The organism is Pseudomonas fluorescens (assembly GCF_001648775.1).
GTDB lineage: Bacteria > Pseudomonadota > Gammaproteobacteria > Pseudomonadales > Pseudomonadaceae > Aquipseudomonas > Aquipseudomonas fluorescens_M.
In genome coordinates, this window is the sequence record NZ_LVEJ01000018.1 from 1 (window position 1) to 115,343 (window position 115,343).

The 115,343-nt window shown below is 58.5% G+C and carries 97 protein-coding genes, 1 tRNA gene and 2 pseudogenes (1 of these 100 running past the window's edge); 57 read left to right on the forward strand and 43 right to left on the reverse strand.

The features are described from left to right. Positions 1-670: 670 nt before the first annotated feature. Positions 671-1,354: an AbiV family abortive infection protein gene (locus A8O26_RS16255; protein WP_064118905.1), complete on the reverse strand. Its 684-nt coding sequence runs from the start codon at positions 1,352-1,354 to the stop codon at positions 671-673. 118 nt (positions 1,355-1,472) lie between these two features. Here A8O26_RS16255 and A8O26_RS16260 point away from each other — a divergent pair, with 118 nt between their 5' ends. The 3 genes from A8O26_RS16260 to A8O26_RS16270 all read left to right on the forward strand — a co-directional run bounded on the left by A8O26_RS16260 (position 1,473) and on the right by A8O26_RS16270 (position 4,473). After that, a complete protein-coding gene (locus A8O26_RS16260; RefSeq protein WP_064118906.1) occupies positions 1,473-2,084 on the forward strand; it encodes a hypothetical protein in 612 nt (203 codons plus the stop codon). A 977-nt stretch (positions 2,085-3,061) separates the two neighbouring features. Beyond that, entirely contained in the window at positions 3,062-3,943 is an 882-nt protein-coding gene (locus A8O26_RS16265) for a hypothetical protein (protein WP_155740666.1), read from the forward strand. Further along, positions 3,919-4,473 carry an AAA family ATPase gene (locus A8O26_RS16270; protein WP_064118908.1) on the forward strand — a complete coding sequence of 185 codons (555 nt, stop codon included), beginning with the start codon at positions 3,919-3,921 and terminating at the stop codon, positions 4,471-4,473. The genes A8O26_RS16265 and A8O26_RS16270 overlap by 25 nt, the downstream gene beginning before the upstream one ends. Before the next feature lie 8 nt (positions 4,474-4,481). Here A8O26_RS16270 and A8O26_RS16275 read toward each other — a convergent pair whose 3' ends face one another. From A8O26_RS16275 to A8O26_RS16335, 13 genes are all read right to left on the reverse strand, one after another. Further along, complete coding sequence (locus A8O26_RS16275) at positions 4,482-5,219, reverse strand: methyltransferase domain-containing protein (RefSeq protein ID WP_064118909.1); 738 nt, start codon at positions 5,217-5,219, stop codon at positions 4,482-4,484. A gap of 19 nt (positions 5,220-5,238) precedes the next feature. Then, the gene (locus tag A8O26_RS16280; protein ID WP_155740667.1) at positions 5,239-6,423 is read right to left on the reverse strand and encodes a DNA methyltransferase; all 1,185 of its coding nucleotides are present in this window, start codon (positions 6,421-6,423) and stop codon (positions 5,239-5,241) included. Beyond that, positions 6,410-7,711 carry an HD domain-containing protein gene (locus A8O26_RS16285; RefSeq protein ID WP_064118911.1) on the reverse strand — a complete coding sequence of 434 codons (1,302 nt, stop codon included), beginning with the start codon at positions 7,709-7,711 and terminating at the stop codon, positions 6,410-6,412. The genes A8O26_RS16280 and A8O26_RS16285 overlap by 14 nt, the downstream gene beginning before the upstream one ends. A 772-nt stretch (positions 7,712-8,483) precedes the next feature. Continuing rightward, positions 8,484-8,672, reverse strand: a complete 189-nt coding sequence (locus tag A8O26_RS16290; protein ID WP_064118912.1) for a hypothetical protein — start codon at positions 8,670-8,672, stop codon at positions 8,484-8,486. 65 nt (positions 8,673-8,737) lie between these two features. Beyond that, positions 8,738-9,718, reverse strand: a complete 981-nt coding sequence (locus A8O26_RS16295) for a chromosome segregation protein SMC (RefSeq protein ID WP_253756896.1) — start codon at positions 9,716-9,718, stop codon at positions 8,738-8,740. 91 nt (positions 9,719-9,809) lie between these two features. Continuing rightward, positions 9,810-12,716, reverse strand: coding sequence for a DUF927 domain-containing protein (locus A8O26_RS16300; RefSeq protein WP_064118913.1), 2,907 nt, complete (start codon positions 12,714-12,716; stop codon positions 9,810-9,812). After that, entirely contained in the window at positions 12,713-12,985 is a 273-nt protein-coding gene (locus A8O26_RS16305) for a DUF3077 domain-containing protein (RefSeq protein WP_064118914.1), read from the reverse strand. Before A8O26_RS16305 ends, A8O26_RS16300 begins: the two co-directional genes overlap by 4 nt. Then, the gene (locus tag A8O26_RS16310; protein WP_064118915.1) at positions 12,982-13,266 is read right to left on the reverse strand and encodes a hypothetical protein; all 285 of its coding nucleotides are present in this window, start codon (positions 13,264-13,266) and stop codon (positions 12,982-12,984) included. The genes A8O26_RS16305 and A8O26_RS16310 overlap by 4 nt, the downstream gene beginning before the upstream one ends. A 528-nt stretch (positions 13,267-13,794) precedes the next feature. Further along, positions 13,795-14,100 (reverse strand): hypothetical protein, encoded by a 306-nt coding sequence (locus A8O26_RS16315; RefSeq protein WP_064118916.1) that lies wholly within the window; start codon positions 14,098-14,100, stop codon positions 13,795-13,797. Continuing rightward, positions 14,097-14,378, reverse strand: coding sequence for a helix-turn-helix transcriptional regulator (locus A8O26_RS16320; RefSeq protein WP_064118917.1), 282 nt, complete (start codon positions 14,376-14,378; stop codon positions 14,097-14,099). Before A8O26_RS16320 ends, A8O26_RS16315 begins: the two co-directional genes overlap by 4 nt. 100 nt (positions 14,379-14,478) lie before the next feature. Beyond that, the gene (locus A8O26_RS30255) at positions 14,479-15,318 is read right to left on the reverse strand and encodes a hypothetical protein (protein WP_064118918.1); all 840 of its coding nucleotides are present in this window, start codon (positions 15,316-15,318) and stop codon (positions 14,479-14,481) included. Positions 15,319-15,597: 279 nt separating this feature from the next. Next, positions 15,598-16,839 (reverse strand): tyrosine-type recombinase/integrase, encoded by a 1,242-nt coding sequence (locus A8O26_RS16330; RefSeq protein ID WP_064118919.1) that lies wholly within the window; start codon positions 16,837-16,839, stop codon positions 15,598-15,600. Between the two features lie 164 nt (positions 16,840-17,003). Continuing rightward, positions 17,004-17,088, reverse strand: a tRNA-Leu gene (locus tag A8O26_RS16335). Between the two features lie 108 nt (positions 17,089-17,196). Between A8O26_RS16335 and queA the strand changes: the two genes are divergently transcribed. From queA to A8O26_RS16365, 6 genes are all read left to right on the forward strand, one after another. Next, complete coding sequence (gene queA, locus A8O26_RS16340; protein ID WP_064118920.1) at positions 17,197-18,261, forward strand: tRNA preQ1(34) S-adenosylmethionine ribosyltransferase-isomerase QueA; 1,065 nt, start codon at positions 17,197-17,199, stop codon at positions 18,259-18,261. A 14-nt stretch (positions 18,262-18,275) separates the two neighbouring features. Then, complete coding sequence (gene tgt, locus A8O26_RS16345; RefSeq protein WP_162130185.1) at positions 18,276-19,391, forward strand: tRNA guanosine(34) transglycosylase Tgt; 1,116 nt, start codon at positions 18,276-18,278, stop codon at positions 19,389-19,391. 43 nt (positions 19,392-19,434) lie between these two features. After that, positions 19,435-19,773, forward strand: coding sequence for a preprotein translocase subunit YajC (gene yajC, locus A8O26_RS16350; RefSeq protein ID WP_003227923.1), 339 nt, complete (start codon positions 19,435-19,437; stop codon positions 19,771-19,773). A gap of 64 nt (positions 19,774-19,837) precedes the next feature. Further along, on the forward strand, positions 19,838-21,706 hold the full coding sequence (secD, locus tag A8O26_RS16355) for a protein translocase subunit SecD (RefSeq protein ID WP_064118921.1): 1,869 nt from the start codon (positions 19,838-19,840) through the stop codon (positions 21,704-21,706). A 9-nt stretch (positions 21,707-21,715) separates the two neighbouring features. After that, entirely contained in the window at positions 21,716-22,630 is a 915-nt protein-coding gene (gene secF, locus A8O26_RS16360; RefSeq protein WP_064118922.1) for a protein translocase subunit SecF, read from the forward strand. Between the two features lie 121 nt (positions 22,631-22,751). Next, a complete protein-coding gene (locus A8O26_RS16365) occupies positions 22,752-23,300 on the forward strand; it encodes a glycine zipper 2TM domain-containing protein (protein WP_064118923.1) in 549 nt (182 codons plus the stop codon). Positions 23,301-23,541: 241 nt separating this feature from the next. Here the strand turns inward: A8O26_RS16365 and suhB are convergent, their stop codons facing one another. Then, positions 23,542-24,360, reverse strand: a complete 819-nt coding sequence (suhB, locus tag A8O26_RS16370) for a type III secretion system regulator SuhB (RefSeq protein ID WP_034156254.1) — start codon at positions 24,358-24,360, stop codon at positions 23,542-23,544. A gap of 145 nt (positions 24,361-24,505) precedes the next feature. Between suhB and trmJ the strand changes: the two genes are divergently transcribed. From trmJ to A8O26_RS16475, 21 genes are all read left to right on the forward strand, one after another. Continuing rightward, positions 24,506-25,276 (forward strand): tRNA (cytosine(32)/uridine(32)-2'-O)-methyltransferase TrmJ, encoded by a 771-nt coding sequence (gene trmJ / locus A8O26_RS16375; RefSeq protein WP_008084663.1) that lies wholly within the window; start codon positions 24,506-24,508, stop codon positions 25,274-25,276. Positions 25,277-25,279: 3 nt separating this feature from the next. Continuing rightward, positions 25,280-26,056, forward strand: coding sequence for a serine O-acetyltransferase (cysE, locus tag A8O26_RS16380; RefSeq protein WP_064119160.1), 777 nt, complete (start codon positions 25,280-25,282; stop codon positions 26,054-26,056). Between the two features lie 235 nt (positions 26,057-26,291). Continuing rightward, on the forward strand, positions 26,292-26,783 hold the full coding sequence (gene iscR, locus A8O26_RS16385) for a Fe-S cluster assembly transcriptional regulator IscR (RefSeq protein ID WP_003227911.1): 492 nt from the start codon (positions 26,292-26,294) through the stop codon (positions 26,781-26,783). Positions 26,784-26,830: 47 nt separating this feature from the next. Then, positions 26,831-28,045 carry an IscS subfamily cysteine desulfurase gene (locus A8O26_RS16390; protein WP_064118924.1) on the forward strand — a complete coding sequence of 405 codons (1,215 nt, stop codon included), beginning with the start codon at positions 26,831-26,833 and terminating at the stop codon, positions 28,043-28,045. 101 nt (positions 28,046-28,146) lie between these two features. Then, the gene (iscU, locus tag A8O26_RS16395; RefSeq protein WP_007916892.1) at positions 28,147-28,533 is read left to right on the forward strand and encodes a Fe-S cluster assembly scaffold IscU; all 387 of its coding nucleotides are present in this window, start codon (positions 28,147-28,149) and stop codon (positions 28,531-28,533) included. A gap of 34 nt (positions 28,534-28,567) precedes the next feature. Continuing rightward, positions 28,568-28,891 carry an iron-sulfur cluster assembly protein IscA gene (gene iscA, locus A8O26_RS16400; protein ID WP_003227904.1) on the forward strand — a complete coding sequence of 108 codons (324 nt, stop codon included), beginning with the start codon at positions 28,568-28,570 and terminating at the stop codon, positions 28,889-28,891. A gap of 8 nt (positions 28,892-28,899) precedes the next feature. Further along, positions 28,900-29,421 carry a co-chaperone HscB gene (gene hscB, locus A8O26_RS16405; RefSeq protein WP_008084660.1) on the forward strand — a complete coding sequence of 174 codons (522 nt, stop codon included), beginning with the start codon at positions 28,900-28,902 and terminating at the stop codon, positions 29,419-29,421. A gap of 51 nt (positions 29,422-29,472) precedes the next feature. Further along, complete coding sequence (gene hscA, locus A8O26_RS16410; RefSeq protein WP_064118925.1) at positions 29,473-31,338, forward strand: Fe-S protein assembly chaperone HscA; 1,866 nt, start codon at positions 29,473-29,475, stop codon at positions 31,336-31,338. Continuing rightward, a complete protein-coding gene (gene fdx / locus A8O26_RS16415) occupies positions 31,338-31,679 on the forward strand; it encodes an ISC system 2Fe-2S type ferredoxin (RefSeq protein WP_064118926.1) in 342 nt (113 codons plus the stop codon). The genes hscA and fdx overlap by 1 nt, the downstream gene beginning before the upstream one ends. 14 nt (positions 31,680-31,693) lie before the next feature. Continuing rightward, positions 31,694-31,894 (forward strand): Fe-S cluster assembly protein IscX, encoded by a 201-nt coding sequence (iscX, locus tag A8O26_RS16420; RefSeq protein ID WP_064118927.1) that lies wholly within the window; start codon positions 31,694-31,696, stop codon positions 31,892-31,894. An 88-nt stretch (positions 31,895-31,982) separates the two neighbouring features. Beyond that, the gene (gene ndk, locus A8O26_RS16425; RefSeq protein WP_007916882.1) at positions 31,983-32,408 is read left to right on the forward strand and encodes a nucleoside-diphosphate kinase; all 426 of its coding nucleotides are present in this window, start codon (positions 31,983-31,985) and stop codon (positions 32,406-32,408) included. Between the two features lie 28 nt (positions 32,409-32,436). Then, positions 32,437-33,585, forward strand: coding sequence for a 23S rRNA (adenine(2503)-C(2))-methyltransferase RlmN (gene rlmN, locus A8O26_RS16430; protein WP_064118928.1), 1,149 nt, complete (start codon positions 32,437-32,439; stop codon positions 33,583-33,585). Positions 33,586-33,597: 12 nt separating this feature from the next. Further along, positions 33,598-34,356 (forward strand): type IV pilus biogenesis/stability protein PilW, encoded by a 759-nt coding sequence (pilW, locus tag A8O26_RS16435; protein WP_016984372.1) that lies wholly within the window; start codon positions 33,598-33,600, stop codon positions 34,354-34,356. Beyond that, a complete protein-coding gene (locus A8O26_RS16440; protein WP_064118929.1) occupies positions 34,356-35,399 on the forward strand; it encodes a RodZ domain-containing protein in 1,044 nt (347 codons plus the stop codon). Before pilW ends, A8O26_RS16440 begins: the two co-directional genes overlap by 1 nt. Before the next feature lie 3 nt (positions 35,400-35,402). Next, positions 35,403-36,512, forward strand: a complete 1,110-nt coding sequence (gene ispG, locus A8O26_RS16445) for a flavodoxin-dependent (E)-4-hydroxy-3-methylbut-2-enyl-diphosphate synthase (protein ID WP_064118930.1) — start codon at positions 35,403-35,405, stop codon at positions 36,510-36,512. 36 nt (positions 36,513-36,548) lie between these two features. Next, the gene (hisS, locus tag A8O26_RS16450; protein ID WP_064118931.1) at positions 36,549-37,838 is read left to right on the forward strand and encodes a histidine--tRNA ligase; all 1,290 of its coding nucleotides are present in this window, start codon (positions 36,549-36,551) and stop codon (positions 37,836-37,838) included. Positions 37,839-37,879: 41 nt separating this feature from the next. Next, positions 37,880-38,521: a YfgM family protein gene (locus A8O26_RS16455; protein WP_007916865.1), complete on the forward strand. Its 642-nt coding sequence runs from the start codon at positions 37,880-37,882 to the stop codon at positions 38,519-38,521. Beyond that, positions 38,514-39,665: an outer membrane protein assembly factor BamB gene (gene bamB / locus A8O26_RS16460; RefSeq protein WP_038362973.1), complete on the forward strand. Its 1,152-nt coding sequence runs from the start codon at positions 38,514-38,516 to the stop codon at positions 39,663-39,665. The genes A8O26_RS16455 and bamB overlap by 8 nt, the downstream gene beginning before the upstream one ends. Positions 39,666-39,902: 237 nt before the next feature. Next, entirely contained in the window at positions 39,903-41,372 is a 1,470-nt protein-coding gene (gene der / locus A8O26_RS16465) for a ribosome biogenesis GTPase Der (protein WP_064118932.1), read from the forward strand. A 121-nt stretch (positions 41,373-41,493) separates the two neighbouring features. Next, complete coding sequence (locus tag A8O26_RS16470) at positions 41,494-42,642, forward strand: pyridoxal phosphate-dependent aminotransferase (RefSeq protein WP_064118933.1); 1,149 nt, start codon at positions 41,494-41,496, stop codon at positions 42,640-42,642. Further along, positions 42,630-43,421 (forward strand): amidohydrolase, encoded by a 792-nt coding sequence (locus A8O26_RS16475; RefSeq protein ID WP_064118934.1) that lies wholly within the window; start codon positions 42,630-42,632, stop codon positions 43,419-43,421. Before A8O26_RS16470 ends, A8O26_RS16475 begins: the two co-directional genes overlap by 13 nt. 176 nt (positions 43,422-43,597) lie before the next feature. Here A8O26_RS16475 and leuA read toward each other — a convergent pair whose 3' ends face one another. The 4 genes and pseudogenes from leuA to A8O26_RS16500 all read right to left on the reverse strand — a co-directional run bounded on the left by leuA (position 43,598) and on the right by A8O26_RS16500 (position 48,971). After that, positions 43,598-45,277, reverse strand: coding sequence for a 2-isopropylmalate synthase (leuA, locus tag A8O26_RS16480; protein ID WP_008082522.1), 1,680 nt, complete (start codon positions 45,275-45,277; stop codon positions 43,598-43,600). A 463-nt stretch (positions 45,278-45,740) separates the two neighbouring features. After that, the gene (locus tag A8O26_RS16490; RefSeq protein WP_064118936.1) at positions 45,741-46,562 is read right to left on the reverse strand and encodes a M23 family metallopeptidase; all 822 of its coding nucleotides are present in this window, start codon (positions 46,560-46,562) and stop codon (positions 45,741-45,743) included. 3 nt (positions 46,563-46,565) lie between these two features. Further along, on the reverse strand, positions 46,566-47,945 hold the full coding sequence (gene xseA / locus A8O26_RS16495; protein WP_064118937.1) for an exodeoxyribonuclease VII large subunit: 1,380 nt from the start codon (positions 47,943-47,945) through the stop codon (positions 46,566-46,568). 88 nt (positions 47,946-48,033) lie between these two features. After that, positions 48,034-48,971 (reverse strand): annotated as a pseudogene (locus tag A8O26_RS16500) (LysR family transcriptional regulator). Between the two features lie 100 nt (positions 48,972-49,071). Here A8O26_RS16500 and A8O26_RS16505 point away from each other — a divergent pair. From A8O26_RS16505 to A8O26_RS16530, 7 genes and pseudogenes are all read left to right on the forward strand, one after another. Then, positions 49,072-49,839, forward strand: a complete 768-nt coding sequence (locus tag A8O26_RS16505) for a sulfite exporter TauE/SafE family protein (protein ID WP_064118938.1) — start codon at positions 49,072-49,074, stop codon at positions 49,837-49,839. 138 nt (positions 49,840-49,977) lie between these two features. Next, positions 49,978-50,526 carry a sugar ABC transporter ATPase gene (locus A8O26_RS16510; RefSeq protein ID WP_038363001.1) on the forward strand — a complete coding sequence of 183 codons (549 nt, stop codon included), beginning with the start codon at positions 49,978-49,980 and terminating at the stop codon, positions 50,524-50,526. A gap of 116 nt (positions 50,527-50,642) precedes the next feature. Beyond that, on the forward strand, positions 50,643-52,112 hold the full coding sequence (guaB, locus tag A8O26_RS16515; RefSeq protein ID WP_064118939.1) for an IMP dehydrogenase: 1,470 nt from the start codon (positions 50,643-50,645) through the stop codon (positions 52,110-52,112). A gap of 99 nt (positions 52,113-52,211) precedes the next feature. Further along, positions 52,212-53,789, forward strand: coding sequence for a glutamine-hydrolyzing GMP synthase (gene guaA / locus A8O26_RS16520; protein ID WP_064118940.1), 1,578 nt, complete (start codon positions 52,212-52,214; stop codon positions 53,787-53,789). Positions 53,790-54,094: 305 nt separating this feature from the next. After that, positions 54,095-54,322, forward strand: a pseudogene (locus A8O26_RS29430) (tyrosine-type recombinase/integrase); the annotation flags it as partial. Positions 54,323-54,353: 31 nt separating this feature from the next. Continuing rightward, positions 54,354-55,814, forward strand: coding sequence for a metallophosphoesterase family protein (locus A8O26_RS16525; protein WP_064118941.1), 1,461 nt, complete (start codon positions 54,354-54,356; stop codon positions 55,812-55,814). Next, positions 55,811-58,129, forward strand: a complete 2,319-nt coding sequence (locus tag A8O26_RS16530; protein WP_064118942.1) for an ATP-binding protein — start codon at positions 55,811-55,813, stop codon at positions 58,127-58,129. The genes A8O26_RS16525 and A8O26_RS16530 overlap by 4 nt, the downstream gene beginning before the upstream one ends. 335 nt (positions 58,130-58,464) lie before the next feature. Here A8O26_RS16530 and A8O26_RS16535 read toward each other — a convergent pair whose 3' ends face one another. After that, positions 58,465-61,587 (reverse strand): dermonecrotic toxin domain-containing protein, encoded by a 3,123-nt coding sequence (locus A8O26_RS16535; RefSeq protein WP_064118943.1) that lies wholly within the window; start codon positions 61,585-61,587, stop codon positions 58,465-58,467. Between the two features lie 208 nt (positions 61,588-61,795). Here A8O26_RS16535 and A8O26_RS16540 point away from each other — a divergent pair, with 208 nt between their 5' ends. Then, positions 61,796-63,172: a multicopper oxidase family protein gene (locus A8O26_RS16540; RefSeq protein WP_064118944.1), complete on the forward strand. Its 1,377-nt coding sequence runs from the start codon at positions 61,796-61,798 to the stop codon at positions 63,170-63,172. After that, positions 63,172-63,672, forward strand: coding sequence for a tRNA adenosine(34) deaminase TadA (gene tadA, locus A8O26_RS16545; protein WP_064118945.1), 501 nt, complete (start codon positions 63,172-63,174; stop codon positions 63,670-63,672). The genes A8O26_RS16540 and tadA overlap by 1 nt, the downstream gene beginning before the upstream one ends. 372 nt (positions 63,673-64,044) lie before the next feature. On the opposite strand, the gene cmoB is transcribed toward tadA, so the two are convergent. From cmoB to A8O26_RS16590, 9 genes are all read right to left on the reverse strand, one after another. Next, positions 64,045-65,001: a tRNA 5-methoxyuridine(34)/uridine 5-oxyacetic acid(34) synthase CmoB gene (gene cmoB / locus A8O26_RS16550; RefSeq protein WP_064118946.1), complete on the reverse strand. Its 957-nt coding sequence runs from the start codon at positions 64,999-65,001 to the stop codon at positions 64,045-64,047. Then, positions 64,998-65,777 (reverse strand): carboxy-S-adenosyl-L-methionine synthase CmoA, encoded by a 780-nt coding sequence (gene cmoA, locus A8O26_RS16555; protein ID WP_172828172.1) that lies wholly within the window; start codon positions 65,775-65,777, stop codon positions 64,998-65,000. Before cmoA ends, cmoB begins: the two co-directional genes overlap by 4 nt. Before the next feature lie 208 nt (positions 65,778-65,985). Continuing rightward, entirely contained in the window at positions 65,986-66,621 is a 636-nt protein-coding gene (locus A8O26_RS16560; RefSeq protein ID WP_172828170.1) for a lysoplasmalogenase, read from the reverse strand. A gap of 2 nt (positions 66,622-66,623) precedes the next feature. Then, complete coding sequence (locus A8O26_RS16565; RefSeq protein WP_007916811.1) at positions 66,624-67,016, reverse strand: protease inhibitor I42 family protein; 393 nt, start codon at positions 67,014-67,016, stop codon at positions 66,624-66,626. A gap of 265 nt (positions 67,017-67,281) precedes the next feature. Then, positions 67,282-69,699, reverse strand: coding sequence for an endopeptidase La (lon, locus tag A8O26_RS16570; protein WP_064118948.1), 2,418 nt, complete (start codon positions 69,697-69,699; stop codon positions 67,282-67,284). A gap of 836 nt (positions 69,700-70,535) precedes the next feature. Next, complete coding sequence (locus tag A8O26_RS16575) at positions 70,536-70,988, reverse strand: hypothetical protein (RefSeq protein WP_064118949.1); 453 nt, start codon at positions 70,986-70,988, stop codon at positions 70,536-70,538. Between the two features lie 187 nt (positions 70,989-71,175). Continuing rightward, positions 71,176-71,550 (reverse strand): DUF6124 family protein, encoded by a 375-nt coding sequence (locus tag A8O26_RS16580; RefSeq protein ID WP_064118950.1) that lies wholly within the window; start codon positions 71,548-71,550, stop codon positions 71,176-71,178. Positions 71,551-72,093: 543 nt separating this feature from the next. Beyond that, positions 72,094-74,505 carry a glucose/quinate/shikimate family membrane-bound PQQ-dependent dehydrogenase gene (locus A8O26_RS16585; protein ID WP_064118951.1) on the reverse strand — a complete coding sequence of 804 codons (2,412 nt, stop codon included), beginning with the start codon at positions 74,503-74,505 and terminating at the stop codon, positions 72,094-72,096. Positions 74,506-74,721: 216 nt separating this feature from the next. Beyond that, positions 74,722-76,083: a carbohydrate porin gene (locus A8O26_RS16590; protein ID WP_064118952.1), complete on the reverse strand. Its 1,362-nt coding sequence runs from the start codon at positions 76,081-76,083 to the stop codon at positions 74,722-74,724. 300 nt (positions 76,084-76,383) lie between these two features. Between A8O26_RS16590 and A8O26_RS16595 the strand changes: the two genes are divergently transcribed. Together A8O26_RS16595 and A8O26_RS16600 are read left to right on the forward strand one after the other, a co-directional pair. Then, a complete protein-coding gene (locus A8O26_RS16595) occupies positions 76,384-76,614 on the forward strand; it encodes a VF530 family DNA-binding protein (protein WP_007916799.1) in 231 nt (76 codons plus the stop codon). A gap of 1 nt (position 76,615) precedes the next feature. Then, positions 76,616-77,254 (forward strand): Pr6Pr family membrane protein, encoded by a 639-nt coding sequence (locus tag A8O26_RS16600; RefSeq protein WP_064118953.1) that lies wholly within the window; start codon positions 76,616-76,618, stop codon positions 77,252-77,254. A gap of 102 nt (positions 77,255-77,356) precedes the next feature. On the opposite strand, the gene A8O26_RS16605 is transcribed toward A8O26_RS16600, so the two are convergent. Both A8O26_RS16605 and A8O26_RS16610 read right to left on the reverse strand, forming a co-directional pair. Further along, complete coding sequence (locus A8O26_RS16605; RefSeq protein WP_064118954.1) at positions 77,357-78,139, reverse strand: siderophore-interacting protein; 783 nt, start codon at positions 78,137-78,139, stop codon at positions 77,357-77,359. Continuing rightward, entirely contained in the window at positions 78,136-78,711 is a 576-nt protein-coding gene (locus A8O26_RS16610; protein ID WP_053123477.1) for a PadR family transcriptional regulator, read from the reverse strand. The genes A8O26_RS16605 and A8O26_RS16610 overlap by 4 nt, the downstream gene beginning before the upstream one ends. Positions 78,712-79,226: 515 nt before the next feature. Between A8O26_RS16610 and A8O26_RS16615 the strand changes: the two genes are divergently transcribed. From A8O26_RS16615 to A8O26_RS16645, 7 genes are all read left to right on the forward strand, one after another. After that, entirely contained in the window at positions 79,227-79,718 is a 492-nt protein-coding gene (locus tag A8O26_RS16615; RefSeq protein ID WP_064118955.1) for a CS1 type fimbrial major subunit, read from the forward strand. A 111-nt stretch (positions 79,719-79,829) separates the two neighbouring features. After that, positions 79,830-82,355 (forward strand): CS1-pili formation C-terminal domain-containing protein, encoded by a 2,526-nt coding sequence (locus A8O26_RS16620; RefSeq protein WP_064118956.1) that lies wholly within the window; start codon positions 79,830-79,832, stop codon positions 82,353-82,355. Between the two features lie 4 nt (positions 82,356-82,359). Next, a complete protein-coding gene (locus A8O26_RS16625; protein WP_064118957.1) occupies positions 82,360-83,580 on the forward strand; it encodes a hypothetical protein in 1,221 nt (406 codons plus the stop codon). A gap of 47 nt (positions 83,581-83,627) precedes the next feature. Continuing rightward, positions 83,628-84,368 (forward strand): molecular chaperone, encoded by a 741-nt coding sequence (locus A8O26_RS16630; RefSeq protein ID WP_172828171.1) that lies wholly within the window; start codon positions 83,628-83,630, stop codon positions 84,366-84,368. A gap of 33 nt (positions 84,369-84,401) precedes the next feature. Further along, positions 84,402-84,902 (forward strand): CS1 type fimbrial major subunit, encoded by a 501-nt coding sequence (locus A8O26_RS16635; protein ID WP_064118959.1) that lies wholly within the window; start codon positions 84,402-84,404, stop codon positions 84,900-84,902. A 35-nt stretch (positions 84,903-84,937) separates the two neighbouring features. After that, positions 84,938-86,182, forward strand: a complete 1,245-nt coding sequence (locus tag A8O26_RS16640) for a hypothetical protein (protein ID WP_064118960.1) — start codon at positions 84,938-84,940, stop codon at positions 86,180-86,182. 80 nt (positions 86,183-86,262) lie between these two features. After that, positions 86,263-87,522 (forward strand): hypothetical protein, encoded by a 1,260-nt coding sequence (locus tag A8O26_RS16645; RefSeq protein WP_253756899.1) that lies wholly within the window; start codon positions 86,263-86,265, stop codon positions 87,520-87,522. A gap of 48 nt (positions 87,523-87,570) precedes the next feature. Here A8O26_RS16645 and A8O26_RS16650 read toward each other — a convergent pair whose 3' ends face one another. Both A8O26_RS16650 and A8O26_RS16655 read right to left on the reverse strand, forming a co-directional pair. Further along, positions 87,571-92,703: an NEL-type E3 ubiquitin ligase domain-containing protein gene (locus tag A8O26_RS16650; RefSeq protein WP_064118961.1), complete on the reverse strand. Its 5,133-nt coding sequence runs from the start codon at positions 92,701-92,703 to the stop codon at positions 87,571-87,573. 187 nt (positions 92,704-92,890) lie between these two features. Further along, the gene (locus tag A8O26_RS16655) at positions 92,891-96,034 is read right to left on the reverse strand and encodes a transglycosylase domain-containing protein (protein WP_064118962.1); all 3,144 of its coding nucleotides are present in this window, start codon (positions 96,032-96,034) and stop codon (positions 92,891-92,893) included. Between the two features lie 661 nt (positions 96,035-96,695). Between A8O26_RS16655 and A8O26_RS16660 the strand changes: the two genes are divergently transcribed. Both A8O26_RS16660 and A8O26_RS16665 read left to right on the forward strand, forming a co-directional pair. After that, complete coding sequence (locus tag A8O26_RS16660; protein WP_064118963.1) at positions 96,696-98,117, forward strand: amino acid permease; 1,422 nt, start codon at positions 96,696-96,698, stop codon at positions 98,115-98,117. Between the two features lie 224 nt (positions 98,118-98,341). Continuing rightward, entirely contained in the window at positions 98,342-98,704 is a 363-nt protein-coding gene (locus tag A8O26_RS16665; protein WP_064118964.1) for a GtrA family protein, read from the forward strand. 39 nt (positions 98,705-98,743) lie between these two features. Here A8O26_RS16665 and A8O26_RS16670 read toward each other — a convergent pair whose 3' ends face one another. Continuing rightward, positions 98,744-100,363, reverse strand: coding sequence for an FMN-binding glutamate synthase family protein (locus A8O26_RS16670; protein WP_064118965.1), 1,620 nt, complete (start codon positions 100,361-100,363; stop codon positions 98,744-98,746). A gap of 159 nt (positions 100,364-100,522) precedes the next feature. Next, positions 100,523-101,323, reverse strand: a complete 801-nt coding sequence (locus A8O26_RS16675; protein ID WP_064118966.1) for a helix-turn-helix transcriptional regulator — start codon at positions 101,321-101,323, stop codon at positions 100,523-100,525. Between the two features lie 125 nt (positions 101,324-101,448). Here A8O26_RS16675 and A8O26_RS16680 point away from each other — a divergent pair, with 125 nt between their 5' ends. The 5 genes from A8O26_RS16680 (at position 101,449) to A8O26_RS16700 (ending at position 105,555) form a co-directional block, all read left to right on the forward strand. Then, positions 101,449-102,270 (forward strand): carbon-nitrogen hydrolase family protein, encoded by an 822-nt coding sequence (locus A8O26_RS16680; RefSeq protein WP_064118967.1) that lies wholly within the window; start codon positions 101,449-101,451, stop codon positions 102,268-102,270. Positions 102,271-102,554: 284 nt separating this feature from the next. Then, positions 102,555-103,880, forward strand: a complete 1,326-nt coding sequence (locus A8O26_RS16685; RefSeq protein ID WP_064118968.1) for an APC family permease — start codon at positions 102,555-102,557, stop codon at positions 103,878-103,880. A 78-nt stretch (positions 103,881-103,958) separates the two neighbouring features. Beyond that, positions 103,959-104,393: an NUDIX hydrolase gene (locus tag A8O26_RS16690; protein WP_064118969.1), complete on the forward strand. Its 435-nt coding sequence runs from the start codon at positions 103,959-103,961 to the stop codon at positions 104,391-104,393. Between the two features lie 23 nt (positions 104,394-104,416). Next, positions 104,417-105,055: a LysE family translocator gene (locus A8O26_RS16695; RefSeq protein WP_064118970.1), complete on the forward strand. Its 639-nt coding sequence runs from the start codon at positions 104,417-104,419 to the stop codon at positions 105,053-105,055. Positions 105,056-105,057: 2 nt separating this feature from the next. Continuing rightward, positions 105,058-105,555, forward strand: coding sequence for a GNAT family N-acetyltransferase (locus tag A8O26_RS16700; RefSeq protein ID WP_064118971.1), 498 nt, complete (start codon positions 105,058-105,060; stop codon positions 105,553-105,555). Positions 105,556-105,582: 27 nt separating this feature from the next. On the opposite strand, the gene metR is transcribed toward A8O26_RS16700, so the two are convergent. After that, positions 105,583-106,500, reverse strand: a complete 918-nt coding sequence (metR, locus tag A8O26_RS16705; protein ID WP_064118972.1) for a transcriptional regulator MetR — start codon at positions 106,498-106,500, stop codon at positions 105,583-105,585. Positions 106,501-106,704: 204 nt separating this feature from the next. Here metR and A8O26_RS16710 point away from each other — a divergent pair, with 204 nt between their 5' ends. Both A8O26_RS16710 and A8O26_RS16715 read left to right on the forward strand, forming a co-directional pair. Then, complete coding sequence (locus tag A8O26_RS16710; RefSeq protein ID WP_064118973.1) at positions 106,705-107,739, forward strand: alpha/beta fold hydrolase; 1,035 nt, start codon at positions 106,705-106,707, stop codon at positions 107,737-107,739. A gap of 178 nt (positions 107,740-107,917) precedes the next feature. Continuing rightward, positions 107,918-108,583, forward strand: coding sequence for a DsbA family oxidoreductase (locus A8O26_RS16715; RefSeq protein ID WP_064118974.1), 666 nt, complete (start codon positions 107,918-107,920; stop codon positions 108,581-108,583). A 214-nt stretch (positions 108,584-108,797) separates the two neighbouring features. On the opposite strand, the gene A8O26_RS16720 is transcribed toward A8O26_RS16715, so the two are convergent. From A8O26_RS16720 to A8O26_RS16750, 7 genes are all read right to left on the reverse strand, one after another. Continuing rightward, entirely contained in the window at positions 108,798-109,127 is a 330-nt protein-coding gene (locus tag A8O26_RS16720) for a GlpM family protein (RefSeq protein ID WP_172828174.1), read from the reverse strand. Between the two features lie 8 nt (positions 109,128-109,135). After that, complete coding sequence (locus tag A8O26_RS16725) at positions 109,136-110,413, reverse strand: sigma-54-dependent transcriptional regulator (protein WP_253756912.1); 1,278 nt, start codon at positions 110,411-110,413, stop codon at positions 109,136-109,138. A gap of 44 nt (positions 110,414-110,457) precedes the next feature. Then, complete coding sequence (locus A8O26_RS16730) at positions 110,458-112,359, reverse strand: sensor histidine kinase (protein ID WP_064118977.1); 1,902 nt, start codon at positions 112,357-112,359, stop codon at positions 110,458-110,460. Positions 112,360-112,529: 170 nt separating this feature from the next. Next, positions 112,530-113,264 (reverse strand): amino acid ABC transporter ATP-binding protein, encoded by a 735-nt coding sequence (locus tag A8O26_RS16735; RefSeq protein ID WP_007963947.1) that lies wholly within the window; start codon positions 113,262-113,264, stop codon positions 112,530-112,532. Next, positions 113,261-113,932, reverse strand: a complete 672-nt coding sequence (locus A8O26_RS16740) for an amino acid ABC transporter permease (RefSeq protein ID WP_003227756.1) — start codon at positions 113,930-113,932, stop codon at positions 113,261-113,263. Before A8O26_RS16740 ends, A8O26_RS16735 begins: the two co-directional genes overlap by 4 nt. After that, positions 113,932-114,678 (reverse strand): amino acid ABC transporter permease, encoded by a 747-nt coding sequence (locus A8O26_RS16745; protein ID WP_057012160.1) that lies wholly within the window; start codon positions 114,676-114,678, stop codon positions 113,932-113,934. Before A8O26_RS16745 ends, A8O26_RS16740 begins: the two co-directional genes overlap by 1 nt. 192 nt (positions 114,679-114,870) lie before the next feature. Continuing rightward, positions 114,871-115,343, reverse strand: the 3' portion of a protein-coding gene (locus tag A8O26_RS16750) for a glutamate/aspartate ABC transporter substrate-binding protein (RefSeq protein WP_064118978.1). The gene runs 454 nt beyond the window's last position; only the last 473 of its 927 coding nucleotides appear in the window; its start codon lies beyond the right edge, outside the window; its stop codon occupies positions 114,871-114,873.

Consider the following 115,343-nt stretch of genomic DNA (forward strand, 5'->3'; position numbering starts at 1 on the left):
TGTTTTGCCCGCAGGAAAGTTTTTCAGCGCGTTCGTGTAGCTCTAATCATGCCCCGTCGTTGTGTCAGGGGAGCACCTGGTAATGCTCCCTGTCGGTGCCATTAGCGACATGCGCCTTATGGCCTTTGAGCAGCCCATGGCCGCGTAACAGCACGCTCGCGATGTGAAGGGCGCCATAATCGCTATTTGGCCTGCGGCCCTCTCACGAGCCTCTGTAAGGCGGTGTTCGAATACACGCTCAAGATAGCTTGGGAAGGCCTGTCAGAGGGGCGGCTAGCGCAATGCCTATACTCAGTTAAACCATAAGGGCAAGGCACGAGCCATTGAGCAAAGTGGCTTGCTGCCTGGTAGGTCTTGAGTTGCAAGTCGGTGAGGTGTGGCGTGACTGTACGCTTGGGAATCTGTACAGAGCCTGCAGCAAAAAAAGGCTGGCTTGCGAGGGGAGTGAAGGATGAAATCCCGGAAACAAAAAAGCCCGCAGTTAGCGGGCTTTAGAGTTGTTACGTAGACGCTGGTAGTCGTCTATGTCTTGCAAATGGTGCCGAGGGAGACTCGAGCGTTTCATATAAACCGTGGTCTGTAGCCCTTTTATACTGCAAGGGATACATGTAGGGATACATGGTCATAAGTGCTGTGCTTTACAAAAGGGTAAGTCGGGGGCCCGGCCAGGTCAATCGACCAGTCCACCGCGAGCGAACTGCTCCATTTTGTTTGGTCCGGCTTCTTTCAAGCCTTCCGCTTGCATAGCTCCATACCAATCGATCAAAGCCTGCTTCATTTGTCGGTCACTCCGATTCCAAACAGGCTTGAGATGTTCAACCCATAGTGCGATCTCTCGCTCAGTCGTCTGGGAGCCGGAGCTTAAGATTTCTGCTGTGTTGACGAGCATTTTCGCCAGATCGAGGTCGATGACCTCTTCCGGAAGAGACCAATGAGCTTTGCTCCCCAGGCAATCAGTATAGAAACCGATTTGTTTCAGTTGATCCAGCAGATGCGGGTGATCCGAATCCTCGTCAAACAGTGGGCGCATGTCATCGAGAGATCGGGCTCCAGTGGCCACCAGTTGGGGAAGAATCCACTGTAGATTCTTGCTGGTATGAGACCGATACCTCCTCCACTCCGTTTTCAGATCCTGCTCGTTTTCGGCAAAAGCCAATGAGCGGAGAATTGAAATCTTCCCGGCCTCTTCAATGGAAAGGATTGCGAGTGATACGGCTGAAGGGAGACGACCAGCGTCAATAAGCAATCTGGCATCCTTGGCGAGACGTGCCGCGTTTTTTAACGCGGCGTTCATTCCATCAGCTATTTGAGTATTGGAAAGTGGGCCTTTGTAGCTGTCGAGTTTTTGCTGCATGGCAGCCCCCTCATGCACTTTATGGATGGGCACATGTGGCTGCGCCGGTGAAAGGTTCTGCTATAACCGGTCTCTACCGGTGTGACGCTTTTCAAATTTCAAGATAAGAGTGTTAGCAATGCATTCCAACCAGGCAGTGAGCCAAGCTTTACAAATTAGATTCGGGGCTTTCGAGCAGCGCGAAAGGGATGATTACGAAAGCGAAGGCATCGCCCATGGAGCCGCTCTTCTTGCTCTGGATGTCGGGATCATAACGAATGACTCATTACTGATCGCACAGGCACAAGAGGTTCTCGACAGCATTAATCGTAGTCGTGAACTTGAAGACGAACAGGAAGCGCAGTACATGGCCGACACCTACGCTGATTGGGACGCATCGCAAGAAAAGCACAAGCAGGCGTTTGCCATGGTGAAAGAGCTAGTAGGTAAGGAGTTTCATGACCTACGTTGGAACGCGTTGGTTGAAGTGTACAAAGAGGCGTTCCCGACATTTCTGGTGAGAGATTCGGTCTATGCGAGGATTGGTCCAAAACAGGCGGCTACTCGTCTTCGTGCTGAGCTGGTTGAGCTGGTGAAGAGCAAGCGGTTGGACAGAGCACCCACCAGAGGTGAGGTACATGCACTGCTGCCAGATGCCAAAGCCCTATTAGAATCGCGAACCCTTGGATATTTAGAGCGGGCCTTGCCAGGGTTCGATTTTCAAGGTCATCCGATCTTCAGCTCGAATTAGGTGCCGGGGACCCTGGGAGTTTTGCAGTTGCACGGGGTCGGAAACCCGCAGGACTGTGTTAGTGGGAGGATTTCAAAGTTACTGAAATTTCAGGCATTGAAATCGAAAGAATTCTGCTGAAAAAAGGCCATCGTTACCGCAGCGGTAACGATGGCCTTTTGTGTTGATGATAATGGACACCTTGGGCCGTCAACCAAGTCAACCTGTCAACCACTGTACAAAAATCAGCCACTGCCAAGATCACGCGGGTTTTGTGCCCCGTGTCATTCAGAAACGCACAGGGGCCTCTGCGACCTCCCATCATCTGTGCAACTGCACTGGTGAACTGCGTGTTCACCCGGTTCACCTGTTCACTAAGCTGGGTACCTGTCTGCTAACAAAGTCCCGCGGGTTTCCGACCCCGTATGAAGCCGAAGTCTTCAGGGGCCCCGGCTACGACAAATGGAAACCCCATCATGTCCGCTGGTGGTAACAATGTCGTAGGGGGGCGGGGGCTAGCCAGATGAAAGCTGTGTTACAAGTGTTACTCGTGTAACGGTCTTCACAAGTAATTGTATTTATTGGATTTTTTCATGTAACACTTTCCCGTCGCTTCCGATAGGTGTGGTGTTACCATCCTCGCAAGTGTAACGCTACGCATGGCCAGTGCTCCTCCTCTTTAGAATGTAAACTACCTTCCGGTCCAGCTTCGGAGCAGGTTGATCGAGTCTCCCTTAGGTTGGCTGCATGAACTGGGGATTGTAGGCTTGGCTACACACATCCACCTGAAGCGACGCATGGCGAGCTTACAATCAGTCTCAGAAGAGGTTATTTCAAAGCAATGCTAAGGTACATGCATTCGTCTGCCTTGAAGGCAGGTTGTGTTTTGCTGGAGCGGTTGAAACGACGGTAGTATGATGCTCTGTTAAATGGTGCACAGTAAGTCGTACATGATCTAATTGAATGTTGTATAAAATATAATCGCTAATGGAGTGGCTGTGAGTACTACAACTCAAATTGAACTAAGGCGAACCTTTATTGCAATGTTGTTTGCCCTCGTGGCAGCAACGGTTGCTCAACAAATATCCGAACTGTTATTTGTTGTCACTGGAGGCTGGGATTCGGCTTCAAGCCCGTCAAAAATGTTTGAGAATTTGACTGCTGAGCGCGGTGCTTTGTTTGCAACGCTATCGCACTCCTTACTTGCCCTTCTATTGGTATCCATGAGTTGGGTGATGTGGTCGAAGTCGCAAGCGGGTGGATTAAAAAAGGATATCACCTCAATTTTTTCGAAAGAATTTGTAATTCTTTTGGTTGAGGTTTTTCTAGTTGTTCTATATTTTGCAATTGTCAAAACAATGGAGCAAAATTTCCAAGAGTATACTAGTAAGAAGACAATTGCGGCGTATGTTGGAGTCACTTCCGCCAGGCCTGAGGCGCTTCAGTTGATGTGGGTGTTTGCAGTATATTTAATCTGGGATTTAATTGTTGATGTTATCACAAGCCCTAGACTCGACTCTCAGCGGCAAGCACTGCCTTCGGGGTTTTTAAGTTATCTTAGTGGTATAGGTGCGTACTGTTCCGTTTCAATATTCTGCCTTCTCGGTGCATGGTTAGTCAGCAGTGTTTCAGCTTCAATTGCGTCACCCTTTCAAGCTGTCCTAGGCGATATTGCATTATTGTGCATGCTATTGCTTTTTGTTCTGGCTAAGCAGTTGGAGTATTACACTACGAAAATTTTTCCGCTGGAAAATACGAGAGATAATACACCGCGGAAAAACCCTCCTAGCGTCAAGGCTTGTGTTGGGATGGTTGTTCTGATTTCTGTTTATACCTATATTGTGATGGTGTTGATATGGCCGCCCAGCTTCCTAAAGTAATCGGTATGGTTGGCCCTGTTAGGGCTGGTAAAACTACTGTTACTAAGTATCTTGTTGAGCGGTACGGATACACTCTGGCTTCTAACTCTGAAATATTAAGAACGATTCTTGCTGATATGGGCCTTGAGCAAACCAGAGATAACCTTGGCATGCTTGGGAACTCGCTTTTTAATATGTTTGGGAATGACCTTCTAGCAAGATACAGGATCGAGAGGCTTGGTCTCGACAGAATAGTAGTTGATGGTATTAGGTATTCTGAAGAACTGACACACTACAGAACTATCCCTCAGTTTAAACTATTGGGAGTTAGGGCTACTGATGAAGCACGTTTTGAGAGGGCTCTTTTTAATTCAGAGGAGTTCAAAGACAAAGAGCTAACTCGTGTGAAATTCGATCAGATGGTTTTCTCTAGAAGCGAGCTGCATGTTCCAGCGCTGTTGGAGCAGGCAGATAAGGTGATCGACAATAATGATTCTCTAAGTCAGCTCCTATCAAAAGTTGATCAAGCTATCGAAAACTGGATAGCTTGAGCTCAGGGCTAAACTGCGTCGACGCGCATTAGTACTTCGCCGCAGTTGTATAGATGGTTTAGGTCTTTTCCGATAATCCAGTACTCATGATCTCTGCAAAGCTCTTTTGTGTCATGTATCTTATATATCTTAAAGCCGGCTTCTTCCATGTCAGCATGAAGACGCTCTTTCGCTTCAATTGTTCTTCTGTAAACATTTGCAATCATGGCGCCATGTGGGCTCATTGTTCGATAGAGCTCGATGAGCTGTTCCTTGTAAAAGGGAAAGTGTAGAACGAACACAGCCATCACTAACTCAAAGTGATTATCGTTGAAGTGGAGCTTGTATTGAGTGTTGGAGAATAGTTGGCATTTGTTTTGTTGGTTTTCAAGCCTGTCAATTACGTCTTGGTCTGCGTCCGAGATTATAAAATCCGTCGAATTCTGAGGTTCGTCGTAGAATATCGGATGGGAACCTGCACCAATTTCAAGAAAAGTCTTAGGGGATAGCTCTACCGCTACCCTCTTAAATAGATTACGGACGTCGATATTGGTTTGGCTAATCAATTCCGGGTGGTTCGCTCGGGCTCTACAAAGATCACTTACTTCGACGGCAGTTAGTTCGTCAAGGTATGGAGTGTAGGTGTAAAAAAAATCCATAAACCTGTAATAGGTTTTTCCTTCGTGCTCAGCTTTGTCTGGCCCTTTTTTATCGCCCAATACTTTTAGGACTTCGGGCTCAATCATTTCAAACCTGTGATCACTCATTCTCCACTCCATGGGAAAATTATAATTTTTCAAAAATTAGAATATCTTCGCACTTGACGCTTGCCATAAGCCGTCTCCGGCTTGATTTGATGTCTCTTTCTTTACGAAGGCTTAATTTGAATCCTGTTGATTCAGCAGCAGATATCAACTCAGTCGTAGTTGACGCCCTCGCGGCAGATTCTCCGACCACCAAAGCCATTGAGCAGTCTTTCTTCAATGTGCGATGGCACTGAACAAAAAAAGAGTTTATAAAATTCATATAAAGCTCATGGCTGTTCTTTCTGGTGCGATTGGATCTAGCACCTGACTCGTGCGCTCGCAGTTTTTCGAAGTCCCTAAAGCCGAGCTGATCTGGAGCAAGTTCCTCTTTATCAAACCAAAGATAGCTTAGTCGCTGTGATTTTATATAGTCCGCTACCCCATAATATGGTGGGGAGGTAACTATAAAATCTATATGTTCATTCGGCAATTGCTGCATGTTTTTTACACAGTCACCGTGAATTAGTTTGTATCTAGATCTAGTGAGTTTTCTTGTCTCGTTTTCTGAGTGCACCTGAATTAGCTTGTGTGACTGATCGGTAATCGTTATATAGTCATTCGCCGCGTTTATGAAAGTGGATAGTGCGTCTTTAAAGGTTAATTCGAAGGGCTTAGGTTTGACGTTGTCACAAACCCATCCCCAATGGCGTCCCTGCGAAGAAGTATTTTTTAGTATTCCTGAAAATACTGCAAGGAAGCATCGTTTGGTATCTGCATTGGTAATTCTTAAAATTGCGGCCAGAATTCTATTTAAGGTGTTTAGTGTGTCTACGTGATACCAGGCTGCCAGCTCTTCATGGTGCGGGTGTTGCGAAGCTTCATTTGTGACGAAGAACTTCTCGGTGTCCGTAATTATGGTGTCAAGATGCCGTCGTAGATGTTTTGGCTCGGGGAAATGTAATTTCGCCTCGCTCATGAGTAATGCGATTGGGTTAGTGTCCATACCAATAAAGTTTCGTCCCAAGCGTATAGCCTCTACGCCAGAAGTTCCCGATCCATTGAAAGGGTCGAGTACTAAATCGCCTTTTTCTGTGAAAACGGGAATCAATGTTCCCGGAATTGCTGCAACATATGTTGCCGGATACCAATGTAAAGAATGTATTCCGGAATTCCCAAGGTTGGGAAAAGACCAGTCAATATTTTCAAGTTGCTCATTTGTATTCAAGTTGAAGCTCGTCCGTCTTAGAGTAGAAACTTCCTGTGTACGTTTCGGGGAAATCAAAGTTAAATATGTCAGTTTCAAAGAGCTCAATGAAATTCTTAATTGCTTCTTGGCGCCATTTCGTTGATTGCGCTTTAGTAAATCTAATTTTTTCGCTACTCTTTTTAACTAGTGCGATCATGCAGCTTGTCGAATTTTTGCCAATATGAACGGTTTTGTTATCGTCCAGTGTTGCTTTAATACGTCTGCTTACTAATCCTTTTTCATTCCATATAAAATAGCCGGAATTTTTTGTAACTTCAGGTATGTTATTAGACATGTGGTCGGATATGTCTTTGTTTTTGAGTTTTTTAGTTGTGGAGAAGTTCTTGATCCATACATAGTCTACCAGTTGATACTCACAGCCTGAGATAAGCTGCCATCCAAGAGTTTCAGTAGATGGTTCATGACGAAGCTTATCCTCAAATTCCGGCTCAGTCATATACCAGTCGGTAGGCGTAATTATATCGTGCTCAACGGCAAGTCTGACGAGATCGGTCTGAAGGGCGTTGTATGGAATGCACTCTGGATGTGCAATTATCATTGTGTATATGCGTTCTCTGAATTCGAGCCATCTGTTTAGCGGCTCAATGGCCTCTTTTGTAAAAGTTATGCCGCTTAAACCTTTGAGGCGCATGGAGTTGCGTATTGCTTTAATGTTTTCTTTAGCCCCATCCCAGCCAAGCATAGCTGCCATACGATGCACATTATCAATGTTGTCGATATCTATGTCGGCCGAAACAGGGCTTGTTGTCCCTTTCTTGGGGCAAACTATATTAATCACAGCTTCGATGTCGACGCCGTGTTTTTGCAAGATGGGTGTCAGCTTTAGTTCTTTATTCTTAACAATGTGCTGAAATGTATTTTCGTTGCCTAGAGTGCCGCGAATGATCTTTGCTAAATTCTCTTCATGGTTGAAGTCTGGAGTTATATATTTCAGCTCGGACTCAACCAGATGTCCGTACGGAGGTATAGCGGCGTCGTGTAGCAGTGCTGCAGCGAGTAGCGCTTTAGTGTCATTTAAGTTGAGATTGCTCTTATGTGCCAACTCCACAGCTAGGAAAGTCACACCTATGGAGTGTGGGAGGCGACGAGATCTTCCTAGCTCTTGAATTAGCGGCACATCAAAGTTCATCTGCCGCATATTTCGCAGTCGGTGAATCTCCGGGCTATCTATAAGATCTGCGAGTAGGGAGGTCAGATTCTCATCAGAGAATCGCATGAGCCCATGTAAAATGTCGTGGAATTCCATATGGCCCTTCAGTCAAAGCGCGTGCAAGGTGTACGCCCAAAATCGGGTGCTATGCGGCGATTGTACACAGATAACGCGAACAGATCATTTGTGCAAACGTCATCCTGCAACCACAGACTATCTAGGGTTTTTTACCCGCTCAAACCACCTTTTAGGCTTGGTAAGGCCTGGCGTCGGCTTAAGCTGGGAAGCAAGCCTACAACGGCGATTCACTGGGCAAAATTGATCGTTAAAAAGACGCTATAGCTTGAGTTTCGAAAGGCCGCGGAAACGGGTGGTATCCGAAGCACCCTGGATGGTCTTCTCAGACGAAAAACTGGGATCCTGGCTACCCATCACGGCGTATCAGTAGTAAGTAACTGTTAGCAAATACGTGTCGTGTATGCTGGTGGCGAAGTTTTGGTCTATCTAATTGTATTGAAAAGACAAGTCCAAAGTTGGTTGGCTGGCATAAAATAAAAATGTATTGTATTTGTTTTTAGTAAGTTTGGAGCGTTTTGTACGTGTTGTTTTGAATGTAAGTATTGATCTTAAGATGTTAAAAAAGGCCCCTTAAGGCCTTTATCTTTCGAACTTTTAAATTTGTTATTCGTCTAGCTTTAAAATTGCGTCGAATTAGTCTTCGACTTTTAGTTTTTGAGTGCTTGTTATCACACCTTTGGGCTCTAAGACTTCCCTTGGAGGTAGGACGTTTTGAATCGCATGCTCACGAGACTTGCGAATACCAGTCGTGGAAGTCTGAGGTGTGCCGTATCTGGCGCTTCTTGGATCATTACGGCCGGCCTTTCAATTTACCTTCCACATAGCTCATTTCATTCTTGATGAGATTGATGGTGAGTGCCTGGACCTTTGTGGTCTTTCCGGTTTTGAGGTCGACAATTTTTAGCAAAGCGGTCAAGTGCTCCTTGCGCGCTTTCAAGGTGTCGCTCCAGCTCGCGCTGCTTCGGATTTGGTTGATCATGGTCTTCGTCCTTTTTGTGTTACAAACAGCCCGCGTGCGCAGGCTGTTTCCGGTGGCTCAGTGCGTTACAGCGAAAAGATGTCTTCTACGGTGAACTTGTACGAGCGGTCAGCGAGTTCACGACTGCCCCATGTGTCGAAGCCTTCACCTTCTTTAGGCAGCACCAACCTTCTAAGGCTGAGTTGGTCGCCGCCCAGCAAACGTTGGGTAGCCCACAGCTTGGCGCCCATATCCATCAGTGCTTGAGCTTTTTCGTTCCACTGCTCTGCCAGTACCTTTTCGGCCAGCAACAAGGCCGTTCTTTGGATGGCTAGGTTTTCGCTTTGCGCCTCGGCAATGTGTTGGTCGACGATGACCAGCTCCTGCTCCAGCGCGGTAATGATTAGGTGCTGGCGACGATTGTGCTCGATGGCAGTCGCAAGGTTTTTCGCAGCCTTTTGCGCGTCTGTATTGGCGTTCTTTTCGCCCTCAGTGTCGCCCCAAGCCACTGCCTGTGCGTAGGCGGTGGCTGCATCTGTTTCGGCTTGCCGGGCCTTGGCCAAGTCTTCTACCGCTTGCTGCTGGATTTGCTCCAAACGGGTGCTGAGGCTCTCGCGTTTTTCGTTGAGCTGTTGCTCGTCGGCTTTCCAGTTCGCCATCGATTCGGTGTAACCGGCCATCAAAGTTTCGTGATTGAGCAGTTGTTCGCGTCGAGTGATCTGAGTATCTAAGATCCAGGCATGGTGTTTATTTGAGTCGTATGGGAGTTTCAGCGTGTTGTACTCACTGCGGACTTCAAGCAGACGATTTGCATCCAATTCGTCGTCGCCCTCCAGTAAGGCTTCCAGCGGTGCCATCTCGGCGTATTGCTCTTCAGCCGTCCTCAGGTATTTATCACGGCGGATGGTGAGTTGGTCGATCTCATCGATCAACCGTTGCTTCTTTTCGTAATTAGCGGTCGCGTGAGTGCTATCCGAGTTCGGCAGTGCAAGTAAGGTGGTCTCGCTGCAGTTCAGTTCGCTGACCAGCAGTGCATGTTGTTCGGTAGAAGCTTGGAATTCTTTCATCTGTCTTGTTCCTTCAAATTAGGTTTGGGTTGAATGAGCGGCTGGCGAGGCCGGGAGTAAGCCGGCGTTACCTCGATCAGCGGGGATGCCCTCAGGCAGCCCGAGCCTCGCTTTCATCCGCTCCCGGAATCGTCTTCACGATGTAGCAGCGTTGCGGGCCGAGGCCGGGCAACCGGACCAAGCACGATGCTTTGCCGTCGCTGGCCGGTTCCAGCACTCCGCGCTGCAGCAGTTCCTTGTTCACGGCGTTGATGTTCATGCCCCGGAAGATCTCGGAGCGCCACGCCTCAGGCAGCACGTAATAGGTGTTGGTGGTGTGCATGGTGTCGCCCATGCCGTGCTCCAGCGTCTTGCGAAAGCCGAGACGGTCGATGGTGCGCGGACCGTGTTCGTCGATCTTGGCTGCCGCCGATTCCCAGCGGGTGAAGCGGCTTTCGCCGAAGCGTTCGATGACCTGGCGCAGGCGCGCCAAGATCGCATCACCCTCGAAGTTACCGGCGCCGCCTCGTTCGTTTAGCCAAGCATTCAGGCATACGCGAGCAGCAGTGGTAGCGGTTCCGTCCGGCCAGCCGGTGATGCCCATTGCTGTGGCCAGCTCGCCTGCTGCGGCGGCGAGGCCGAAGCGAGCAGCGGCACGGTGTGCCTGTCCACTCGCGGACGCCGGGAGCGACTTGGCAATAAAGCCTTCCAGCGTGCGGCGCAGGATGGCGGACCATCCATGATGCTTACCGGGTTCACACAGCGCTGACAGGAAGGCAGTGAGTGGTGTGCCGTAGTACTTCGCTACGCGAGCCTTGAGCGCGTCGGACAGGGCAGCGGCATCTTCGAAACCGTTGAGTGTGTCGAACATACCAAGGCCTTTGCTGGCATCGGCCGGGACTGCAAGCATGCGCACCTCCATGCCTGCCTTCAGTTCCTTGTTGGCTTCGGCCATGTGCTGGGCTAAGGTCTTCTCGCCGGTCGAGAGAAACAGCAGGCGCCACTCCTGTACCTGTCGGCCAGCTTGGCCTCGATCGTTTGCGCGTGCCTTCCCGGTGCCATTACCGAGCATGTACACCGTCTCGCCGATGATGCGCGGGTCGCACATGCCGATCTCATCGAGCACCAGAAGGCCATCGGAATGCGCGGCGGCGATGGATTCGAGCGCGTTGTCGGTGGACCGCCACGAACGCACCAGGCGCGGTCCGCCGTAGATCGAAGCGGCAACTTGCAGGTGCGTGGTCTTTCCGCCGGAGCTATCGCCGTACAGGTGAAAGCCGCCCGACTCATGGCCGAGCATGTGCAGCAGCGGCCCTGCGAAGGCCACGCCGACGACAAATGCCAGACGATGATTACCGACGCACAGCGCGCCGATCTGCTCCTGCCATTGTTCAAGCGTGCCCGCTTCGCTGATCGGAGGAAGTTGCGAACCGGCTTCGTAGAAGTGCAGGTGCTCGCTGTGCGCGCCGACCTGCTGCTCGGGCAGAAGAAACGCAGTATCATGCCAACCCAAGCGCGTGACCAGCCGTGCCCTTTGGGCGCTGTCGAAGCCTCCGAGATAGCTCTGCAGGTCATTGCGTGCATTGCGCCCCGACCGACTGCCTGCGAGGCGTAGCCCCATGTCCACCAGCGGCCCGAGCACGTCTTTGCCGAAGTCACCCGTCATAGTGCGGGCCGGGATGTTCCAGCGTTTCTTAGCGCCGTCGGGATCGTCAAATTCAACCAACAATCCCCAGTTCTGACCCTTGTCGTCGCGAGTACGGGCGAGGATCTCCAGTGGCGAACACACCGGACGCGCCTCACCGTCGTCACCGGCATAAAACACACCTTCGGATGTGAGGCGAAAGCCACCGGGCATCAGATCGTTTTTCGATTTGGTAGGGCGTTTGGCGGCTGCCTTAGGCTTCGCTTCCGGCTCGGATTTGACTGGAGCAGCAATCACCTCTTGCTTGATCACGCCGAATAGCTCACCGCTGTTTTCCAGTTCGGCGAAGTGGGCGGCTGTCCAGCCTTTGGCGAGAGCATCGGCGGCATCATCACCGTCATCCCATTGACCACCTTTGGCAAACGCGGCTCGGTCGTTTTTCAGCACGGGCTTGCGTTTGAACACCTCCAGCGCGACTACCCGGACCGAGCCGGCGCCGATTCCGCGCAGCTTTTCGGCAACGGTGGCCATGCAGGTTTTGCCGCTGTCGTCGTTGTCCGGCCACAACACAACATCGCGGCCTTGGAGCGGCGTCAGGTCTGCTTTGTGCCATGAGTTGGAACCGTTCGGCCAGCAGGTGGATACGTAATTCGGCAGCAGTTCGGCGGCGGCATCGGCGGCTTTTTCGCCTTCGCACAGCACTACCGATGCATCAGCACGCTGGGCCAGTTCATCACGGCGCAGTAGGGGGCGGGGATCTGGCAGACCCTGCCAACGCCATTGCTTGGTTTGACCATCGGAGCGCTGACACCACGTGAGCGGCGCAAAGACCTTCTTCGGCTTGCCGTCTTCATCCGGGCCGAGGTCGAAGCGGTACAGCGCCATGAGGGGCTGACCCTGCACGTCACGATAGATCCACACCTTGGACGGTGCACCGTGATCGCGATGCTTGGCCGGGCACTTGTTCATGGCTTCGGCCGGGATCGGTAGGATGGCGTTCCATGTCGGCGCCTTGGGTTTGATCGGTGCCGTCTTCGTCTTGGCTTCGCCGGGCGCAACGTTTAGCCAATCAGCAAGCTTGTTGCACGCCTCGACATCGGTGCCGCCGTCCAGATAGCGCACCAGATCGATCAGGTCGCCGCCCTTGTCGCCGGTGGCGAAGTCGGCCCAGGTGCCCTTGTTCAAATTGACCTTGAGAGAGCCGGCGCGTTTGTCGCTGCGGGTCGGGTTCGGTGCGGTGTATTCCTTACCGCCGTCGACGCGCTTGCCGTTGGGCAGCCAATGCGACAGGACGCGATCGATGTCTTTCAGCGCGGCGGCCTTAACGTCGGCGAAGCTCGGACGTTTATCTGTTCTGCTAGGTCGCTGGCTCATACGTCAGCCCTCGGCAGAAACAACGCGTCGTTGATGTCGTCAATCAGGGCTTTGGCCATCTCACCCAAGTACAGGGCGGGCCAACTGAAACGCTCGCCGTTGTCACTCATGGCAGCGTCGAAATTTAGTTGGTTCGCGTGATGCTGAAGCAACGACACCATCTCCAGCGCGTCCTCAACGGGCCTACCGGCATTTACTCTAAACAGCTTCAAGTCGGTGGCGTTGACGCGAGAAAAAGTAGCGTGGCCGGGTGTAGTGGAAGCGCTCATAGCGCACCGCCTTTCTGCACAGCAGGCTTTGAGGTGTTATCGCCGTGCATTGCAAGAGTCTTGATCAGACCGAGGGTGCCGCGCACATCCCAAAGGACCGCAGCAATGATGTGATTGGCAAGGCGCGAGGATTCGTTTTCGAAGTGATCCTCAAGCAGCGTCAGCACTGAGTCGGCACGATCAATGGCGCAGGTAATGGCGTCGATGGGCACACCGGCATCAGCTTTTGGATTCACGCAAAGCAGGTCTTCAGGCAGCGAGAAACTCAGGGCGTTGTTCATTGGGTGCCACCTGCGATTTCGAGTGCGCGGGCTTTGGCCATGTGAGCGTTGTAACGGGAGAGGCGTGTAGCGAGGCTGGAGTTGGCGTGTAAAGCGGCGAGAGCCATTGCACGGTGTGCAGCGGCGCGAATTTTGGACGGATTGAGTGCGGGCATGGGTGACGCTCCAAGTTTGAGGATGGAGCTGCCACTGATCGTCGCCAAACGATTTAAGGTGGCAGCTGTGCGCAGGTTGGCGAACCGGGAACTTGGAACCCGGCAGACCCGAAGGTCTCCCACGCACAGCTGCCATAACACGAAACGGCGGGCACAAAAAAAGCGCCTGCTGTCGGTTGGGGCGCCTGTGCGCCAAGTATCTCGGGTCGCCAAACCCGGTCGCTGAATTTGCAGCGACGGTCAGAGAGTAACGTCCGTTTTTCCAAAGTGCAACTGCGCTGATGGCTTGCGGTTTTTTCAGGTGCGGCATAAATTGTTCGTGCATTTAGATTGACCTCAACGCCTCCGGATCGCCCCCGGAGGCGTTTTCGTTTCAGGCATGGGCTTCCCAGCGCAGGGAAAGAAGGGGCAGAAATCCGCCGCTGAGCATGGAGCGGGCGTCTTCGTAAGCGTCGACCTGCTGGCCTTCGTCGACGATAACGGCCCCGGTCTTTTCGCAGTGGAGGGAGAGGGCGCACCAGGTGCCGTCGGCCCAGCTGAGCACGCTGACAACGCGACCTCGCCTGCCCTGCTGGCTGCGGTAGCGTTCAAGACGCTGCATGACACGAGACGAGAAACCGATCCGACGCAACACGGAAAAGGGGTGCATCAAAGCGTTCTTTGCAGTCTTGTGGCTCATGCAGCCACCTGATCACGTGCCTCGATGCGGCTGCGTGCCCAAGCTTGAACTTCGGAAAGGACCCAAGCGACAGGGGCGCCGCGTGCGTTGCTGTTGCTCAGTTTGACGGGCTGCGGAAAGCCGCAATCGGTGCGCTGCATCAGTTTGTAGATGGTCGAACGCTTCATCCCCACGATGCCTTCCACCTCCCGCATACGGATTAAAGTTGAAGCGGCATCAAAAAGTGAGGCTGCGTTGGCGGGAGTCTTGCGGGGAAAATCGGTGACAGAGGTGCTCATAGGTATTGCTCTCGATTGATTTGGACAACGAGAGCAATGGTCTAGAGATTGGTCGGCGGTGAGCAGTTCACTTCCATTTGAAATGACATTGAAATATCGGTCACACCACAAAATTGCGCTTGAGGATTCCCTCCACGCTTTTGCGGGTTAGCGCTTTTTCGGTTTCCAGTGTCACCCACTCAGCGCGCTGTTTGAGTGGTTTGGACACCTCCCGTTCCAGCCAGGCGTGAACCGCCGTGGTCACGTTTCGCCGTGACATTCCGCTAGCCACGTAGTGTCGACCTTGCCTAATGATTGCTGTATCCCGTGCGCTGATTTCTTCGTTACGCTCCATTCCGCTGATGATGCCGCCCTTAGTGCGGATAGCGTTCTCGATTGCCCTGTTAGCGATTGGGGTCAGCTCGTCACTGATCAGGCAGGGTAGGGATGTTATGGGCTCCAAAAACAGCACGTACTGGTCCAGTGCCTCAATACGTTCGTTAGGATCGACCTGCCTTTCCACAACCTGACAATAAAGGTCCCACGACCAATCCGTTGGAGGCTCGGCAACATGCGACCAAGCCTCTTGTTCGGTGGAGCGCATCCAGTCAGCTAAGGCGCTCAGCGCTTTTACTGCGCAGGCCATAACGTAGGCTGCATATGCCTCGCGCTCCGATGCTGAATGACACTTGCTGTATTGGCGAACCCAATGCGCGAGACGGTTTTTTTTGTCGGTTGAGGCGTACTGAAAAATAGCCTCCTCATGCATCGTTGTCTGGATGCACATGCTGCTCATGTCGCTGCTGATGTCGCCGGTCTGGATGCGAATACAGCACTGATTGATCAGCTCGCACACGTCAGTGATCTGTTCATTGCAGAACTCGTAGAGTGGCTGCTCTGAGAGATATTGGATGAGGCCAGCGGTTAGCGCCGAGTGCAAAATCGGGTGGGTATCAATCATGCCAATGGCTCTCGACTTGCAACGCACTGTCCCGCGCCCTGCGAGTTTGAAGCATAGGCAGCGAGATTTGCGCTGTTGCCAAGTGTGAGGAGTGTCGGCCCGCAGCGGGCAAGGGGTTTGTCGCGGCGTTACACATTCGGCGTGCGTTACATCGAATGTACGGAACTGCGTGCTGAAGTGTAACGGGATTGAAAGCCAATGAATCCGGGTGTTTGGCCGGCACCGTTACACGAGTAACACCCGTAACATGGATTTTGACGGTGGTACGGATAGATGCACTCATACCGCTTTTCCAAATTGTCCCTTGATCACCTTCTCGCATGCCAACGCATCAAGGTGATCTGCATACCACTGCATCATCTTCACCCTGTGCTCTAGGTATTGAGCCTTGTTGTATACCCCGGATATTCCCTCTTCTTTGTGAGCAAGCTGCGCTTCGACATGCTCTTTCGGCCAGCCGTGTTCCCTGAGCAAAGTGCTGGCGGTGTGACGAGTCCCATGACCAACCAAACGGCCTTTGTAACCAATCGTCGCGAAGACTTTGTTGATGGTGTTTTCGCTAATCGTCGGATTCTTCGCGCCCACTCCGGGGAATAGCCAGCGACTGCGACCTGTTAGGCTGTGAAGTTCTTTGAGAGCGGAAAGCGCTTGCTTAGGGAGTGGACAAACAAAGTCCCTGCGCATCTTCATCTTGGCGGCAGGCGTCGTCCATATTGCTTTATCAAGGTCGAACTCTTTCCATTCAGCTAACCGAACCATGCCCGGTCTCGATGCGGTCCAGATACAGAGCCATGCTGCAGTTCGGGCCGTCAGCCTGCTGGGAGTGTTTTTGAGTGCTTGGAGGAACTCTGCCAGCTCAGGCTCCAACAAATGAGGATGCTGCTGAGTCTTTGGGGCTCGAGCTGCAATATCTCGTAGGCGACTGCCCGGATCGTTTTCCGTGAGGCCTAGGCCGATGGCACGCCCGAATATCTGATTGATCCAAGTGCGGCACTTTTCCGCCACGTTGTGTGCGTCTCGGGCTTCGAGAGATGCCTGAAGTTCTGCACAGTCGGTACGAGTGATTTCGTCAAGGGGCTTATCTCCCAGCGCTGGGAGTATGTCTTTGTCGAGGTAAGTGCGGATTTTGTTAAGAGTGGAGGGAGCGAGTCCCTTTTCTTCCTTGGCCTTGAGCCAAGCTTCAGCTGCGGCTCGGAAGGTCCGAGTCCTGGCAGCATCAATTGCTGCTTTGGCAGAGCGTTTTTGCTCGAGAGGATCGGCCCCGCTGCTCACTACCTTGCGCAGTTCAGCAGCTTTGTCCCGTGCCAATGCACCGCTGACTTCTGGATAACCCCCCAGCCCCATCCAAGCCCAATTGCCCGCCGGACGTTTGTAGCGGAGCTGCCAGGATTTACCACCGTCAGGTTTAACCCTGAAGTAGACGCCGTTTCCGTCCAGCTCTCGGTATTCCTTTGATTCCGGCTCCAATCCCGCAAGTGTCGTGTCAGCGAGAGGGCGGCGCTTGATGTCTGCGCGCTTCATCCTTGTATCCCAAAGTTCGGTATTTTTCTCAGGATACAAGCAGGGATACAGGGATACAACGGATAAGGGGAGACAGGGGTAGACAGACAGGCACAAAAAAACCGGCCAAGTGGCCGGTTTCTCTGGGTCTGAGAGGCTGGTAGAGACTCTCAGATACTGCTATGTGGTGCCCCGAGGGAGACTCGAACTCCCACTCCTTTCGAAAACGGATTTTGAATCCGCCGCGTCTACCAATTCCGCCATCAGGGCTCAATGGCGGCGAAGTATAGAGATGAGATTACCGTTGGTCAATCACGTTTCATGGTCTATTTTCGATATTTCCGCTAAACTTTCCGGCCCTGCTAGACGAACCCCATCATGCGTGTTGCTGACTTTACTTTCGAACTCCCTGATTCGCTGATCGCTCGCCATCCTTTGGCTGAGCGTCGCGGTAGTCGCCTGCTGACCCTTGATGGGCCGAGCGGTGCCCTTGCACATCGTCAATTCACTGATTTGCTTGAGCATTTGCGCCCGGGCGATTTGATGGTGTTCAACAATACCCGGGTGATTCCGGCGCGGCTGTTCGGGCAGAAAGCCTCTGGCGGCAAGCTGGAAATCCTCATCGAGCGGGTACTCGATACGCATCGGGTGCTGGCCCATGTGCGTTCCAGCAAGTCGCCGAAGCCGGGTTCGAAGATTCTCATTGATGGCGGTGGCGAAGCGGAGATGCTTGCGCGTCACGATGCATTGTTCGAGTTGGCCTTCGCTGAAGAAGTGCTACCGCTGCTCGATCGCGTCGGGCACATGCCGTTGCCTCCCTATATTGATCGCCCGGATGAAGGTTCGGACCGCGAGCGTTATCAGACCGTGTACGCCGAGCGCCTGGGTGCAGTCGCCGCGCCGACGGCGGGGCTGCATTTCGATCAGTCACTGATGGAGGCGATTGCCGCCAAGGGCGTCGAAACCACGTTCGTCACGCTGCACGTGGGCGCGGGGACGTTCCAGCCAGTGCGCGTCGAGAAACTTGAAGATCACCACATGCACACCGAGTGGCTGGAAGTCGGCCAGGATGTGGTTGATGCCGTCGCCGCGTGCCGTGCGCGCGGTGGTCGTGTGATCGCTGTCGGCACCACCAGTGTGCGTTCGCTGGAAAGTGCGGCGCGTGACGGCGTGCTCAAACCGTTCAGCGGCGACACCGATATCTTTATCTTCCCGGGCCGCCCGTTCCACGTGGTCGATGCCTTGGTGACCAATTTTCATTTGCCGGAATCCACGCTGTTGATGCTGGTTTCCGCGTTTGCCGGTTATCCCGAAACCATGGCCGCCTACAAGGCTGCCGTCGATAACGGTTACCGCTTTTTCAGCTACGGTGATGCGATGTTCATCACCCGCAATCCCGCACCGACTGCCCCTGAACAATCAGGCCCAGAGGAAACAGAATGAGTCGCGAATGTCGCATGTCCTTTGAGCTCCTTGCCACTGATGGCAAGGCCCGTCGTGGTCGTCTGACCTTCCCGCGCGGCACCGTCGAGACCCCGGCCTTCATGCCGGTGGGCACGTATGGCACGGTCAAGGGCATGTTGCCGCGTGACATCGTCGCCACTGGCGCGGAAATCATTCTGGGCAACACCTTCCACTTGTGGCTGCGTCCCGGCACTCAGGTGATCAAGGAACACGGCGACCTGCATGATTTCATGCAGTGGAAAGGCCCGATCCTGACCGACTCCGGCGGCTTCCAGGTGTTCAGTCTGGGTGCGATGCGCAAGATCAAGGAGGAGGGCGTGACCTTCGCCTCTCCGGTCGACGGCGCCAAAGTGTTCATGGGCCCGGAAGAGTCGATGCAGGTTCAGCGCGACCTCGGTTCCGACATCGTCATGATCTTTGACGAGTGCACACCGTACCCGGCCGACGAAGACGTCGCGCGCGTTTCGATGGAATTGTCGCTGCGTTGGGCTCAGCGCTCGAAGAATGCCCACGGTGACAATACCGCGGCGCTGTTCGGTATCGTCCAGGGCGGCATGCACCAGGATCTGCGCATGCGCTCGCTCGAAGGCCTCGACAAGATCGGCTTCGACGGCCTCGCTATCGGCGGACTGTCGGTGGGCGAGCCGAAGCATGAAATGATCAAGGTGCTGGATTATCTGCCGGGCATGATGCCGGCTGACAAACCTCGTTACCTTATGGGTGTTGGCAAACCGGAAGATCTGGTTGAGGGTGTGCGCCGCGGTGTGGACATGTTCGATTGCGTGATGCCAACCCGTAATGCCCGCAATGGGCATCTGTTCATTGATACCGGCGTGCTGAAGATCCGTAACGCGTTCCATCGCCATGATGAATCGCCACTGGATCCGACCTGCGATTGCTATACCTGCCAGAACTTCTCCCGCGCTTATCTGCATCACCTGGACAAGTGCGGCGAAATGCTGGGAAGCATGCTCAATACCATCCATAACTTGCGCCATTATCAGGTGCTGATGGCTGGTTTGCGCGAGGCTATTCAACAGGGTACATTGGCCGCCTTTGTCGATGCCTTCTACGCCAAACGCGGGCTCCCTGTTCCGCCTTTGGACTGAGTTTTCTGACCCCAAGATTCAACATTTGCAACTGGAGTGCTAAATGAGCTTTTTTATCTCTAACGCCATGGCTGACGCAGCTGCACCGGCTGCTGCCGGCCCAATGGGCGGCGGCTTCGAGTGGATTTTCCTGGTCGGCTTCCTGGTCATCTTCTACCTGATGATCTGGCGTCCACAGGCCAAGCGCGCCAAAGAGCAGAAGAACCTGCTGAGCAGCCTTGCGAAAGGCGACGAAGTTGTGACCACTGGCGGCATCGCCGGCAAGATCACCAAAGTGGCCGATGACTTCGTGGTTCTGGAAGTTTCCGACACCGTCGAAATGAAGTTCCAGAAAGGCGCCATCGCCGCCACGCTGCCAAAAGGCACGCTGAAAGCGATCTAAGAGCAACAACTTCTACTCAATCGACGGGGCGCGCAAGGCGCCCCGCGTCATAACGGGCGGCGTGATGCTGAACAAATATCCTCTGTGGAAATACATTCTGATCCTGGCGGTGCTGGCGATCGGTCTGATTTATTCCGCTCCGAATCTATACCCCGATGACCCGGCCATTCAGATCAGCGGCGCCAGCACGGCTCTGCAGGTCAATCAGGCCGATCTGGACCGCGTAAGCACCGCGCTTCACGAGTCCGGCATCAACGTCAAGGCAGCTACGCTGGCGGCAAACGGCAAGGGCGGCCTGATTCGTCTGAGCAAGGCTGAAGATCAGTTGCCGGCCAAAGACGTTGTGCGCAAGGCGTTGGGTGATGACTATGTCGTCGCGCTGAACCTGGCACAGACCACTCCGCAATGGCTGCGCAACCTCGGCGCGCACCCGATGAAACTGGGTCTGGACTTGTCCGGTGGTGTGCACTTCCTGCTGGAAGTGGACATGGACAAAGCCCTTGATGCACGCCTGAAAGTCTACGAAGGCGACGTCAAGAGCCTGCTGCGCAAAGAGAAACTGCGTTATCGCAGCCTGCCGCAACTGGGCGGTGCCATTCAGTTGGGCTTCAGCGATGAAGACTCCCGCGAACAGGCTCGTGCACTGATCCGCAAGAACTTCAACGATTTCGACATTGTTCCGGCCGACCTCAACGGTCAACCGGTGCTGCGTCTGGCGATGACCCCGGCCAAGCTGGCGGAAATCCGTGAATACTCCATCAAGCAGAACTTGACCACGGTACGTAACCGCGTCAACGAGCTGGGTGTTGCCGAACCGATCGTTCAGCGTCAAGGCGCCAACCGCATCGTGGTTGAGCTGCCGGGCGTGCAGGACACTGCCGAAGCCAAGCGTATCCTCGGCAAGACGGCCAACCTTGAGTTCCGTCTGGCTGCAGAGCCGGGTGCTTCGAAAGCCACTTCCGAAACCTTCGAGTTCCGTGAAGGCAAGCGTCCGCCAGCACAGATCGAACGTGGTCTGATCATTACGGGTGACCAGGTCACCGACGCCAAGGCCGGTTTCGGCGAGCACGGCACGCCTGAAGTGAACATCCGTCTGGATGGTCACGGTGGCGAGCTGATGAGCCGCGCGACGCGTTCGAACGTCGGCCGCAGCATGGCGGTGATCTTCATCGAGCAGCGTCCGATCACCACTTACACCAAGCAAGTGGTCGACGGTGTCGAGAAAGACGTCGCGGTGCAAACGTTTAAAGAAGAGAAAAAGATCATCAGCCTGGCGACCATTCAGTCGCCGCTGGGTGCTCAGTTCCGCATCACTGGTCTGAACGGCCAGGGCGAGTCGTCCGAACTGGCGCTGCTGCTGCGTGCCGGTGGTCTGGCGGCACCGATGTACTTCGCTGAAGAGCGCACCATCGGCCCGAGCCTGGGTGCTGACAACATCACCAAAGGTATCGATGCGTCGCTGTGGGGCATGCTGTTCGTGTCGCTGTTCATCATCGCCATCTACCGCTTCTTCGGCATCATTGCCACCGTCGCGCTGGCGGTGAACATGGTGCTGCTGCTGGCCTTGATGTCGCTGCTGGGTGCAACGCTGACCCTGCCGGGTATCGCCGGTATCGTTCTGACCATGGGTATGGCGGTCGACGCCAACGTGCTGATCTTCTCGCGGATTCGTGAAGAGATCGCCGCCGGCATGACCGTGCAGCGTGCAATCAACGAAGGCTTCGGCCGGGCATTCACCGCGATTCTCGACGCCAACCTGACCACACTGTTGGTTGGCGGGATTCTCTTTGCCATGGGCACCGGCCCGGTCAAAGGTTTCGCAGTGACCATGTCCCTCGGGATCTTTACCTCGATGTTCACGGCCATCATGGTGACCCGCGCAATGGTCAACCTGATCTTTGGCGGACGTGACTTCAAGAAGTTGTGGATTTAAGGGGCTGCCATGTTACGTACAATCAACTTCATGGGCGTTCGCAACTTCGCGTTCGGCGTCACAGTGTTTCTCACGTTGCTGGCTATTTTCAGTGTCGTGCACAAAGGCATGAACTGGGGCCTGGACTTCACCGGCGGTACGCTCATCGAGCTGACCTACGAGCGTCCGGCCGATGTCACCAAGGTGCGTGAAGAGCTGGTGACTTCGGGTTACCACGAAGCCATCGTGCAGAGCTTTGGTGCGACCACCGATCTGCTGGTGCGCATGCCGGGTGAAGACCCGCAGCTGGGCCATCAGGTCGCGCAAGCGCTGCAGAAACTCGGCGGCGATAACCCGGCGACGGTCAAGCGCGTCGAGTTCGTTGGTCCGCAGGTCGGTGAAGAACTGCGCGACCAGGGCGGCCTCGGCATGCTGCTGGCGCTCGGCGGCATCCTGATCTACCTGGCCTTCCGCTTTCAGTGGAAGTTCGCGGTCGGCGCCATCGTTTCGCTGATCCACGACGTGATCGTGACCATCGGTATCCTGTCGTTCTTCCAGATCACCTTCGACCTGACGGTACTGGCGGCGGTACTGGCGATCATCGGTTACTCGCTGAACGACACCATCGTGGTATTCGACCGGGTTCGTGAGAACTTCCGTGTGCTGCGCAAGGCTTCGCTGATCGAGAACATCAATATCTCGACCACCCAGACCCTGCTGCGGACCATGGCGACGTCGATCTCCACCTTGCTGGCGATCGCTGCGCTGCTGTTCTTCGGTGGCGACAACCTGTTTGGCTTCTCGATTGCCCTGTTTATCGGTGTACTGGCGGGTACTTACTCGTCGATCTACATTGCTAACGTGGTGCTGATCTGGCTGAACCTGAGCACTGAGGATCTGATTCCTCCGGCCAACACCGAGAAGGAAGTCGACGACCGTCCATAACGGCGATCGTTTTCCCGGCTGTCAGCCCAAGAAAGGCGCGAGTTGAACTCGCGCCTTTTTTTATGCTCCAAGGCTGGGAGAAGCGCGGGCGTGTCCCGCATGTGATGGTCAGGAGGTTCATGTGAACAAGTCGTTGCTGGTTGGTGCGGTATTGGGTGCTGTCGGTGTAACTGCCGGGGGTGCTGTTGCCACCTACAGCCTGGTTAAAAGCGGCCCTGAGTATGCGCAAGTGTTGGCCGTTGAGCCGGTTAAAACACAGATCAAGACTCCACGTGAAGTGTGCAAGGATGTAGCTGTGACCCGCCAGGCGCCGGTCAAGGATCAACACCAGATCCTCGGCACTGCGATCGGTGCGGTAGCGGGCGGTTTGTTGGGTAATCAGATCGGCGGCGGCACCGGCAAGAAAATTGCCACGGTGGCTGGCGCGGTCGGTGGCGGTTATGCCGGTAACAAGGTGCAGGAAGGCATGCAGAATCGCGATACCTACACCACGACCCAGACTCGCTGTAATACAGTGAATGACATCAGTGACAAGGTTGTAGGTTACGACGTGCGTTACTCGCTGGACGGCAAGGAAGGCAAAGTGCGAATGGATCGTGATCCGGGCAACCAGATTCCGGTCGACAAGGAAGGTAAGTTGATCCTGTCGCAGAACGAGCCGGGTCAGTAACAGGCTGGTCGTTTAGAAAGAAGCACCCTGCGGGGTGCTTTTTTTGTGCCCGGAATTTTCGGCTAACCCCGGATCTCCTGTGGGAGCGAGCTTGCTCGCGAATGCGGTCTGGCATTCAACATCTATGCAGCCTGATCCACCGCTTTCGCGAGCAAGCTCGCTCCCACAAGGATTTGTGTTGGTCTGAATGCAAGCATAAAAAAAGCACCCCGAAGGGTGCTTTTTTCGTTTCGCGTGAAGCTTAGCGCTTCAGCGAAGCCGGCAGGTGCGGCTGGATCGCCGTCAGTACTGCCTTGAAGCACTTGGTGTTGCCGGCAACGATGTGGCCTTTTTCAAGGAAGTCGTGACCGCCGGTGAAGTCGCTCACCAGGCCGCCGGCTTCTTGAATCAGCAGGGCGCCTGCAGCCATGTCCCACTCGGACAGGCCCGACTCCCAGAATGCATCGAAACGACCGGCAGCAACATAAGCCAGGTCCAGGCTGGCGGAACCGGCGCGGCGGATGCCGGCAGTCTGGCCAACCAGGGCGCGGAACATGCCCAGGTAGTTTTCCAGGTTGTCCATCTGGTCGTCACGGAACGGGAAGCCGGTACCCAGCAGGGCGCCGTCGAGGCTGGTACGACCGCTGACGCGCAGACGACGACCGTTCAGTTGAGCGCCGCGACCACGGCTGGCGGTGAATTCTTCCTGACGAACCGGATCCAGAACAACAGCGTGTTCCAGGCGACCGCGGTATTTGCAGGCGATGCTGACAGCGAAGTGAGGAATGCCGCGCAGGAAGTTGGTGGTGCCGTCCAGTGGATCGATGATCCACAGGTACTCTTCGCCTTCGATGCCGGTACCGGCGTGCAGGCCGGTCTCTTCACCGCGGATCGAGTGGTTCGGGTAAGCCTTGCGCAGCGCGTCGATGATTTTCTGTTCAGCGGCGCGATCGACCTCGGATACATAATCCTTGGCGTCTTTTTCGTCGACCTTGATGGTATCCAGGCGCTCGATGGAGCGGAAGATCAGTTCACTGGCGCTGCGGGCGGCGCGCAGCGCGATATTCAGCATGGGCTGCATGGATGTGTCACCTAAGGTTGTTAAAGAAAGCCGCGCATTCTATCAGAACTTTTCTTCAGGTGAAGGACGCTGTTCGCTTTCATAGCTTAACGGTAGGCTGTTCTGTAAGATTTGCCCCCCTTTCCTGTGTCCGAGAGCGCCTCCCTTGCTGCAGAACATTCGTGTCGTCCTGGTCAATACCAGCCACCCCGGCAATATCGGCGGGGCCGCGCGCGCCATGAAAAACATGGGTCTGTCGCGATTGGTGCTGGTCGAACCGCGCCTGTTTCCGCACCACGAGGCCGATGCTCGCGCCTCCGGTGCCGGTGACATCCTTGAAAACGCGCAAGTCGTCGCCACTCTGGAAGACGCCTTGGTCGGCTGCAATCTGGTGCTTGGCACCAGCGCCCGTGATCGCCGAATCCCCTGGCCGCTGCTGGATCCGCGTGAATGCGGCACCAAAGTGGTCGAGGAGGCCGGGCAGGGCGCTGAAATCGCCCTGGTGTTTGGTCGTGAAGATTCCGGCCTGACCAATGACGAGCTGCAGCGATGTCACTTTCACGTGCACATCCCCTCCGACCCTGAGTTCAGCTCGCTGAACCTTGGTGCGGCGGTGCAGGTGTTGAGCTATGAAGTGCGCATGGCCTGGCTGGCCGCGCAAGGTCAGCCGAGCAAAATCGAGAAAGAAGAAGTGGCTTCGGTGAAAAGTGCCGAGCTGGCGACCATGGATGAGCTGGAGCGATTCTATGAGCACCTGGAGCAGACGCTGGTCGCCATCGAATTCCTCGATCCGGAAAAACCCCGGCACTTGATGGCGCGCCTGCGTCGGTTGTACGGACGCAGCTCGGTCAGCCGGGCGGAAATGAATATTTTGCGAGGCATCCTCACGGAAACCCAAAAAGCGGCCCGTGGTGAGCTTCTTAAGCGGAAGGACTAAATGATGTTTGAGCGTTTGCGTGAAGATATCCAGAGCGTTTTTCATCGAGACCCGGCGGCGCGTAACGCTTTTGAAGTCCTGACCTGCTACCCCGGCATGCATGCGATCTGGATTCACCGATTGGCTGGCATGCTGTGGCGTAACGAACTGAAATGGCTGGCGCGGCTGGTGTCGAACTTCGGTCGCTGGTTGACCGGAATCGAGATTCACCCCGGCGCAAAAGTCGGTCGACGCTTCTTTATTGACCATGGCATGGGCATTGTCATTGGTGAAACCGCCGAGATTGGCGATGACGTGACCATCTATCAGGGCGTGACCCTCGGCGGCACCAGCTGGAATAAAGGCAAGCGTCACCCGACGCTGGGCGATGGTGTTGTCGTGGGTGCTGGCGCCAAGGTGCTTGGCCCGTTTACGGTCGGTGCCGGTGCCAAGGTTGGTTCCAATGCCGTGGTGACCAAAGAAGTGCCACCGGGTGCCACTGTGGTGGGGATCCCGGGGCGCATCATTGTCAAATCCGACGAAGAGCAGGACGCCAAGCGCAAGGCCATGGCCGAGAAGATCGGTTTTGATGCGTACGGCGTCAGCGAAGACATGCCCGACCCGGTGGCGCGCGCCATCGGTCAGTTGCTTGATCACCTGCAAGCGGTGGATGGGCGGCTGGAAGGAATGTGTGGCGCGCTGAAGGATCTGGGCAGCAATTATTGTGCGAAAGAACTGCCTGAGCTGCGTGAAGAAGACTTCGCCTGCGTCAAAGGCAAAGACGAGTCGAAAGCTAGCTAAACCGCAGCGCTGCTTTCGCGAGCAGTCTCGCTCCCACAGAGGATTGCATTCCAATGTGTGCGAGCCTGCTCGCGAAGAACGATAACGCGGTACTGCTGGCTGTACGCCGCCAGCCTTTGCTATGATGCGCGCGCACTTTTGCGGGTAATCCTGACTAAAGTACTAGGTCTTAAAGTTGACTTAAATACTCGGGAATTGCATACTCGCCCCATTCTGAACTCCGTGGTAACTGTCCATGCGACTGACTACAAAAGGCCGATACGCCGTGACCGCCATGCTTGACCTGGCATTGCACGCGCAGCACGGGCCCGTGTCCCTGGCCGATATCTCCGAGCGCCAAGGCATCTCCCTGTCCTACCTCGAACAGCTGTTCGCCAAGCTGCGCCGCAGCAACCTGGTTTCCAGTGTTCGCGGTCCGGGTGGTGGCTACCAGTTGTCCCGCGACATGCAGGGCATCCAGGTCGCCCAGGTGATCGATGCGGTAAACGAATCGGTTGATGCCACCAAATGCCAGGGCCAAGGCGATTGCCATTCCGGCGACACCTGTCTGACCCACCATCTGTGGTGCGATTTGAGCCTGCAGATTCACGAATTTCTAAGTGGTATCAGCTTGGCTGATCTTGTGACTCGCCGTGAGGTGCAAGAAGTAGCCCAGCGTCAGGACCAGCGTCGTTGCAACAGCAAGGCGCCACGCCTGGACAAGATTGAAGCGTCCGCCGTCGAATGACAGCCAAAGAGCTAGCGGCACGCCAGCCCTGATTTAGGAGATAGTCCATGAAATTGCCGATTTACCTTGATTACTCTGCGACCACCCCGGTTGATCCGCGTGTTGCGCAAAAAATGAGTGAATGCCTGCTGGTCGACGGAAACTTCGGTAACCCGGCGTCCCGTTCCCACGTGTTCGGCTGGAAGGCTGAAGAGTCCGTCGAAAACGCTCGTCGTCAGGTGGCCGATCTGGTCAACGCCGATCCGCGCGAAATCGTCTGGACCTCGGGCGCTACCGAATCCGACAACCTGGCAATCAAGGGTGCGGCGCATTTCTACGGCTCCAAGGGCAAGCACCTGATCACCTCCAAGATCGAGCACAAGGCTGTCCTCGACACCATGCGCCAACTGGAGCGTGAAGGTTTTGAGGTCACCTACCTTGAGCCGACCGAAGACGGTCTGATTACTCCGGCGATGATTGAAGCTGCACTGCGCGAAGACACCATCCTGGTCTCCGTGATGCACGTGAACAACGAAATCGGCACCGTCAACGACATCGCTGCGATCGGCGAAATGCTCCGCGCCAAGGGCATTCTGTTCCACGTCGACGCCGCTCAGTCCACTGGCAAGGTCGACATCGACCTACAGAAACTGAAAGTCGACATGATGTCGTTCTCCGCTCACAAAACCTACGGCCCTAAAGGCATCGGCGCGCTGTACGTCAGCCGCAAGCCGCGTGTGCGCATCGAAGCGACCATGCACGGCGGCGGTCATGAGCGCGGCATGCGTTCCGGCACCCTGGCGACCCACCAGATCGTCGGCATGGGCGAAGCGTTTCGTGTAGCCAAAGAAGACATGGCGGCCGAAAACGTCCGCATCAAAGCGTTGAGCGACCGCTTCTACAAGCAGGTCGAGCATCTGGAAGAGCTGTACGTCAACGGCAGCCTGACCGCCCGCGTTCCGCACAACCTGAACCTGAGCTTCAACTACGTTGAAGGCGAGTCGCTGATCATGGCACTCAAGGATCTGGCGGTATCGTCCGGTTCGGCGTGCACCTCGGCGTCGCTGGAGCCTTCGTACGTACTGCGCGCCCTGGGCCGCAACGACGAACTGGCACACAGCTCGATCCGCTTCACCTTCGGCCGTTTCACCACCGAAGAAGAAATCGACTACGCCGCGCAGAAAGTCTGCGAGGCCGTTACCAAGCTGCGCGCTCTGTCGCCGCTGTGGGACATGTACAAAGACGGCGTCGATATCTCGAAAATCGAGTGGGCGGCACACTAAATATAGAAGCCGCCGGATACAGATCCTGTAGCGACGCGGCGGTTTACGCAGCGCAGTTGCAGGGTCTCAAGAGCGGCCCTGATGAGTGAGGATTGAGAATCATGGCTTACAGCGAAAAGGTCATCGACCACTACGAAAACCCGCGCAACGTCGGCAAGATGAACGCGGAAGATCCTGATGTCGGCACCGGCATGGTCGGCGCTCCGGCATGCGGCGACGTGATGCGTCTGCAAATCAAGGTCAACGACGCTGGCATCATCGAAGATGCCAAGTTCAAGACCTACGGCTGCGGTTCGGCTATCGCTTCCAGCTCCCTCGCCACCGAGTGGATGAAGGGCAAGACCCTGGACGAAGCAGAAACCATCAAGAACACTCAGCTGGCCGAAGAACTGGCCCTGCCGCCAGTGAAGATTCACTGCTCGGTACTGGCTGAAGACGCTATCAAAGCGGCTGTTCGCGATTACAAGCAGAAGAAAGGCTTGATCTGACTTTCTGGATTTGGCGACGAGTAAGGAGTCACCGATGGCTATCAGCATGACAGAAGCGGCTGCTCGACACGTGCGGCGCTCCCTCGACGGGCGCGGCAAAGGTGAAGGGATTCGTCTGGGTGTTCGCACCACAGGCTGTTCCGGCCTTGCCTACGTGCTGGAGTTTGTCGACGAGGTGGTTGCAGAGGATCAGGTGTTCGAAAGTCACGGCGAAAAAGTGATCATCGACCCGAAAAGCCTCGCCTACCTGGACGGCACCGAGCTCGATTTCGTCAAGGAAGGGTTGAACGAAGGCTTCAAGTTCAACAACCCCAACGTACGCGGTGAATGTGGCTGCGGCGAAAGCTTCAACATCTGAGGCTTGTCGTGGGTATTCCTTGTCATTTCGCTTTATTCGAGCTGCAACCGAGTTTCCGTCTGGATCTCGAGCAGTTGGCCACGCGCTATCGTGAGTTGGCGCGCGGCGTTCATCCTGACCGCTTTGCCGACGCTTCCGAGCGTGAGCAGCGGTCGGCGCTCGAGCAGTCTGCGCGGCTCAACGATGCCTATCAGACGCTCAAGAGTCCGGCCCAGCGCGCACGCTACCTGCTGACCATCAGCGGGCATGAAGTGCCGATGGAAGTCACTGTCCATGATCCCGAGTTTCTTCTGCAGCAGATGCAATGGCGCGAAGAGCTCGAAGACCTTCAGGACAGTGCTGATCTCGACGGTGTCGCGGTGTTCAAGCGGCGCTTGAAAGTGGCTCAGGAAGAACTCAACGAAAGCTTCGCAGCCTGTTGGGATGATGCGGCGCAACGCGAACAGGCCGAACGCCTGATGCGGCGCATGCAGTTCCTCGACAAGCTCACCTACGAAGTGCGCCAGTTAGAAGAGCGCCTCGACGATTAACCCAGTGCCGCTCCGGTCGCACGCCTGATATACAGATAAGTCCTGATCACGATGGCCCTACTGCAGATCGCCGAACCCGGCCAAAGTCCTCAACCGCACCAGCGTCGTCTGGCTGTGGGGATCGACTTGGGCACTACCAATTCGCTGGTCGCTGCGTTGCGCAGTGGTCTTTCCGAGCCGCTGGCCGACGCCAACGGGCAGGTCATCCTGCCGTCCGCCGTGCGTTATCACGCCGATCGCGTTGAAGTCGGCGAGTCGGCCAAACTGGCTGCCGCCTCCGATCCTTTGAACACCGTGCTGTCGGTCAAGCGCTTGATGGGTCGTGGTCTGTCCGACGTCAAGCAATTGGGCGAGCAACTGCCATACCGCTTTGTCGGTGGCGAATCGCACATGCCGTTCATCGACACCGTGCAGGGCCCGAAAAGTCCGGTCGAAGTCTCCGCCGATATCCTCAAGGTCCTGCGTCAGCGCGCTGAAGCGACTTTGGGTGGCGAACTGGTTGGCGCGGTGATTACCGTTCCGGCGTACTTCGACGATGCTCAGCGTCAAGCGACTAAAGATGCGGCGAAACTCGCTGGTCTGAATGTGCTGCGTCTGCTCAATGAGCCGACTGCGGCCGCTGTGGCGTACGGTCTGGATCAACATGCTGAAGGCCTGGTCGCGATTTACGACCTGGGCGGGGGCACCTTCGATATTTCGATTTTGCGTCTGACTGGCGGTGTTTTCGAAGTCCTGGCCACCGGCGGCGACAGCGCGCTGGGCGGCGATGACTTCGATCACGCGATTGCCGGCTGGATCATCGAGAGCGCGGGTCTGTCCGCCGATCTCGATCCGGGCGCACAACGCAATCTGCTGCAAACCGCGTGCGCGGCCAAAGAGGCCCTGACCGATGCGGCCAGCGTTGAAGTGGCCTATGGCGACTGGAAAGCGCCGCTGACCCGTGAAGCCTTCGATGCGCTGATCGAACCAATGGTCGCGCGCAGTCTGAAAGCCTGCCGCCGTGCCGTTCGCGATTCCGGCATTGAGCTGGAAGACGTGCACGCCGTGGTCATGGTTGGCGGTTCGACTCGCGTGCCACGTGTTCGCGAAGCCGTTGCCGAAGCCTTCGGTCGTCAGCCTTTGACCGAAATTGACCCGGATCAAGTGGTGGCCATCGGTGCCGCGATCCAGGCCGATACGTTGGCGGGCAACAAGCGCGATGGCGGCGAACTGCTGCTGCTTGATGTGATTCCGCTGTCCCTGGGGCTGGAAACCATGGGTGGCTTGATGGAGAAGGTGATTCCACGCAACACCACCATTCCCGTCGCTCGCGCACAAGACTTCACCACTTATAAAGACGGCCAGTCGGCCATGGCGATCCATGTGCTGCAAGGTGAGCGCGAGCTGATCAGCGACTGCCGCTCGCTGGCGCGCTTCGAATTGCGCGGCATTCCAGCGATGGTCGCCGGTGCAGCGAAGATTCGCGTGACCTTCCAGGTCGATGCCGACGGTCTGCTCAGTGTTTCTGCCCGTGAACTGGGTTCGGGCGTTGAGGCGAGCATTCAGGTCAAACCGTCCTACGGCCTGACCGACGGCGAAATCGCCAAGATGCTGAAAGATTCGTTCCAGCACGCTAATGACGACAAAGTCGCCCGCGTCCTGCGCGAGCAGCAAGTCGACGCCCAGCGCCTGATCGAAGCGGTGCAGGGCGCTCTGGAGGCGGATGGCGAGCGGTTGCTCGACGCCGAAGAGCGCATGGTCATCGACCTGCAGTTGCAGGAACTGGCCGAACTGATGAAAGGTACTGATGGTTACGCCATCGAGCAGCAGACCAAGCGTCTGTCGCAAGTGACCGATGCTTTTGCTGCCCGCCGCATGGATCTGACGGTGAAAGCCGCTCTGTCGGGGCGCAATCTGAATGAAATCGAGGATATCTGATGCCGCAGGTCATTTTTCTGCCCCACGATAAGTTTTGCCCGGACGGCATGGTGGTCGAGGCTGCGCCCGGCACCTCGATTCTCGAACTGGCCCACGAACACCACATCGAGATGGAAAGCGCCTGCGGCGGCGTCTGCGCTTGCACCACCTGCCACTGCATCATCCGCGAGGGTTTTGACTCGATGGAAGAGGCGGACGAGCTGGAAGAAGACTTCCTCGATCGTGCCTGGGGCCTGGAAGCGCAATCGCGCCTAGCCTGTCAGGCCATCGTCGGTGAAGAAGACATCACCGTCGAGATTCCGAAATATTCGCTTAACCATGCGGCTGAAGCGCCGCACTGACTGGTAAGACTGTCATGAGCTACGGTTGGAATGATGTTCAACGCATTGCAGAAGAGTTGGCCGAGGCCAAGCCGGGTGTAGATCCGTTTTCTGTCAATTTCGTCGATCTGCAGCAATGGATCAAAGAGCTGCCTGATTTTGACAATGCCTCTGGTCGAGTTGGCGAGAAGGTGTTGGAAGCGGTTCAGACGCTCTGGGCTGAAGAATTGGACTGATCGTCCTCGCAGGTTAGGCAATACCCAAGAACCCGCGTATAATTCGCGGGTTTAATTTTTCGCAAATTACCGTTTCTGGAGTTACACCATGGCTGTTCAACGCACTTTCTCCATCATCAAGCCTGACGCTGTTGCAAAAAACGTCATCGGCGAAATCACCACTCGTTTCGAAAAAGCCGGCCTGCGCGTTGTAGCTTCGAAACTGAAGCAACTGTCCAAAGCTGAAGCTGAAGGCTTCTACGCTGAGCACAGCGCTCGTGGTTTCTTCGGCGACCTGGTTGCTTTCATGATCTCCGGTCCTGTTGTTGTTCAGGTTCTGGAAGGCGAAAACGCTATCGCTCTGAACCGTGAGCTGATGGGCGCTACCAACCCTAAAGAAGCTGCTGCCGGCACCATCCGTGCTGACTTCGCTGATTCCATCGACGCCAACGCTGTTCACGGTTCGGACTCCGAAGCCGCAGCTGCTCGTGAAATCTCGTACTTCTTCGCAGCTACTGAAGTAACCACTCGCTAAGCATTGGCTTAAGAGTGAAGGTGAATCCATGACTACATCGACTGTAAAAACCAACCTGCTGGGTCTGACTCAACAGGAAATGGAAAAATTCTTCGACTCAATCGGGGAGAAGCGTTTCCGTGCCGGTCAGGTAATGAAATGGGTTCACCACTTTGGCGTCGATGATTTCGACGCCATGACGAACGTCAGCAAGGCCTTGCGCGACAAGCTCAAGGCCATTGCTGAAGTCCGTGGTCCGGAAGTGGTCAGCGAGGACATCTCCAGCGACGGCACCCGTAAATGGGTGGTGCGCGTGGCGTCCGGCAGCTGCGTCGAGACCGTGTACATTCCCCAGGGCAAACGCGGCACTCTGTGCGTTTCGTCCCAGGCAGGCTGTGCCCTGGATTGCAGTTTCTGCTCCACCGGCAAGCAAGGCTTCAATAGCAACCTCACCGCCGCCGAAGTCATCGGTCAGGTGTGGATTGCCAACAAATCTTTCGGCAGTGTCCCGGCAACCGTCGACCGTGCCATCACCAACGTGGTGATGATGGGCATGGGTGAGCCACTGCTGAACTTCGACAACGTCGTCGCCGCCATGCATCTGATGATGGATGACCTCGGCTACGGGATCTCCAAGCGCCGCGTGACCCTGTCCACCTCGGGTGTGGTGCCGATGATCGATGAGCTGGCCAAGCACATCGACGTCTCCCTGGCGTTGTCCCTGCACGCACCGAATGACGCATTGCGTAACCAATTGGTGCCGATCAACAAGAAGTATCCGCTTAAGATGCTGCTCGAGTCGTGCCAGCGCTACATGTCGTCCCTGGGCGAGAAACGTGTGCTGACCATCGAGTACACCTTGCTCAAGGACATCAACGACAAGGTTGAACACGCCGTCGAGATGATCGAGCTGCTGAAGAACATTCCGTGCAAGATCAACCTGATTCCGTTCAACCCGTTCCCGCATTCCGGGTACGAGCGGCCAAGCAACAACGCGATCCGTCGTTTCCAGGATCAGTTGCACCAGGCCGGTTTCAACGTCACTGTCCGCACCACCCGTGGTGAAGACATCGACGCCGCGTGTGGTCAATTGGTAGGGCAGGTGCTGGATCGCACCCGTCGCAGCGAACGTTACATCGCCGTGCGTGAGTTGAACGCCGACAGCGATCTGGCACAGAACGCCGCGAACACTAACTAAGAGAGGATCTCTATGTCCCTGCGCTTTGCGCTGCTGTTGCTGTTGGCCAGCCTGTGTGCTGGTTGTGTCCTGTCGGGTGACTACAACCCGATGAAGACCAGCAAGGGCCGCGATGAAGCGCGGGCTGCCTATGTGCAGTTGGGGCTGGGGTATTTGCAGCAAGGCATGAGCGAACGGGCCAAGGTGCCGCTGAAGAAGGCGCTGGAAATCGACGGCTCCGATCCAGACGCCAACGCTGCCCTCGGGTTGGTGTTTCAGTCCGAAATGGAGCCTGAGCTGGCCGACGAACACTTCCGCAAGGCTTTGTCCTCCCGTCCTGCCGATGCGCGCATCCTCAACAACTACGGCAGTTTTCTCTACGAACAACAGCGTTATAAAGAAGCCTACGAGCGTTTTGAACAGGCCGCCGCCGATACCCTGTATCCTGAGCGTTCGCGTGTGTTCGAAAACCTCGGCATGACGGCGGCGAAGCTCGGTCAGCGTGATCTGGCGCAGCAACAGCTGGAAAAGGCACTGCGTTTGAATCGTCAACAACCGCGCGCATTGCTGGAAATGGCTGAGTTGTCCTTCGAAGACAGGCATTATGTGCCCGCACGTGACTATTACGACCGTTTCAGCCTGCTGACCGAACAAAATGCACGTAGTCTATTGCTCGGCGTTCGGCTGGCAAAAGTGTTTGAAGATCGCGACAAGGCCGCCAGTTATGGCCTGCAATTAAAACGACTCTATCCCGGTACGCCGGAATATCAGCAATACCTGTCGGAGCAATGATGAAAGCGGCGCATCCCGAAGTTGTAGCAGCGAATCGCGTTAACCCCGGTGAGACCCTGCGCCAGGCCCGCGAAAGCAATGGCTGGTCGCTGGCCGAAGTGGCCCTCAAGCTCAACCTCACCGTGACTTCCCTGAGCAATCTTGAAGCCGGCGCTTTCGACAAGCTGCCGGGGCATACCTTCGCTCGCGGTTACATTCGCGCGTACGCCAAATTGCTCGGCATGGACCAGACCGTTCTGGTCCAGCAATTCGACCAGTCCACCGGCACCGATTCCCAGGGCAGCAACGTCCACGCCCTGGGCCGAATCGAAGAGCCTGTACGGGTTTCCCACACCATTTTGCGTATTGTCAGCCTGCTGTTGCTGATCGCGGTCATCGGCGGTGGTTTCGTCTGGTGGCAGGATCAGACGTCGCTGCGTACCAAGGACCTGACTTCGCTGGCGCCAGAGCACGTTGAAGTCGAAGGTGCTGACGGCACCACCCAGATTCACCCGATCGATGAGCCGGAAGACCAGGCTGTCGAGGAGAATCAGGCCGACAGTTCGACGACGCTGGCACTGCCTCAGTCTGAAACCACCGCGGAATCGACCGGTGCCGAAGGCGCTGCGCCAACCACGACTCCAGCCGCTCCGGCTGCTCCCGCTGCGACCCCGACGGCCCCGGCTCATACGCCTGCTCCGGTTGTTGCAAGCCCGGCCACCCCGACGCCAAACGTTCCGGCTACGCCAGCGCAGACCGTTACTGCCCCGGTGGTTCCTGCGACGCCAGCGCCAAGCGCTGAAGTGGCTGCTCCTGCTGCAGGCGACGGCCAGGTACAACTGCAGTTCACCGGCGATTGCTGGGCACAAGTCACCGATGCTCGTGGCAAAGTGATCTTCAGTGGTCTCAAGCATAAAGGCGATAATGTGACCGTCAGTGGCAAGCCGCCGCTCGCCGTGCGCCTGGGCGTTGCCCGCGCCGCACAGGTCAGCTACAACGGCCAATCGGTCGATATCGCTCCGTTCACCAGTGGCGAGACTGCTCGCCTGAAGTTGGGTCAATAAGTCATGCACGGCGAATCTCCAATCAAACGTCGCGTTTCGCGCAAGATCTGGGTCGGCAACGTACCGGTGGGCGGCGATGCGCCGATCGCTGTGCAGAGCATGACCAACAGCGACACCAATGACGTGGCCGCCACTGTTGCGCAGATCAATCGTCTGGAAGCCGCTGGCGTCGACATCGTCCGCGTATCGGTGCCGGACATGGACGCCGCCGAGGCGTTCGGCAAGATCAAACAACTGGTTAAGGTGCCGCTGGTTGCCGACATCCACTTCGACTACAAGATCGCCTTGCGCGTGGCCGAACTGGGTGTGGACTGCCTGCGCATCAACCCGGGCAACATTGGTCGCGAAGACCGCGTGCGTGCCGTGGTTGATGCTGCGCGTGATCGCGGCATTCCGATCCGCATCGGCGTCAACGCCGGTTCCCTGGAAAAAGACCTGCAAAAGAAATACGGCGAGCCGACTCCGGCCGCGCTGGTCGAGTCCGCTCTGCGCCACGTTGAACACCTCGAACGCCTGAATTTCCAGGACTTCAAGGTCAGCGTGAAGGCTTCCGACGTGTTCATGGCCGTCGAAGCCTACCGCTTGCTGGCGAAAGAAATCATTCAGCCGCTGCACCTGGGCATCACCGAAGCCGGTGGATTGCGCTCGGGCACAGTGAAATCCGCCGTGGGCCTAGGTATGCTGCTCGCCGAAGGGATTGGCGATACTATCCGCATCTCGCTGGCGGCCGATCCGGTCGAAGAAGTGAAGGTCGGTTACGACATTCTCAAGTCTTTGCATCTGCGTTCCCGTGGCATCAACTTCATCGCCTGCCCGAGCTGCTCGCGGCAGAACTTCGATGTGGTTAAAACCATGAACGAGCTGGAAGGGCGCCTTGAGGACCTGCTGGTGCCGCTGGATGTCGCGGTGATCGGTTGCGTGGTCAACGGCCCCGGCGAAGCCAAGGAAGCCCATATCGGTTTGACCGGCGGCACGCCAAACCTGATTTACATCGACGGCAAGCCGGCGCAGAAACTGACGAATGACAATCTGGTGGACGAGCTGGAAAGGCTGATCCGCCAGAAAGCGGCCGAAAAGGTCGAAGCTGACGCTGCGGTTATCGCGCGCGGCTGAGCCTGACTGAACGCCGAACGAATTTAAGGATTTAAAGTGAGCAAGTCTCTGCAAGCCATTCGTGGCATGAACGATATCCTGCCCGAACAGACCCCGCTGTGGCGTTATTTCGAGGGCACTGTTGCGCGTCTGCTGGATAACTACGGTTACAAGCAGATCCGCATGCCGATCGTCGAGTTCACCGAGCTGTTCAAGCGCTCGATCGGTGAAGTGACCGATATCGTCGAAAAAGAGATGTACACCTTCGAAGACCGCAACGGCGACTCCCTGACCCTGCGTCCGGAAGGCACCGCGGCGTGCGTGCGAGCTGTGCTCGAGCACGGCATCACCGGCGGTGGCCAGGTACAGAAACTCTGGTACATCGGCCCGATGTTCCGCCACGAACGTCCGCAGAAAGGTCGTTATCGCCAGTTCCACCAGATCGGCCTGGAAGTGTTCAACCTCGACGGTCCGGACATCGACGCCGAGCTGATCGCCATGACCTGGCGCCTGTGGGGCGAGCTGGGCATTCGTGATGCGGTCAAGCTCGAACTCAACAGCCTCGGCACCAGCGAGTCCCGCGGGCGTTATCGTGAAGCGCTGGTCGAGTACCTCTCGGCGCACCACGACAAGCTCGACGAAGACAGCCAGCGTCGCCTGAAAACCAACCCGCTGCGCGTGCTCGACACGAAAAATGCCGACACTCAAGCGGTGCTGGTCGATGCGCCGAAGATGGCCGACTACCTCGACGACGAATCCCGTGCGCACTTTGAGGGCTTGAAGGCTCGTCTGGATGCCGTCGGCATTCCTTACGTGCTCAACCCGAAACTGGTGCGCGGCCTCGATTACTACAGCAAAACCGTCTTCGAATGGGTCACCGACAAGCTCGGCGCCCAGGGCACAGTTTGCGCGGGCGGTCGTTACGATGGTCTGGTCGAGCAAATGGGCGGCAAGCCAACCACCGGCGTCGGCTTCGCCATGGGCATCGAGCGTCTGGTGCTGATGCTCGAAACCCTCGAGCAGATCCCGGAAGAAATCTCCCGTCAGGTTGATGTCTATCTGTGCGCCTTCGGTGAAGAAGCCGAGCTGGCCGGTCTGGCCCTGGCAGAACGTGTTCGTGATCAACTTCCAAACCTGCGCCTGCAAGTCAATGCCGGCGCCGGCAGCTTCAAAAGCCAGTTCAAGAAAGCCGACAAGAGCGGTGCGCTGTACGCACTGATTCTGGGTGACGACGAAATGGCCCAGCAAGTGGTAGGTTTCAAACCCCTGCGTGGCCAGGGCGAACAACAAAGCATTGCCTGGGATGCGCTTGCCGCTCACCTGGCCACCTGCGTCGTGCAGGGTTGAAGCTGTCTAAACAGCCGATTTAGCGATTAAGGAGTATTGGGGTGTCGAGTACCGAAGACGAACAGTTGGCGGATTTGAAGGACTGGTGGACACGCAACGGCAAACCTCTGGTCACTGGCGGCCTGTTGGCGCTGGTCATCGTGTTCGGCTGGCAGGCCTATCACAAATATCAGAGCAACCAGTCGCAAGGCGCCTCGGTGCTCTATCAGCAATTGCTGGAAACCACGCTGACGCCTGACGGCAAGCCTGATGCTGCCCGCGTTGCGGATCTGGCCGGCAAGCTCAACAGCGAATTCGGCGGTTCTGCCTACGCGCAGTACGGCAGCCTGTTCGTGGCCAAAGTAGCGGTCGACAGCGGCAAGCTGGACGACGCCGCTACCGAACTCAAAGCCATCGTCGACAAGCCGGCCAACCCGGCGCTGGGCGAAATCGCCCGTCAGCGTCTGGCGCAGGTACTCGGCGCGCAGAACAAGGCTGAAGATGGCCTGAAACTGCTCGACGGCGATGCCGACAAAGCGTTCCTGGCCACTCGCGAAGAACTCAAGGGCGACCTGCTGGTACAGCTGGGCCGTACCGATGACGCGAACAAGGCGTATCAAAAAGCCAAGGCGGCGCTGTCGGATGAAGCGGCGGTCGGTGGCCTTCAAATCAAGCTCGACGACCTGGCCAAAGGGGATGCGTGACGTGATCCGTTGGAAGCATGCAGCATTGCTGGCTCTGGCCCTTCTGGCCGCGGGTTGCAGCAGCAACAGCAAAAAAGAATTGCCACCGGCCGAACTGACCGACTTCAAAGAAGAAGTGGTTCTGCACAAGCAGTGGAGTCGTTCGATCGGTGACGGTCAGGGCGAAACCTACAACATGCTGGTGCCGGCGATCGACGGTGACACCATCTACGCCGCCGATGTAACCGGCGTGGTGATGGCCATGGATCGCGGCAATGGCGACGTGAAATGGAAGCAGGATCTTGAACTGCCTGTCTCCGGCGCCGTTGGCGTGGGTTACGGTCTGGTGCTGATCGGTACACTGCGTGGCGAAGTCGTCGCTCTGGACACCAGCAATGGTGAAGAGAAGTGGCGTGCTCGTGTAAACAGCGAAGTTCTCGCGCCGCCGGCCAATAACGGCGACGTGGTAGTAGTGCAGACTCAGGACGATCGTCTGATCGGTCTGGATGCCTCCACCGGTACCCAGCGCTGGGTGTATGACAGCACGCCTGCCGTACTGACCCTGCGTGGCACCAGTGCCCCGCTGGTCACCAACCGCCTCGCGGTGGCTGGTCTGTCGACCGGTAAAGTGGTCGCTCTGGACATTTCCAACGGCGTGCCGGTGTGGGAACAACGCATCGCGATTCCACAAGGTCGTTCGGAACTGGAGCGCGTGGTCGACATCGACGGCGGTCTGCTGCTGTCCGGCGGTACGCTGTACGTTGCCAGCTATCAGGGTCGCGTTGCGGCACTGGACCTGGAAAGCGGTCGTCAACTCTGGCAGCGCGATGCGTCGAGCTACGCCGGTATCGCTCAGGGTTTCGGCAGCGTTTACGTGAGCCTGTCCTCGGGCACCGTTGAAGGCGTCGACGAACGTTCCACCACAGCCTTGTGGAGCAACGATTCGCTGGCTCGCCGTCAACTGTCGGCTCCGGAGGTGTTCTCCAGCTATGTTGCAGTGGGTGACCTGGAAGGTTATCTGCACCTGCTGAGTCAGGTTGACGGTCGTTTCGTCGGCCGTGAGCGCATCGACAGCGACGGCCTGCGTGCCCGTCCGCTGGTGGTGGGTGACACGATTTATGTATATGGCAACAGCGGCAAACTGGAAGCCCTGACCATCAAGTAACAACTATGCTTGGGGTTAACACCCCCAGGCAGCTTCACTTGTGAGTATGAATGTGGGAGCGAGCCTGCTCGCGATGGGCGTCAACGATTACGCAGATGGCCTGAATAAACGCGGTGCTTTGGCGTTTTTCGCGAGCAGGCTCGCTCCCACAAAGAACACCCACAGTGTTGCCCCGAGCACCAGCCGCTGCCTCGCAGCGGCTTTTGTATTTTCTGAAATAACGAAGTGGAGAGCCGCATGGTTCCCGTAATCGCCCTGGTGGGCCGACCGAACGTCGGCAAATCCACCTTGTTCAACCGCCTGACCAGGACTCGCGACGCCATCGTCGGCGACTTGTCCGGTCTGACCCGTGATCGCCAGTACGGTGAGGCCAAGTGGCAAGGGCGTTCCTACATTCTGGTCGACACCGGTGGTATCTCCGGTGACGAGCACGGTATGGACGAAAAAATGGCCGAGCAGTCGCTGCTGGCCATTGAAGAAGCAGACGTTGTGCTGTTCCTGGTAGATGCCAAGGCCGGTTTCACCGCCGCCGACCAGATGATCGCCGAACACCTGCGCAAACGTAACAAGCGTTCCTACGTGGTCGCCAACAAGGTCGACAACATCGACCCGGAAATGGCCCGCGCTGAGTTCGCGCCGTTGGGCATGGGCCACGCGATCCCGATCGCCGGTGCTCACGGTCGTGGCATCACCCAGATGCTGGAAATCGCCCTGGGTGATTTCCCCAAAGACGAAGAAGAGCCAGAAGACGGCGAAGAAGAGATCGTCGCCGAAGGCGAGGAAGCCAAGCGCATTCCTGGCCCGAGTGAAAAAGACGGGATCAAGATCGCCATCATCGGCCGTCCGAACGTCGGCAAGTCGACCCTGGTCAACCGCATGCTCGGTGAAGACCGCGTAATCGTCTACGACCAACCCGGCACCACGCGTGACAGTATCTACATTCCGTTCGAACGCAATGAAGAGAAGTACACGCTGATCGACACCGCGGGTGTGCGCAAGCGCGGCAAGATCCACGAAGAAGTCGAAAAATTCTCCGTGGTGAAAACCCTGCAAGCGATCAAAGACGCCAACGTGGTGATCTTCGTGATGGATGCCCGCGAAGGTGTGGTCGATCACGACCTCAACCTGCTGGGCTTTGCCATTGAGTCGGGTCGTGCGCTGGTGATCGCGATCAACAAGTGGGACGGCATGACGCCGAGCGAGCGCGACTATGTGAAGGTCGAGCTGCAGCGTCGTCTGTTCTTCGTTGATTACGCCGACATTCACTTCATCTCGGCCCTGCACGGCACTGGCGTGGGTAACCTCTACGCCTCCGTACAGAACTCGTTCAAGTCGGCGGTCACCCGCTGGCCGACCAACCGTCTGACCCAGATTCTGGAAGACGCCGTTGGCGAGCACGCGCCACCGATGGTCAACAACCGCCGGATCAAGTTGCGTTATGCCCACTTGGGTGGTGCCAACCCGCCGATCATCGTGATCCACGGTAACCAGATCGAGAAAGTGCCGAAGTCGTATGTGCGCTATCTGGAGAACACTTATCGCCGTGTGCTGAAGCTGGTCGGTACGCCGATCCGCATCGAGTTCAAGGGCGGCGAGAACCCGTACGAAGGCAACAAAACCACGCTGACCGACCGCCAGGTCAACAAGAAGCGTCGTTTGATGTCGCACCACAAGAAAGCCGACAAGAAGCGCCGCGACAAGAAGTAAGGTCGCTGGCCGCATGAGAGAAGGGTGCCATCCGGCGCCCTTTTTTTATGGGCGCCGGATGGGCTATCCTCGGGCTCTCCCGCGCCGTCGTCAGAGCCGGGTGTTGAGCAGGGAACCCCCGATGATCACCAGTAAGCTGCCGAATGTCGGCATCACGATTTTCACGCAGATGTCTCAGCTCGCGGCGCAAACCGGCGCGATCAACCTGTCACAGGGTTTTCCTGATTTTGACGGCCCGCAGTCGCTGCGCGATGCAGTCGGTCGACACATCGCCAGTGGCCATAACCAATATTCACCGATGACGGGCCTGCCGGCGCTGCGCGAGCAGATTGCGGCGAAAATCGCTCGCAGCTATGGCGTACAAGTGAATGCCGACAGCGAAGTGACGGTCACGCCGGGCGCGACCCAGGCGATCTTCTGTGCGATTCAGGCGGTTATCCACAGCGGCGACGAAGTCATCGTGTTCGATCCGTGCTACGACAGCTATGAACCGGCGACGGAATTGGCGGGCGGTCGTTGCGTGCATGTGCAACTGAACCCGGATGATTTCTCCATTGATTTCGACCAGCTCGCTGCGGCCCTGAGTCCGCGCACGAAAATGATCGTCATCAACACCCCGCACAACCCGAGCGGTGCCCTGATCAGCCGCGCGGAACTGGATCAACTGGCAGCGCTGATCCGCGACCGCGACATCTACTTGATCAGCGACGAAGTCTACGAACACCTGGTGTTCGACGGCGTGCCGCACGTCAGCGTGCTGGCCCACGAAGAGCTGTATCAGCGCGCCTTCGTGGTCAGCTCGTTCGGCAAGACTTACCACGTCACTGGCTGGAAAACCGGTTACGTCGTTGCACCACCGGCGCTGACCGCCGAACTGCGCAAAGTGCATCAGTACGTCAGTTTCTGTGGCGTGACCCCGCTGCAATACGCCTTGGCCGATTACATGGCCGAACACCCGGAGCACGTCGAAGAGCTGCCGGGTTTCTATCAGGCCAAGCGCGATCTGTTCTGCGATTTGCTGGCGCCGTCACGCTTCACCTTCAGCCGGGTTACTGGCACGTATTTCCAACTGGTCGATTACTCGCAGATTCGCCCCGATTTGAATGACGTCGAGATGGCGATGTGGATGACCCGCGAACACGGCGTGGCGAGTATCCCGGTCTCGGTGTTTTACCAGAGTCCACCCGAAGGCCAGCGCCTGGTGCGCTTGTGCTTCGCCAAACGCGAGGAGACGCTGCGTGAAGCGGCGGCGAAACTATGCGTGATCTGAGTGCGTTACCCGATCTCAACCTGGCGCTGATCCAGACCAGTCTGGCCTGGCATGACCGCCAGGCCAATCTCGAGCATTTCGATGCGCTGCTGGAGCAGGCGCGCGGGGCGGATCTGATCATCCTGCCGGAAATGTTCACCACCGGATTCTCCATGGAGTCCGAGACCCTCGCCGAAGCCGAGAACGGCCCGACCAGCAAATGGCTGCGGATTCAGGCGGCCAAGCTCAATGCCGTGATCACCGGCAGTGTGATCATTCAGGCGGCTGACGGCAGCCATCGCAATCGCCTGCTGTGGGCACGACCGGACGGCGAAGTGCTGCATTACGATAAGCGTCACTTGTTCCGCATGGCCGGCGAGCACAACCACTACACCCCCGGCGAGCGGCAGGTGCAGTTCGAACTGAAGGGCTGGCGTGTGCGTCCGCTGATCTGCTACGACCTGCGCTTCCCGGTGTGGAGCCGTGATGCGCAGGACACCGATCTGCTGCTGTACACCGCGAACTGGCCGGGCGCACGGCGTCTGCACTGGAATCGCCTGTTGCCGGCACGCGCCATCGAGAACCTCTGTTACGTGGCGGCGGTGAATCGCGTCGGCACTGACGGCAAAGGTTTTGCCTATACCGGTGACAGTCAGGTGCTGGATTTCCAGGGTGAAACCTTGCTGGCGGCGGGGGAGGCCGATGGCGTGTTCAAGGTCGTGCTGGAAGCCGCGCCCCTGGCAGCTTATCGCGAGCGTTTCCCGGCAAATCTGGATGCCGACACCTTCGAGTTCACCTGATTCCTGCTGCGCCTGACAGAACGCCTTCGCGAGCAGGCTCGCTCCCACAGGGGAATGCATCCCAAATGTGGGAGCGAGCCTGCTCGCGAAGGGGTCATAAAAGTCAGCCCAAAACTTGCAGGCAAAAAAAGGCCCCGGCGTTCAAACGCCGGGGCCTTTTGCATTTCAGCGAAGGCTTAAGCCGCTTTCGCCTCAGGCTGGCTCAGCGAACGGTTCAGCGCACTGAACAGCGCCTTGAAGCTGGCCGTGGTGATGTTTTCATCGATACCCACGCCGTGCACCGCACGTTCACCGTTCACACGTAGCTCGATGTAGGCCGCCGCTTTGGCATTGGTGCCCGCGCCGATCGCGTGTTCGTTGTAGTCCATGATCTCCACCGGAACTGGCAGGCCGGCCACCAGTGCTTCCAGCGCACCGTTGCCCTTGCCGCGCCAGTGCAGGTTGGTTTCGCCCTGACCTTTGCTCGCCACTTCCACTTCAACATTGCTGTTGCCGTTTTCTTCCTGCAGGCGATGGCTGACCAGCGCGTACGGAGTGTTGGCTTGCAGGTATTCGCTGATCAACAGCGAGTGAATCTGCTTGGCGGTCATCTCAAGGCCCAGACGATCGGTTTCACGCTGCACGACCTGGCTGAATTCGATCTGCATGCGACGCGGCAGGCTGATGCCGTATTCCTGTTCCAGCAAGTAAGCGATGCCGCCCTTGCCCGACTGGCTGTTGACGCGGATCACCGCCTCGTAGCTGCGACCGATGTCGGCCGGGTCGATCGGCAAGTACGGCACTTCCCAAAGGGCGTCCGGTTTCTGCTGGGAGAAGCCTTTGCGGATCGCATCCTGGTGCGAGCCGGAGAACGCGGTGTGGACCAGGTCGCCAACGTACGGATGACGTGGGTGAACCTGAATCTGGTTGCACTCCTCAACCACTTTGCGCACGCCGTCGATGTCGGAGAAGTCCAGCTGCGGGTCGAGACCCTGGGTGTACATGTTCAGGGCGACGGTGACGAGGTCGACGTTACCGGTGCGCTCGCCGTTGCCGAACAGGCAGCCTTCGACGCGATCGGCGCCGGCCATCAGGCCCAGCTCGGTAGCGGCGACACCGGTGCCACGGTCGTTGTGGGTGTGCAGGCTGATGATCACGCTGTCACGACGGTTGATGTTGCGGCCGAACCACTCGATCTGGTCGGCGTAGATGTTCGGCGTCGCACATTCAACGGTGGCCGGCAGGTTGAGGATCATCTTGTGCTCAGGCGTCGGGTTCCACACCTCGATCACTGCATCACAGACTTCCTTGGCGAATTCCAGCTCGGTGGCACTGAAGGTTTCCGGCGAGTATTCGAAGGTCCATTCGGTGTCCGGCTGCATCGCCGCGTATTTGACGAACAGCTTGGCGGCGTTCACGGCGATGGCCTTGATGCCGTCCTTGTCTTGGTTGAAGACGATGCGACGGAAGGAAGGCGAAGTGGCGTTGTACAGGTGAACGATGGCTTTCTTCGCCCCGCGCAAGGATTCGAAGGTGCGCTCGATCAGGTCTTCACGGCCCTGGGTCAGCACCTGAATGGTGGTGTCGTCCGGGATGTGGCCTTCTTCGATCAGGGTGCGCACGAAGTCGAAATCAGTTTGCGAAGCGGCCGGGAACGATGCTTCGATTTCCTTCACGCCGACTTGCACGAGGGTTTTCCAGAAGCGCAGCTTCTTCACCGCGTCCATCGGCTCGATCAGCGACTGGTTGCCGTCGCGCAGGTCGGAGCTGCACCAGATCGGCGCGGTGTCGATGGTTTTCGACGGCCAGGTGCGGTCCGGCAGGTTGATGACAGGAAACGCGCGGTATTTCGAAGACGGATCTTTGAGCATGCTCATCGGGAAATTCCTTATTGTCTGGGCCGAAAAGAGGCGGCCTGCCGGTGTTACGAATGTTCTGGGAAAAGCGTGGGACGAGGTGCGGCGATTCAACCCGGCAGTCGTGCGCTGACGAGGCACAGGCTGCGGTGCTGGCGAAGCTGAATGAGGGTGTGTGAGGTTTTCATGCCTTCAACCCTAACCGCGAGGGGGGAGGATGGCAAGCAGTCGAAAAAAATTGAGAGGAATACTCGGAAAGCGGGTTTTTGCGGGATTTTATTGCGCTGGAGATCGCTGATCGTTGTGATATTTGCGCGAGGTTTGATTGGGGCGCAATTGGGATTTATAGCAATTCAGTAAGTATTGATGTGCTTTATAGGCCGCCTTCGCGAGCAAGCTCGCTCCCACAGGGATTTGTGTTTTGAACGCAATCCAATGTGGGAGCGAGCTTGCTCGCGAAGGGGCCATCAGCCCATCGGCTGTCTTAAGGCTGGAAGGCACCAATGAAAATCGCCGGATCCACCCGCGCATCATTCAGGCTGACATTCCAGTGCATGTGCGGCCCGGTCGCCCGTCCCGTCGAGCCGACCTTGCCGACCACCGCGCCACGCGCCAGTTGATCGCCGACTTTCACATCAATCTTCGACATATGGCAGAACATGCTGATAAAGCCCTGCCCATGGTCGACAAACACCGTGTTGCCATTGAAGAAGTAATTGCCGGTGAGGATCACCTTGCCCGCCGCCGGAGTCTTGATCGGCGTGCCCGCCGGCACCGCGAAGTCGAGGCCTGCGTGCGGGTTGCGCTCTTCACCGTTGAAGAAGCGGCGCACACCAAACTTGCTCGACAGCGGCCCATTGACCGGTTTATCCAGCAACAGATTGCTTGGCGTGTTCGGGCTGAAGCTACGGTAAGCCTTGATCTGCTCGGCCAGTTCGCCTTCGATGCGCTTGAGGTTCGATTGATCCGGATTGACCTGCTGCTTGTTCTTCAGGGTGATGCGTTGTTCCGGGTACTTCTTGTTGCCCACGGTGAACGGCAGATTACGCCCGCCACTGCTGATCTGTTGCGCGCCCGGTTTAACCGTCAACGGCACACCGACAATCGCCAGCCAGTTGTTCTGTTCCTTGACCACCAGCACCGGTTTGCCTTGATACGTGGCTTTCGGCGCCTGCGCGGCCGCGCCCAGATCAACCACTGCCACGCCACCCGGCACCGGTTTGTTCAGCAGTCGGGTGATGTAGCTGTCGGCGTGGGCATTGAAGGTCAGACACAGGAGAAACAATGGAGCCAGAAAACGCGGCATGGATCAGTCCAGTAAAGAAAGGGTGACAGGCGTCAGGTGATTATCTTCGACGCGCACTTGCAGTTCGCCTTCACCGAGTTTGGCTTTCAGGCGCTGGCCAGTGTGGGTCTGCGCGGCGTTGCGGATCGCGTGCCCGCGCTCGTCGAGCAGAATGCTGTAACCACGGCCGAGCGTTGCCAGCGGGCTGACCACGTGCAGCGTCTGCATCTGGCTGTGCAATTGCAGACGACGGTTCTTCAGGCCTTCGCGCATGGCCCGGGGCAAGCGTTCGGCGAGGCTGTCGAGGCGCTGGCGCAACATCGCCAGTTGCCGTCCCGGATGTTGCCCGGCGAGGCGGGTTTCCAGGCGGATCAGGCGTTCGCGGCGGGTATTGAGATGACGCTCGAACGCCCGACGCATGCGCATGTCCAGATCGTCCAGGCGCTGCGCCTGTTGGCGCAGACGTTCGCCGGGATGACGCAGGCGACGGGCCATGCCTTCGAGGCGCAGACGGTCACGCATCAAGCGATCACGCATGCGCATCACCAAACGGCGATGCAGGCTGTCGACCTGACGGATCAAATGGCTGGAATCGGGCGCGAGCAGTTCGGCAGCCGCAGACGGCGTCGGTGCACGCACATCGGCGACAAAGTCACTGATCGACACATCGGTTTCATGGCCAACCGCGCTGACAATCGGCGTCACGCAGGCATCGACCGCACGGGCCACGGCTTCTTCGTTGAAGCACCAGAGGTCTTCCAGCGAACCGCCGCCACGGGCGAGGATCAACGCGTCGAAGCCACGGGCATCGGCCATTTTCAGCGCACGAACAATTTGCGCGGTGGCTTCGCGACCCTGCACGGCGGTCGGGATCAACGTCAACTGCACCTGCGGCGCACGGCGGCGGAACACACTGATGATGTCGCGAATCACCGCGCCGGTTGGCGAACTGATAATGCCGATGCGTTGCGGATGTGCTGGCAACGGAACTTTGCGTTCGGCACTGAACAGACCTTCGGCGCTGAGCTTTTCTTTCAGTGCATCGAAGGCCAGACGCAGTGCACCGTCACCAGCCGGTTCGACGGTGTCGAGAATCAACTGGTAGTCGCCACGGCCTTCAAACAGCGAGACCTTGCCGCGCACCTTGACCGCCAAGCCGTCCTTCAGCGCCTGGCGCACGCGCGCGGCGTTCTGCCGGAACAGCGCACAACGCACCTGCGCGCCGCTGTCCTTGAGGGTGAAATAGATGTGGCCGGACGCCGGGCGGGCAAGGTTGGAGATTTCGCCTTCGACCCAGATGTTGCTGAACACGTCTTCGAGCAACACCCGCGCGCGGCCGTTGAGCTGGCTGACGGTCAGGACTTCACGGTCCAGGCCAAGTCTTGCAAAGGGATCTTTAATCATGGGGCGCAGTTTAAAGGCATTTGCTGATCAATCACCATGAATCACCATAAATCCCTGTGGGAGCGAGCTTGTTCGCGAAGGCGGCGTGTCAGTCGACATCTGAATCGCCTGCAACGCCGCTTTCGCGAGCAAGCTCGCTCCCACATGGTTTTGTAAAAGTCTGGATGAAGTGTTGGATCAGTGGAGTGGGATTTTGCCGATAGGCGAGGGCGACGGTGCTGTGGCAGTCGGCATCGGCCAGCGGCAGGAATCGTACGCCGCTCGGCGCGATGTCCTGCATCGATTCCGGCAGCAGGGCGATGCCGAACCCGGCCTGAATCAACTGTAACTGTGTGGTTTTACGCGACATCACCCGCGCCGCTTTCGGGAAGAAACCCTGGCGCATGCACAGGTCTGCACACAGATAACTCAAACCGCCGCGCTGTGGATGCGGAATGGAGATGAACGCTTCGTCCTTCAGTTGAGCCAGATCGACACGCTCAGCTTCGGCCAATCGATGATCCATCGGAACTGCCAGCAGCAGCCGTTCAGTAAACAGCGGCACAATTTGAATGCCCTCGCGCTGGCGCAACACCGGCAGGCGCAGCAGGCCGATATCGAGACGTCCTTCGGCCAACTCTTGCAGTTGCGCCTCGGACGACAGCTTGCCGATGTCCAGCGACACACCGGGTTGTTGCTGCAGATAAGCGCCGATATCGCTGAGCAACGTCCGCTGATCGACACCGTGCTGGAATGGCTGAGACGCAACGTGCCGAGTTGGCCGTTGCCGACTTCAGTGGCCATCGCGCTGGCCTTGCTCAGCTCATGGAGCAGATTTCTTGCCCGCGGCAGAAACGCTTCACCCGCCGCCGTCAGTCGAGGCTGGCGCGCGGTGCGTTCGAACAGTGGCGTTTGCAGACGCGTCTCCATGTCCTTGATCTGCCGGCTCAGTGCCGATTGCGCAACGAACAAACGTTCAGCCGCCGCACTGAAACTGCCGCAGTCGGCAATTTCGACGAAGTAACGCAATTGGCGGGTGGAGAGCATGAGTCATGCCTTTTCGAGATGAGTAAGCGACTCTGAATATATTAGTCGCAACCCTCGGCGCTGGCTAAAGTCATCTCAGGCTTATTAAGGAAGCGAATCGATGAGCGTGGCGGGATTGCTGAGTGAGTGGGCGTGGGGGCCCGGCGGCTGGGCGGTGATCGGGCTGGGGATCGCCCTGGCCTATATCGTGTTCGGCATTGCCGGGTTTGGCACGGCGTTGGTGGCGGGACCGATTCTGATTCTGTTCATGCCGTTGTCGAAGATCGTGCCGCTGCTGGTGTTGCTGGATTTCGTCGCGGCGTTCGGCAATCTGCTGCCGTCGCGGCGGGATGTGGCCAAGCCGGAGTTATTGCGGCTACTGCCGTGCATGGCGGTGGGCTGCACGCTGGGAGTGATTTTCCTGCTTAACCTCAAGTCGGATGTGTTGCTGCTGTTGATGGGGCTGTTTATCAGCGCTTATGCGGTTTACAGCCTGTGGGTGAAAGCGCGGCCGGCGCAATTGTCGGCAGCGTGGGCAGTGCCGATGGGCACGGTGGGTGGGTTATTTGGTGCGTTGTTTGGCAGCGGCGGCTTTTTATATGCGATTTATTTGAACAGCCGATTGCCGAAGGAAGCGGCGCGAGCCACGCAAAGTGCGCTGATCAGTTGCAGCACGGTGGTGCGTTTGAGCCTGTTTGCCATCGCCGGCGTGTATGCCGAGCTACCCTTGTTGATGCTGGCGCTGTGTCTGTTGCCGGCCATGGCGCTGGGGTTGTGGATCGGACGGCGGTTGACCATGAAATTGTCGCGCGAGGCGTTTGTGCGGCTGGTGACGTGGCTGGTGCTGGCGAGCGGGCTCGCATTGATCGGGCGCTACCTCAGCACTTGACCGGATTTTGTCAGGGATTAAGCTGCCGGCCTTTAGGGCCTCTTCGCGAGCAGGCTCGCTCCCACTGTGGGAAATGCATTCCATTGTGGGAGCGAGCTTGCTCGCGAATGCGTCAGCAGCCACACCGCAGGACTTTCCATGAATTCGCAAAGCATCATCGTCCCGAAAATCTCCACCCTGCCGGTGCACGAACCCCGGGCCCGGGCGATCGTGCGCTGGCTGGTGCGCAAGAACATCATCAAGGAAGAGCTGACCACCTGTGGCCGCACCGGCAATCGCATGGCTTACGCGATTGCCGATGGCGCGCGTGCCGTGGTCCTGCACCCGCAGGCGTTGCCGTTCGGTGAGCCGATCAACGGCTTGGAGATCGTCACCAAACGCTGCATCTACACCCCGGCCAAGGGTTTCCTCGAAGAAGCCGGTTGCGCCGAGTGCCGCCGTGAAGTCGGCGAAGCGCTGTTCGAAAGCCTTGAAGACTGGTTTCCAGGGCGCACTGACAACTTCACCTGCCCCGAATGCGGGCATGAAGACGATATCAACGGGTTTCTGTTTTTGCAGGAATGCGCGTTTTCCAACCTCGGTTTCATCTTCAACAACTGGCTGGAGGCGGGCTTCAAGCAAAGCTTTATCGATGAGTTCGCCGATTGGCTCGATCAACCTGTCTCTTGGGTCAAGGTGGAGCTGTAGGGCCGGGGATCTCCGTATATCAGTAACATTGATATTAAGCTGAGTTTTACATTGAACAGCAGGGGGTGTCTGACTATAATGGCGCGCTTCCATTTTCCCGCTCGGGAGCCCCCGCGATGCTGCGTATCAGCCAAGAAGCTCTGACATTCGACGACATTCTCCTAGTGCCTGGTTATTCCGAGGTGCTTCCTAACGAAGTCAGTCTCAAGACCCGCCTAACCCGTGGCATCGAGCTGAATATTCCTCTGGTTTCTGCCGCAATGGACACCGTCACTGAAGCCCGTCTGGCAATCGCCATGGCTCAGGAAGGTGGCATTGGCATTATCCACAAGAACATGACCATCGAGCAGCAAGCTGCCGAAGTTCGCAAGGTCAAGCGTTACGAAGCCGGTGTAGTCAAGGACCCAATCACCATCGAGGCCGATGCCACGGTGCGTGAACTGTTCGAACTGACCCGTCTGCACAACATTTCCGGCGTTCCGGTACTGCACGATGGCGACCTGGTCGGCATCGTCACTTCCCGTGACGTGCGTTTCGAAAACCGTCTGGAAGCCACCGTCCGTGAAGTGATGACGCCTAAAGAGCGTCTGGTCACGGTCAAGGAAGGCGCTGACAAGAACGACGTTCGCGAGTTGCTGCACAAAAACCGCATCGAACGCGTTCTGATCGTCGACGACAAATTTGCCCTCAAAGGCATGATGACCGTCAACGACATCGAAAAAGCCAAAGCCTACCCGCTGGCCAGCAAGGACGATCAAGGTCGTCTGCGCGTGGGCGCTGCGGTCGGTACCGGTAAAGACACCGGTGACCGCGTCGCCGCTCTGGTCAATGCCGGTGTGGACGTGGTGGTGGTCGACACCGCACACGGTCACTCCAAAGGCGTGATCGACCGCGTTCGCTGGGTTAAACAGAATTTCCCTGAAGTGCAGGTGATCGGCGGCAACATCGCCACCGGCGCCGCTGCCAAGGCGCTGGCCGAAGCAGGCGCTGACGCCGTCAAGGTCGGTATCGGCCCTGGCTCGATCTGCACCACCCGTATCGTCGCCGGTGTCGGCGTCCCGCAAATCAGTGCCATCGCCAACGTCGCCGCTGCCCTTGAAGGCACTGGCGTTCCGTTGATCGCCGACGGCGGCATCCGTTTCTCCGGTGACCTGTCCAAGGCCATCGTTGCCGGTGCTTCCTGCGTGATGATGGGCTCGATGTTCGCCGGTACTGAAGAAGCGCCGGGCGAGATCGAACTGTTCCAGGGCCGTTCGTACAAGGCTTATCGCGGCATGGGTTCGCTGGGCGCCATGTCCCAGGCTCAAGGTTCTTCCGACCGTTACTTCCAGGACTCCTCGGCAGGCGCCGAGAAACTCGTTCCGGAAGGCATCGAAGGCCGCGTGCCGTACAAAGGCACCCTGAGCGCGATCATTCACCAGTTGATGGGCGGCCTGCGTTCCTCGATGGGTTACACCGGCAGCGCCAACATCGAAGAGATGCGCACCAAGCCTGAATTCGTGCGGATCACCGGCGCCGGCATGGCCGAATCCCACGTTCACGACGTGCAGATCACCAAAGAAGCGCCAAACTACCGCGTAGGTTGAGCCTTCAAGCAACAAGCAAAGCAACCGGGGCTGTTTGATTCAGCCCCGAGTTGTTTCTGAATCACGACTGTTTCTGAATGACTTAGACGAGACTGAATCATGGCCCTCGATATTCACGCTCACCGCATCCTGATCCTCGACTTCGGTTCGCAATACACCCAACTGATTGCCCGCCGCGTGCGCGAGATCGGTGTGTACTGCGAACTGCACCCGTTCGACATGGACGAAGATGCGATCCGCGAATTCGCTCCTAAAGGCGTCATCCTCGCCGGCGGCCCCGAGTCCGTGCACGTTGCCGACAGCCCGCGCTGCCCACAGGCAGTGTTCGATCTGGGCGTACCGGTCTTCGGTATCTGCTACGGCATGCAGACCATGGCCGAGCAACTGGGCGGCAAGGTTGAAGGTTCCGAACTGCGTGAGTTCGGTTACGCCCGCGTTGATGTGGTCGGCAAGAGCCGCCTGCTCGACGGCATCGAAGACCACATCGACGCCGACGGCCTGTTCGGCCTCGACGTATGGATGAGCCACGGTGACAAGGTCACCAAGATGCCGCAAGACTTCCACATCCTCGCCAGCACCCCGAGCTGCCCGATCGCCGGCATGTTCAACGACGACCGTGGCTACTACGGCGTGCAGTTCCACCCGGAAGTGACCCACACCAAACAGGGCGGTCGCATCCTCTCGCGTTTCGTTCTCGACATCTGCGGCTGTGAAGCCCTGTGGACGCCGTCGAAGATCGCTGAAGACGCCATCGCCAACATCCGCGCACAAGTCGGCACCGACAACGTGTTGCTGGGTCTGTCCGGCGGCGTTGACTCCTCGGTGGTTGCTGCGCTGCTGCACAAAGCCATTGGCGACCAACTGACCTGCGTCTTCGTCGACAACGGCCTGCTGCGTCTGCACGAAGGCGAGCAAGTGATGGCCATGTTCGCCGAGAACATGGGCGTCAAGGTGATCCGCGCCAACGCTGAAGAGCAGTTCCTGAACAACCTGGCCGGCGAAGCCGACCCGGAGAAGAAGCGCAAGATCATCGGTCGCACCTTCATCGACGTCTTCGATGCCCAGTCGAACAAACTGGAAAACATCAAGTACCTCGCTCAGGGCACCATCTACCCGGACGTGATCGAGTCGGCTGGCGCGAAAAGCGGCAAGGCCCACGTAATCAAGTCGCACCACAACGTGGGCGGCCTGCCGGAAGAGATGAACCTGAAACTGGTCGAGCCACTGCGCGAACTGTTCAAGGACGAAGTCCGTCGTCTGGGTCTGGAACTCGGCCTGCCGTACGACATGGTCTACCGTCACCCATTCCCGGGCCCGGGCCTGGGCGTACGCATCCTCGGTGAAGTGAAGAAGGAATACGCCGACCTGCTGCGTCGCGCTGACCACATCTTCATCGAAGAACTGCGCAAAGCCGACTGGTACCACAAAGTCAGCCAGGCTTTCGTGGTGTTCCAGCCAGTGAAGTCGGTTGGCGTGGTGGGCGATGGCCGTCGTTACGCCTGGGTCGTGGCCCTGCGTGCCGTAGAAACCATCGACTTCATGACCGCACGTTGGGCACACCTGCCTTACGAACTGCTGGAAACCGTATCCGGCCGCATCATCAATGAAATCGAAGGCATCTCGCGCGTGACTTATGACGTGTCGAGCAAGCCGCCGGCGACGATTGAGTGGGAGTGATTGAGCGTCCGGCATTGTCCGGCACCACCTAGCAAGAGTTGCCCTTAAGCCCGCGTAAATGCGGGCTTTCGGCTTTTTAGGTCTAGCAAATTCTCGCAACTCTGTGCATCGCCAAGCACCGTGTTCGTGTGGCATGGTGCGGGGCATTGACTGAGCCCAATGCCATGCTTAGTGCTCGATACCATGTTGCCTCCCTTAAGTGACGGCATGGTATCAAGCCCCATCATCCGCCCGGTTCATTGGGTTTCTGGTGGTGTATGAGTGCTTTTCTGAGTATGTTTTTTTACGCGAAATCCGTGACCTACATGCCGACCGTTAACACGCTGCGTAACCTCAAACGCAAAGAAAAACTCTACAAGGTGAACGACCGCGACAAGCTATATGCGGCTGCCACCAATGCCGGCTCCATCTCATTTCGCTACAGCCGCTCCATCCGCGGCCGTCAGGAGATCATTACGTTCGGTCGGTATGGCGTGGGTGGCATAGTTACGCGTCCAGCCGCCTACCAAAGCCAAGAGCTTGCCGCTATGATGCCGGGACCCAACGGAGAGATCGAAAAAGAGTATGCGCTATTCAATCCTGCATCTTTCCGATCTTCATCGCGATTTAGCCGACGAGGTGCCAAACGTCTGGCTGATTGATTCTTTGGTGCGGGACCTTGAGGCCGTTTCAAATGACGAGGCTGCTCCGCCGAGCCCTGCCCTATGCGTCGTGAGCGGTGACCTGGTTTATGGCGTTTCGGCCAACGCAGCCGATGCTGACAAGGAGATTAAACGTCAAACGGCGCAAGCCTTGGAGTTCCTTGTAGGTTTAGCCGACCGGCTGTTCGCGGGGGACCGTGAAAAGGTCGTTATTCTACCTGGCAATCACGACGTCACGTACAAAAGGGTTTTGGAAAGCATTGCTCTTGTCCCGATGCCGACCGACAGTGGCGAACGTGCCGCACTTGTGGCTGAGTTTTTCAAACCGAATTCTGCCCTACGTTGGTCATGGCGAGAGCTGGCATTCTACAGGGTTGTAGATCAAGCAAAGTACTCCGAACGCCTCGCCGAGTTTGCTGGCCTGTATGCCGATTTCTACCAAGGTCGTCGACGTTACTCACTCCAGCCGGAAGAGCAATTCGACTTTTTCGACTTTCCCGACCAAAAGCTCTCGTTGCTCGCCTTAAGTAGCTGTCATGGCAACGACCCAATGCAACGCGCAGGTCGGATGCATCCGACAGCGTTGGCCGAGGCAAGACGACAACTGTCCGCGTCATCGAGAACAGGTTGGTTGCTAGCAGCCGCTTGGCATCACAATTTGGCTGGTGGTCCTTCTCAGGACGACTATCTGGACTCGAGCTTTCTACAGTTATTAATCGATGGCGGTGTAGCTCTCGGTATGCATGGCCATCAGCACCGTACCGAGTGTTTCGATGAACGATATCGCCTAGGCCCTGAAAAGCGAAAGATCGTGATAGCTAGTGCTGCGTCGCTCTGCGCCGGGCCTACGAACCTAAGCCCAGGGGCACCCCGTGGCTACAATATCGTAGAGATCGACACCGACGCCTTGACCGGACGTCTGCACCAGCGACAGATGGTCAATCTGCAGTTCAGCACGCCGGTCTGGGGTCCTGGATACTTTTTCGATACCAACCGAACCTACGTGGACTTCGAACTATCCCCCCCACTCGCCTCGCGCCCCAATGGTCTTGACCTGCAACTTGTCATGGAGAGTGCCGATCGTCTCCTTGGTGGCGGCGACTGGCGAGGAGTGGTGGATTTGCTATCCGAGCACATGGAAGATTCTCTTGTCCGTAAATACTGCTTCCGGGCGCTACAGGAGTTAGAAGATCCCTTTGCCACGATAAAGTTGCTTTCAGGTCCTCGCGATATATCCGAGGCGGTGCTCCTAGGGACTGCCGTGGCCGAAACCGGAGATTCCGAGGCTCGCGAACGGTATTTAGCTGATCCATTCGTGTTGGCGTCCACCGACGCTAGTATTGAACACATCGTATCCAGCATTAAAGCGAGGGCTGCAAAATGAGTGACGGTATTGTCTTTCAGGTCGAGACGGGCCGGGTTTTGCAGATTCTTGCTAAAGAGATCTACGACTCACCGCTCGCCATGCTGCGCGAGAACCTGCAGAACGCCTACGATGCCGTCAGGGAGCGATTCGCTTCCTCCGGTCCTCTCTTACAAGGTGGCCGCATCGAGGTCAAGATTGAAGGCAACGAGATCATCATCGTGGACAATGGCGTCGGGATGGACGAACACGTACTGCGGGAGAACTTTTGGAAGGCAGGGTCGAGTGGGAAGCATTCCGTTCGAGCTAAGCAGGCAGGGGTCGTTGGAACTTTCGGTATCGGCGCCATGGCCAACTTTGGCGTCTGCTCTAAGCTCACAATTGTTACACGATCCCACGAAGCGGCGGGAGCACTAGCGACCCTCGCCGAGCGGGACAATCTGAAGATTGGTGAAGAGTGCATAACGTTTGAAAAGCTTGAAACTGAGCAGCCGATTGGGACCACCCTATCAGCAACTTTGGATTCGGCAAATTCGATCACCAGCGAACAGGCCAAGTCCTACCTCGACCCTTATGTTGCACTTCTACCGGTCCCGATTTATCTTGACGGCGAGCTGATCAGCACACGCGCGATGATGGACGTATTGCCGATACAAGCTAAGCAATTCAACCCGCTGGGAAATGTCGAGTTGGAAAATCAGGGCTTCAAAGCTCGGTTTTCAGTGAGCGCAGATGCCAATGCTCAGATCCTCGTAGTGGTCAGTGATATATCAGTTTCTGGTATTTCGATTGATGGCGAGATGGCATTGCTTCAGAGCGGCGGCCAACTAATGGGCCTAAGGTCTTACTTCGGTTTGGCCCCTATACCGGTTGCTGGAAATTATCAGTTTGGCGGTTACGCCAACCTGCCGTTTTTGCAGCCGACCGCGGGGCGAGACGCGCTGAACCGGGAAAGTATCGATCAGGCGTTAATTCTCATAGCGCTTGCTGAGAAAGCGGCCTCTCAAATGTTGGGGGAGAGTCATCTGGGAGACCGTAGCAATGCATTGCTTGCTTGGATTTCCGCACATGGTCGGTACGATCTCGCCAAACGTATTAGTATTCTCGTCCACCCCCGAGAAGAAAACGTAGCCCTAGGTGATTTATCTGCCTATATCGGATCTCGTAATTCCTATCAGTACGCGAGTAATGACCGGTCTGTGATTGGGACTTTCGCCAACGAAGATAACTTCGTGGTTCAACTGTCGCCAAATCAACCAAGACGCAAGGTGCAGCAGCAGTATCTGACATCTGTCTTACGGTTGAAGCAAGTTCCCCATAGCGCGCAAATCCTCAAGGTATATTCCGGCCAAGATCTTGAAATCCCGGAAGCATCCGTTCTATTCCGTATCGCAAATATCCTGCGAGACGACTATCTCGTGCCTGATGTAGACGTCGCTTTCGCAGATATCTCACACGGAGTGACCGTGTTGGCTGAAGAGAACGGAGGCACGGTCAAATTATTTATTGCGAAAGGGAACTCTTCAGTAAAGCCGCTAATGGAAATCCAAACAAATGCCTATGAACTCTTCGCGCAGTTTATGAAAGACTATGTTCGGGTCAACATCTACCCGAAGATTCAGCAGTACGTGCCTTCTTCGACTAAAGGAGGTGTAGAGGCGTTAAGAAAGGTGCTGCTCCGTAGCAAGGAGCTTTACCGGCTTGAAGAGTCTGACCGTGGCGATCTTGAGGGGGTTCTTGGCGATTACCTGGCGGGCACGTCATCTTTTCCTGCTGTCCTCAAAGCTGCTAAAGCCCTAGCACGCCCACAAACGCAGCGGGTTTCGGCCGAGCAAGTGGGATCGATAGAGCACGAAGTACCGGGTCTTGTCGAGTCCCCCGTGCGGTCTGACGTAGCGGTGGAAGGACAAGAGTTCATGGCCACGCCTCCGATCATTCGGAACAGCATCTCTTCGTCCATGAAGATTTTGACCACGGAAGGACATTACCCTCTACTAAACCAGTTCACCATGTTGCTTGGACTATCCGACCGTCTTATGACGACCGAGGTGGACTTTTTCATGGTCCCACATACCACCCGAATTCTTTGGGGCGGACATCGCGTAGTCTATATTTTTACTGAGGTGACGGAGAGGCTGAGCCTCTATTACGACATCGAGCTTAGGGACGCGATTGACAGTAACAAGACGGGAGGCGGAATGTTTGCCACGACCACTCTCATCACCAAGGAGCGCATATTCGTTCCTGTTCCGAAGGTCTTGGAAGCTGAGTTTCATGTGGCGAAGGGGCCGCGAGAGTTTTTCGTCAGGTTTGACTTGCTGGCCAGTCGAGGTTAACGGGTAGGAATTCGTAATAAAAAACGCCCGCTTAATAGCGGGCTTCTGCTTTTGATATGTCTTACAGTCTTCGATCAAACCAGCTCGTACTCGTGAATCCGCCCAGGGGATCAGTTTGAGAATCTTTTTCGAGAACGATATCGTCCAGAATTATTCTGTTTCGCGTTGATTACAGCGTACGGATCTTCGCCAATGCCAGTCAGTTTTACTGACTGGCATTTTTGTTTTCGGGCGCAAAGCCCAACGGTAACAAGTTGCTTCGCTGGCTAATGGGATCAACATCGTGAGTTGCTGGAAACGGTATCCAGCCGCCTCATCAAGCCGCTGAAAACCTATCACAAAGGTATACGACTTTGCAGTTTCAGGCCCAGTTCTATCAGGCGTTGAGACAACGCGGCGATGTCCGGAAACAGCACGCCGCTGATGCGTGGCATCGACTGCAGCCAGATGTAGACCTGGCCATCCTGAGTCTGGTTTACCAGTGTTCGCGCGATGGTGCCGAAGCTGTTGCGGCGGACGAGTCGGTAATCGTTTTGCGACTTCTCGAACAGGTACATGCCATTGCGGTGCAGCAAGTGGTCGAGGGTTGCCTCGTTCCAGATCGGTTCGGGCGCTTCGATTTGCAGGCGCAGGTCGGCGTAGAGGATGTCGAATGCATCGCGCGTCATGGTGCCGTTGTCGAAGGGGCCGCGCGCTACTTTCAGACCGGGGTCGATAGCGACGCCCGGCTCTTCGGCCGGGAAGGCTTCTTCAATGCGCAGACCAATGCCGCCGCGCAGTTCACTGATGCCCGGCAAGCCCCGGAAATTATTGGTGTTCTCTGCACCGATCAGCGCGATCCATTTGCCCGGCCGATTGAGAATCTCATCGCCCCACATGATCAGGGAGCTGAGGCGAGCGCCCATCATCTGCTCTTCGAACGTGGTCAGCGGGATTTTCATTTTGTAGCTCGCCGCGCAATCCAGGCCCTGAATCCGCACGCCATGGGCCTGAGCGGTCTTCGCCAGTTCGAGGGCGTTGAACGCTTCATCCGGGTCGGTGCCGAGGCTCGTCAGATAAATCCGCAGATCCTCTGTCATCACTCCAGTGGCATGGAAACTGTTCAGGTCTGCCTGGGCAAAGTCGCTCAGCAGATCACGCACGTAGAGCGTGGTGGCGTGGCGGGCGAGCGCCGGCATGTTCTCGATCATGAAGCGCATGCTGGTGATGCGATCCAGGGTTTCGCCCACGACCAGACCCTGAGTCTTGGCGAAGATCCGCTCAATCAGCTCATCCATTTGCATCGAATGGCTGATCTCGGGCATGGCCGGACGTGCCGGCAGGTTGGTCCATTTCAGCTCCGAATAATGCTCTTTGGCTTCGTTCAGCAGTTGCGTGCGCAGGTAGCGGAAGTAGCGTGTATACAACTCCTCGGCGCTCAGGGCGCCGGTGGCGGCTCGAGGCATTTCGGCGGGTTCCTCGGGCAAGTTCATCGCCCACTTTTTCAGTTGGTCCATGTCTTGACCCATCACGTCATATTTAGTCGTCACCAGACGTATCGGACGGGCAGTCGGCGGAACCGGCTCGACCAGCGGTAGATCCGGCGACGGCGTAGAGGTCGTGGTAAATGAGCGCAGTTCAACCTCAGGCGTACACGGTTTGCCCACACATTGCCCGCCACCGTTGAGGCGCAGCGCGGGCATGCGCTCCCATATCCCGGCGGCATTCAAGCGTACCGGCAATGAGTAAGCGAACTGGTTGGGGCGCTCAGGGGCGACGATTGCCCAGTTGCCACTGGCCTCGGTGGCGGCGAAGTAGCGCACGTAGTAGGCGTTGCCACCGATCTTGATCGCATGGGGCGGGTCGTTATCGAGGCGGTAAATGCCCTGGAATTTCCCGGGGGCGGTTTCTGCCGTGTAGCGATCGAGCAATTCGTTGCATTGATAACGGGCGGGAATGCCGGGGCTTGCCGGGCTGATCGGCGCGGGGCTTTCGAGCGGGGTTGAGGGCAGTGTTGACTGAGTGGGGATTTCGTTTGAAATCTCTTCAACCGCTTCGCTCGCGACCATGACCGGCGCCGGCTCCCTGGCGGGCAGCGGCGGTTCGCTGGCCGAGGTGAATTCGATCAGCCCGGCCATTTCCTCGGCATCGGCAATTTCCACCTGCGGCCCGACCTCGAGCAACTCACCGGCGCCCGCCAGGAATGCCACGTTGAACAGCGTTTCGATGCCGTTGAGGATCGCGCCGAGGGTGCCGGTCTTGCGCTCGACGGCCGTCCTGCCGTTGACGGCCTGATCGATATTCAGGCCCATATTGGCAATGCCGGCACCAATCACCGGCAACGCCAGCGGCCAGCCCACCGCCGCCATCGGCCCGAATACCTTGAGGCCGGCACTCAGGTAACCCATCCAGAGTTTTTTGCGCAGGTCGCTGTTGGACGTCAGCGACAGGCTTGCCTCGGCCGCCATCGCACGGTGCGTCGAATCGCTTAACCAGGTAAACGCGTCACCGCTGATGGCGATGTTGCTGCGATTGATCATTTGATGATCGCTGTGACCCCAAGTGCTGACCAGACGATTCATCAGGTCGGTGAGGTTTTCAGTTATCTGCTCGCGGTCAGCCAACGGCCAGTGATTGAGAAAGGTCTTGCGTTTGTTCTCCACGTTCATCTGCTCGAGCGTCCACCAGTGCAGATCCGCTTCATCCTCCATCAAGCGAAAGGCCTGGGCTTCGCCCGGCAAATACAGGGTTTGCCGGCCGCTGTCCTCGACCCAGCGCAAGACATTCGTGGCGACGTGACCGTCGAGATCCAGCGCCCGCACGTCCGCGCTGACCGGGTGCATCGCCTCGAGCATTTGCAGGGTGACGGGCCAGGTGATAGGGCCGATCACCGAGTCGGTGACACGCTGGAAATCGTTGCCGTCCAGATGGCCCTGCTGCAGTGCTCGTATGGCCTGACTGAGAAAATTGCACTTGGCCAACGTGCGGAAATTGGTCGAAGAGGCTTGCCAGAAGGTGCTCAGTTGGCGGGTGTAGCGCGTGCTGAAGTCAACGCTCCAGAACACCCGTAGCACGTCGCTGCCGAGCAGGCGCACCTCATTACTCTGATTGAAGTTTTCGGCCTGCGGCCCCTCCGAATAGAAGCCTGCGTAAAGACCCAACAGATCCGCGTTGTCCTGATCGGTGGCGCGGAAACGATGGATCACCAATTGGGTGAGGGTCAGCGATTCGTAGGGCTTTTCCAGCAGATGCTCCCAACCGGTGAAGGTCAGCGTGCTGCTCTGCGCTGTGCGGAACCGGTGGAAATACACCCGGTCCGGGTCGAGGTCTGCCAGGCCTTGGTCGCTCAGCAATTGCCGGGCGACTTCGCGGGCCGCGTCCAGCAGGCTGGGGCAGGTTTGTACGAGGGTTGTCGCGATGGCCTTGAGGCTGGCCTTGTCGGCGGCGTTCGGCAGCAGGCGGCGTTCGGGTGCGATCATGCATTTCTCCATCCATGGGGAAAACGGAGAGCGAGCATGGCCGATCCGCTGCGCCGCCATGCACTAGTTATGTATCGCACAGTGACGTTTCGCCGCTCGTGCTGATGTGCGGCCCTGAGTCGCCCTTACTGTTTCCCAACCGCAGGTGTATCGTATTCGCCTTTTACGGGCCTCAGGCCCGTCGCAGATACGTGAGGTAGTTGAGTTCATGTCCTTTACCCGTCGCCAAATCCTCGGTGGCCTGGCCGGTCTTGTTGTCGTTGGTGTCGGAGCGGGGGGCGCGTCGCGGTACTGGCTGGGCAAAATGGCTGACGCTGACGCCGGTCACGATTACGAGTTGATTGCCGCGCCGCTGGACGTTGAGCTGGTGCCTGGGCACAAGACCGAGGCGTGGGCGTTCGGCCCCTCGGCGCCGGGCACCGAGTTGCGCGTGCGCCAGGGTGAATGGCTGCGGGTGCGCTTCATCAATCATCTGCCGGTAGCGACCACCATTCACTGGCACGGCATTCGCCTGCCGCTGGAGATGGACGGCGTGCCGTACGTGTCGCAACTGCCGGTGTTGCCGGGCGAATACTTCGATTACAAATTCCGCGTGCCGGACGCCGGCAGTTACTGGTATCACCCGCACGTCAGCAGCAGTGAAGAGCTGGGGCGCGGGTTGGTCGGGCCGCTGATCATCGAAGAGCGCGAGCCGACCGGTTTCCAGTACGAAAAGACCCTGAGCCTGAAGAACTGGCACATCGATGACGAAGGTAATTTCGTCGAGTTCAGCATCCCGCGTGAAGCGGCGCGGGGCGGTACCGCTGGTCGTTTGTCGACGATCAATGGCGTGCCGACGCCGGTGATTGAATTGCCCGCCGGCCAGATCACCCGCGTGCGCCTGCTCAATCTCGATAACACCCTGACTTATCGCATCAACATTCCCGGCGTCGAGGCGAAGATCTACGCACTGGACGGCAATCCGGTGGAGCCGCGCCCATTGGGCAAGGAATACTGGCTGGGTCCGGGCATGCGTATTTGCCTGGCGATCAAGGCCCCGGCGGCCGGCGAAGAACTGTCGCTGCGCAACGGCCCGGTACGTCTGGGCACGCTGCGCTCGGTGGCCAATAACGATGCGCCGACGGACTGGCCGAAAGCCCTGCCGGCCAACCCGGTGGCTGAGCCGGACCTGGCCAATGCCGAGAAACTCAACTTCAATTTCGAATGGGTTGGTTCGGTGTCGGTCAACGTCGACAACGGCAAGCCGCCGAGTCTGTGGCAAATCAACGGCAAAGCCTGGGACATCACCGACAAGACCTGTGCCGATCGGCCGATTGCCAGTTTGAAGTTGGGCCAGAGTTACATTTTTGAATTGAAAAACATGACCCAGTACCAGCACCCGATCCACCTGCACGGTATGAGCTTCAAGGTGATTGCGTCGAACCGGCACAAGATCATTCCGTACTTCACCGACACTTATCTGCTGGGCAAGAACGAGCGCGCGCAAGTGGCGCTGGTGGCCGATAATCCGGGGGTGTGGATGTTCCACTGTCACGTGATCGACCACATGGAAACCGGCCTGATGGCCGCCATCGAGGTGAAGTGATGCGCCAGATTCGCCCTGCGGCGATCATCGACCGCAGCCGTGATCGCGATTTCATGCGCGAAGCCCTGGCCCTTGCCGCACAAGGCGCAGCGCTCGGCGAAGTGCCGGTGGGCGCGGTGCTGGTGCAGGACGGCGAGATCATCGGGCGCGGCTTCAATTGCCCGATCAGTACCAGCGACCCGAGTGCCCACGCAGAAATGGTCGCCATCCGCGCGGCGGCAGAGGCGGTGGATAATTATCGACTGCCGGGCAGCACGCTGTATGTGACGCTGGAACCGTGCAGCATGTGCGCGGGCTTGATCGTGCATTCGCGGGTGGCGCGCGTGGTGTATGGCGCGCTGGAGCCGAAGGCGGGGATTGTGCAGAGTCAGGGGCAGTTTTTTACCCAGGGCTTTTTGAATCACCGGGTGTTGTATGAAGGTGGGGTGTTGGCTGAAGAGTGTGGCGCGGTGTTGACCGAGTTCTTCCGCGCCCGTAGAGCGAAGAGCCCCTCACCCTAACCCTCTCCCAGAGGTAGAGGGGACTGACCGGACTGGATGGGCGATCTCCGCCGACCTGAGAGACCGAGTCGAACTCAAGTTTCGAAAAGCCCAAAGATCGGCTCCCTCTCCGACAGGGAGAGGGGGCTGACCGGGTTGGATGGGCGAGGTCCGCCGACCTGAGATACCGAGTCGAACTCAAGTTTCGAAAAGCCCAAAGATCAGCTCCCTCTCCCACAGTGAGAGGGGACTGACCGGACTGGATGGGCGAGGTGCACCGACCTGAGTTATCGAGTCGAACTCAAGTTTTGAAAAGCTCAAAGATCAGCGCCCTCTCCCTTGGGAGAGGGCTGGGGTGAGGGGTGGGCTCACCGCAGTGTTTGAAAGATTGGATTACTTCTTGGCGACGATCACCGCGCGCATCGGTGCCGGCAATCCTTCGATGGTTTTGCTGTGATCTTCCGGATCAAGGAAATCGCTGAGCGACTGATACTTCATCCACTCGGTACCGCGCTGTTCCTCGACCGTCGTGGTGCTCACGTCTACGCAACGAATGTCGGTAAACCCCGCGCGACGCAACCACAATTCCAGCGCCGGCACCGACGGCAGGAACCACACGTTGCGCATCTGCGCATATCGATCCTCCGGCACCAGCACTTGATGCTTGTCGCCTTCGACCACCAGCGTTTCCAGCACCAGCTCACCGCCCTTGACCAGGCAATCCTTCAACGCCAGCAAATGCTCGATCGGCGAGCGACGGTGATAGAACACACCCATCGAAAACACCGTGTCGAAACCTTCCAGATTCGGCGGCAGGTCTTCAAACGGGAACGGTAAGTGCCAGGCGTTCGGCTCTGAGAGATAACGCTGCACCGCCTGGAACTGGCAGAAGAACAGCCAGTTCGGGTCGACACCAATCACACTGTTCGCGCCGGCGCCGAGCATGCGCCACATGTAATAACCGTTGCCGCAGCCGACATCGAGGATGCGTTTGCCTTTCAGGTCCAGATGCGGCGCCACCCGTGACCACTTCCAGTCCGAACGCCATTCGGTGTCGACGTGCACGCCAAACAGATCAAACGGCCCTTTGCGCCACGGCGACAAGCCCATCAGCGCAGTACGCATCTGCGCGCGGGTTTCCTCGTCGCAATCGGTGTCGAGTTTCAAGCCGTTGAGCAGATCGACTTCGCTCGGCTGGATCTTCGGCAAGGCGTCCAGCGCACTTTGCCAGCGCTCCAGATCGCCGTGACCTTTGTCCATTTTCTTGTCGAGTTGACGCTGCAGGGTGTTGGCCCATTCGGCCAGCGGTGTGCCAGCCAAGCGGCGGGCGAGGGGGGACAGATCAATCATGGCAAGGCAATCAACGAGGCAAAGTTAAGACACTGAAACCACGGCACGACTTTCGAGAACCCGGCGGCCAGCAGGCGTTCGCGGTGTTCTTCGAGGCTGTCGGGCTTCATGACGTTTTCGATGGCGCTGCGCTTCTGGGCGATTTCCAGTTCGCTGTAGCCGTTGGCGCGTTTGAAGGCGACGTGCAGATCAGTGAGCAGCGCGTGTTCTTCGGCATCGTTAAAGCGCAGCTTTTCCGACAGGATCAGCGCGCCGCCCGGCAGCAGTGATTGGCGAATGCGCGAGAGCAACGCGGTGCGCTGATCCGGGGCGATGAATTGCAGGGTGAAGTTCAGCGCCACCACCGAGGCTGGCTGAAACTCGAGGGCAAGGATGTCGCCTTCGATCACGTCCACCGGCAGCAACTCCTGGAACATCGAGTCCTGACCGTTGAGGTATTCACGGCAGCGCTCGACCATGGCGGCGGAGTTATCCACAGCAATCACCCGGCAACCGTCGGTGCGCACGTGACGGCGCAGCGCTTGAGTCACCGCGCCCAAGGATGAGCCAAGATCGTAGAGCACGCTGTTCGGCTGAGCGAACTGCGCGGCGAGCACGCCGAGGTTTTCGACGATGGTCGGGTAACCCGGCACCGAGCGCTTGATCATGTCCGGGAACACCCGCACCACGTCTTCGTTGAAGGCGAAGTCGGGTACCTGGGCCAAAGGCTTGGCGAAAATGCGATCGGGTTCTTTGCTCACGGCGGTTCCGGCAGTGTCGGTGGAAAAGGCCGGCATTTTAGCCAAAGTGGCGTCGGGATGCTTGGGTTGTCTGATAAAGCGCCGCACGCAAGCCGCAAACACCCACCTGTGGCGAGGGAGCTTGCTCCCGCCGGGTTGCGAAGCGACCCAAAAACCGCTGCATACGATGCTGCAGGTATATCTCGTACTCAGGTTTGGCGACTGCTGCGCAGCCGAGCGGGAGCGAGCTCCCTCGCCACAAGGATTAGCGTTTGGTCTGGGAGAACGCGGAGGCGGCGATGCCCCACTGGCCCAGCCAGTAGCTGAGGATGATGACGTACGGCGCGGCGTGGAATGGCGATACAAAGCGATCAATACCAATCACGCTGTCCGAGAACACAAACGCCAGCGCGCCACCCGCCGCCAACAGCGCCGAACGTTTCGGCACATTGGTTCCGAGTCGTGCCAAAGCGCGCCAGAGCATCGCGCTGATGGCCGTGCCGTAGACGATCACTGGCACCAGCAACGGCCCCAGACCGCTGGAAATCAGCAGCCCCAGCAGCACCGCACCGACGGCGAGGGCAAGCAGCAGCGGCAATATCGCCAGACGCTTGCAGTCACTCAGATAAGCCTTCAGATAAGCCAGATGCGCGACCAGAAACGCACCAAGCCCAAACACAAAAAGATCCCCCGGCCACGCCAGCAACACATCACCGAGCAGCGAGAAAATCAGACCGAGGCTGATCCAGCGTCGATAGTCGCTGGGTGGCGCATCGTGCAGCCAGCCGAGCAATGCCAGCACCGGCAGCGGTTTGACCAACAGGCAGAGCAGCGCCGCGTGGGTGCTGACACCGTAGAGAAACGTCACCGCGCCCATCAGCGCCAGAATCAGCCAGCCCACGATCAATTCACCGAAATGGCGCAGTCAAAGGTTTCCACTGGCAACACTTCCGGCGCCCACGGCTGTTGCGAAGTCAGGCGCAGACGCCCGGTGCCGGGGGCGAAGGCCTGGAAGCGCCAGGTCGACAAACCCGCTGCGCCGACCACGCCGGCATCTTCCGGATTGCTGTAGACCTCGGGGCTGAGTGCGCGCAATACGCCGCCAGCGGAATCCTGAATGGCCCAGCGATAACCCGTGGTCGGGTTGCTTGGTAGCATGATGATGAGGTTTTGCCCGTTGGTGAGCCGTACGGGGCATTCGCTTTGTTTTTCCACGGTCACGTTGTGTTTCGGTTGCGTGGCGCAAGCGGCCAGCAACGAGAGGGCGAGGGGGAGAAACAGGCGAGTGGGGGACATAAGGTCAGCGGCTCCAGGCGTTCACGACGAACGGCGAGCATAACTGAAGATGAGACAAAGTGTGACAATGCCAAGCCCTCACCCTAGCCCTCTCCCAGAGGGAGAGGGGACTGATCGGGGGATATTGGCGAGGTACGCCGACCTGAGCGTGCGTCAGCGAATCCATAATCGACCCGGTGTTTCAGGTCGGCGCATAGCGCAAGACGGCTCGGTTGGCTCCCTCTCCTGGGGGAGAGGGCTGGGGTGAGGGGCTACGGGCTACCGGTCAGAACAGTACCTTCGCCACATCGGCAAACCGCTTGGCGAAGTGCACGGTAATCCCTTCCTTCAGATAATCCGGCAGTTCCTCAAAATTACCCCGATTCGGCTCCGGCAAAATCAGCTCGAAAATCTTCTGCCGCCGTGCCGCAATCACCTTCTCACGCACTCCGCCAATCGGCAGCACATGGCCGGTCAGCGTCAGTTCACCGGTCATTGCCACGCCTTTTTTCGGCGGCTGATTACGCGCCAGCGAAAGCAGGGCGCTGGCCATGGTCACGCCGGCGCTCGGGCCGTCTTTCGGTGTCGCGCCTTCCGGTACGTGCAAGTGGACGAAAGCCTCATCGAAGAATTTCGCGTCTCCGCCGAACTGTTTCAAGTGCGAGCTGACGTAGCTGTAGGCGATCTCCGCCGATTCCTTCATCACATCGCCGAGTTGCCCGGTGAGTTTGAAACCGCGATTGAGCGTGTGAATCCGCGTCGCTTCAATCGGCAAGGTTGCGCCGCCCATGCTGGTCCACGCCAGACCGGTAATCACGCCGGTGCCGGACAACACTTGTTCATTGCGGAACACCGGATGACCCAGTGACGCTTCGAGATCTTTCGGTCCGAGCTTGATCACCGCTTTCGGGTCGTCGATCAGTTTCATCACCGCTTTGCGCACCAGTTTGCCCATTTGTTTCTCGAGCTGGCGCACGCCGGCTTCACGGGCGTATCCGTCGATCAGGGATTTGAGGGCGCTGTCGCTGATGCTCAGGCTGCCCTTGGACACACCGGCCTTTTCCAGCAATTTCGGCCACAGGTGACGCTTGGCGATGGCGACTTTTTCTTCGGTGATGTAGCCCGACAGGCGAATCACTTCCATGCGGTCGAGCAACGGGCCTGGGATCGAATCGAGGGTGTTGGCGGTGCAGACGAACAGGACTTTAGACAAGTCCATGCGCAGGTCGAGGTAGTGGTCGAGGAATTCGACGTTCTGTTCCGGGTCGAGGGTTTCCAGCAGCGCCGAGGCCGGATCGCCCTGGTAGCTCTGGCCCATCTTGTCGATCTCGTCGAGCATGATCACCGGGTTCATCACTTCGACATCTTTCAACGCCTGCACCAGTTTGCCCGGCTGTGCGCCGATGTAGGTGCGGCGGTGGCCCTTGATCTCGGCTTCGTCGCGCATGCCGCCGAGGCTGAAGCGGTAGAACGGCCGGCCGAGGGATTCGGCGATGGATTTGCCGACGCTGGTTTTACCCACGCCCGGCGGGCCGACCAGCAGCACGATGGAGCCGCTGATTTCGCCTTTATAAGCACCGACGGCGAGGAATTCGAGGATGCGATCCTTGATGTCGTCGAGGCCGGCGTGGTGTTTGTCGAGGATTTTGCGCGCGTGCTTGAGGTCGAGTTTGTCCTCGCCGTACACGCCCCACGGCACCGAAGTCGCCCAATCAAGGTAGTTGCGGGTCACCGCGTATTCCGGCGAGCCGGTCTCGAGGATCGACAGTTTGTTCATTTCTTCTTCGAGGCGCTTCTGCACCTGCGCCGGCAGGACCTTGCCTTCCAGACGTTGCTCGAACTGTTCGAGGTCAGCGCTGCGGTCGTCCTTGGTCAGGCCGAGTTCCTGCTGGATGACCTTGAGTTGTTCCTTGAGGAAGAACTCGCGCTGATGCTCGCCGATCTTACGGTTAACTTCCGCCGAGATTTCTTTTTGCAGGCGCGCGACTTCGACTTCCTTGCGCAGCATCGGCAGGACTTTTTCCATGCGCTTGAGCATCGGCACGCAGTCGAGCACGGCTTGCAGCTCGGGGCCGGTGGCGGAGGTCAGGGCGGCGGCGAAGTCGGTGAGTGGCGACGGATCGTTGGGGCTGAAGCGGTTGAGGTAGTTTTTCAGCTCTTCGCTGTACAGCGGGTTGAGCGGCAGCAGTTCCTTGATTGCGTTGATCAGCGCCATGCCGTAGGCCTTGACCTCGTCGGTCGGCTCGGTGGGCTGGTGCGGGTATTCGACTTCGACCAGGTACGGTGGGCGGTGGTGTTTGAGCCAGGTTTTGATGCGCACACGGCTCAGGCCCTGGGCGACGAATTGCAGTTTGCCGTTCTCGCGGCTGGCGTGGTGGACTTTGACCAGCGTGCCGTATTGCGGCAGGGCGCCGGTGTCGAAGTGGCGCGGGTCTTCCTGGGGCGTGTCCATGAAGAACAGGGCCAGGGAGTGGTGTTCGGATTTGCTGACCAGTTCGAGGGTTTCGGCCCAGGGTTCTTCGTTGACGATGACCGGCAGGACTTGGGCCGGGAAGAACGGGCGATTGTGGATCGGGATGATGTAGACCTTGTCCGGCAGGTTCTGGCCAGGCAGGGCGAGGCCTTTGCCGGAGGAGGTGTGTTCGATGTTTTCGGCTTCGGTGTAGTCGTCGGGGTTTTCCGGGAATTCTTGCTGGTCGCTCATGGGGCACCTGCGCAATGGGGTATGGGTCTTAGATGGGGCAGGGGCTGGGTGGTTTCAATGGGGGGCGGTGTTTCTGATTGTGTGTTCAGGGTTTTGACAGGGTTCACGCTTTGGGCTTGGCGGCCTCTGGGCCGACCATGTTCTTGGGGGTTTGGGGGGATATCCGTTTCTTCGGTAACGGCTTCTTAGGGTTTCGCCCTTACGGCGACTCACTTTTTTGACAAACGCCTCAAAAAAGTAAGCAAAAAAACGCTTGCTCCTGCGTGCGGCCCGCTCGCTGGGGCTCGGGGTTCCTTCGCTGCGGGATCGATCCGGGGGCATCGCCTCCGGTTTGCTGCGCTGCACCTCCTCTCGATGTGTTTGGCTGCGCCAAACGGTCGCTGCGCTCCCACCCCCGGATCAATCCCTGCGCTCAGCCTTCCGATGTCGCCCTACAGATCAAGAGCTGCAGCCGAGCTAACGCTCATCCTGTTGAGTGGTGAGGAGCACAGCGTGGCCGGCTTTTGATTTGCGTTGGATTCGCCCCTCACCCCAGCCCTCTCCCGAGGGAGAGGGGGCCGATTTGTGGGCTTTTCAAGATTTTCGTTCAACGCGGTATCGCACGTCGGCGTAGCTCTCCCAAACACCTCGATCAGTCCCCTCTCCCTCTGGGAGAGGGCTAGGGTGAGGGGCTTTTGATCTGTTTCAAACCTGAGTTCGACACGGTATCGCACGTCGGCGTATCTCTTCGAAACACCACAGTCAGTCCCCTCTCCCTCTGGGAGAGGGTTAGGGTGAGGGGCTTTTGATTTTTTTCACGGTCTGCATTTGGGTACGGGTTTGCCTGACCAAGATCATTACAACGGCCACGTCAGTTCCTGAAGCAGGAAGAACCCATTACAGGTGAGTTCACGCGTGTCATTCGTCTGGCGTGCCTTGCCGGCCAGCTTGAAGTCGTTGAAGGCATATCGATATAGGTTGGGATTGGGTTGAGTGACCGCGATGGTTGAAGAGGATGTCATTTCATATTCATAGACCTGGGTGCCCCGTTCGGTAACGACGCTTTCAGAGTAGTCAGGTGTGGAAGGAATCAGCAGGTTGCGAAACGACAGGTAAAGGTACCGTTTGCTCGATAAGCCATCGTTATGCCGGAAGGAAAAGTCGTAACCCCCCAACGGATTGAAAGACACCAATATGGCTGTCGTCGTGTAGCTGGACAGATCTAAATAGGTACCGCCAAGAGTGCCTTTCACATCAACGGTCAGTGACCCGAAAGTGAAGACTGCTGGGGACGCTTTTGGATTTGTCATGGGTGCTTCCTTGCCTGATTGGGTTGGAGAAGGAAGTCTGAGAGAAACGGCATAAACAGGTAACTGTCACATCTGACAGGTTTTTATGCCTGTTCGTGATGATGCCCTGTGAGGCGAGTTATATAGGCCCTGCTCGCGAAAGCGGTGGGTCAGTCACCACGCCTTCGCGAGCAGGCTCCCACAGGGGTTAGTTGTGCGCGGAAGGTTGGGGGATTTCGTGGTTATCCAGCACCTGATTCACCGCCAGTTCGGCGAGCATGATGATTTGCTGGATCGCCAGCACCGTCCGTCGCTGCGGGATGTCGATGTAGGCGGCAATGTCGCTGGTCATCAGGCTGGCCTGTGCCAGTGATTCGCAGGCGTGGACCAGCAGGCTTTCGTTGTCCTGATCGGGGGCGACCTGGAACATGGTGCTGGGTTTGTGGAAGCGCAGGGTTAAAGCGTTGGGTTTGAAGTAGTGGTCGAGGGCGCGTTCGGCGGCTTCGTGGAATCGCTTCGAGCCGGGGAATTCGTAGGGGGTGGTGTCTTCGGTTTCTGGCGGATTGGGTGTTGGCTTTTTCATAGTGACGCTCCGAATGATAAGTGGGGCTGTCACTCTCAATCACCGCGACGCGACTGAGGGTGGCAGCTGTACGCGGGTTCGCGGACCGAGCCATTCGGCAATCTCGGCATACCCGAAGGTATCCCGCGCACAGCCACCATCAAACCAAACAACAAGCGCCTGAGCGCTCCGGTCTGGGCCGGCGATTATGCATCAAATCGAATGAACTGCTCGGGCCGCGACGCCCGTTCGCTGAATTTGCAGCGACACCCAGAGCCTATCCAGCCGATTTCCGAGGCACAACCGACGCGACTTGTCGGAAAACTCCGCGCCACTTTCAACGTCTGTAGGACGAGTACATTTCCCACAGACAAACACTTTTCAACCTGTGGGAGCGAGCTTGCTCGCGAAAGCGCTGTGTCAGGCACCGTAGATGTTTAACGTGCTGACGCCTTCGCGAGCAAGCTCGCTCCCACAGGGTTCTCCTGTGGATGCAGAAATGGCGTGCACAAAAAAGGCGATGCCCCTTGCGGGACATCGCCTTTGTTTTACCGCCGCTACAGCTTATTCCGGCAGTTTGTAGGCAATGATGTAGTCGCCCATCTTGGTGCCCAGCGAGCCGTGACCACCGACAACCAACAGGACGTATTGCTTGCCGTCCTTGCCGGTGTAGGTCATCGGGGTCGCTTGACCACCCGCCGGCAGACGCGATTTCCACAGCTCTTTACCGCTGTTCACGTCGTACGCGCGCAGGTACTGGTCGAGGGTGCCGCTGAGGAAGCCGACGCCGCCCGCAGTCACCATCGAGCCGCCCATGCTCGGCACGCCCAGGGTGAAGCCGATCGGGATTGGCGAGCTGTCGCGGCTGGTGCCGTTTTTGCGTTTCCATACGACTTTGCCGGTGGTCAGGTCGATACCGGCAACGTAGCCCCAGGCCGGGGCCTGGCACGGTACGCCGAGTGGCGACATGAACGGGTGCATGATCACCGCGTATGGGGCGCCAGTGTTCGGTTGCACGCCAGCGGTTTCGCTTTCGCGTTTGCTGCCGGCGGCGACTTGCTCGCGTGGCACCATTTTCGAAACGAAGGCCATGTAGTTCGGGCTGGTGAACAGCATTTGGCGAACCGGATCGACCGAAACGCCGCCCCAGTTGAACACGCCGACGTTACCCGGGTAGATCAGGCTGCCCTGTTCCGACGGCGGGGTGTACTGGCCTTCATAACGCAGTTCTTTGAACTGGATGCGGCACAGCATCTGGTCGAACGGGCTCGCGCCCCACATGGCTTTTTCGGTCAGTTCCGGGGCCAGCAGGTTGAGGTCCGAACGGGCCTGGGTCGGTGCGGTGTGGTCGCCTTTGACGGCGCCTTGCGGTACCGGGATTTCCTTGATCGGAATGATCGGCGTGCCGTCACGACGGTCGAGGACGTACAGGCTGCCCTGTTTGGTCGGGGCGATCAGCGCCGGTTTGACGCCGTCGGCGGTTTTCATGTCGAGCAGGGTTGGCTGGCTGCCAACGTCCATGTCCCACAGGTCGTGGTGGGTGAACTGGTAGTTCCAGCGCACTTTACCGGTGGCCAGGTCCAGGGCGACGACGCCGGCGCTGAATTTCTCGGCGCCCGGGGTGCGGTCTGCGCCCCACTGGTCTGGGGTCTGGTTGCCCAGTGGCAGGTAAACCATGCCGAGTTTTTCGTCGACGCTGGCCAGCGACCACATGTTGGCCGAGTTGCGGCTGTAGGTTTCGCCCGGTGCCAAAGGCTCGGTGGCGTCTGGCTTGTCGCTGTCCCAGTTCCATACGAGGTGGCCGTCGCGCACGTCGAAGGCGCGGATCACGCCCGATGGCTCGTTGGTCGATTCGTTGTCGGTGACGTGACCGCCCATGATCACCAGATCACGAGTAATCGCCGCTGGCGAGGTGGAGTAGTAGCCACCAGCGGTGAACGGGCCGATGCCTTGGGTCAGGTCAACCACACCGTTGGTGCCGAAGCCTTCGCAGATTTTGCCGGTGTCGGCGTTCAAGGCGATCAGGCGGGCATCAGCGGTTGGCAGGTACAGACGACGCGGGCAAGCCTGAGCAACGGCTTTGCCGGCTTCGGAAATCACAGCCGAGGCTGCGTTTTCAGTTTTCGCGTAAGCCGCTTCGTCGTAGTACGACACGCCACGGCAAGTCATGTGGGCGAAGCCTTTGAAGCCGACCGGGCTCTTGATCTGCGGGTCGAAGCGCCACAGTTCTTTGCCGGTGTCCGGATCCAGTGCCAACACTTTGCTGTGCGCGGTGCAGGCGTAGACCATGCCGTTGGCTTTCAGCGGGGTGTTTTCGTTGGTCAGTTCAACCGGGTCATCAGCGGTCGGCAGGTCGCCGGTCTGGATGCGCCAGGCTTCTTGCAGCTTGCCGACGTTGGCCGGGGTGATCTGCTTCAGCGGCGAATAACGGTCACCGAATTCGGTGCGGCCGTAGGCCTGCCAGTCGCCATCGGGCATCGCTGGTGCGGTGCTGGTGGTGTCAGCGGTGTCGCGGCCCAGTTCGCCGAAGGTTTCGCCCGGGTGGGTGAACAGGCTGATCAGCGCGGTGAGACCGGCCAGAACCACGGCCACAGTCAGGCCGCGAGTGCCCATCGGCGCCGGGCCGTCAAGCAGCAGCGGACGACGGAACCACGGCAGCAACATCACGAAGCCGAGGACGAACCACAGGGCCAGACGTGGCACCAGTTGCCACCAGTCCAGACCGACTTCCCACAGCGCCCAAACGGTGCTGGCAAACAGGACGATGGCATACAGGCCCAGCGCCGCACGACGGCGCAGCAGCAACAGGATGCCGCTCAGCGCAATGCCGATACCGGCCAGCAGGTAGTACAGCGAGCCGCCGAGCATGCTCAGCTTGACCCCACCGGCCAACATGGCCAGGCCCATCAGTAGAAGCAGAATGCCGAGCAGGCTCGGTAGCAAACGGCCCCGACTCGAAGCACTTTCGGTGCTCATAGTGTGATTCTCCGTGACGTTTTATGTAGTCCCGCGCTGTAGTCACTGTAGATGACGATTTGGCGTGGGCATGGTTCAGATAAAAACTTGTCTAGCTAACGAATTTCATGTGGGAGCGAGCCTGCTCGCGAAAGCGCTATGTCAGACGACTTCTTTGGTGAAGTTGAAATTGCTTTCGCGAGCAGGCTCGCTCCCACATTGGGGTTCAGTGGTTCTTTAGAACGACGACTGGATCTTGATCCCGCCGATCAGGGCGTCGTCGACGTTGTTCACGCCACCGGGGTGGCGGATGTATTGCAGGTTCGGGCGTACGGTCAGCCAGTTGGTCACGTGCACGCCGTAATACAGCTCGGCGCTGTATTCGGTGTCTTGCGGCGGCAAGTAGGACGGATCGTCGTAGTCGTAAACCGCGTTGGCCTGATTGCTCGCCTCGGCGTTTTTGCGGAAGGCCGGGTTGACGTGCACGCGGGCGAGGGCGAAACCGATGTCGTCCTTGGCGCGCGCGTCGAACGGGCCTTTGTAGGTGATGCCGGCCTGCACGTAGTTGTCGATCGCGTTGGTTTTCTTGTCGTGCATCGTGCCGTTGGCGAATACGCTCAAGCCGCGGCTGTTGTCGCTGGCAACGCTGGTGACTTGCTGCTGGATGCCCAGCCACACGCCGTGTTTGCTCGACGCGCTGCGATAGGCTTCGCCGCTCAGCGCTGCCGGTTGGCCTTGGCTGTCTTTATAGACGTCGCTGGCCTTGGCATTGCTGTAGTAGTAACCGGCGCGGTATTCGCCTGGCAGGCCGTTGAATTTCGGCGTCCACACCAGTTCGATCGGCAGGATTGCGCCCTGGGTGCCGCTGCCGCTGAGTTTGAAGCCGTTGCCGCGATCGAGGTTCGACGGGTTCTGCTCGTAGGCGCCGACCTGCGCATACAACTCTGGCGTCAGGTGATATTTGACGCGTAGCGCCCATTGGCTGACCGGCCAGTTGTACCAGATGCCGCCCACCCAGTTGCCGACCTGCGAGCCGCAGAACGCGAGGTTCTGGAAGTCGCACGGGAAGCTGTTGAAGTCTTCGCCTTCGCCGAAACGGCCGACTTTGATGTCGAGTTTCTGATCGAAGAATTTCTGCTGATACCACATCTGCGTCAGCCGCGTGGTCTGGCCACGGCCCCAGACTTCCTGCGCCGAGGTGAAGCCGCCAACGCGCGGATCGTTGATGCGGTCGTTGCTGATGTTGTTGCCGCTGCGTTTGGTGATGGTCAGTTGAAACTCGGCGTCGTCCCAGCCAAGGATCTTTTGCAGGTCCAGGTGTGTACCCAGGCCGAACTGATCGCTGTAACGCGCGGTGCGGTCGTGGTCGTAGCCGCCGTGCAGGTTGCTGCCCATTTCGCCGGTGTAATCGAGCTTGAAGTCGTAGCCTTTTTCCGAGAGTTCGGTGCGCGTGCCGTTCCAGTCACCGAGCATGTACGGTGATTCACTGTCGAACGCGGGCGCCGCTTGGGCGCAAGTGGCGAGGCCCAGGGCGGTGCAGCCGCCAAGGGTGCGCAGAGCTAAGATAGCGCTGTCTCGGGAGAAGGAAAAATCGGGCATGGCTAAGTCTTTTTTTGGTGTTTTCGGGGTGCGGGCTGAGTGCTTCAATAAGTCGCAGGCAGTGAAGCGATTCAGCGGAAGGGCGGCAGGATAATGATCTGTTACAAAAAGACAAAGGCCTTTTGTGAACATGCAGCGTTTCGGATTCGGTAACAGTGCGGCAAACGGGCGCATTGTGAGCCGGGTCGTGGCCTGCGATCTTTCCGGGTTGGCCTACATTTGAAGGTAGGCCTTCCACCCAACCAGCCCCTCGGCTAAGGTGCGCGGCTTCTGCATTTTCACTTCGCCCAAAGGCCTGGCATGAACGAACAAACCCCCGATCCGCTGCACGGCGTCACCCTTGAACAAATCCTCAATGCACTGGTGAGCCATTACGAATGGTCGGGGCTGGCCGAGCGCATCGATATCCGCTGCTTCAAGAGCGACCCGAGCATCAAGTCGAGCCTGACGTTCCTGCGCAAAACCCCGTGGGCACGTGAGAAAGTCGAGCGTCTGTACGTGAAGTTGATGCGCACCAAGCGACCGCTCTGACATGGACGCCGGTTGGCGCCGTCGCCTGATCACCTGCGCAGCCGTATTGGGCTGGGCCGGATTGGGCATTCAGCTGTACCTGATTTTCTTCGCACGCTTGAGTATCGGTGCCAGCCTGTTGGGCGGGCTGGTGAGTTTTTTCAGTTACTTCACGATTCTGACCAACACGCTGGTGGCGACGGTGTTGACCTGCGCCGTGAGCGAGCGCGAATCCGCCGCGCGCCGCTGGTTTTTGCAGCCGTGGGTGAGCAGTGGGATTGCCGTGAGCATTGCGGTGGTCGGGCTTGCGTACAGCCTTTTGCTGCGGCATTTGTGGCATCCCGAAGGTTGGCAATTTATTGCCGATGAACTGCTGCACGATGTGATGCCGCTGCTGTTTCTGGGCTATTGGTGGGTGTGCGTGCCCAAGGGCACGTTGCGCTGGTGGCATCTGCCGCTGTGGCTGATTTATCCGTTGGTTTATTTCATCTACGCCTTGCTGCGCGGGCATTTGCTCGGCGCGTATGCGTATCCGTTCATTGATGTGGCGCTGTTGGGTTATCCACAGGTGCTAGTCAATGCCGGGGGGATATTGCTGGGGTTTTTGGTGATTGGGTTGGCGTTGATTGGCCTCGATCGCTGGCGGTCAGTACGAAGTTAAAGTTCTATGTGGGAGCGAGCATGCTCGCGAAAGCGGTTCGTCAGTCAGTATTGAGGCGACTGATCCGCCGTATTCGCGAGCAAGCTCGCTCCCACAGGGATATCACGCTTCTTCAGATCCTTCGGCGCGCCAGTAGCCGACGGCTTTGATCAGTTGCTCATCCAGCCCGTGCTCATCGATCAGCACCCGGCGAATCTGCCGTGAAACTTTCGTTTCGGTCGCCACCCACGCATACAGATTGCCCTTGGGTACCTGCAACTGCTTCACCGTGGTCAGCAGATTGTCCTTGCCGCCTTCGCGCAGCACCCAGATCACATTGACCTGCGCCGCACTCTCCAGCACTTGCTGCTCGGCACCGTTTTCCACTTCGATCACCACCAGCGCCTTGCGATTGGCCGCCAGGCCTTCGAGGCGACGGGCGATGGCGGGCAGGGCGGTTTCGTCGCCGATCAGCAAATAGCTGTCGAAAATATCCGGCACGATCATCGAGCCGCGCGGCCCGCCGATGTGCAGAAATTGCCCCGGCGCGGCTTGCTCGGCCCAGGTCGATGCAGGGCCGTCACCGTGCAGGACAAAATCGATATCCAGTTCCAGCGCATCGAGGTCATAACGGCGCGGCGTGTAGTCGCGCATTTCGGGCGTCGGGCCGTCGTTCTTGCCACCGAGCACCATGGTTTCGAGCGCCGCCGTCTGTTCGGCGTTCTGCGGGAACAGCAGTTTGACGTGATCGTCCGTGCCCAGGCTGATGAACCCGGCCAGTTGCGGCCCGCCGAGGGTGATGCGGCGCATGCGCGGCGTCAGGTCGACCACACGCAACACCTCAAGCTTGCGGCGTTTGATTTCGTGCATCACGCGGTGAATGGTTTGGGTATCGACTGCAGTCATTCGGCTTTCTCCGAGGCAGGTTGAACGGCAGGGCCGTCGACGATGGCTTTGGCGGTGTCGTTGAGCAGGTCACGCACCCGCAGGATTTCTTCCGGGCTCCAGCGCCCGTGGTGCATTTGCAGGGCGTGGCGCAAGTTGTGCACCGCCTCATGAATTTCTGCCGGCCGGTCATGGCCGCGCAGTGAGCGTTTGCTGACGTCGATGCGCATGCGCACGCCGTCGAGGGCAACGGCTTGTTCGCTCAAGGACAAACGTCCGGCCTCGGTGACGCTGTAGCGTTTTTTGCCGCCCTCGGCGTCGCCGGCAATCAGGTCGCTTTCTTCCAGAAAGGTCAGCGTCGGGTAGATCACGCCGGGGCTCGGGCTGTAGGCGCCGTCGAACATGCCTTCGATCTGGCGGATCAGATCGTAGCCGTGGCACGGCTGTTCGGCGATCAACGCCAGCAGCAGCAATTTCAAGTCGCCGGGGGCGAATACCCGTGGGCCACGGCCGCCGCGTTCGCGTCCGGGCCGCTTTTCAAAGCCGTCACGGCCGTCGCCATGCTCGCGGTGGGGGGAATGATGGTCTCTCATTTCAGTCTTCTCTCGTCGTGTTTAGATACAACTTAAGATATATCTTTACGCCATGACAAGCGCTTTTTCCCCGGCCGTGCATTCGCCAGACCAGCGGCGATTCGCTGCCCGAACCTGTTGCGCAAGCAAGACGCAACCTCACAGATCAGACTTTTATCAGCGCTATTTACAACTACAAAGTTAAAGCTTTAACTCTATTGGTGTTTGAGTTATTACTCTATAAGTTGCAAGTGGGCGTATTTACTGGCTGAAGTTGCTGTATGGTTTTTTCAGTAAAACTGTCTGTAGGGCGCAACTTACAGTCATCGTTTTATATTTGAGTTTTTCGGTATTTTTTCTTTCTGGTCATGGGGTTGTTTAACTACAAGTTCTTAGGAAGTTACTTGCTTACTTTCCAGAGTGAACAGCCGATCATGCCTCGGCGTTGAAAGCTCAAAACAACACCGGTGCCAAGCAGGTAGGCGTTGTTTGAACTTTCAATGAATCTTTTCACTAAAGAAAACAGGTACTGACCGATGTTCAAGAAACTCGTAATCGCTGCACCTCTGGCCTTCCTGGCGCTGAACTCTTCGATTGTTTCGGCAGCGGGTGAAGCCAACCACTCCATCAGCCTCATTGCCCACGTACCGACCAACGGTTTCTACGTTGTGCCTGTCGATCCGGATCTGGTTAACAAGGACCAGGACATGAGCTATCAGCCGAGCACCGGCAAGATGGGCGAAGTCAACGGCTTCTTCGATGTGCGCAACAACAACGGTTCGGTTCACGCCAGCCTGGAAAGCCAGCCAAAGCTGATCGCCGGCAACGCCTCGATCGATCTGCAAGTGATGCTCAACAACAAAGAACTGACCCTGACCCCGCAAATGGTCGTGGGCGAGGCTGAATCGGACGTCAACTTCCGTGCGCCACTGAAAATCGCCGCCAAGGGCAGCAACTTCCAGCCGGGTGATTACACCGGTTCCGTAGCGATGATCTTCGATGCGGTAGCACCGGTTGGCACGTTTTGATCGCGTGATCAGGCGTTAAGCGCTGGCTTTCACCGCCCGCGCTCACCGGCGGGGCCGGCTGCATGGCCTGCCCCGTCGGACTTCCATTGATTGAAATCAGAGTACGAGTTCATGTTCCCGATGACACCCATCGCGGCTGCGCTTGCGCTGATGTTTTGTGCCAGCGCAGCGGCGGCTCCCGATACCGCCAGTTCGACACCGCGAAGTCTGTTGGCGCAGGCCAAAGGCTTGCCGGCGGATTTCGAGGAGCATTTTTTTGATGTGCCTCTGGCTGTGCGGGTGGAGCTCGATCATCAGCCGCTGGGGGAGGCCATGGTGGTGTTGTCGCGCGATGACCGCATTACCTTGCTGGAATTTACCGACACCAGCGACAACCGTTTCGGCGCGGCCGAGCGGGAAAAGTGGGCGGCTTATCTGAAAACCGGCGTGGCGTTGGGCAATTGCACGGGCTCTTGTCCGGATCAGGTGCTGGCCGTGCACTACAACCTGGAGGAGTCGCTGGTCTCGATCCTCACCGAAAACGCTGAACGCGATGTGCAAGCCAAGCGCTTTCACGAGCAGCCCGATGGCGGCAGCCACGGTCTGATGGTGCGCAATCAGCTCAACCTCAATGGCGGGCAGGATCAGGACCTCGGTGGTCGTTATGGTCTGGAAGCCAGCGGCAGCCTGGGCAACTGGAGCCAGACATTCAACATGCAACTGGCGCGCCTCGGCGGCCCGGACGACAAGCTCTATCGTGCGGTGCACGAGCTGTACACCCAGCGTGAACTGCAAGGCAGTTTTTTCCGCCTGGGTTATTTCACCCCCAATTCCGAAGGGCTGACCCGCCAGCCGCGTACGTTTGGCACCAGCCCCGACACCGCCGTCGGCCTCATGTACGGCAGCTCCGACAGTCTGGCGATCAACAGCCCGATGCCCAGCGTCTATCCGATTTATGTCACCGCCAACCGCCAGGGTTCGGTGGAGATCTATCGCGATGGCCTGTTGATCAACACGCAATCGGTGCCCGCCGGCTTGCAGACGCTCGATACCCGCCCGCTGCCCGGCGGCATCTATGAAGTGGAAGTGCGCCTGATCGAAGACGGTCAGATCACTTCCACCACCCAGGAGCTCGTGTACAAGCCCAGCAACTGGCGCAACCTTGACGAGCGCTGGCGCTACAACCTGTTTGCCGGCGAGGAAAGCAAACTGTTGAGCAACTGGGACACCCAGTCCAGCGGTAGCCCGACGGCTGGCGCCTCGATCAATTACCTGCTGCACCCACGGGTGATTCTCGGCCTGTCGGCGCGGCAGATCCGCGAAAAACTGCAATACGGCAGCTCCATCGACTGGACGCTGGCCAATCATCTGAGCGTGTATGCCAACGTCTACCAGACCGAAGACCACGGCACCGGCATGGATCTGCAAAGCCTTTATAACTATGGCGCCGGCAGTCTGATCTTCAGCCACAGTCGCGCCTGGCTCGACACCACTGACACCTATGACACGCTGCCGGACGGTACGCGGGTGCGGCAACGTAATGTGTTCGTCGGTCAGACCAGTAACTCCTCGCTGGCGCTCAACCACCGTTTGAGCAGCAAAAACTCGCTCAACGCCCGCGTGGCGCACAGTGAAGGCAACGTCGAAGGTGTCGGCGTCGATCTGGGCTGGACGCGGCGCACCGATCTGTTCGGCAGCGATGTCAGTTGGCGCCTGTCGCTGTTTGATCGGCCGGGCAGTTACAGCAGTGGCGATGCGCGTAATCGCGGGGTCGACTTGAGCCTGAACATGGCCCTCGGTGCGCCCGGCCAGCAACTGACCGGCAGCATCGGTTCGCGGACCGCCCGGGATGGCAGTCGTGACAACAATGCGTCGCTCGGCTGGCGCAAGGACTTCGCCGACCACATGCTGCAAAACGTCTCGGTGACAGCGCTCACCGACACCTACGGCGTGGGCATGTCGAGCCTGGCGAGTTTTCGCACCGACTCGGTCAATGGCGATGGTTTTGTCCAGCGCTCGTCCTACAACGGCAACTTCACCGGTGGCTTGAACCTCGACAGCACGCTGGCCATCGGCGGGCAGCAGATGATGCTGACCAGTGCCTATGAAATGCGCGGCGCCGGGCTGATCGTCGACGTCGAGTCAGACATCGAAGGCATCGCTCTGCGCGCAGACGACTTCAGTGGCGGCAGCGCGGCGTTGAAACCGGGGCGTAATTTCATCCCGATCACGGCGTATCAAAACAGCTCGGTGAGTTTCGACTTTGAAGGCAACCACGTTCCGGCCGCGACCATTGAACCGTCGCGCAGCCGTTATCACCTGAACAAGGGCGGGGTGGAGTACCGCAAGGTGCGGGTGATGAAAACCTTCACCGTGCTCGGTCGCCTGATCGACCCGCAGGGCAATCCGCTCAAGGGCCACCACGTGATCAACCACGCCAGTCGCGGGGTGACCGAAGTCGACGGGTTTTTCTCGATGGAAATGAATGCCGGCTCGCCGACGCTGGAAGTGCGCCAGGGCAATCAGTTGTTGTGTCAGTTCCGCCTCGACGCGAGTCGTCATCGCAGCGAAAACAACGTGCTGATGATCGGCGACTTGCGCTGCACACCGGACACGCTGGCCGATCTCTCCTCTACCGAGCAGAAGGCGGCGGGGTGAAGCGATGAAAAAAATCACGCCATGCCTGGGCTTGCTGGCGGCACTCAGCCTGCCGACGGCGGAGGGCGCCAACATGGAAATTCGCGCGCTGTTTCAACCCGATCCGTCGCAACCCGGCAAAAATGTGTTCGTCAACAAAACGCCCAACAGTGGCTATTGCGCAAGCTACCCGGCGGAGTGCGCGGCGAACAACATGTTCAGCATTCAGTTACCGGTGCGTTTTGACGCCAAACGAGGCCTCCAGGCCGGTGACAGCATCACGCTGAAGGCGCCTGCCAACTGGCGACAGTTGACGGTCACCAACAAGGACACTCAGGAAACCGAGATAGTCGAAGTGCGCATCATCGGCATGGGTTCCGATTTCATCCTGAACCAGCCGGCCACCGAGCTGACCGGCGAAACGGTACCGGTGACCGCGCACCAGAAGCTCTGGACCAGCAGTTCCTGGGTCAATGCCCCGGCGCCCTGTTTGTACAGTGGCGTCGGCTGGTTTGGTGCCAGCTCATACCGGTTTTTCTGGAAAACGCCGGTGGAGGCGGCGTGTACCAAAGTCGCCGCGTTCACCATCCCCCACATGAGTTTCAGCACCCTGGATTTTGCCTATGAACTGCGCACGCCCAATCCTCTGGGCATGTCGAGCGGGCTGTATACCGGGCAACTGACTTATACCCTCGGCCCCGGTGGCGATTTCGATCTGGGGCCAGTGTTTAACCCGGACGACAACAGTCTGACCCTGGATTTTGTGCTGGATGTGCAGCACACCTTGAAGGTCGACCTGCCGCCCGGTGGCAACAAGGTCAGCCTTGAACCCGAAGGCGGCTGGCGCAGCTGGATCGACAGCGGCCGCAAGCCGACCCGGCTGTACCGCGACCAACTGTTTTATATCTCGGCGTCGTCGCGTTTCAAGGTGCAGATGAGTTGCGAGATCGACGGGCTCTTCGATTGCATGGTGCGCGACCCGGTGAGCCAACGTTCCGCCGCCGTGCAACTGAGCATCAGCCTGCCCAACGGCTTGATGGGGGTGGATGGGCAACCGGTCAAGCGCACCTATCTGCGTAGCGGGGAGGTGAATGCGATTCAGGTGGTGCCAAGTACTTATGTGGACCGCAAACCGGGCGTTCTGCATTTCGAGATGCCACGGTCTTACATCGATTTGATCGTGCAGCCCGGGCTGGGCGGCAGCTACAGCGGCAACATCACGGTGATCTGGGACTCGGAAGCATGAACTTTCGGGCGCGACCTATTTTCTTTTTCTGGGAGTTCAAGATGGTGATGCGTGGTTTTTTGCTGGGCGCGCTCAGTGTGTTGTGCATGACGGCGCAGGCCGGGCCGCAGATCAATGTCGGCACGGTGTACGACTATCTCGATGGCGATAAAAGTACCTACCTCAAACGGATCTTCAACAGCGGTGACAGCACCGCGTTCGTCAAGGTCAACGTCTTGGAAATCGTCTATGGCGCCGACGGCGTGCCGCAGGAAATTCCCGTCGCCGCGTCAACCGATGGCACCTCGCGCAACGGCGTCATGGCCAGCCCGGCGCGGTTGATCGTGCCGGCCAAGGGCATGCAAGGCACACGATTGTTGTACCTCGGCGAACGTGACACCGAGCGTTATTTTCGCGTGCGCTTCGTCCCGGTGGTGCCGGAAAAGGAAGACGACTTCGTGGTCAGCAACGACGAGCGCGAGGAATACAAAAAGACCCTGTCCGCCGGGGTCAACGTGATGACCGGCTTCGGCACGATTTTCTTCGTGCGGCCGAAAAACGTGCGTTACGACACCGCCATCAATGACAGCGCCAACCGCTACGAACTGCGCAATAACGGCAATACCGTGCTGGTCGTCGATGAGTTCAAGAGCTGTTCGCTGAGCAACGAAAACGACTGCGGCCCGACCACCAAACACCATGTGCTGGCCGGCAGGAGCTTTGCTTTCGATAAGGACAAGGGCCGGGAATACCGCTTCATCCTGGTGGAAGGCGACAGCAAGAAAAACCTCAAGGTCGCCGGCCGCTAGTGCGGCTGGCCATTGACGCAACAGGTATCGAACATGATCAAGCAATGGACCGTTGCCGCGATGGCGGCAGTGATCGCACTGATGGGGTCTGTGAGTTGGGCCGCCCGCGAAGAACATACCTTCGAGGTGTCGGTGACCATCCCCACCCGCGCGTTTTATGTGATACCGGTGGAACCGGACTGGATTCACCGCGAGCAGCGGCTGAACTGGAACACCGCCACCGCCAACCTCAGCAGCGTGCGCAAGACTTTCGACGTGCGCCATGACACCAGCGCGATCGAAGCGCGGCTGGAAGCGCCAGCCTACCTGTCCAATGGCAAAGCCGAAGATGACATCCATTTGCGGGTCAGCTTCAACGGTGTGCTGTTGAGTGCCGACAGCGTGCCGCAGGAAGTGGTCTCGGCGGCGGACGCTGCGAGCGGTTCACGGGTGATGCTGGAAATCGTCCCGGTGAAACCCGCCGACGGATTTCGCGCAGGCGATTACCGCGGCAACGTCCTGCTGCAGTTCAACGCCCGGGCGCCAGGCGCATGAGACAGATATTGCGAACCCCTTTTTGGAGAACGCCTGTGAGTTTTTCAGACACCCTCGCGCGTGGTTCATGGATCGGCTGTCTGCTGGCTTTGGTTGCTGGCGCGGCATCGGCTGAAGTGCATCACATTGAAGCCACGTTCGAGCCGGATTTTGCCAATCCGCAACGCAATCAGTTCAAGAACCAGACGCCGTCCGAAGGCTTTTGTCGCCAGGTCCCTGCAACCTGTGAAGCCCTGGGGCTCTTCAGTCTGATTGCCAAAATACCGTTCGCCGCCAACGCCCCGATCAAGGCTAATCACGCCGATCCCAGGCAAGGCGGGATGGCCAAAGTGCCCTCCGACTGGCGCGACGTCACCGTCACGCATGCTTCTGGCGATACTCGGTTAGTGCAACTGCGGATCGCCGGTGTCGGCCATGAAGCCGGGTTCCCGCTGCCGGTCAGGCAGTTGACCGGAGGCGGCTGGTGGGGCGATTTATGGGAGGGTGGCGCGTGGGTGTATGCCCCGCCGCCGTGCATCGGCGTGGGTACATCTACGGCGGGAGAACAGGGTTACAACAGTTTCTGGCGGGTGCCAGAAGGCGCCGGAACCTGTAGTAAACGAGCGCTGTTCGACATTCCACTCGGCATGAACTATCAGTATTTCGTCTACGCCTACGAACTGCGCACACCCAATCCGTTGCAAATGGAAGCGGGCGACTACACCGGAACGACCACCTACACGGTCGGCCCCAATATGGATTTCGACATGGGCGATGTGCTGCTTCCGAGCGATTCCCTGTTGACCCTCAATTTCCATCTCAAAGTCACCCACACGATGAAGGTCGACATCCCGCCGGGCGGCAATCGCGTGTTGCTGGAACCCAATGGCGGCTGGCAGTCCTGGCTCGATCAGGGGCGCAAGCCGACTCGGCTGTTTCGCGATCAGACCTTCAATATCTCCGCGTCCAGCCGTTTCCGCATAACCATGGAGTGTCAGTACTACAGCGGTGTCAATTGCGCCTTGATGGATCAGCGGATCCAGGACTCGGTGCCGCTGGAGATCAGCGTGACCTTGCCGACGGGCCTGATGGATCCCTCGGGACAACCGGTGAAGCGCCGCCGACTGTTGCGCGATGGCTCCGGCACCGAGCTGTTTCAGCCGGGCCACTATGTGGATCGCAAACCCGGCACGCTGCATTTCGAAGTCGCTCAGGGCGCGGTCGAGCAAATGCTCATTCAGGGCTCGGGCCGTCACTATGCCGGCAACGTCACCATCGTCTGGGATTCGGAGGTGGGATGAGGCCAGTCCCAGGCACCAGATGCGTGAGAAGGCTCCCCGTAAACCGATGGCTTGAATGTCGTATCAGGAGATCGCAATCAATGAATCACATCGTCAGGCCACATTGCGCGTTGATCAAGGGCGGGGCCGTGATGGGTTGGCTATTCGCGCTGCTGGCCACGCCAGTGATGGCCGAGGTGCACAACATCTATGCCACGTTCGAGCCCGACTCGAGCAACCCGCAAAAAAACCAGTTCAAGAACCAGACACCGTCGGAAGGTTTCTGCCGTCAGGTGCCTCAGGCGTGTGAACCGTTTGGGCTGTTCAGCCTGATTGCGCACATTCCGTTTACTGCGATTGCGCCGATTCAGGCCCATCATGCCGACCCGCGCCAGGGCGGTATGGCGCAAGTACCGTCGAACTGGCGAGACGTGGAAGTCACCCATGAATCGGGCGACAAAAAGGTGCTGCAGTTGCGCATCGCCGGGATTGGTCACGAAGCCGCGTTTCCGCAGCCGGTGGTGAAATTGACGGGCGGTGGCGGTTGGGACGACTTATGGGAAGGGCGCGGCTGGATTTACGCGCCCCCACCTTGTCAGGGCGTGGGTTGGAGTACGGTGGGCACGCAGGGTTACAACAGCTTTTGGCGCGTGCCTGAAGGCGCGGGTGTCTGTGCGAAGAAGGCGCTTTTCGAGATTCCATTGTCGATGCGCTATCTGTACTTCGTGTATGGCTATGAGCTGCGCACGCCCGATCCGTTGAACATGCAAACGGGTTCCTACACGGGGACGACCACCTACACGGTGGGTCCCGGTCTGGACTTCGACATGGGCGATGTCATGCTCCCGGCCGATTCGCTGCTGACGCTGAATTTCTCGCTGGAGGTGAGTCACACGCTGAAAGTCGATCTGCCGCCGGGCGGTAATCGGGTGTTGCTGGAACCCAATGGCGGTTGGCAATCCTGGCTCGATCAGGGCCGCAAGCCGACGCGCCTGTTTCGCGATCAGACCTTCAATATCTCCGCGTCCAGCCGTTTCCGTATGAGCATGCAGTGTCAGTACTACAGCGGTGTCAATTGCGCCTTGATGGATCAGCGCATCAGTGATTCGGTGCCGCTGGAGATCAGCGTGACCTTGCCGACGGGCCTGATGGATCCCTCGGGACAACCGGTGAAGCGCCGCCGCCTGTTGCGCGATGGCGCGGGTACCGAGTTGTTTCAGCCGGGCCACTATGTGGATCGCAAACCCGGCACGCTGCATTTCGAAGTCGCTCAGGACGCGGTTGAGCAAATGCTCATTCAGGGCTCGGGCCGGCATTACGCCGGCAACGTCACCATTGTCTGGGATTCGGAGGTCAACTGAGGCAACGGGGCCGGGCGCGTCAGGCCCGGCCCCGCAGCCAGTCGAAGGTCAGATTCCGGCGTCCGCCATTGCCTGTCGGGTCAGGGTTCTGCCCAAGGCTTTGCGCGCTTCGGTGATGCCGTCGAGCAAGCGGTTGTACAGTTCGTCACTCATCGGTTTACCGGTAAACACTTCCCGCTCAGGGACATTCAGCGCACGAGCCAGTCGCTCCAGATTGGCTTTATGCCCGGCCAGCGCCGTCGGTTCCTTGAAGCTCGCCCAGGCCTTTTGCGCTTCGCGCAGATCCTCGAGCAGACCGAGTTGTTCGTCGATGTGCTGATCGTTTTGCGCGAACCGCTGCGGATGCGACTCAAGCAAATGCTGCTCCCAGAATGGATCCTCCATTAACCCGTTCATGCGATCGATCAAGCCATTGCCCTGCTCCTCGCCGAGGATCTTGTTGTAAGCACTGTCGATGTCAGCCTGGCTGATATCGGCCGTGTCGCTATAGAGCATGTCCTGCGACTGCCAAGGCAAGTCCAGGCGTATGGCGAGCCCGGTTTCGTAGGCCAGATGCACTTCAACTTCATCCGGAGGGTTGCGGCGCTGACCCCTCGTAAACGCTGACTGTTGCCGCTTGATCTGGTCTCTGGCGATGTCGCCGATGCTTTCCAGCCGTGCGGCGCTTTTTGCCAGTCTGACCAGCCGGGCCTGGCGTTCGGTGAAGGACAGTGACTCGGCCCTGGCCTGCGACACCAGCACCCTCATGCCCATATTGTTGAACAGTTGGGAGCCTGCATCACCGCAGGATTCCGGGGCTCTGGCCTGCTTGAACAACTCCTCGCGCAAGGCGCTGTCCTGCGCCGCTGCCTCGACCATTTGCCAGACCCGTTGGGTCAGTAATTTGCGCGAGGCGGCGTAGCGGTAGTCCTTGCTTTCGCGCTGTTTGCGGATGAGGCGGAAAAAACCTTCCGAACCCGGTTCCGCCAGTACGTCCTGCCAGGACTGCGCGCGGTAATTGCCCAGGCCGGGAGCGCCGGCCAGAAACACCCCGGTGTCCTCCGCCGGCGTCCAATACGTCAGCTCGCGGGCCGTCGACTTTTTATAGACTTGTTCGGCGGCGAGGCCGACCGAACGGCGATAGTCGGCAAAATTCACTTTGTCGACGTCACTCAGGCTCGACAGGTCCAGGCGGGTGCGGGCGACGATAAACGCGTGATCGGAACCTTTGATCACCTCCGGCAGGCTGTCGATCGGACAACCGCTCAGATCGAGGTAGAAACCGCGTCGACGGTTTTTCGGCCCGGCGGCGTCGTAGAACAGCCCCGGCGGCCATTCACTCAAACCGCTATTGCTCAGGCTGAGAACTCTGAGGCGCGGCATGCGTGCGACATCGGGCGGACGTTGCAGCGGATTGTTGTCCAGCCGCAGGGTTTGCAGGCGCGTGAGGTGGCGCAATTGCTCGATGGCTTGGCTATTCAGGGAAATGTGGTTGTCGCTCAGGCGCAAGGTTTCCAGTTGACGCAAGCGGCCGATGGCGTGCGGCAGTTCGGTCAGGTCGCACTTGCGCGCACTCACATGACGCAGATTGGGCAAGTCGTTCAGCAGACCGTTGCTACCGCTGGAAAAGTGGGCCCGGTCGAGGGTGATTACGTTGATCTGATCGAGGTACTTCTGGATGCCGGGCAATTCGCGCAATTTAGCCCACCAGCGATCCAGATTCAGTTGGCCGAATTCCGAAGACAGGTCGAGGGTGTAGCCGCCCTCCGGATGAACGCTGCGTTTGTCGAAGGCCTCGCTTTCGCGTTCGAAACACTCAAGCAACTGCTCTTTGATGGCCTGTCCGCCATTGCGATTGAAGTCATGCAAGTCAGCGAGGGACTGCGGGGTGTCGTGCCCGGAACTGTTCGGTAGCAAACGCTCGCGCCAGTTCTCCAGAAGCGTGCGCAACTCATCGAGTTCATCTTTGAGGCGGGTGATCGCCAGATCGGGATCGCCCTTGCTGCGCAAAGCTTCAACGAAAGCCTGCACCTCGTGTGTGCTCATGCTCGGGTAAAGCTTGCTGACCCGTTGCTCCGGCGTGGTGGCCGTTTTCGACAGCCATGGGCCGCGAACCAGCGTCTCGGTGGCAAAGGGCAGCACTGGGGCGATCGGCGGTTCTGCCAACACGCTGCGGCGATCAGCCGGGGCTGCGGATTTTTCCATGATCCATGCCTTGAGCAACGGGCCATGTCCGCGTCGGTAGCCCAGGGTGTCGAGTGCTTCGTCCGGCAGTGCATACAGCATCGCCTGGTAGAAATCACCGGCGGCGTAGAGTGGCTGATTGGCCTCGTCGAGCACCGCGTAATGGCCATGCTCATCGCGAATCAGGCGTCTGACGAGCGCAGCGTCCTCGGGCCCGGCACGGCCGCGCAACTCACCGTCATAAGTGCCGTTACGCACTTCGATGCGTAAATCACCGAAGCTGTTTGTGTGGTATTTGAGCGTGTTGAGCGCCAGGCGCTCGGTGTCGGCGGTCATGCGTGGCGGCTGATAAAAACCATCGTAGGCACGTGCCGTGGCCGCTTCGAAGTCGATGTCGCGGGCCTGGGTCTTGATCCGCAATGGCAGACGGTTTTCATCACTGATGCGTTGCAACTCGGCCGCCCTGGCCTGGCGCAGGAGTTTTTCCGCGGCGCTGAGCGGCAGCTCGGGAAAGGCCTGGCGCAGGACCTGCACGTCGATTTTGCTCGACCTTTCGCTGGCCTGGTATACGCGTTTTGCCAGCTCGGCGCGTTGCCCGACGACCGCGTTCGCCAACTGTTTGCGCAAGGCCCGGACGCGCTCGTCTGCGGCGATGTCGCGGCCCAGCAGGGTCTCGATCTGCGATTCATCGAGAAACCCCAGAACACGCTCCGGCAAGCGGCCAGAGGTCAGCTGCGACAGACTGATGTTCAGGGTCTCGCCGGCGGTGGCTGCCGGGTTGCCATATTGGCGCGATGGTCCGCCAAGGTCGGCGTTTTCGAATACCTTCAGCGCGCATTCTTTCGGCCATCCCGAGAGCGATGTCAGGATCGGCTCGAACCACACCGAAGCTGCATCGATCGGCAGGCCATCGCGAATATTGGCGCCGGCAGCCTGCACGTCGTCGTAGGCACTGAAGCGTTTGATGGCATCGCTGAGCAGGGGCGGCGGCTCGGCATTGGCGCTGTACATGTGTCGCAGGGCATCGTCTGCAGTGCCGCTGCTGATGCGGATCTGCTCACGCTCGGTCGCGGAAAAACGCGCCACGCGATGGCCGAGGCGGCGCATCAAGGTCGGGCTGTCCCACTCGAGCGGGTTCTCGCCTTCATGCACCCAGGCACCGTGGCCGTTGTGTTCGATTTTCGGCGAGTAGGCAGTGGGCCGGCGCGGATGCTTGATCCGGTGCGTGGTGGAGAGCGTGACGTCAGCGGGTTTTTCCAGGTGGTAAAGCTTGCCTTCCAGCGGCAGCAGGGTTTTCTCGGCGTGTTGGTGCAGGCCGTGGTGGTCGGGTTTCGATGCCGACGGCAGGGCGAGTGTGTTTTGTTCGTACGGGCTCAGGTCGGGGTGCCACAGGCGCGTCTTGCCGTCCGCCAACCTGACCGGCTGCATGCCGTCGACCAGTGCTGACAGCTTCGGTCGTAACAGCGCACCGAGCTCGGAACCGGCCTGAAAAGTCGCCAACTGAATGATGTCGGTGACCACGCTGAGCACATGCGCGGCGGCTTCACTGGCCAGGCCCTCGGCGAGATCGACCACGCCTTCGATCACGTCGCTGGTCAGTTGATACGCGGTGTAGGCCATCATCAATTCGCCCAGCCCCGGCACGAACGGGGTGGCGATCAACAGCGCGGCATTGAAAATGTCCGAGACGATCTGCTTGAAATTGTCCCACCACGCCCAGCGCGCCAGCGCGTCGGTGTCGGCGGTGGACACGGCGATCTGCCGCGCATCGTTGAGGATTTTGTTGAGCTTGTTTTGGTAAACCTGTTGCCACACATCCGGGCCCAGATAGACCTGGCGAAATTGCAGGTTCGGCGTCGCGACGGGCTCTTTGCGCCAGGTCGGTCGCTGATCGCTGCGCTCGGATTTCTCGTGCCATGTCGTTTTGTACAGACGTTGCTCAAGCTCGGCGAAAAAGTGCCCGCGATCTTGTTGGTCGACGAACTGTGCGAAGAACTGCCGATAGCTTTGTTCCGCCGAGGCACTGACCTTGTCCTCGCGCAGTTGCCGCGCCAGTTCGTCGATGAACTCGGCAGGCGAGGCGTATTCCTTGAGTGGGTGGTCAGGGTCGTGCGGGACATAGACGATCACCCGGCGGATACCGCGCTTGTCCAGTTTCGCCGGGATCAACAGCACAATGCCGGTCAGGCGCTTTTCCAGCATCGACAGTTCGCAGCAGTGCATTTCCCGGCGCTGGTTGAGCAACAGCGGGGTTTTCCCGGCGAGCAGATCCAGCACCAGTTTGTAGGCGTCGTATTGAATGTCGCCCTTCAACAGGGCCATTTCGGCAGCGAAGGCCAGGGCATCTTGCTGGCTCTGGATGACCTCGGTTTGCAGCACCGCTGCGGCCAACGGTTCACCGGGCAGCAGGTAATTGGCGAGGTGCCGTTGATATTGCGCACCGATATCCAGCTCCCGGCACAGCGCTTGAAACTGGTCGATGGGCATTGTGTCCTTGAGCGCGATGACGTCGAAGCGCCCGTCCTCTTTGTCGGGTTCGGTGATGTATTGCGAGTCGGCGTCCACGCGCTCTGTTTGCGCGAAGTTATGCAACGCCGCTTGCAGCAGAGAAACCGTTCGGGTGGTGCTGCCACCGGTTACATCGAGCGCGTACCAGGGCAGCGTTTTCGGCAGGTAAAGGCGCAGGTAAGTGGTGTTGACGTCATGCTCGACGCCGAAGCGTTCCTTTAACCTGGCCTGGAGCAAGGGCGCGGCAAATTTTTGCAGATCCGCCGCGTTGCCGAGCAAGCGGTCGACCTTGCCTTGCGAGGCCCAGGTCTTGAGGTTGGCGGCTTGCAGTTTGTCGTGCTGGCGGGCGGTCGCCATGGCGTACCACGGATCGATTTTCAGCGGCGTTGCCGCCAATGCCACGGCCCGATCAAGGCTGGCGCGGGTGAAGGTTTTGTCGAGGGAATGTTTGATCAACGGGTAGTGCCGACCCTTGAATTCATCCGGGGTGGGCGGCGTGGAAACAGACATGGCAATCATCCTTGAGTGCGTGTTCGGGACGATCAGCCTATCGGTCGCGGCTCAAAACAAAAGACTAAACATAGGCAACGAAACGGCGCTTATCGGCGCCAATCCGTCGAATATTCGAATCTGAAAAATAGCTATCTACCACCCGCGACGGGCAAAACCGCGAGCGGCTTGCGCGCCGCAGGTGGGCTCAGAACGACGGTTTGGCGGCCTGAGCGACTACCGCCACCTGCGCTGTTTGTGGGGGCGTGCATTGCGAGTCGCTGCCCGGTTGCAAGTAGGGCGTGAGGATCGGTGCCATGCCCTTGAGCACCTGCACTGGCAGGGCCGAAGTGAATTTGAAGTTCTCCGCCGAGCGCCCCGGAACGAACGCGGTGAGGGTGCCGAAATGGTGATCACCGATGTAGAAAACGAAGGTCGCGGTGCGGTTGATCGACTTCGAACTGAGGATCCTGCCACCCGAACCGATGGCCTCGATGCGGTTGTCACCCGTACCCGTTTTGCCACCCATGGCCAGTGGGCTGCCATCAGCCAGTTTGAAACTGCCGGAAACACGTTTTGCCGTGCCCGCATCGACCACTTGCGAGAGCGCTTCACGCATGGCCGTGGCAACCTCCGAGGGCATCACGCGCTTGCCCACGTGCGGGTCATTGACCAGTTGCGTTTCGTAGGGCGTGCCGGCGGCGAAGTGCAGGCTGTCGATGCGCAACGTCGGCATGCGCACGCCGTCGTTGAGGATGGTGCCGATCAACTCGGCGAGTGCCGCCGGGCGGTCGCCGGAACTGCCGATGGCGGTCGCCAGCGACGGCACCAGATGGTCGAACGGGTAACCGACTTTCTGCCAGCGCTGGTGGATATCGAGGAAGGCTTCGATCTCGAGCATGGTGCGGATGCGGCTGTCGCGAGCGCCCTTGTGTTTGCTCTTGAACAGCCAGCTGTAGACTTCCTGACGCTCGAAATGGCTGGCCTTGACGATCTCGCTGAACGTCGCGTCCGGGTGATGCAGCAGGTAACCCATCATCCACAGATCCAGCGGGTGAACCTTGGCGATGAAGCCCTGATCGGGCAGGTCATAACTGCCCGGACCGTAGGCGTCGTAGAGGCGGATCAGGCGATCGTCAGTGAGTTTTTCGGTGAGCTTGGCGCCCTTGAGGTGGGAGCGCACGAAGCTGTTGAAATCTTCCTGACTGGCATCGGGCAGCAGGTAGCGATGCACTGCGGCCATGCGGATCGGCGTTGGGCGCATGCTGTCGAGGAAGGTCTCGAGCCGTGCCTGAGTGTCTTTGTTTTTGTACTTTTTCCAGAACTTGAGCTGGAACGACGTGCCTTCGCGGTCGGCGAAGTTGGCCAGGTATTCCTGCCGCCGCGGGTCGCGATCATCCTTGAGTAATTCGGCGCTGTTGTTGGGGCCGGAGTAGGTGGTGTAGCGCACCAGATCGCGCATCAAACGAATGAACGGCAGGTTGATCGACTCACGCAGGGCGTCACGCAAGGTCGGTATGCGGCCGTTGTCTTCATTGCGAAAGTTATGGAACACATGCAAACCGCCGCCGGTGAAAAACGCCTCGCCGGGGCTTGCCGAGTATTTACGGTCGAGCGCGGCACCGAGCATTTTCGACAGATCGTGATCCTTGTTCTGGATCAGGTAGTCGATGACCCACTGGCTCAGACGGTCCTGATCCGGCACCTCGACTTTCTTCAGTTCCGGCACGCTCATGGCGCCGTACTTGTCGTGCAGTTCGGCAATGATCTGCAAGTAGGTGGTCAGCACGCGCATCTTCGCCGTCGAGCCGAGTTCCAGTTTGCTGCCTTCGTTGATGTCGAACGGCTGATCGGTGCTGTCGGTCTGAACGCGCACGCGCGAACCGTCGGGGGTCAGTTCGAACAGGGTGAAGCTGTAGCGCACTTGCGTGGTGCTGGTCGGCGTCAGCAAGCGTTCACCGAGCAGGCCGACTTCGGCAGCGTAGGCCGGGTCGGCGAGTTTTTTCAGGTAGGCGGTGGCCTGTGTTTGCAGGTCGCCTTGCAGGGTGCTGGTGGCGGACAGGTCGAGGCGGTCGAGGTCGTACAGCGGCCGGTTGAGCATGCTCGCCAGACGGCTGCGCGCGACGCTGATGCCTTTGTTGGTTTCAATCGGCTGAATGGTTGGCTGGGTCTGCCAGTCGCGGTAACTGACCTTGCTGGCGAGGGCGGCGTCGGCCAGTGCACTGTCGATCACGCCGTTCTGCTTGAGCAGGCGCAGGTGACTGTCGGTGAGGTCGGCGAGCTCTTCGCGGCCCTTGGTCAGGTAATGCGAAGGGCGGCGTTGGGCGATCATCAGCGAGAGCATCTCGCGCAGGGCCAGGCCTTTGTCGGCCATGGTTTTCGGGTCGGTCGCCGGGCTGTTCAATTGTTCGTTGGCTTTATTGAAGTCGCTGCCGTACCAGACCCGCAACCCTTCGGCCATGCCATGCACTTCACCATGCCCGGGCACCGCCGAGAGCGGCACGCTGTTGAGGTAATCGCGCACGATGTTCTGCCGGGCACCGAGGGTCTGCGCACCGGGTTGGTAGGCGCGCACGCTGGCGGAAATCATCTGGCGGATCTTCTCCGCGCCCGACACCGTCAAGCCGTCGGGGGAGTGGCGGTACTTCTCCAGTTGCGTGGCCAGGGTGCTGCCGCCCGCTGATTGCCCGGGCAGGTGGAGCAACTTCGCCACCTGCGACCACGCCGCCATGCCGAAGCGCGGCCAGTCCACCGCGGGGTTGGCGAGTGGCTGTTTGGGGTCGAGCAGGAAGCGGTTCTCAACGAACAGCAAGCTGCTGACCACCACTGGCGGAATGCTTTCGAAGCTTGAGTACAGCTGTTGCGGATAGTTGTATTTGTACAGCGGCGCGGCCCGGCAATCGGTGATCGACAGCCCGGCCTGAATCTTCTCCGAGTAGGGCACGAACAGGCCTTTGTCGGTGTAGCTGAGCAGTGCAGGGGAAAAGCGCGTCTGCTCGGTGACCACGTAATTGCGCTTGAGCAGGCGCGGCAGGAATTCATCGAGGGAGCTGTAGCCCAGACGCAAATCGAACGGGCCATTGCCGGGGTATCGAATCGCTTCGCTGGGGCCCGGTTCCAGTTTGTAGGTCAGCGAGGCGGCGTATTGGCTGAGCTCGCGCGACTGAAAGCGCGAGGTGCGCATTTCCTTGGACGCAGCCAATCCCACCACAATCGCGATAATCACCAGCAACAACCAGAAAGCCTTCCAGCCATGCCGGCGACGGCGTGGTTTTTCAGGGACAGGCGCTTCATCCACACGTTCAGTCGGAACCACGGCTTTACTCGAATCGGTTTGCCACAAAGCGCCCATAGTCGATTGATCCATTCACGCAGATTGATCGGACTTGTCTGAAGCTTAGACGGTGGTTGGCACTGGTGAAAAAATTGTGAAGGGTGGGCGAGGGGTGGTTGCTGAATAAATCTGAAAAGGTCAGCGGCGGGGTGAAATGCGTCTGCAGCCAACTCTGTGGCGAGGGAGATTGCTCCCGCTGGACTGCGCAGCAGGCCCAAACCCTGCGATTGCGGTTTGCCTGAAACACCGCAGGCTCAGGGTTTACGACTGCTGCGTAGCCGAGCGGGAGCAAGCTCCCTTGCCACGGGGGCCATACTCGCCAAAACCTGCTGACTAGAGCGCTCAGCAGGGCAATGCTGGCAAAGCAGGGGCATGACGGTGCACCAATGCTGTGCAATACTCGGCGCCTTTTTCGGTGGTGAATATTCCTACGTGAAGCAGGGAATGCCTCTCCGCAAACCGGGCTTTTGCCGAGAGTTGTCGCTGAATGTTGTGGTTTATAGAGTGAAAAGCCCTGCCCAAGGCTTTTTATACTGCACGCCCCGCTGATCTTGCAGGTTTTGTCCTACAAGACGCATTTGCCCACGAGGCCAATGCGGTTTCACAGCAGCCAAGGCTTACCGGCCGACGCTGCGACACTCGGTGGTCATATCCAATAACAAGACGAGGTTGCACCCCTATGCCAGTTGGCAATCACCTGCCTCACGGCGAAACCGCTCAGGGCGGTCCGCTCAAACGCGAACTCGGCGAACGGCATATTCGCCTGATGGCGCTCGGTGCCTGTATCGGCGTCGGTCTGTTTTTAGGTTCGGCCAAGGCCATTGAAATGGCCGGCCCGGCAATCATGCTGTCGTACATTCTGGGCGGTCTGGCGATCCTGGTGATCATGCGCGCCCTCGGCGAGATGGCCGTGCACAACCCGGTGGCCGGCTCGTTCAGCCGCTATGCGCAAGACTACCTCGGGCCGTTGGCCGGGTTTCTCACCGGCTGGAACTACTGGTTCCTGTGGCTGGTGACGTGCGTCGCGGAAATCACCGCCGTCGCCGTGTACATGGGCATCTGGTTCCCCGATGTACCGCGCTGGATCTGGGCCCTCGCGGCGCTGATCAGCATGGGTTCGATCAACCTGATCGCGGTGAAAGCCTTCGGTGAATTCGAATTCTGGTTCGCCTTGATCAAGATCGTCACGATCATCGCCATGGTCATCGGCGGCGTCGGCATTATCGCCTTCGGTTTCGGCAATGACGGCGTGGCGCTGGGCATTTCCAATCTGTGGGCGCATGGCGGCTTCATGCCGAACGGCGTGACCGGTGTGCTGATGTCGCTGCAAATGGTCATGTTCGCCTACCTCGGTGTCGAGATGATCGGCCTGACCGCTGGTGAAGCGCGTAACCCGCAGAAGACCATCCCGAACGCGATCGGCTCGGTATTCTGGCGGATTCTGTTGTTCTACGTCGGCGCACTCTTCGTGATTCTGTCGATCTACCCGTGGAACGAGATCGGCACGCAGGGCAGCCCGTTCGTCATGACCTTCGAACGTCTGGGCATCAAAACTGCCGCCGGCATCATCAACTTCGTGGTGATCACCGCGGCGCTGTCGTCGTGCAACGGCGGCATCTTCAGCACCGGGCGCATGCTCTACAGCCTGGCGCAGAACGGCCAGGCGCCGGCGGGTTTTGCCAAGACGTCCAATAACGGTGTGCCACGTCGTGCGCTGTTGCTGTCGATTGGGGTGTTGCTCTTGGGCGTAATGCTCAACTATCTGGTACCGGAAAAAGTCTTTGTCTGGGTGACCTCGATTGCCACCTTCGGCGCGATCTGGACCTGGGTGATGATCCTGCTGGCGCAGCTGAAATTCCGCAAAGGCCTGAGCGCCAGCGAGCGTGCCGGCCTCAAGTACAAGATGTGGCTGTACCCGGTCAGCTCGTACTTCGCGCTGGCATTTCTGGTGCTGGTGGTCGGCCTGATGGCGTACTTCCCCGACACCCGCGTGGCACTGTATATAGGGCCGGCGTTCCTGGTGCTGCTGACCGTGTTGTTCTACGTGTTCAAGCTGCAACCGACCAACGCAGCGCAAGGCGCAGCGCGTTCGACTTCGTAAGTTTCAGCACCTGCACCAACAAAGCCCCGGTCGAAAGATCGGGGCTTTTTACTGCCCGCGCCACAGATCGTCTCGCAAGGCTGAGCACCTGCCTTTGCCGTAAGGGCAGGGCGATGACCGCTCGTCGGAAGTAGCCCTGCACCTGTAATTTCTGACAGTAGACCGAACACCGTCCATGCCCTAGGTTGAAACCTCGCCAAACGAGGCAAGGGTAAGGCACCGGCATGAAGGGATTCTCGGCATTGACGGTCATCGGAATCGCCGACGGATTGATCCACTGGCAGATCTTTTTCGTCCTGTGCACGGCCGCCGGACTGACCCAGGCCGCCAGCAACTTCGCGGCGTTTTGCGTCGCGGCCGCGTTCTCGTTTTACGTGAACATGCTCTACACCTTCGACAGCCGAACGTCGGTGCTCGGCTATCTGCTGTTTATCGTGGTGATGGGCGCGCTCAGTTTTGCCATCGGTGCGTTCGCCGATGCGCGGGGTCTGCCGGGGTTGCTGACGGTGGGGGTGTTTACCCTGGTCAATCTGTTGTTGGGGTACTGCTTTTTTCGTTTTTTTCTGCTGCATGAGCGTGAAAGCTGAAGCGTCGATCTGATGCAAAGACTGACGCTTCATGCAGGTTCAGGCCGCCGCCACTTCCTGCGGCTCAAAACTGTCCGCCCGCGCCATCTGCCACATCCGCGAATAGAACTCGCCATTCACTTCCCCGGTGAGCAACTCTCCCGGTTTCAGGAACACATGCAACTGCGAGAACAATTTGATCTCGGTCGCCGACATGCGGCGCACCAGATGCTTGGCCGACAGTTGTGACGGATGCTCAAGCCCGGCCGCGGCGAGCATTTCCGCCAGCGCCTTCAACGTATTGCGGTGGAAGTTGAACACGCGCTGCGCCTTGTCCGGTACCACCAGGGCGCGTTGGCGCAGGGCGTCCTGCGTGGCCACGCCGGTCGGGCATTTGTTGGTGTGGCAAGACTGCGACTGGATGCAGCCGATGGCGAACATGAAGCCGCGTGCGGAGTTGGCCCAGTCGGCGCCGATGGCCAGCACGCTGGCGATGTCGAAGGCGCTGACGATCTTGCCGCTGGCGCCGAGTTTGATCTTGTCGCGCAGGTTCAGACCGACCAACGTGTTGTGAACGAACAGCAGACCTTCGCGCATCGGCACGCCGATGTGATCGGTGAATTCCACCGGTGCAGCGCCGGTGCCACCTTCCTTGCCGTCTACGACGATGAAGTCCGGAAGAATGCCGGTTTCCAGCATGGCTTTGGCGATGCCCATGAACTCCCACGGATGGCCGAGGCAGAACTTGAAGCCCACCGGTTTGCCGCCGGACAGTTCGCGCAGTTGCTGGATGAACTGCATCATCTCGATGGGTGTGGAAAACGCGCTGTGGCGTGACGGCGACACGCAGTCTTCGCCCATCATGATTCCACGGGTTTCGGCAATTTCCTTGGTGACTTTGTGTTTGGGCAGGATGCCGCCGTGGCCGGGTTTGGCGCCCTGGCTCATCTTGATTTCGATCATCCGCACTTGCGGATTTTGCGCTTGAGTGGCGAAGCGTTCCGGGTCGAAACGGCCGTCGCTGGTGCGGCAGCCGAAGTAGCCACTGCCCAGTTCCCAGGTCAGGTCGCCGCCGTGTTCGCGATGGTACGGGCTGATGCTGCCTTCACCGGTGTCGTGGGCGAAGTTGCCGAGTTTGGCGCCCTGGTTCAACGCGCGAATCGCGTTGGCGCTGAGCGAGCCGAAGCTCATTGCCGAGATGTTGAACACCGACGCCGAGTACGGCTGCGAACACTGCGGGCCGCCGACGGTGACACGGAAACTGCTCGGGTCGCTCAGCGGTGCCGGACGCATCGAATGGCCGATGAATTCGAAACCCGATTGGTAGACATCGATCAGCGTGCCGAACGGTTTGTCGGCGGTTTCGTTTTTCGCTCGCGAATAGACCAGCGAACGTTGCGCGCGGGAGAAGGGCAGGGCGTCGCTGTCGGACTCGAGCAGGTATTGTCGGATTTCCGGGCGGATGCCTTCGACCAGATAGCGGATGTTGCCGAGGATCGGGTAGTTACGCCGCACCGCGTGCGGGCTCTGCAGCAGGTCGAACAGACCGATCAGGCTCAGCACGCCAGTGACGGCAGTGATCGGCCACAGCCAGTCATGTTCGAGGAAAGGCAGGCTGGCGAGGGTGAAAATCACGCAGACGGCAAAGAAGGCGTAGCGGCTCAGGAGTGACAGGCTCATACGGTTTCCTTGGGTTCGGACTCGGAATAATCAGCGCCGCAGTTCCTTGTGGGAGCGAGCTTGCTCGCGAATACGGTGGATCAGCCAACATGAATGTTGGATGTGATGGCCCCTTCGCGAGCAAGCTCGCTCCCACAAAAAAGTGTAAATCGCGCTGTTTCAGGCGTTTTGTGCCTGAAGAAAAATCGAAAACAGCTCGGACTGGGATTTGATCCCCAGCTTGCTGTACATGTGTTTCTTATGGACTTTCACGGTTTCTACGGAGATTTCCAGCTTACGGGCGATTTCTTTACTGGAGCAACCGCTGAGCATCAAGCGCCCGACATCCAGTTCGCGGGCTGTCAGTTGTGCACCCTTGAGTTGCTGCACCGACGCTTCCAGTTGCACGCGCCAGTCTGCCTGCGCAGGTGTGGCGGCGAGCGCTACGGTTTCGTTGATTTCATAAGGTAGCCGCTGGCGTAACAGGCCGAGCACCCACGGCTGGATCAGCGACAGCAGGGCAATTTGCTCACCACTGAAACGCTTTTCGCTGCCCAGTGACAGGCACAACGTGCGATCGCCTTCGAGCTGATAATTGAACTGGATTTCGTCGGCCACCACATTCAGACGAAAGTATCGCTGGTAATACTCGGTCAGCTCGAAGTGCTCCGGCGCCACCTCCGAGAGGCGATACAGACCGGTGCGCGATTGCTCACGGCAGGCGATGTAGAACGGGTCGAGCAGGTACAGACCGCGCAGATAATCCTGAAACAGCTGGTCGGGACTGCCGTCTTCGCCGGGGCATTCAGCAAAGACCTGCGGGTGTTGATCGGCGCTGAACAGCAGCGCCACCCAGCTATCGAACGGCACGTACTGGTCGAGCAGACGCACCAGTTGCGCCCAGAAATTCGGCTTGTCGAGCGCGTCGATCAGTTGCCCGACGGCGCGGTGCCAGGTGATGTCGTCAAACGAAAGTGTCATCGATCTACCCCTATCGGGTTACCCCGGCCGCGTGATTCCCTGGCCGGCTGCTTGCTGCGCATACTGGGCCACAGACAGCCACCGGGCAATCTTTCAGCGCCCGGCGCTCATCACAAGGAATTCCCATGAAAGTCGAACTCGCCCAACTGGCGGGCCGTGACAATGCCACGGCCTACAACCTCGAACGCGCACTGGCGGCGATTGGCGCGTGTGCAGCCGACACGCAGTTGATCGTGTTTCCGGAAACTCACCTGATGGGCTTTCCGAGCGCTGAAACCGTTGCGCAAACGGCCGAGCCGCTCGACGGTCCGACGGTCAGTGCCGTGCTCGCCGCCGCCCGTCAGCGCAATATCGCCGTGGTCATCGGCATGGGCGAGAACGACAACGGCCGCTTCTACAACACCACGCTGTTGATCACGCCGGAAGGCATCGCCCTGAAATACCGCAAGACGCATTTGTGGGCGTCGGATCGCGGTGTGTTCGAGGCCGGTGATCGTTACGCCACGTGCGAGTGGAACGGCGTGCGCGTCGGGTTGTTGATCTGCTACGACATCGAGTTCCCGGAGTCCGCCCGTGCCCTCGCGCAGTTGGGGGTGGAATTGCTCATCGTCACCAACGGCAACATGGACCCGTACGGCCCGACCCACCGCACCGCGATCATGGCCCGTGCCCAAGAGAATCAGGCGTTTGCGCTGATGGTCAACCGCGTGGAGGCGGGGGACGACGGTTTGATGTTTGCCGGTGGCAGTGCGCTGGTCGATCCGCTGGGCTCGCTGTTGTTCGAGGCCGGGCGCGAAGAAGGCACGTTCAGCGTTGAGCTGGATTTCGCTCAATTGCAGATTGCGCGCAAGGATTACCGCTATCTGGATGATCAGCGTTTGAAGTTGCCGGGGGAGGTGGTGGAGCACAGCGGTGGTGGTCGTGAATTGTTGATTCCACAGCGTTGACCGATGCCCTCACCCTAACCCTCTCCCGGGGGGAGAGGGGACTGACCGAGTTGATTGTGCGAAGTACGCCGACCTGAAATACCGAGTCGAACTGAGGATTTGAAACCCACAGAGATCGGCTCCCTTTCCCCCTCGCCCCCTTGGGGGAGAGGGCTGGGGTGAGGGGGCAAAAATTTCAAGTCGAACACAAAACTCAAGCCACACCAGAACAACAAAGCCACACCCGAAACATTCGCCGAACTCGGCTCTGCCATAAATCCAATAAAATTCGGAGTAAGTCGCCCATGGCTCATCTGCAGCGCACTCTTTCATTAGGCTCGGTGGTGCTGTTCGGCATCGCCTACATGACGCCGATCATCGTCCTCGGCACCTTCGGCATCCTCGCCCAATCCACCGCGGGCATGGTGCCCGCCGCGTATCTGGCGGCACTGGTGGCGATGTTTTTCACCGCGATGAGCTACGGCCGCATGGCCGCTGCGTTCCCCGTCGCCGGTTCCGCCTACAGCTACGTGCGCAAGGCGATCAGCCCGAAACTCGGCTTCATCGCCGGCTGGGCGGTGCTACTCGATTACCTGTTTCTGCCGATGGCGATCTGGCTGATCGGCGCGGCGTACCTGGCGTCGGCGTTCCCGTCGATCCCGCAATGGATCTGGGTGCTGGCGTTCATCGGCATCACCAGCGCGATCAACATTATTGGCCTGAAACTGGCCAACGGCATCAACGCCTTGCTGATGCTGGTGCAGTTTCTGGTGTTGATCGCTTTCGTCGCGCTGTGCGTGCACTACATCGGCGGCGATGCGAGCACGCCGTTGTGGTCGATCAAGCCGTTCTTCAACGGCGACATGCACATGCCACTGATCATGAGCGGTGGGGCGATTGCCTGCTATTCGTTCCTTGGCTTCGATGCGGTCAGCACCTTGACCGAAGAAACCCGCGATCCACGCCGCACCATCCCACGGGCAATCATGCTGATCACCTTGATCGGCGGGCTGATCTTCGTCGGCGTTTCGTACTTCGTGCAGATCGCGCACCCGTCGTTCCAGTTCGACAGTGTCGATTCGGCGGCCTATGAAATCGCCCGCAACATCGGCGGCGATCTGTTCGTGTCGATCTTTCTGATCGGTTTGATTGTCGGCCAGTTCGCCTCGGGGCTGTCGGCGCAGGCCAGCGGCTCGCGACTGCTGTTCGCCATGGGCCGCGATGGTGTGTTGCCGAAGTCGTTCTTCGGCACTTTGCACGCGCGCTTCGGCACACCGGTCAACAGCATCCTGCTGTGTGCGGTGGTGGCGTTGCTGGCGCTGAAACTCGATGTGACCACCTCGACGTCGTTCATCAACTTCGGCGCGTTCCTGGCGTTCAGCCTGGTCAACCTCTCGGTGATTTTCCATTACTGGATCGGCGGCGAGAAAAAAGGCCCGCGTGAGGCGGTGCTGTTTTTGCTCTTCCCGTTTATCGGTCTGGTCGCGGATTTGTGGCTGATGGTCAGCCTTGATCACCTGGCGGTTTACCTGGGCCTGAGCTGGCTGGCGGTGGGTGTGGTTTATCTGGCGGTGCTCACCGGTGGCTTCCGTCGCCAGCCGCCGGAAATGGATTTCCAGGAAACGGCATAGACGATTGTCTTCGTCAGTGACGCGATGCCGATGAGCGTGGGATCCTAGCGTCCTTTTAACCAAGGCCTGAATCGACCCATGACGCTCATCTCCGCCGCTTCGCCCCGCATCATTCGCATCGCCGCCGCCCTGTTGATCGGTGCCGACGGCCACACCCTGCTGGTGCGCAAGCGCGGTACCACGGCGTTCATGCAACCGGGCGGCAAGATTGAAGCGCATGAGTTGCCGGTGCACGCGCTGGCGCGGGAGCTCGAAGAGGAACTGGGCTTGCAGATCAATCCGGCGCAGGCGACGTTCCTCGGCGAGTTTTCCGCCCCCGCCGCCAATGAGCCGGGCTTTGTTGTTCAGGCGCAGATCTTCCAGCTGAGCATCGACGCCGAGGTCACGCCGGCAGCGGAAATCGAAGAGGTGATCTGGGTCGATCCCGCCACTGATCCAGCCGTCGATCTGGCGCCATTGACACGCGACCTGATCCTGCCGTTTTATCGCCAATCATTGACGGCCATCGCCTGATCATCCTCGCAAAGGACTTTGCCATGATCCCGCTTCAAGACTTGCTGATCTTCGCCGCTGCAGCCTTGTTGATGGTGCTGACACCGGGGCCGAACATGATCTACCTGATCTCGCGTTCGATCTGTCAGGGGCGCAAGGCCGGGGTTACCTCGTTGTTGGGCGTGGTCGCGGGCTTCTTTGTGCACATGTTTGCCGCAGCAGCCGGGTTGACCGCGGTGTTCCTCGCGGTGCCGATGGCCTATGAAGTGTTGAAGTGGGCCGGTGCGCTGTACCTGCTGTGGCTGGCCTGGCAAGCGGTCAAGCCCGGCGCGCGCTCGCCGTTCGAAGCGCAGCAATTGCCGCCGGATTCGTCGCGCAAACTGATCACCATGGGTTTCCTTACCAGCGCGCTGAACCCCAAAATCGCCGTGTTCTACCTCTCGGTGTTTCCGCAGTTCATCACGCCTGAGCACGGTTCCGTGTTCACTCAGAGCATCATCCTTGGCCTGACCCAGATCAGCGTCAGTTTCAGCGTCAACCTGCTGATCGCGCTGTTCGCGGCGGGCATTGCAACGTGGTTCGTGCGTAACCCGACGTGGCTGGCGCTGCAGCGTTACTTCATGGGTTTTGTCCTTGGCGGCCTCGCGTTGCGTCTGATGCTTGAGCAACGCAGGACGGCTTGACCATGTGGATCGAACGTCTGGATGCCAGCCACGCCCTGGCTTATCGCGAGCTGATGCTTGAGGCTTATGACCGGCATCCGCAGGCCTTCACTTCCAGTGTGCGTGAGCGCGCGGTGATGCCGCTAAGCTGGTGGGAAGGGCGCCTGACCAGCAAGCTCGACGTCGTTCTCGGCGCGTTCGAAGCCGGCACGTTGGCAGGCATTGTCGGCCTGGCATTCGAGCCACGCGAGAAGGCCCGACACAAAGCCACGTTATTTGGCATGTATGTGTCGGCGGACTTTCGTCAGCACGGTTTGGGCTTTGAGCTGGTGCAGGCGGCCCTCGCCGAAGCGCAAAATCATCCCGCGCTGAAACTCATCCAATTGACCGTCACCGCCGGCAATGCGGCTGCGTTCAACCTCTACCAGCGCTGCGGCTTCATCCAGTACGGCCTCGAACCGCTGGCGGTGCGAGTGGGCGAAGATTATTTCGACAAGATCCACATGTGGCGCCAACTCTGACACCCCATTTAACCCTGTGGGAGCGAGTCAACGCACCGCGCTGACACCGTCCAGGGTCGAGAACGAGGTGTCCTTGGCCGTCAGCAGGAAATCGCGCATGTACGGCGCATCCAGCATGTCGGCGCGAATCGCCGCGTACAGCGTGGCGAACAAACCTTTCTCACCGAGGCGCTTGGCCTTCACGTAACCGCGCGAGCTGTATTCATGCAGCGCCCAGTGCGGCATGCCACACACGCCGCGGCCGCTGGCGACCAATTGCATCATCATCACCGACAGCTCCGAGGTGCGCACCTGCGCCGGTTCAATGTCGGCCGGTTCGAGGAACCGCGTGAAGATGTCGAGGCGATCGCGTTCCACCGGATAGGTGATCAGCGTTTCTGTGAGCAGGTCTTCCGGCACGATGTACGGTTTGCTTGCCAATGCGTGCTGATTGGCCACCGCGAGCATCGCTTCGTAGGTAAACAGCGGCACGTAAGTGATGCCGGCGATGTCCAGTGGATCGGACGTCACCACCAGGTCCAGATCGCCACGGGCCAGCGCCGGCAGCGGTGCAAACGAGAATCCCGACGCCAGGTCCAGTTCAACTTCCGGCCACGCATCGCGGAACTGGTCGATGGTCGGCATCAGCCACTGAAAGCAACTGTGGCATTCGATGGCCATGTGCAAACGTCCGGCGGTGCCCCCGGCGAGTCGGCTGATATCCCGCTCGGCCGCGCGCAGCAGTGGCAGCGTGGCGTCGGCCAGTTGCAGCAGGCGCAAACCGGCACTGGTGAAACGCACCGGTTTGGTCTTGCGCACAAACAACTGCATGCCCAGGCGCTCTTCCAGTTCCTTGAACTGGTGGGACAGCGCCGACTGCGTCAGATGCAGACGATCAGCCGCATCGACGAGGCTGTCGGCTTCGCGCAGGGCATGCAGGGTTTTCAGATGACGGATCTCAAGCACCGGGGGCTCCATGAACAAAATTTGTCGATTAAGCGATGGCGGTGAGTTTGTCTCATGTTGGTGAGGCTGTCGACAGCGGCTGATCGCGCATGAGCAATGACCGCTCGGCACTCTTCATCAAACTGTCACGCAACTGTGGCAGCGCGCTTGTACAAACTTCATCAGACTCGCGCTCTACTGGGGTTCTGCGTTTCGGTGTTTTTCATGCACAAGGTGTTTTTATCGGTCGCGGCCATGTTGGCCGCGCTTTTGTTCGGTGGGCCGTCAATGGCGGCGGCGCGTTGCGATGTCAACGTGCCGACCGAGCACGTCGATCTGCAACAAGTCAGCCTTGCTTATCAAAGCATTGGTCGCGCTTCGGACCCGGCGTTGTTGCTGGTGATGGGGCTGGGCGGGCAGTTGATTCACTGGCCGGATGAGGTGGTGGTCGCGCTGTGTCAGCAAGGCTTTCGGGTGATTCGTTATGACAACCGCGATGTTGGTCTGTCGACCTGGCGCCAGGCCCCGCTTGAGGCCAATCTGACCTTTGAAGTGCTGCGCTACAAACTCGGCTTGCCGGTCGCGGCGCCCTACAGCCTGACCGACATGGCCGACGACGCGCTGGGCCTGATGTCGGCGCTGCACGCCGAGCAGTTTCATGTTCTCGGCGCGAGCATGGGCGGGATGATCGCCCAGCACATGGCGGCGATGGCGCCGCAGCGGGTCGAGAGCCTGACGCTGATCATGACCACCTCCGGCGCTGAAGGCCTGCCGGCGCCGAGTGCGGCGCTGGTGCAATTGTTATCCCGGCGTGGCGCGCCGAATCGGCAAGTGGCGCTGGAGCAGCAGGCCGATTTGCTGGCGGCGCTGGGCAGCCCGGCGGTGAGCGATGACCGCCAGGCGCTGTTGCATCAGGCGGCCGTCTCGTATGACCGGGCGTTCAACCCGGAGGGTGTGAAGCGCCAGATCATGGCGATCCTCGCCGAGCCGAGCCGGGTGGCCTTGCTCAATCAGTTACGCGTACCGACGCTGGTGGTGCATGGCACGGCCGATCCATTGTTGCCGGTGATGCATGGCGTGCATCTGGCGGCGCACATTCGTGGCAGTCAGTTGAAGCTGATTCCGGGGTTGGCCCATCGTTTTCAGGAGGCCTTCAAGGAACCGTTGCTGGCGGCGGTGTTGCCGTATTTGCAGGCGCATCGTGAAGACACTTCGCATTGGGCGCAGATTGAGCCGGTGGTGGGTGGGAATCTGTTGTAACCGAGGAACGTGTGGTGTTGGTCATGGCCCCTTCGCGAGCAAGCTCGCTCCCACAGGGGAATGCGATCTATATGTGGGAGCGAGCTTGCTCGCGAAGGGGGCGTTACAGTCACCACAAAACCTTGCCCAGGTGTATCGTGCAAACTTTCCCGCACGATTTCCCCTCGCGAGGTGTGTGATGAGTTCCGCTTTGAAAATCGACTTTGTCAGCGATGTCTCCTGCCCGTGGTGCGTCGTCGGTTTGTATGGCTTGTTGCAGGCGTTGGAAATCCTGCGCAATGAAGTGCAGGCCGAGATTCGCTTCCAGCCGTTCGAACTGAATCCGAAGATGGCCGCCGACGGGCAGAACATCGCCGAGCACATCCACGAAAAATACGGCTCTACCCCCGAGCAATCGCAGAAAAATCGTGAAGCCATCCGCGCCCGTGGTGCCGAACTCGGTTTCGCGTTTCGCACTGATGGCAACAGCCGCATTTACAACACGTTCGATGCGCACCGCTTGTTGTATTGGGCAGGGCTTGAAGGTGTGCAGCTGCCGTTGAAAGAGGCGCTGTTCAAGGCGTATTTCAGCGATGGCGGCAACCCGTCGGATCACCCGCAATTGCTGCTGATTGCTGAGAGCGTCGGCCTGGACCGGCAGCGCGCCGAAGCGATTCTGGCGTCAGACGAGTTCGCCGATGAGGTGCGTGAAGAAGAGCAGGTGTGGTTGCAACGCGGTGTGAGTTCGGTGCCGACTGTGGTGTTTAACGGTCAGTACGCGGTGACGGGTGGGCAGCCGGTGGAAACGTTTGTCGGGGCGATTCGGCAGATTATGGCGGAGTCCAAAGGTGGCACCGTCAGCTGAAGAGCTAAAAGCCCCTCACCCTAGCCCTCTCCCGGAGGGAGAGGGGACTGATTGGGGGATGTTTGAGTACTGCGCCGACCTGAACGTGCTGCACCGAATCCATAATCAACTGGATCTTTCAGGTCAATGTCAGACGCAAGACACCTCGGTCGGCCCCCTCTCCCTCTGGGAGAGGGCTGGACGGGCGGCGTTCCGATGAGGGTGGCTTTTGACCTTAGCTGTGCAGGCGAACCCAAACAGTCACCAAAACAGTGGCAGCCATCAACCAGGCCACCGCCGCCACGGCCAGTGACGCCTCAAGCCGCATCCGATCCACCATCACATACAACGTCGCCAGATAAACAAAATACGGAATGATCGACCACATGCCGAACACGATCGTGGTCTTCAAATCGTCAACCGAGCGTCCCTTGCCGACGATGTAATGCGCAATCAGCGCAAACGTCGGAAACAGCGGCACCAGTCCTGCGATGTAATAGTTTCTGGTTTTCGACAACGCTGCAAGGATCAACACCACCGCAGCGCCGATCGCCGCTTTCAGAATCAGATCCATCAGTGGCTCAACCCGTACTTTTTGACTTTGTCGAACAGCGTGGTCTTGGCCATGCCCAACTCAAGACTCGCCTGAGTCAGGTTGCCGCCGCTGCGTTGCAGGGCGTCGCTGAGCAGGTTGCGCTCGAACGCTTCCACCGCTTCGGCGAAGGCCAGGCCCTGGCCGCTACTTGCACCGGACTTCTTGAATGCCGGCAAACCGAGGGCGAAGCGTTCGGCGACGTTGCGCAGTTCGCGCACGTTGCCCGGCCAGTCGTGGCTCATCAGGTTCGACAGGGTCTGGTTGTCCAGCTCCGGCAGCGCGCGATCAAAGCGCAGCGCCGATTGCTGGGTGAAGTGTTCGAACAATTGCAGGATGTCTTCGCGGCGCTCGCGCAGTGGCGGCAATTCCAGCGTTACCACGTTGAGCCGGTAGTACAAGTCGCTGCGGAACTCGCCGGCCTTGCTCGATTCGTCGAGGTCGGATTTGGTCGCCGCAATCACCCGGCAATCGACCGCCACGCTCTGGTTCGAACCGAGGCGTTCGAGGGTGCGCTCCTGCAACACGCGCAGCAGTTTGATCTGCAGCGGCAGCGGCATGCTTTCCACTTCGTCGAGGAACAACGTGCCGCCGTCAGCGTGTTCAATCTTGCCGATGCGGCGTTTGCCGGCGCCGGTAAAGGCGTTGGCTTCGTGGCCGAAGATTTCACTTTCGAAAAGGTTTTCCGGCAGACCGCCGCAGTTCAGCGCGACGAACTGCTTACTGTGGCGGCGACTGAAATCGTGCAGGCAACGCGCGACCAGTTCCTTGCCGGTGCCGGTTTCGCCTTCGATCAACACGTTGGCCGAGGTGTCGGCGACGTTGGCGATCAGCTCGCGCAGGTTTTGCATCGCCGGCGAGCGCCCGATGATCCGCCCTTCAAGGGAGTCACGCTCGGCCAGTTGCCGACGCAGCGATGAGACTTCGCGGGCGAGGCTGCGTTGTTCCAGCGCACGCCGTGCGACATCGACCAGACGCTCCGGCGAGAACGGTTTTTCCATGAAGTCGTAGGCGCCTTTCTGCATCGCGCCAACGGCCATGGAAATGTCGCCGTGACCGGTGATCAGCACCACCGGCAGGCTGCGATCACGTTGTTTCAGGCGGGTCAGCAGTTCCAGACCGTCAATGCCCGGCAGGCGGATGTCGCTGATGACGATGCCGGCAAAGTTATCGCCAACCTTTTCCAGCGCCTCCTCGGCACTGCCGACGCCGACGCAGGGAATGTCTTCAAGGGTCAGCGCCTGCTGGCAGCCGAGCAGGACATGGGGGTCGTCTTCGACGATCAGCACACTAAGGTCGTGGTTCATATTGGCTCGGCAGGAGTAGGGCTTACCAACGGTAAACTGAGGACGAAGGTGGTGCCACCGCTGGCCGGGTGTTCGACACCCAGATGCCCGCCGGTGGCGGCCGCGAGGCTGGCGGAAAGCGTCAGGCCAAGGCCCAGGCCTTGCTCGCCGGGCTTGGTGGTGAAAAACGGCTCGAACAAATGCTTGCGTGCTTCGGCGTCGATGCCGTGGCCGTTGTCGCGCACGCGCAGGCGATACTTGGCGTTGAACTCTTCGCCCTCCAGCCACAGTTCGGGCTGTGGTTGCGTCTGCATGGCGTCGAGGGCGTTGCCGATGAGGTTGACCAGAATCTGTTCGAGGCGGGTCTGGTCGATCTGCACCTGGACATCAGTGAACTGGCGGTGAATGTTGACCGCCGAACTCTCCAGGCGTGCACCGAGCAATTGCAGCGCTGCCTCTACGGCTTTGCCGAGGCTGGCCTGGCCCTGGTTGTCGCCGCGCCGGGCGAACGAACGCAGGCTGGCGGTGATTCGGCCCATGCGGTCAATCAGCTCGTTGATGGTTTTCAGATTGGTGCTGGCAACATCCAGCTGACCACGTTCGAGGAAGCGCACGGTGTTGCCCGACAGCGTGCGCATCGCTGCCAACGGCTGGTTCAATTCGTGGGCGATGCTGGTCGACATCTGGCCGATGGCGGCAAGTTTACCGGCCTGGACCAGTTCATCCTGCGCGCGGCGCAAGGTCTCTTCAGCCTGACGCCGTTCGCGGATCTGGCTCTTCAGGCGTTCGTTGCTGGCGCGCAGGTCGCTGGTGCGTTCGGTAATCCGACGCTCCAGTTGATTGTTGGCTTCCTGCAAGGCTTCACGGGCGGCGAGGCGGGTGGCGATGACCTTGCGGCGCTCGTTCCAGGCGATCAGCAAAAACGCCACCAGAGCAAATGCAACCGCGACCAGAATGCCTTGGTTGATCGCTTCGCGCCGCAGATCCTGCAACGGCGTGAGCAGGGTGAAATTCCACGGCGTGTCGCTCAACGGGCGGGTCTGCGCCAGATAGCTGATGTCGTCCTCGCCGGACTGCACTTCGCTGTTGGCCGGGAAGGTGAGTTTCTCCACGCCTTCGGACAGGGTTTCGCGTGCCAGCGGTTGCAGTTCGTTGAGCGGGAACCAGTAGTACTGCAGGCTGCGGGCGAGTTTTTCCTTGGTCTCTTCGCTCAACGGAATGACCGCTTTCAGGCGCCGGGCCGGATCGCTGGACAGAATGATGATGCCGTTTTCATCACTGACGAAGGCTTCCAGGCGCGCGCGCTGCCAGCGTTCTTCCATGGCTTCGAGGCGCACTTTGACCACGGCGACGCCGATGATCTTGCCATGCTCTTCGAGACCGTGAGCGAGGTAGTAACCGGGCTCGCCGTTGGTGCTGCCGATGCCGTAGAAACGCCCGGGTTCGCCACGCACGGCTTTCTGGAAATAGGCGCGGAAGGACAGGTCTTCACCGAGGTAACTGTCGACATCGCGCCAGTTACTGGTGGCCATCACGCGGCCGGTGGTGTCCATGACGTAAATGGCCCGACTGCGGCTGCGCCGGTTCAGGCCTTCAAGGTAAGCGTTGACCGTTTGCCGGTGTTCCGGGGTCGGGTCGGCCAGCAACTGCGGCACACTCGTTTCGAGTTCCAGCAGACTGGGCAGGTAGGTGTATTTGCTGATCTCGCTTTCGACCGCGCGGGCGTGCAGTTCCAGCTGACGCTGGCCGTTCTCGCCGAGGCTGCGGATGCCGAAATGTTCACTGATCCAGAAGCCGGCAAAACCCAATCCGATCATCAGCGCGATGATCAGCGGCGGCAGGAACAAATGACGGATCAGACGGGGTTTCACGGCAAGTGATGGCGGCGCGGCGCGATAGAGATTGGGGTCGCATTTCATCACAGATGCCTTGGGTCAACCACAACACTTGCAGGCTCACCGCTGTCCCTGTGGGAGCGAGCTTGCTCGCGAAGAGGCCGGAGCAGTCAACATCGATGTTGAATGTCAGCCCGCTTTCGCGAGCAAGCTCGCTCCCGCAGGGATCAGTGTGCTGGCGCAAGTACTCGGTTTTAGTGCTGCAGGATTTTCTCGAGGAAGTGCTGCGCGCGCTCGGAGCGGGCACTGATGTCGCCGAAGAATTCCTCTTTCGGGCAGTCCTCGATGATCTTGCCGGCGTCCATGAAAATCACCCGGTCAGCCACTTTGCGCGCAAAGCCCATTTCGTGGGTTACACACATCATGGTCATGCCTTCGTGGGCCAGTTGCACCATCACGTCGAGCACTTCGTTAACCATTTCCGGGTCAAGCGCCGAGGTCGGTTCGTCGAACAGCATGACGATCGGGTCCATCGCCAGCGCCCGGGCAATCGCCACACGTTGTTGCTGACCGCCGGACAGTTGCCCCGGATGCTTGTGCGCGTGCGCCGACAAACCGACGCGCTCGAGCAGTTGCAGGCCTTTTTTGGTCGCCTCTTCCTTGCTGCGGCCCAACACCTTGATCTGCGCAATGGTCAGGTTTTCGGTGATGGTCAGGTGCGGGAACAGCTCGAAATGCTGGAACACCATGCCCACGCGCGAACGCAGTTTTGGCAGGTTGGTCTTCGAGTCGGCAATCGAGGTGCCGTCGACGACGATGTCGCCTTTCTGGAACGGCTCCAGCGCGTTGACGCATTTGATCAGGGTCGACTTGCCGGAACCCGACGGGCCGCAGACCACGATCACTTCGCCTTTTTTGACCTCGGTGCTGCAATCAGTCAGCACCTGGAAGTCCCCATACCACTTGTTGATGTTCTTGATAGAGATCATACGGCGAACCTTTTTTGCAGACGCTTGACCAGCAGCGAGGCGGAAAAGCTGATGATGAAGTAGACGACACCGGCGAAAATCAGGAACTCGTTGGAGCGGCCAATGATGTCGCCGCTGGAGCGGGCGGAGTTGAGGAAGTCCACCAGGCCCACGGTGTAAACCAGCGAGGTGTCCTGGAACAGGATGATCGACTGTTGCAGCAGCAACGGCGTCATCTTGCGGAACGCCTGGGGCAGGATGATCAGACGCATGGTCTGCCCATAGGTCATGCCCATCGCCTGCGCGGCGGCCATCTGACCTTTGGGGATCGACTGCACACCGGCCCGGACGATTTCGCAGAAGTACGCGGCTTCGAACATCATGAAAGCCACGACGCAGGAGGTGAACGCGCCAATCGGCGTGTCTTCACCGGTGATCCAGCGCAGCACGAACGGCACCGCCAGGTAGAACCAGGTGATGACCAACAGCAGCGGGATCGAACGGAAGTAGTTCACATAGGCGCCGGCCACGCGCGACAGCAGTTTGCTCGACGACAGGCGCATCAGTGCGAGGATCGTCCCCAGCACGATGCCGCCGACGACGCCCATGACCATCAACTGCAAGGTCATGACCATGCCGTTCCACAGGCCCGGAATAGCGGGGATGATGCCGCTGAAATCGAAGTCCATTATTTGCCCCCCACGGAGATCAGGCCGGGCACGGCGACTTTCTTCTCGACCATGCGCATCAGCAACATCAGGCTCATGTTCAGGGTGAAGTAGATCAGCGTGGCCAGGGTGAAGGCTTCAAACAGGTTGGCCGAGAACTCGGCGGTCTGTTTGGTTTGCGCCAGCAATTCCATCAAACCGATCAAGGACGCCACGGAGGAGTTCTTGAAGACGTTGAGGAATTCCGAGGTGAGCGGCGGAATGATGATCCGGTAGGCCTGGGGCAGCAGCACGTTCCAGTAGATCTGCGGCAGCTTGAAACCCATGGCGCGGGCGGCGGATTCCTGGCCGCGTGGCAGCGCCTGGATGCCGGTACGCACTTGCTCGCAGACACGGGCGGCGGTGAACAGGCCCAGGCACACGACAACGCTCAGGTAAGCCGAAGTGGTCGGGTTGAGGTCCTGTTTGTACCAGTCCTGCAGGTTTTGCGGCAGCAGGTCGGGTACCAGGAAGTACCAGATGAATAGCTGAACCAGCAGCGGCACGTTGCGAAACAGTTCCACGTAGCAGGTCGCGATGCCCGATACGATGCGGTTTGGCACAGTGCGCATGACCCCCAGAATGGAGCCCAGCAGCAAGGCGATAATCCATGCCACGACAGCGATGGCAATGGTCCAGCCCAGGCCGGCGATGTACCAGTCGAGATAAGTCTCGCTGCCAACGCCGGTGGACTTGAAGAACACGCCCCAGTCCCAGTTGTAATTCATTAGGGTCTCCCCTCGAGATCGATCGATGTACAAGCACCCGCTTGGGGAAGATCCTTTCCCTTCCGACGTTGAACGCCGGGCACACGCGATCGGCTCGAAAACCGCCAGGTCGAGTGTTCCACAGTACAGCCCGCAGGTAGTAACAGACGCCTGAGGGAAAGTGGCCCCTCAGGCAATAAGGTTAGTCAGTAATCAGATTTTTACGTCAGGCGCCGGTTTGTCGCTCGGGGTGGCGATCAGATCTTTTACCTTGTCGCTCATCGGGAAGTTCAGGTTCAGGCCTTTTGGTGGAATCGGGCTCTCGAACCATTTGCTGTAGATCTTGTTGATCTCGCCGGATTTGTACAAAGCAACGATGGCGTCATCGACCGCTTTCTTGAAAGCCGGGTCGTCTTTACGAACCATGCACGCGTAGGCTTCGAACGACTGCGGCGTACCGGTGATGATCCAGTCAGCCGGCTTCTTGGCCTTGGCTTCTTCGCCGGCCAGCAGGGCGTCGTCCATCATGAAGGCAACGGCGCGGCCGCTTTCCAGCATGTTGAAGGATTCGCCGTGGTCTTTGGCGGAGATGATGTTCATGCCCATCTGCTTGTCGGCGTTCATCGCTTTGATGATGCGCTCGGACGTGGTGCCGGCGGTGGTCACGACGTTTTTGCCTTTCAGGT

Coding starts and splice junctions, on each gene's coding strand:
- A8O26_RS16330 (WP_064118919.1), bottom strand. CDS start 16,839: ATGAAGCGCGCAGACATCAAGCGCCGCCCTCTCGCTGACACGACACTT.
- A8O26_RS16300 (WP_064118913.1), bottom strand. CDS start 12,716: ATGAGCCAGCGACCTAGCAGAACAGATAAACGTCCGAGCTTCGCCGAC.
- A8O26_RS16665 (WP_064118964.1), top strand. CDS start 98,342: ATGAAGGGATTCTCGGCATTGACGGTCATCGGAATCGCCGACGGATTG.
- A8O26_RS16585 (WP_064118951.1), bottom strand. CDS start 74,505: ATGAGCACCGAAAGTGCTTCGAGTCGGGGCCGTTTGCTACCGAGCCTG.
- A8O26_RS16510 (WP_038363001.1), top strand. CDS start 49,978: ATGAATTCGCAAAGCATCATCGTCCCGAAAATCTCCACCCTGCCGGTG.
- A8O26_RS16695 (WP_064118970.1), top strand. CDS start 104,417: ATGATCCCGCTTCAAGACTTGCTGATCTTCGCCGCTGCAGCCTTGTTG.
- A8O26_RS30255 (WP_064118918.1), bottom strand. CDS start 15,318: ATGATTGATACCCACCCGATTTTGCACTCGGCGCTAACCGCTGGCCTC.
- iscX (WP_064118927.1), top strand. CDS start 31,694: ATGAGCTACGGTTGGAATGATGTTCAACGCATTGCAGAAGAGTTGGCC.
- cmoB (WP_064118946.1), bottom strand. CDS start 65,001: ATGATTGATCTGTCCCCCCTCGCCCGCCGCTTGGCTGGCACACCGCTG.
- A8O26_RS16530 (WP_064118942.1), top strand. CDS start 55,811: ATGAGTGACGGTATTGTCTTTCAGGTCGAGACGGGCCGGGTTTTGCAG.
- A8O26_RS16685 (WP_064118968.1), top strand. CDS start 102,555: ATGGCTCATCTGCAGCGCACTCTTTCATTAGGCTCGGTGGTGCTGTTC.
- A8O26_RS16540 (WP_064118944.1), top strand. CDS start 61,796: ATGTCCTTTACCCGTCGCCAAATCCTCGGTGGCCTGGCCGGTCTTGTT.
- A8O26_RS16730 (WP_064118977.1), bottom strand. CDS start 112,359: ATGAAATGCGACCCCAATCTCTATCGCGCCGCGCCGCCATCACTTGCC.
- tadA (WP_064118945.1), top strand. CDS start 63,172: ATGCGCCAGATTCGCCCTGCGGCGATCATCGACCGCAGCCGTGATCGC.
- A8O26_RS16690 (WP_064118969.1), top strand. CDS start 103,959: ATGACGCTCATCTCCGCCGCTTCGCCCCGCATCATTCGCATCGCCGCC.
- xseA (WP_064118937.1), bottom strand. CDS start 47,945: ATGATTAAAGATCCCTTTGCAAGACTTGGCCTGGACCGTGAAGTCCTG.
- A8O26_RS16710 (WP_064118973.1), top strand. CDS start 106,705: ATGCACAAGGTGTTTTTATCGGTCGCGGCCATGTTGGCCGCGCTTTTG.
- hscA (WP_064118925.1), top strand. CDS start 29,473: ATGGCCCTACTGCAGATCGCCGAACCCGGCCAAAGTCCTCAACCGCAC.
- A8O26_RS16310 (WP_064118915.1), bottom strand. CDS start 13,266: ATGAACAACGCCCTGAGTTTCTCGCTGCCTGAAGACCTGCTTTGCGTG.
- A8O26_RS16315 (WP_064118916.1), bottom strand. CDS start 14,100: ATGAGCCACAAGACTGCAAAGAACGCTTTGATGCACCCCTTTTCCGTG.
- iscR (WP_003227911.1), top strand. CDS start 26,292: ATGCGACTGACTACAAAAGGCCGATACGCCGTGACCGCCATGCTTGAC.
- tgt (WP_162130185.1), top strand. CDS start 18,276: ATGTCCTTTGAGCTCCTTGCCACTGATGGCAAGGCCCGTCGTGGTCGT.
- A8O26_RS16290 (WP_064118912.1), bottom strand. CDS start 8,672: ATGATCAACCAAATCCGAAGCAGCGCGAGCTGGAGCGACACCTTGAAA.
- A8O26_RS16440 (WP_064118929.1), top strand. CDS start 34,356: ATGAAAGCGGCGCATCCCGAAGTTGTAGCAGCGAATCGCGTTAACCCC.
- pilW (WP_016984372.1), top strand. CDS start 33,598: ATGTCCCTGCGCTTTGCGCTGCTGTTGCTGTTGGCCAGCCTGTGTGCT.
- A8O26_RS16625 (WP_064118957.1), top strand. CDS start 82,360: ATGAAAAAAATCACGCCATGCCTGGGCTTGCTGGCGGCACTCAGCCTG.
- A8O26_RS16620 (WP_064118956.1), top strand. CDS start 79,830: ATGTTCCCGATGACACCCATCGCGGCTGCGCTTGCGCTGATGTTTTGT.
- A8O26_RS16275 (WP_064118909.1), bottom strand. CDS start 5,219: ATGAGTGATCACAGGTTTGAAATGATTGAGCCCGAAGTCCTAAAAGTA.
- A8O26_RS16670 (WP_064118965.1), bottom strand. CDS start 100,363: ATGAGCCTGTCACTCCTGAGCCGCTACGCCTTCTTTGCCGTCTGCGTG.
- A8O26_RS16650 (WP_064118961.1), bottom strand. CDS start 92,703: ATGTCTGTTTCCACGCCGCCCACCCCGGATGAATTCAAGGGTCGGCAC.
- secD (WP_064118921.1), top strand. CDS start 19,838: ATGCTGAACAAATATCCTCTGTGGAAATACATTCTGATCCTGGCGGTG.
- A8O26_RS16740 (WP_003227756.1), bottom strand. CDS start 113,932: ATGGACTTCGATTTCAGCGGCATCATCCCCGCTATTCCGGGCCTGTGG.
- A8O26_RS16610 (WP_053123477.1), bottom strand. CDS start 78,711: ATGAGAGACCATCATTCCCCCCACCGCGAGCATGGCGACGGCCGTGAC.
- A8O26_RS16475 (WP_064118934.1), top strand. CDS start 42,630: ATGCGTGATCTGAGTGCGTTACCCGATCTCAACCTGGCGCTGATCCAG.
- A8O26_RS16285 (WP_064118911.1), bottom strand. CDS start 7,711: ATGGAATTCCACGACATTTTACATGGGCTCATGCGATTCTCTGATGAG.
- A8O26_RS16700 (WP_064118971.1), top strand. CDS start 105,058: ATGTGGATCGAACGTCTGGATGCCAGCCACGCCCTGGCTTATCGCGAG.
- A8O26_RS16655 (WP_064118962.1), bottom strand. CDS start 96,034: ATGGGCGCTTTGTGGCAAACCGATTCGAGTAAAGCCGTGGTTCCGACT.
- A8O26_RS16680 (WP_064118967.1), top strand. CDS start 101,449: ATGAAAGTCGAACTCGCCCAACTGGCGGGCCGTGACAATGCCACGGCC.
- guaA (WP_064118940.1), top strand. CDS start 52,212: ATGGCCCTCGATATTCACGCTCACCGCATCCTGATCCTCGACTTCGGT.
- A8O26_RS16630 (WP_172828171.1), top strand. CDS start 83,628: ATGCGTGGTTTTTTGCTGGGCGCGCTCAGTGTGTTGTGCATGACGGCG.
- A8O26_RS16390 (WP_064118924.1), top strand. CDS start 26,831: ATGAAATTGCCGATTTACCTTGATTACTCTGCGACCACCCCGGTTGAT.
- A8O26_RS16505 (WP_064118938.1), top strand. CDS start 49,072: ATGAGCGTGGCGGGATTGCTGAGTGAGTGGGCGTGGGGGCCCGGCGGC.
- A8O26_RS16320 (WP_064118917.1), bottom strand. CDS start 14,378: ATGAGCACCTCTGTCACCGATTTTCCCCGCAAGACTCCCGCCAACGCA.
- A8O26_RS16590 (WP_064118952.1), bottom strand. CDS start 76,083: ATGCCCGATTTTTCCTTCTCCCGAGACAGCGCTATCTTAGCTCTGCGC.
- leuA (WP_008082522.1), bottom strand. CDS start 45,277: ATGAGCATGCTCAAAGATCCGTCTTCGAAATACCGCGCGTTTCCTGTC.
- fdx (WP_064118926.1), top strand. CDS start 31,338: ATGCCGCAGGTCATTTTTCTGCCCCACGATAAGTTTTGCCCGGACGGC.
- A8O26_RS16490 (WP_064118936.1), bottom strand. CDS start 46,562: ATGCCGCGTTTTCTGGCTCCATTGTTTCTCCTGTGTCTGACCTTCAAT.
- A8O26_RS16535 (WP_064118943.1), bottom strand. CDS start 61,587: ATGATCGCACCCGAACGCCGCCTGCTGCCGAACGCCGCCGACAAGGCC.
- A8O26_RS16645 (WP_253756899.1), top strand. CDS start 86,263: ATGAATCACATCGTCAGGCCACATTGCGCGTTGATCAAGGGCGGGGCC.
- A8O26_RS16255 (WP_064118905.1), bottom strand. CDS start 1,354: ATGCAGCAAAAACTCGACAGCTACAAAGGCCCACTTTCCAATACTCAA.
- yajC (WP_003227923.1), top strand. CDS start 19,435: ATGAGCTTTTTTATCTCTAACGCCATGGCTGACGCAGCTGCACCGGCT.
- cysE (WP_064119160.1), top strand. CDS start 25,280: ATGTTTGAGCGTTTGCGTGAAGATATCCAGAGCGTTTTTCATCGAGAC.
- ispG (WP_064118930.1), top strand. CDS start 35,403: ATGCACGGCGAATCTCCAATCAAACGTCGCGTTTCGCGCAAGATCTGG.
- suhB (WP_034156254.1), bottom strand. CDS start 24,360: ATGCAGCCCATGCTGAATATCGCGCTGCGCGCCGCCCGCAGCGCCAGT.
- A8O26_RS16735 (WP_007963947.1), bottom strand. CDS start 113,264: ATGATCTCTATCAAGAACATCAACAAGTGGTATGGGGACTTCCAGGTG.
- A8O26_RS16635 (WP_064118959.1), top strand. CDS start 84,402: ATGATCAAGCAATGGACCGTTGCCGCGATGGCGGCAGTGATCGCACTG.
- lon (WP_064118948.1), bottom strand. CDS start 69,699: ATGAGCGACCAGCAAGAATTCCCGGAAAACCCCGACGACTACACCGAA.
- secF (WP_064118922.1), top strand. CDS start 21,716: ATGTTACGTACAATCAACTTCATGGGCGTTCGCAACTTCGCGTTCGGC.
- iscU (WP_007916892.1), top strand. CDS start 28,147: ATGGCTTACAGCGAAAAGGTCATCGACCACTACGAAAACCCGCGCAAC.
- queA (WP_064118920.1), top strand. CDS start 17,197: ATGCGTGTTGCTGACTTTACTTTCGAACTCCCTGATTCGCTGATCGCT.
- A8O26_RS16715 (WP_064118974.1), top strand. CDS start 107,918: ATGAGTTCCGCTTTGAAAATCGACTTTGTCAGCGATGTCTCCTGCCCG.
- A8O26_RS16305 (WP_064118914.1), bottom strand. CDS start 12,985: ATGAGCGCTTCCACTACACCCGGCCACGCTACTTTTTCTCGCGTCAAC.
- A8O26_RS16600 (WP_064118953.1), top strand. CDS start 76,616: ATGGACGCCGGTTGGCGCCGTCGCCTGATCACCTGCGCAGCCGTATTG.
- iscA (WP_003227904.1), top strand. CDS start 28,568: ATGGCTATCAGCATGACAGAAGCGGCTGCTCGACACGTGCGGCGCTCC.
- rlmN (WP_064118928.1), top strand. CDS start 32,437: ATGACTACATCGACTGTAAAAACCAACCTGCTGGGTCTGACTCAACAG.
- ndk (WP_007916882.1), top strand. CDS start 31,983: ATGGCTGTTCAACGCACTTTCTCCATCATCAAGCCTGACGCTGTTGCA.
- A8O26_RS16470 (WP_064118933.1), top strand. CDS start 41,494: ATGATCACCAGTAAGCTGCCGAATGTCGGCATCACGATTTTCACGCAG.
- der (WP_064118932.1), top strand. CDS start 39,903: ATGGTTCCCGTAATCGCCCTGGTGGGCCGACCGAACGTCGGCAAATCC.
- A8O26_RS16260 (WP_064118906.1), top strand. CDS start 1,473: ATGCATTCCAACCAGGCAGTGAGCCAAGCTTTACAAATTAGATTCGGG.
- A8O26_RS16270 (WP_064118908.1), top strand. CDS start 3,919: ATGGCCGCCCAGCTTCCTAAAGTAATCGGTATGGTTGGCCCTGTTAGG.
- A8O26_RS16615 (WP_064118955.1), top strand. CDS start 79,227: ATGTTCAAGAAACTCGTAATCGCTGCACCTCTGGCCTTCCTGGCGCTG.
- A8O26_RS16595 (WP_007916799.1), top strand. CDS start 76,384: ATGAACGAACAAACCCCCGATCCGCTGCACGGCGTCACCCTTGAACAA.
- A8O26_RS16565 (WP_007916811.1), bottom strand. CDS start 67,016: ATGTCCCCCACTCGCCTGTTTCTCCCCCTCGCCCTCTCGTTGCTGGCC.
- A8O26_RS16660 (WP_064118963.1), top strand. CDS start 96,696: ATGCCAGTTGGCAATCACCTGCCTCACGGCGAAACCGCTCAGGGCGGT.
- A8O26_RS16575 (WP_064118949.1), bottom strand. CDS start 70,988: ATGACAAATCCAAAAGCGTCCCCAGCAGTCTTCACTTTCGGGTCACTG.
- A8O26_RS16525 (WP_064118941.1), top strand. CDS start 54,354: ATGCGCTATTCAATCCTGCATCTTTCCGATCTTCATCGCGATTTAGCC.
- A8O26_RS16605 (WP_064118954.1), bottom strand. CDS start 78,139: ATGACTGCAGTCGATACCCAAACCATTCACCGCGTGATGCACGAAATC.
- A8O26_RS16580 (WP_064118950.1), bottom strand. CDS start 71,550: ATGAAAAAGCCAACACCCAATCCGCCAGAAACCGAAGACACCACCCCC.
- cmoA (WP_172828172.1), bottom strand. CDS start 65,777: ATGCCGGCCTTTTCCACCGACACTGCCGGAACCGCCGTGAGCAAAGAA.
- A8O26_RS16295 (WP_253756896.1), bottom strand. CDS start 9,718: ATGAAAGAATTCCAAGCTTCTACCGAACAACATGCACTGCTGGTCAGC.
- A8O26_RS16745 (WP_057012160.1), bottom strand. CDS start 114,678: ATGAATTACAACTGGGACTGGGGCGTGTTCTTCAAGTCCACCGGCGTT.
- guaB (WP_064118939.1), top strand. CDS start 50,643: ATGCTGCGTATCAGCCAAGAAGCTCTGACATTCGACGACATTCTCCTA.
- A8O26_RS16675 (WP_064118966.1), bottom strand. CDS start 101,323: ATGACACTTTCGTTTGACGACATCACCTGGCACCGCGCCGTCGGGCAA.
- bamB (WP_038362973.1), top strand. CDS start 38,514: ATGCGTGACGTGATCCGTTGGAAGCATGCAGCATTGCTGGCTCTGGCC.